Annotated in this window: 107 protein-coding genes and 3 pseudogenes (2 of these 110 running past the window's edge); 52 read left to right on the top strand and 58 right to left on the bottom strand. The window is 60.9% G+C overall.

Going from position 1 to position 113,450, the window contains the following annotated elements; all coding sequences use genetic code 11:
- Together arnA and arnC are read right to left on the bottom strand one after the other, a co-directional pair.
- Nucleotides 1-813, bottom strand: the 5' portion of a protein-coding gene (arnA, locus tag C4J83_RS15295) for a bifunctional UDP-4-amino-4-deoxy-L-arabinose formyltransferase/UDP-glucuronic acid oxidase ArnA (protein WP_119740370.1). It extends 1,179 nt beyond the left edge of the window; 813 of the gene's 1,992 nt are visible here — the first part of the coding sequence; it begins with the start codon at nt 811-813; its stop codon lies off the left edge, out of view.
- Nucleotides 810-1,850, bottom strand: coding sequence for an undecaprenyl-phosphate 4-deoxy-4-formamido-L-arabinose transferase (gene arnC / locus C4J83_RS15290; protein ID WP_124417495.1), 1,041 nt, complete (start codon nt 1,848-1,850; stop codon nt 810-812). Before arnC ends, arnA begins: the two co-directional genes overlap by 4 nt.
- 471 nt (nt 1,851-2,321) lie before the next feature.
- On the opposite strand from arnC, the gene C4J83_RS15285 reads away from it, so the two are divergent.
- Together C4J83_RS15285 and C4J83_RS15280 are read left to right on the top strand one after the other, a co-directional pair.
- On the top strand, nt 2,322-3,140 hold the full coding sequence (locus C4J83_RS15285; protein WP_119740374.1) for a M949_RS01915 family surface polysaccharide biosynthesis protein: 819 nt from the start codon (nt 2,322-2,324) through the stop codon (nt 3,138-3,140).
- 108 nt (nt 3,141-3,248) lie between these two features.
- Entirely contained in the window at nt 3,249-4,163 is a 915-nt protein-coding gene (locus C4J83_RS15280; protein ID WP_106579209.1) for a site-specific integrase, read from the top strand.
- A 118-nt stretch (nt 4,164-4,281) separates the two neighbouring features.
- Here the strand turns inward: C4J83_RS15280 and C4J83_RS15275 are convergent, their stop codons facing one another.
- Nucleotides 4,282-5,139 (bottom strand): SDR family oxidoreductase, encoded by an 858-nt coding sequence (locus C4J83_RS15275; RefSeq protein ID WP_119740376.1) that lies wholly within the window; start codon nt 5,137-5,139, stop codon nt 4,282-4,284.
- Nucleotides 5,140-5,235: 96 nt separating this feature from the next.
- Entirely contained in the window at nt 5,236-6,147 is a 912-nt protein-coding gene (locus C4J83_RS15270; protein WP_124418875.1) for a LysR substrate-binding domain-containing protein, read from the bottom strand.
- A 114-nt stretch (nt 6,148-6,261) separates the two neighbouring features.
- Between C4J83_RS15270 and C4J83_RS15265 the strand changes: the two genes are divergently transcribed.
- Nucleotides 6,262-6,870 (top strand): LysE family translocator, encoded by a 609-nt coding sequence (locus tag C4J83_RS15265; protein WP_124417494.1) that lies wholly within the window; start codon nt 6,262-6,264, stop codon nt 6,868-6,870.
- Nucleotides 6,871-6,879: 9 nt separating this feature from the next.
- Here C4J83_RS15265 and C4J83_RS15260 read toward each other — a convergent pair whose 3' ends face one another.
- Nucleotides 6,880-8,085: a multidrug effflux MFS transporter gene (locus C4J83_RS15260; protein ID WP_119740382.1), complete on the bottom strand. Its 1,206-nt coding sequence runs from the start codon at nt 8,083-8,085 to the stop codon at nt 6,880-6,882.
- Nucleotides 8,086-8,324: 239 nt separating this feature from the next.
- Here C4J83_RS15260 and rbsK point away from each other — a divergent pair, with 239 nt between their 5' ends.
- The 3 genes from rbsK to C4J83_RS15245 are packed head-to-tail and all read left to right on the top strand — an operon-like array spanning nt 8,325 to nt 11,661.
- On the top strand, nt 8,325-9,254 hold the full coding sequence (rbsK, locus tag C4J83_RS15255) for a ribokinase (protein WP_124417493.1): 930 nt from the start codon (nt 8,325-8,327) through the stop codon (nt 9,252-9,254).
- A gap of 32 nt (nt 9,255-9,286) precedes the next feature.
- Nucleotides 9,287-10,618: an L-fucose:H+ symporter permease gene (gene fucP / locus C4J83_RS15250; RefSeq protein WP_119740387.1), complete on the top strand. Its 1,332-nt coding sequence runs from the start codon at nt 9,287-9,289 to the stop codon at nt 10,616-10,618.
- Nucleotides 10,615-11,661, top strand: coding sequence for an aldose 1-epimerase family protein (locus C4J83_RS15245; RefSeq protein ID WP_124417492.1), 1,047 nt, complete (start codon nt 10,615-10,617; stop codon nt 11,659-11,661). The genes fucP and C4J83_RS15245 overlap by 4 nt, the downstream gene beginning before the upstream one ends.
- On the opposite strand, the gene deoR is transcribed toward C4J83_RS15245, so the two are convergent.
- Nucleotides 11,658-12,416, bottom strand: a complete 759-nt coding sequence (gene deoR / locus C4J83_RS15240) for a DNA-binding transcriptional repressor DeoR (RefSeq protein ID WP_124417491.1) — start codon at nt 12,414-12,416, stop codon at nt 11,658-11,660. The two genes, C4J83_RS15245 and deoR, sit on opposite strands and share 4 nt — an antisense overlap.
- A 130-nt stretch (nt 12,417-12,546) precedes the next feature.
- Between deoR and deoC the strand changes: the two genes are divergently transcribed.
- Entirely contained in the window at nt 12,547-13,230 is a 684-nt protein-coding gene (gene deoC / locus C4J83_RS15235) for a deoxyribose-phosphate aldolase (RefSeq protein WP_124417490.1), read from the top strand.
- Between the two features lie 54 nt (nt 13,231-13,284).
- On the opposite strand, the gene C4J83_RS15230 is transcribed toward deoC, so the two are convergent.
- Nucleotides 13,285-13,662, bottom strand: a complete 378-nt coding sequence (locus tag C4J83_RS15230; protein WP_124417489.1) for a winged helix-turn-helix transcriptional regulator — start codon at nt 13,660-13,662, stop codon at nt 13,285-13,287.
- 99 nt (nt 13,663-13,761) lie between these two features.
- Here C4J83_RS15230 and C4J83_RS15225 point away from each other — a divergent pair, with 99 nt between their 5' ends.
- Nucleotides 13,762-14,511, top strand: a complete 750-nt coding sequence (locus C4J83_RS15225) for an SDR family NAD(P)-dependent oxidoreductase (RefSeq protein ID WP_124417488.1) — start codon at nt 13,762-13,764, stop codon at nt 14,509-14,511.
- Nucleotides 14,512-14,694: 183 nt separating this feature from the next.
- Here the strand turns inward: C4J83_RS15225 and C4J83_RS15220 are convergent, their stop codons facing one another.
- Nucleotides 14,695-15,219, bottom strand: coding sequence for a nuclear transport factor 2 family protein (locus C4J83_RS15220; RefSeq protein WP_164487940.1), 525 nt, complete (start codon nt 15,217-15,219; stop codon nt 14,695-14,697).
- Nucleotides 15,220-15,282: 63 nt separating this feature from the next.
- A complete protein-coding gene (locus C4J83_RS15215; RefSeq protein WP_119740400.1) occupies nt 15,283-16,113 on the bottom strand; it encodes an oxidoreductase in 831 nt (276 codons plus the stop codon).
- A gap of 124 nt (nt 16,114-16,237) precedes the next feature.
- On the opposite strand from C4J83_RS15215, the gene C4J83_RS15210 reads away from it, so the two are divergent.
- Nucleotides 16,238-17,134 carry a LysR family transcriptional regulator gene (locus tag C4J83_RS15210; protein ID WP_124417486.1) on the top strand — a complete coding sequence of 299 codons (897 nt, stop codon included), beginning with the start codon at nt 16,238-16,240 and terminating at the stop codon, nt 17,132-17,134.
- A gap of 167 nt (nt 17,135-17,301) precedes the next feature.
- Here the strand turns inward: C4J83_RS15210 and C4J83_RS15200 are convergent, their stop codons facing one another.
- The 6 genes and pseudogenes from C4J83_RS15200 to C4J83_RS15175 all read right to left on the bottom strand — a co-directional run bounded on the left by C4J83_RS15200 (nt 17,302) and on the right by C4J83_RS15175 (nt 22,775).
- Entirely contained in the window at nt 17,302-18,537 is a 1,236-nt protein-coding gene (locus C4J83_RS15200; protein ID WP_124417485.1) for an MFS transporter, read from the bottom strand.
- Nucleotides 18,534-19,619, bottom strand: coding sequence for an alcohol dehydrogenase (locus C4J83_RS15195; RefSeq protein WP_124417484.1), 1,086 nt, complete (start codon nt 19,617-19,619; stop codon nt 18,534-18,536). Before C4J83_RS15195 ends, C4J83_RS15200 begins: the two co-directional genes overlap by 4 nt.
- Nucleotides 19,620-19,698: 79 nt before the next feature.
- Nucleotides 19,699-20,856, bottom strand: coding sequence for a flavin monoamine oxidase family protein (locus C4J83_RS15190; RefSeq protein WP_218569107.1), 1,158 nt, complete (start codon nt 20,854-20,856; stop codon nt 19,699-19,701).
- A 2-nt stretch (nt 20,857-20,858) separates the two neighbouring features.
- The gene (locus tag C4J83_RS15185; RefSeq protein ID WP_124417482.1) at nt 20,859-21,527 is read right to left on the bottom strand and encodes a cupin domain-containing protein; all 669 of its coding nucleotides are present in this window, start codon (nt 21,525-21,527) and stop codon (nt 20,859-20,861) included.
- 70 nt (nt 21,528-21,597) lie between these two features.
- Nucleotides 21,598-21,939: a carboxymuconolactone decarboxylase family protein gene (locus C4J83_RS15180; RefSeq protein ID WP_218569119.1), complete on the bottom strand. Its 342-nt coding sequence runs from the start codon at nt 21,937-21,939 to the stop codon at nt 21,598-21,600.
- Between the two features lie 91 nt (nt 21,940-22,030).
- Nucleotides 22,031-22,775: pseudogene (locus C4J83_RS15175) on the bottom strand (SDR family NAD(P)-dependent oxidoreductase).
- A 211-nt stretch (nt 22,776-22,986) separates the two neighbouring features.
- Here C4J83_RS15175 and gcvA point away from each other — a divergent pair.
- From gcvA to C4J83_RS15155, 4 genes are all read left to right on the top strand, one after another.
- The gene (gene gcvA / locus C4J83_RS15170; protein ID WP_124417480.1) at nt 22,987-23,916 is read left to right on the top strand and encodes a transcriptional regulator GcvA; all 930 of its coding nucleotides are present in this window, start codon (nt 22,987-22,989) and stop codon (nt 23,914-23,916) included.
- Between the two features lie 191 nt (nt 23,917-24,107).
- Nucleotides 24,108-24,629, top strand: coding sequence for a winged helix-turn-helix transcriptional regulator (locus tag C4J83_RS15165; RefSeq protein WP_124417479.1), 522 nt, complete (start codon nt 24,108-24,110; stop codon nt 24,627-24,629).
- A 22-nt stretch (nt 24,630-24,651) separates the two neighbouring features.
- Nucleotides 24,652-25,761, top strand: a complete 1,110-nt coding sequence (locus C4J83_RS15160) for an HlyD family secretion protein (RefSeq protein ID WP_124417478.1) — start codon at nt 24,652-24,654, stop codon at nt 25,759-25,761.
- Nucleotides 25,758-27,323, top strand: coding sequence for a DHA2 family efflux MFS transporter permease subunit (locus C4J83_RS15155; RefSeq protein ID WP_124417477.1), 1,566 nt, complete (start codon nt 25,758-25,760; stop codon nt 27,321-27,323). The genes C4J83_RS15160 and C4J83_RS15155 overlap by 4 nt, the downstream gene beginning before the upstream one ends.
- A gap of 434 nt (nt 27,324-27,757) precedes the next feature.
- On the opposite strand, the gene C4J83_RS15145 is transcribed toward C4J83_RS15155, so the two are convergent.
- From C4J83_RS15145 to C4J83_RS15115, 7 genes are all read right to left on the bottom strand, one after another.
- The gene (locus C4J83_RS15145) at nt 27,758-27,952 is read right to left on the bottom strand and encodes a tautomerase family protein (protein ID WP_119740418.1); all 195 of its coding nucleotides are present in this window, start codon (nt 27,950-27,952) and stop codon (nt 27,758-27,760) included.
- Nucleotides 27,953-27,961: 9 nt separating this feature from the next.
- Nucleotides 27,962-28,999 (bottom strand): trans-3-hydroxy-L-proline dehydratase, encoded by a 1,038-nt coding sequence (locus C4J83_RS15140; protein WP_124417476.1) that lies wholly within the window; start codon nt 28,997-28,999, stop codon nt 27,962-27,964.
- Between the two features lie 76 nt (nt 29,000-29,075).
- Nucleotides 29,076-30,011 carry a dihydrodipicolinate synthase family protein gene (locus C4J83_RS15135; protein WP_119740422.1) on the bottom strand — a complete coding sequence of 312 codons (936 nt, stop codon included), beginning with the start codon at nt 30,009-30,011 and terminating at the stop codon, nt 29,076-29,078.
- Nucleotides 30,012-30,125: 114 nt separating this feature from the next.
- Nucleotides 30,126-30,848 (bottom strand): amino acid ABC transporter ATP-binding protein, encoded by a 723-nt coding sequence (locus C4J83_RS15130; RefSeq protein WP_119740424.1) that lies wholly within the window; start codon nt 30,846-30,848, stop codon nt 30,126-30,128.
- Nucleotides 30,841-31,491 (bottom strand): amino acid ABC transporter permease, encoded by a 651-nt coding sequence (locus tag C4J83_RS15125; RefSeq protein WP_124417475.1) that lies wholly within the window; start codon nt 31,489-31,491, stop codon nt 30,841-30,843. Before C4J83_RS15125 ends, C4J83_RS15130 begins: the two co-directional genes overlap by 8 nt.
- A gap of 10 nt (nt 31,492-31,501) precedes the next feature.
- Nucleotides 31,502-32,167, bottom strand: a complete 666-nt coding sequence (locus tag C4J83_RS15120) for an amino acid ABC transporter permease (protein WP_119740428.1) — start codon at nt 32,165-32,167, stop codon at nt 31,502-31,504.
- Nucleotides 32,168-32,454: 287 nt separating this feature from the next.
- Entirely contained in the window at nt 32,455-33,213 is a 759-nt protein-coding gene (locus C4J83_RS15115) for an ABC transporter substrate-binding protein (RefSeq protein WP_119740430.1), read from the bottom strand.
- 351 nt (nt 33,214-33,564) lie between these two features.
- Between C4J83_RS15115 and C4J83_RS15110 the strand changes: the two genes are divergently transcribed.
- From C4J83_RS15110 to C4J83_RS15100, 3 genes are all read left to right on the top strand, one after another.
- On the top strand, nt 33,565-35,148 hold the full coding sequence (locus C4J83_RS15110; RefSeq protein WP_124417474.1) for an aldehyde dehydrogenase (NADP(+)): 1,584 nt from the start codon (nt 33,565-33,567) through the stop codon (nt 35,146-35,148).
- A gap of 74 nt (nt 35,149-35,222) precedes the next feature.
- The gene (locus tag C4J83_RS15105) at nt 35,223-35,894 is read left to right on the top strand and encodes a GntR family transcriptional regulator (RefSeq protein ID WP_119740434.1); all 672 of its coding nucleotides are present in this window, start codon (nt 35,223-35,225) and stop codon (nt 35,892-35,894) included.
- A 331-nt stretch (nt 35,895-36,225) separates the two neighbouring features.
- Nucleotides 36,226-37,287: an SDR family oxidoreductase gene (locus tag C4J83_RS15100; protein WP_124417473.1), complete on the top strand. Its 1,062-nt coding sequence runs from the start codon at nt 36,226-36,228 to the stop codon at nt 37,285-37,287.
- A 35-nt stretch (nt 37,288-37,322) separates the two neighbouring features.
- Here C4J83_RS15100 and C4J83_RS15095 read toward each other — a convergent pair whose 3' ends face one another.
- Together C4J83_RS15095 and C4J83_RS15090 are read right to left on the bottom strand one after the other, a co-directional pair.
- Complete coding sequence (locus tag C4J83_RS15095; protein WP_124417472.1) at nt 37,323-38,693, bottom strand: heavy metal sensor histidine kinase; 1,371 nt, start codon at nt 38,691-38,693, stop codon at nt 37,323-37,325.
- Entirely contained in the window at nt 38,690-39,361 is a 672-nt protein-coding gene (locus tag C4J83_RS15090; protein ID WP_124417471.1) for a heavy metal response regulator transcription factor, read from the bottom strand. Before C4J83_RS15090 ends, C4J83_RS15095 begins: the two co-directional genes overlap by 4 nt.
- A 146-nt stretch (nt 39,362-39,507) precedes the next feature.
- Here C4J83_RS15090 and C4J83_RS15085 point away from each other — a divergent pair, with 146 nt between their 5' ends.
- From C4J83_RS15085 to C4J83_RS15065, 5 genes are all read left to right on the top strand, one after another.
- A complete protein-coding gene (locus C4J83_RS15085) occupies nt 39,508-40,011 on the top strand; it encodes a GlcG/HbpS family heme-binding protein (protein WP_124417470.1) in 504 nt (167 codons plus the stop codon).
- A 10-nt stretch (nt 40,012-40,021) separates the two neighbouring features.
- Nucleotides 40,022-40,432 carry a hydroxyisourate hydrolase gene (gene uraH / locus C4J83_RS15080; protein ID WP_124417469.1) on the top strand — a complete coding sequence of 137 codons (411 nt, stop codon included), beginning with the start codon at nt 40,022-40,024 and terminating at the stop codon, nt 40,430-40,432.
- Nucleotides 40,433-40,626: 194 nt separating this feature from the next.
- Complete coding sequence (locus C4J83_RS15075; RefSeq protein ID WP_164487939.1) at nt 40,627-41,091, top strand: thiol-disulfide oxidoreductase DCC family protein; 465 nt, start codon at nt 40,627-40,629, stop codon at nt 41,089-41,091.
- A gap of 153 nt (nt 41,092-41,244) precedes the next feature.
- Complete coding sequence (gene folE, locus C4J83_RS15070; protein ID WP_119740447.1) at nt 41,245-41,814, top strand: GTP cyclohydrolase I FolE; 570 nt, start codon at nt 41,245-41,247, stop codon at nt 41,812-41,814.
- 36 nt (nt 41,815-41,850) lie between these two features.
- A complete protein-coding gene (locus tag C4J83_RS15065; RefSeq protein ID WP_124417468.1) occupies nt 41,851-42,561 on the top strand; it encodes an SDR family oxidoreductase in 711 nt (236 codons plus the stop codon).
- A gap of 23 nt (nt 42,562-42,584) precedes the next feature.
- Here the strand turns inward: C4J83_RS15065 and C4J83_RS15060 are convergent, their stop codons facing one another.
- Entirely contained in the window at nt 42,585-43,166 is a 582-nt protein-coding gene (locus C4J83_RS15060) for a DedA family protein (protein WP_124417467.1), read from the bottom strand.
- Nucleotides 43,167-43,498: 332 nt separating this feature from the next.
- A complete protein-coding gene (locus C4J83_RS15055) occupies nt 43,499-43,747 on the bottom strand; it encodes a CsbD family protein (RefSeq protein WP_119740452.1) in 249 nt (82 codons plus the stop codon).
- Nucleotides 43,748-44,047: 300 nt separating this feature from the next.
- Between C4J83_RS15055 and C4J83_RS15050 the strand changes: the two genes are divergently transcribed.
- Entirely contained in the window at nt 44,048-44,515 is a 468-nt protein-coding gene (locus tag C4J83_RS15050; RefSeq protein ID WP_106580342.1) for a PAS domain-containing protein, read from the top strand.
- Here the strand turns inward: C4J83_RS15050 and C4J83_RS30755 are convergent.
- From C4J83_RS30755 to C4J83_RS15030, 5 genes are read right to left on the bottom strand one after another with little or no spacing between them, the layout of a single operon-like run.
- Nucleotides 44,495-44,626 carry a hypothetical protein gene (locus tag C4J83_RS30755; RefSeq protein WP_256660685.1) on the bottom strand — a complete coding sequence of 44 codons (132 nt, stop codon included), beginning with the start codon at nt 44,624-44,626 and terminating at the stop codon, nt 44,495-44,497. The genes C4J83_RS15050 and C4J83_RS30755 overlap by 21 nt on opposite strands.
- A gap of 7 nt (nt 44,627-44,633) precedes the next feature.
- Complete coding sequence (locus C4J83_RS15045; protein WP_106580343.1) at nt 44,634-45,605, bottom strand: XdhC family protein; 972 nt, start codon at nt 45,603-45,605, stop codon at nt 44,634-44,636.
- Between the two features lies 1 nt (nt 45,606).
- Nucleotides 45,607-46,842 carry a c-type cytochrome gene (locus C4J83_RS15040; RefSeq protein ID WP_124417466.1) on the bottom strand — a complete coding sequence of 412 codons (1,236 nt, stop codon included), beginning with the start codon at nt 46,840-46,842 and terminating at the stop codon, nt 45,607-45,609.
- 2 nt (nt 46,843-46,844) lie between these two features.
- A complete protein-coding gene (locus tag C4J83_RS15035) occupies nt 46,845-47,384 on the bottom strand; it encodes a (2Fe-2S)-binding protein (RefSeq protein WP_119740456.1) in 540 nt (179 codons plus the stop codon).
- On the bottom strand, nt 47,377-50,208 hold the full coding sequence (locus C4J83_RS15030) for a xanthine dehydrogenase family protein molybdopterin-binding subunit (RefSeq protein WP_124417465.1): 2,832 nt from the start codon (nt 50,206-50,208) through the stop codon (nt 47,377-47,379). Before C4J83_RS15030 ends, C4J83_RS15035 begins: the two co-directional genes overlap by 8 nt.
- Nucleotides 50,209-50,504: 296 nt before the next feature.
- Between C4J83_RS15030 and C4J83_RS15025 the strand changes: the two genes are divergently transcribed.
- A complete protein-coding gene (locus C4J83_RS15025; protein WP_124418873.1) occupies nt 50,505-51,095 on the top strand; it encodes an acyl-homoserine-lactone synthase in 591 nt (196 codons plus the stop codon).
- 49 nt (nt 51,096-51,144) lie between these two features.
- On the opposite strand, the gene C4J83_RS15020 is transcribed toward C4J83_RS15025, so the two are convergent.
- Nucleotides 51,145-51,804, bottom strand: coding sequence for an autoinducer binding domain-containing protein (locus tag C4J83_RS15020; RefSeq protein WP_256660692.1), 660 nt, complete (start codon nt 51,802-51,804; stop codon nt 51,145-51,147).
- Between the two features lie 497 nt (nt 51,805-52,301).
- Here C4J83_RS15020 and C4J83_RS15015 point away from each other — a divergent pair, with 497 nt between their 5' ends.
- Genes C4J83_RS15015 through phzG form a run of 7 tightly spaced genes read left to right on the top strand, consistent with a single transcriptional unit; the run spans nt 52,302 to nt 58,589 of the window.
- Nucleotides 52,302-52,793, top strand: a complete 492-nt coding sequence (locus tag C4J83_RS15015) for a PhzA/PhzB family protein (RefSeq protein WP_106580349.1) — start codon at nt 52,302-52,304, stop codon at nt 52,791-52,793.
- Between the two features lie 25 nt (nt 52,794-52,818).
- The gene (locus C4J83_RS15010; RefSeq protein WP_124417463.1) at nt 52,819-53,310 is read left to right on the top strand and encodes a PhzA/PhzB family protein; all 492 of its coding nucleotides are present in this window, start codon (nt 52,819-52,821) and stop codon (nt 53,308-53,310) included.
- 23 nt (nt 53,311-53,333) lie between these two features.
- Nucleotides 53,334-54,536: a 3-deoxy-7-phosphoheptulonate synthase gene (locus tag C4J83_RS15005; RefSeq protein ID WP_119740466.1), complete on the top strand. Its 1,203-nt coding sequence runs from the start codon at nt 53,334-53,336 to the stop codon at nt 54,534-54,536.
- Between the two features lie 15 nt (nt 54,537-54,551).
- The gene (locus tag C4J83_RS15000; protein WP_119740468.1) at nt 54,552-55,175 is read left to right on the top strand and encodes an isochorismatase family protein; all 624 of its coding nucleotides are present in this window, start codon (nt 54,552-54,554) and stop codon (nt 55,173-55,175) included.
- Nucleotides 55,176-55,195: 20 nt separating this feature from the next.
- Nucleotides 55,196-57,085 carry an anthranilate synthase family protein gene (locus tag C4J83_RS14995; protein ID WP_372239328.1) on the top strand — a complete coding sequence of 630 codons (1,890 nt, stop codon included), beginning with the start codon at nt 55,196-55,198 and terminating at the stop codon, nt 57,083-57,085.
- Nucleotides 57,086-57,087: 2 nt separating this feature from the next.
- Nucleotides 57,088-57,924, top strand: coding sequence for a PhzF family phenazine biosynthesis protein (locus C4J83_RS14990; RefSeq protein WP_124417462.1), 837 nt, complete (start codon nt 57,088-57,090; stop codon nt 57,922-57,924).
- Nucleotides 57,921-58,589 (top strand): phenazine biosynthesis FMN-dependent oxidase PhzG, encoded by a 669-nt coding sequence (gene phzG / locus C4J83_RS14985; protein WP_124417461.1) that lies wholly within the window; start codon nt 57,921-57,923, stop codon nt 58,587-58,589. Before C4J83_RS14990 ends, phzG begins: the two co-directional genes overlap by 4 nt.
- A gap of 10 nt (nt 58,590-58,599) precedes the next feature.
- Here the strand turns inward: phzG and C4J83_RS14980 are convergent, their stop codons facing one another.
- From C4J83_RS14980 to C4J83_RS14955, 6 genes are all read right to left on the bottom strand, one after another.
- The gene (locus tag C4J83_RS14980; protein ID WP_119740477.1) at nt 58,600-59,217 is read right to left on the bottom strand and encodes a dTMP kinase; all 618 of its coding nucleotides are present in this window, start codon (nt 59,215-59,217) and stop codon (nt 58,600-58,602) included.
- A 185-nt stretch (nt 59,218-59,402) separates the two neighbouring features.
- Nucleotides 59,403-60,635 (bottom strand): phosphopentomutase, encoded by a 1,233-nt coding sequence (locus tag C4J83_RS14975; RefSeq protein WP_124417460.1) that lies wholly within the window; start codon nt 60,633-60,635, stop codon nt 59,403-59,405.
- Nucleotides 60,632-61,939, bottom strand: coding sequence for a thymidine phosphorylase (deoA, locus tag C4J83_RS14970; protein ID WP_124417459.1), 1,308 nt, complete (start codon nt 61,937-61,939; stop codon nt 60,632-60,634). Before deoA ends, C4J83_RS14975 begins: the two co-directional genes overlap by 4 nt.
- A 10-nt stretch (nt 61,940-61,949) precedes the next feature.
- Nucleotides 61,950-63,215: a NupC/NupG family nucleoside CNT transporter gene (locus tag C4J83_RS14965; protein ID WP_106580359.1), complete on the bottom strand. Its 1,266-nt coding sequence runs from the start codon at nt 63,213-63,215 to the stop codon at nt 61,950-61,952.
- Nucleotides 63,216-63,269: 54 nt separating this feature from the next.
- Nucleotides 63,270-63,668 carry a cytidine deaminase gene (locus tag C4J83_RS14960; protein WP_256587063.1) on the bottom strand — a complete coding sequence of 133 codons (399 nt, stop codon included), beginning with the start codon at nt 63,666-63,668 and terminating at the stop codon, nt 63,270-63,272.
- A 315-nt stretch (nt 63,669-63,983) separates the two neighbouring features.
- On the bottom strand, nt 63,984-64,889 hold the full coding sequence (locus C4J83_RS14955) for a LysR family transcriptional regulator (RefSeq protein WP_106580361.1): 906 nt from the start codon (nt 64,887-64,889) through the stop codon (nt 63,984-63,986).
- A 150-nt stretch (nt 64,890-65,039) separates the two neighbouring features.
- Between C4J83_RS14955 and C4J83_RS14950 the strand changes: the two genes are divergently transcribed.
- Both C4J83_RS14950 and C4J83_RS14945 read left to right on the top strand, forming a co-directional pair.
- Complete coding sequence (locus tag C4J83_RS14950; RefSeq protein ID WP_164487938.1) at nt 65,040-65,237, top strand: tautomerase family protein; 198 nt, start codon at nt 65,040-65,042, stop codon at nt 65,235-65,237.
- 50 nt (nt 65,238-65,287) lie between these two features.
- Nucleotides 65,288-65,638, top strand: a pseudogene (locus C4J83_RS14945) (putative quinol monooxygenase); the annotation flags it as partial.
- Here the strand turns inward: C4J83_RS14945 and C4J83_RS14940 are convergent.
- Nucleotides 65,631-66,950 carry an LLM class flavin-dependent oxidoreductase gene (locus C4J83_RS14940; protein WP_124417457.1) on the bottom strand — a complete coding sequence of 440 codons (1,320 nt, stop codon included), beginning with the start codon at nt 66,948-66,950 and terminating at the stop codon, nt 65,631-65,633. The pseudogene C4J83_RS14945 and the gene C4J83_RS14940 overlap by 8 nt on opposite strands.
- Nucleotides 66,951-66,973: 23 nt before the next feature.
- The gene (locus C4J83_RS14935) at nt 66,974-67,930 is read right to left on the bottom strand and encodes an ABC transporter substrate-binding protein (RefSeq protein ID WP_124417456.1); all 957 of its coding nucleotides are present in this window, start codon (nt 67,928-67,930) and stop codon (nt 66,974-66,976) included.
- 317 nt (nt 67,931-68,247) lie between these two features.
- On the opposite strand from C4J83_RS14935, the gene C4J83_RS14930 reads away from it, so the two are divergent.
- From C4J83_RS14930 to C4J83_RS14915, 4 genes are all read left to right on the top strand, one after another.
- On the top strand, nt 68,248-69,855 hold the full coding sequence (locus C4J83_RS14930) for an efflux transporter outer membrane subunit (RefSeq protein WP_256660684.1): 1,608 nt from the start codon (nt 68,248-68,250) through the stop codon (nt 69,853-69,855).
- Between the two features lie 91 nt (nt 69,856-69,946).
- Nucleotides 69,947-71,059: an efflux RND transporter periplasmic adaptor subunit gene (locus C4J83_RS14925; protein WP_177416173.1), complete on the top strand. Its 1,113-nt coding sequence runs from the start codon at nt 69,947-69,949 to the stop codon at nt 71,057-71,059.
- 9 nt (nt 71,060-71,068) lie between these two features.
- A complete protein-coding gene (locus C4J83_RS14920) occupies nt 71,069-74,134 on the top strand; it encodes an efflux RND transporter permease subunit (protein WP_124417454.1) in 3,066 nt (1,021 codons plus the stop codon).
- 22 nt (nt 74,135-74,156) lie between these two features.
- Complete coding sequence (locus C4J83_RS14915; protein ID WP_124417453.1) at nt 74,157-75,092, top strand: LysR family transcriptional regulator; 936 nt, start codon at nt 74,157-74,159, stop codon at nt 75,090-75,092.
- A gap of 194 nt (nt 75,093-75,286) precedes the next feature.
- On the opposite strand, the gene C4J83_RS14910 is transcribed toward C4J83_RS14915, so the two are convergent.
- Entirely contained in the window at nt 75,287-76,228 is a 942-nt protein-coding gene (locus C4J83_RS14910) for a cupin domain-containing protein (protein ID WP_124417452.1), read from the bottom strand.
- Nucleotides 76,229-76,507: 279 nt separating this feature from the next.
- Between C4J83_RS14910 and C4J83_RS14905 the strand changes: the two genes are divergently transcribed.
- Nucleotides 76,508-77,377, top strand: a complete 870-nt coding sequence (locus tag C4J83_RS14905) for an isocitrate lyase/PEP mutase family protein (RefSeq protein WP_124417451.1) — start codon at nt 76,508-76,510, stop codon at nt 77,375-77,377.
- Nucleotides 77,378-77,422: 45 nt separating this feature from the next.
- On the opposite strand, the gene C4J83_RS14900 is transcribed toward C4J83_RS14905, so the two are convergent.
- A complete protein-coding gene (locus C4J83_RS14900; RefSeq protein ID WP_124417450.1) occupies nt 77,423-80,041 on the bottom strand; it encodes a type III effector HrpK domain-containing protein in 2,619 nt (872 codons plus the stop codon).
- A gap of 463 nt (nt 80,042-80,504) precedes the next feature.
- Between C4J83_RS14900 and C4J83_RS14895 the strand changes: the two genes are divergently transcribed.
- Nucleotides 80,505-81,827: an OprD family porin gene (locus C4J83_RS14895; protein ID WP_124417449.1), complete on the top strand. Its 1,323-nt coding sequence runs from the start codon at nt 80,505-80,507 to the stop codon at nt 81,825-81,827.
- On the opposite strand, the gene C4J83_RS14890 is transcribed toward C4J83_RS14895, so the two are convergent.
- Nucleotides 81,814-82,305 (bottom strand): winged helix-turn-helix transcriptional regulator, encoded by a 492-nt coding sequence (locus C4J83_RS14890; protein ID WP_106580373.1) that lies wholly within the window; start codon nt 82,303-82,305, stop codon nt 81,814-81,816. The two genes, C4J83_RS14895 and C4J83_RS14890, sit on opposite strands and share 14 nt — an antisense overlap.
- Before the next feature lie 107 nt (nt 82,306-82,412).
- On the opposite strand from C4J83_RS14890, the gene fabF reads away from it, so the two are divergent.
- From fabF to C4J83_RS14865, 3 genes are all read left to right on the top strand, one after another.
- Nucleotides 82,413-83,681 carry a beta-ketoacyl-ACP synthase II gene (gene fabF / locus C4J83_RS14885; protein ID WP_106580374.1) on the top strand — a complete coding sequence of 423 codons (1,269 nt, stop codon included), beginning with the start codon at nt 82,413-82,415 and terminating at the stop codon, nt 83,679-83,681.
- A 71-nt stretch (nt 83,682-83,752) separates the two neighbouring features.
- A complete protein-coding gene (locus tag C4J83_RS14880; protein WP_119740507.1) occupies nt 83,753-84,133 on the top strand; it encodes a RidA family protein in 381 nt (126 codons plus the stop codon).
- A 686-nt stretch (nt 84,134-84,819) separates the two neighbouring features.
- A complete protein-coding gene (locus C4J83_RS14865; RefSeq protein ID WP_124417448.1) occupies nt 84,820-86,799 on the top strand; it encodes a peptidase U32 family protein in 1,980 nt (659 codons plus the stop codon).
- Here the strand turns inward: C4J83_RS14865 and C4J83_RS14860 are convergent.
- Nucleotides 86,777-87,682, bottom strand: coding sequence for a DMT family transporter (locus C4J83_RS14860; RefSeq protein ID WP_124417447.1), 906 nt, complete (start codon nt 87,680-87,682; stop codon nt 86,777-86,779). The genes C4J83_RS14865 and C4J83_RS14860 overlap by 23 nt on opposite strands.
- 108 nt (nt 87,683-87,790) lie before the next feature.
- Here C4J83_RS14860 and C4J83_RS14855 point away from each other — a divergent pair, with 108 nt between their 5' ends.
- From C4J83_RS14855 to C4J83_RS14840, 4 genes are all read left to right on the top strand, one after another.
- Nucleotides 87,791-88,234 carry an Lrp/AsnC family transcriptional regulator gene (locus tag C4J83_RS14855; protein WP_119740513.1) on the top strand — a complete coding sequence of 148 codons (444 nt, stop codon included), beginning with the start codon at nt 87,791-87,793 and terminating at the stop codon, nt 88,232-88,234.
- A 98-nt stretch (nt 88,235-88,332) separates the two neighbouring features.
- A complete protein-coding gene (locus tag C4J83_RS14850; protein ID WP_124417446.1) occupies nt 88,333-89,202 on the top strand; it encodes an NmrA family NAD(P)-binding protein in 870 nt (289 codons plus the stop codon).
- Entirely contained in the window at nt 89,202-89,999 is a 798-nt protein-coding gene (locus C4J83_RS14845) for an aldo/keto reductase (RefSeq protein WP_124417445.1), read from the top strand. Before C4J83_RS14850 ends, C4J83_RS14845 begins: the two co-directional genes overlap by 1 nt.
- 342 nt (nt 90,000-90,341) lie before the next feature.
- Nucleotides 90,342-90,800: an REP-associated tyrosine transposase gene (locus tag C4J83_RS14840; RefSeq protein ID WP_106580381.1), complete on the top strand. Its 459-nt coding sequence runs from the start codon at nt 90,342-90,344 to the stop codon at nt 90,798-90,800.
- A gap of 265 nt (nt 90,801-91,065) precedes the next feature.
- Here the strand turns inward: C4J83_RS14840 and xylB are convergent, their stop codons facing one another.
- Genes xylB through C4J83_RS14815 form a run of 5 tightly spaced genes read right to left on the bottom strand, consistent with a single transcriptional unit; the run spans nt 91,066 to nt 97,045 of the window.
- Nucleotides 91,066-92,526, bottom strand: a complete 1,461-nt coding sequence (gene xylB, locus C4J83_RS14835) for a xylulokinase (protein ID WP_124417444.1) — start codon at nt 92,524-92,526, stop codon at nt 91,066-91,068.
- A gap of 7 nt (nt 92,527-92,533) precedes the next feature.
- Nucleotides 92,534-93,535: a LacI family DNA-binding transcriptional regulator gene (locus C4J83_RS14830; protein ID WP_119740836.1), complete on the bottom strand. Its 1,002-nt coding sequence runs from the start codon at nt 93,533-93,535 to the stop codon at nt 92,534-92,536.
- A 25-nt stretch (nt 93,536-93,560) separates the two neighbouring features.
- A complete protein-coding gene (locus C4J83_RS14825) occupies nt 93,561-94,493 on the bottom strand; it encodes an ABC transporter substrate-binding protein (RefSeq protein WP_124417443.1) in 933 nt (310 codons plus the stop codon).
- A gap of 34 nt (nt 94,494-94,527) precedes the next feature.
- Nucleotides 94,528-95,520, bottom strand: a complete 993-nt coding sequence (locus tag C4J83_RS14820) for an ABC transporter permease subunit (RefSeq protein WP_106580384.1) — start codon at nt 95,518-95,520, stop codon at nt 94,528-94,530.
- Nucleotides 95,513-97,045 carry a sugar ABC transporter ATP-binding protein gene (locus C4J83_RS14815; protein WP_119740526.1) on the bottom strand — a complete coding sequence of 511 codons (1,533 nt, stop codon included), beginning with the start codon at nt 97,043-97,045 and terminating at the stop codon, nt 95,513-95,515. Before C4J83_RS14815 ends, C4J83_RS14820 begins: the two co-directional genes overlap by 8 nt.
- Before the next feature lie 239 nt (nt 97,046-97,284).
- Here C4J83_RS14815 and C4J83_RS14810 point away from each other — a divergent pair, with 239 nt between their 5' ends.
- From C4J83_RS14810 to C4J83_RS14795, 4 genes are all read left to right on the top strand, one after another.
- The gene (locus tag C4J83_RS14810) at nt 97,285-97,887 is read left to right on the top strand and encodes a hypothetical protein (RefSeq protein ID WP_256660683.1); all 603 of its coding nucleotides are present in this window, start codon (nt 97,285-97,287) and stop codon (nt 97,885-97,887) included.
- 1,029 nt (nt 97,888-98,916) lie between these two features.
- Entirely contained in the window at nt 98,917-100,266 is a 1,350-nt protein-coding gene (locus tag C4J83_RS14805; RefSeq protein ID WP_106578143.1) for a sensor histidine kinase, read from the top strand.
- The gene (locus C4J83_RS14800) at nt 100,251-100,634 is read left to right on the top strand and encodes a response regulator (protein WP_106578142.1); all 384 of its coding nucleotides are present in this window, start codon (nt 100,251-100,253) and stop codon (nt 100,632-100,634) included. The genes C4J83_RS14805 and C4J83_RS14800 overlap by 16 nt, the downstream gene beginning before the upstream one ends.
- A 9-nt stretch (nt 100,635-100,643) precedes the next feature.
- Nucleotides 100,644-101,897 (top strand): EAL domain-containing response regulator, encoded by a 1,254-nt coding sequence (locus tag C4J83_RS14795; protein WP_106578141.1) that lies wholly within the window; start codon nt 100,644-100,646, stop codon nt 101,895-101,897.
- On the opposite strand, the gene C4J83_RS14790 is transcribed toward C4J83_RS14795, so the two are convergent.
- Nucleotides 101,871-102,728: a LysR family transcriptional regulator gene (locus tag C4J83_RS14790; RefSeq protein WP_124417442.1), complete on the bottom strand. Its 858-nt coding sequence runs from the start codon at nt 102,726-102,728 to the stop codon at nt 101,871-101,873. The two genes, C4J83_RS14795 and C4J83_RS14790, sit on opposite strands and share 27 nt — an antisense overlap.
- A 114-nt stretch (nt 102,729-102,842) precedes the next feature.
- Here C4J83_RS14790 and C4J83_RS14785 point away from each other — a divergent pair, with 114 nt between their 5' ends.
- On the top strand, nt 102,843-103,547 hold the full coding sequence (locus tag C4J83_RS14785) for a haloacid dehalogenase type II (RefSeq protein WP_124417441.1): 705 nt from the start codon (nt 102,843-102,845) through the stop codon (nt 103,545-103,547).
- A gap of 138 nt (nt 103,548-103,685) precedes the next feature.
- Here the strand turns inward: C4J83_RS14785 and C4J83_RS14780 are convergent, their stop codons facing one another.
- Nucleotides 103,686-104,684, bottom strand: coding sequence for a M14 family metallopeptidase (locus C4J83_RS14780; protein WP_124417440.1), 999 nt, complete (start codon nt 104,682-104,684; stop codon nt 103,686-103,688).
- A 90-nt stretch (nt 104,685-104,774) separates the two neighbouring features.
- Here C4J83_RS14780 and C4J83_RS30750 point away from each other — a divergent pair.
- Nucleotides 104,775-105,314, top strand: a pseudogene (locus C4J83_RS30750) (TetR/AcrR family transcriptional regulator); the annotation flags it as partial.
- Here C4J83_RS30750 and C4J83_RS14770 read toward each other — a convergent pair.
- The 7 genes from C4J83_RS14770 to C4J83_RS14740 all read right to left on the bottom strand — a co-directional run bounded on the left by C4J83_RS14770 (nt 105,270) and on the right by C4J83_RS14740 (nt 112,662).
- The gene (locus C4J83_RS14770; RefSeq protein ID WP_124417439.1) at nt 105,270-106,268 is read right to left on the bottom strand and encodes a DMT family transporter; all 999 of its coding nucleotides are present in this window, start codon (nt 106,266-106,268) and stop codon (nt 105,270-105,272) included. The pseudogene C4J83_RS30750 and the gene C4J83_RS14770 sit on opposite strands and share 45 nt — an antisense overlap.
- On the bottom strand, nt 106,265-106,963 hold the full coding sequence (locus C4J83_RS14765) for an ABC transporter permease (protein WP_124417438.1): 699 nt from the start codon (nt 106,961-106,963) through the stop codon (nt 106,265-106,267). The genes C4J83_RS14770 and C4J83_RS14765 overlap by 4 nt, the downstream gene beginning before the upstream one ends.
- 6 nt (nt 106,964-106,969) lie before the next feature.
- Nucleotides 106,970-107,674 carry an ABC transporter permease gene (locus C4J83_RS14760; protein ID WP_124417437.1) on the bottom strand — a complete coding sequence of 235 codons (705 nt, stop codon included), beginning with the start codon at nt 107,672-107,674 and terminating at the stop codon, nt 106,970-106,972.
- Nucleotide 107,675: 1 nt separating this feature from the next.
- Nucleotides 107,676-108,530: a transporter substrate-binding domain-containing protein gene (locus C4J83_RS14755; protein ID WP_164487937.1), complete on the bottom strand. Its 855-nt coding sequence runs from the start codon at nt 108,528-108,530 to the stop codon at nt 107,676-107,678.
- A 23-nt stretch (nt 108,531-108,553) separates the two neighbouring features.
- A complete protein-coding gene (locus C4J83_RS30940; protein ID WP_124417436.1) occupies nt 108,554-110,548 on the bottom strand; it encodes an aminotransferase class I/II-fold pyridoxal phosphate-dependent enzyme in 1,995 nt (664 codons plus the stop codon).
- 311 nt (nt 110,549-110,859) lie between these two features.
- On the bottom strand, nt 110,860-111,615 hold the full coding sequence (locus C4J83_RS14745) for a CDP-diacylglycerol diphosphatase (RefSeq protein WP_124417435.1): 756 nt from the start codon (nt 111,613-111,615) through the stop codon (nt 110,860-110,862).
- 63 nt (nt 111,616-111,678) lie between these two features.
- Nucleotides 111,679-112,662, bottom strand: coding sequence for an aldo/keto reductase (locus C4J83_RS14740; protein WP_106578131.1), 984 nt, complete (start codon nt 112,660-112,662; stop codon nt 111,679-111,681).
- A gap of 113 nt (nt 112,663-112,775) precedes the next feature.
- Here C4J83_RS14740 and C4J83_RS14735 point away from each other — a divergent pair, with 113 nt between their 5' ends.
- A protein-coding gene (locus C4J83_RS14735; RefSeq protein ID WP_119740546.1) for a LysR family transcriptional regulator crosses the window boundary here: on the top strand, nt 112,776-113,450 show its 5' portion. The gene runs 252 nt beyond the window's last position; only the first 675 of its 927 coding nucleotides appear in the window; the start codon lies at nt 112,776-112,778; the stop codon falls past the right edge of the window.

Below are 113,450 nucleotides of genomic sequence, written 5' to 3'. Positions count from 1 at the left end.
GCAGGCAATGCGCAGCGGGTTAACGCTGATTACGCGGCCTGGGGCCAGGCCTTCGTTGCCCTTGACCACTTCAGCGTGCCAAACGATCAGTTTGTGCTCGCCCACAGCGCAGAAGGCGCCCGGGTACGGTTGGGTGACGGCGCGAACCAGGTTGAACAGCTCTTCAGCCGGCTTTTTCCAGTCCAGCTTGCCATCGGCAGCGGTGCGACGGCCAAAGTAGGTGGCCTTGGTTTCGTCCTGTGCGGTTTCAGCCAGTTTGCCCTGGGCCAATTGCGGCAGTGCATCGCGCAGCAGGCTGGTGGCGGCGTCACGCAGCTTGGCGTGCAGGGTCAGGCCGGTGTCGGTACGGTCGATGACGACTTTCTGCTGGGCCAGGATCGGGCCGGCATCGGCGCGCTTGACCATACGGTGCAGGGTCACGCCGGTTTCGGTTTCGCCGTTGACCAGCACCCAGTTGGCCGGTGCACGGCCACGGTATTGCGGCAGCAGGGAGCCGTGCAGGTTGAACGCGCCTTTTTTGGCGGTGGCCAGCAAGGCTTCGCTCAGCAGGTTGCGGTAGTAGAACGAGAAGATGAAATCCGGGTTCAGCTTGGCGATGCGCTCGATCCACAGCGGGTGGTTGGCGTCTTCCGGTGCGTGCACCGGGATGCCGTTGCGGGCGCAGAGTTGGGCGACGGAACCGTAGAAATTGTTTTCCTTGGGGTCGTCGGCATGGGTGAACACGGCAGCAATGTCGTAGCCGGCGGTCAGCAGGGCTTCAATGCCTGCACAGCCAATATCGTGGTAAGCGAAGACAACAGCTTTTGAATTCATGACGAAACCTGATCGGAAGGAGAAGTAGAAGTGGAGGTATGGGAGGACACCAGGCCGTCAACAACGACCACTGGAGCCGGTGCTGCCGGTTGGTTGCGCAGCACTTTTTCAATGAAGAAACGGGGGCGGGCGCGTACATCGCTGTACATGCGACCCAGGTATTCACCCAACAGGCCCATGCCGATGAACTGGCCACCGGTGAACACGAACAGCACCGCGAACAGCACGAACATGCCATCGCCAGCCCACTGTGCACCAAAGGCCAGGCGCAGGATGACCAGCGCAAAGGCGAACAGCACGCCCAGGGCGGCCAAACTGAAACCGACAATCGACAGCAGGCGCAGCGGCGTGGTGGTCATGCACGTCAGCAGGTCGAACATCAGGCTGATCAGGCGCATGGCGCTGTATTTGGATTCGCCGTGCTCACGCTCGGCGTGATGCACCAGGATTTCCGTGGTGTGGCGGGCAAAACCGTTGGCCAGGATCGGGATGAAGGTGCTGCGCTCGCGGCAGGCCAGCATGGCGTCGACGATGGTGCGCCGGTAAGCGCGCAGCATGCAGCCGTAGTCGGTCATGGCCACGCCGGTGGAGCGTTGCACGGCCAGGTTGATCAGGCGCGAAGGCCAGCGGCGGAACGCCGAGTCCTGGCGGTTGTTGCGCACGGTGGCGACCACGTCGTAGCCCAGGGCGGCTTGCTCGACGAGGCGCGGGATTTCTTCCGGCGGGTTTTGCAGGTCGGCGTCGAGGGTAATTACCACTTCGCCACGGCACTGCTCGAAGCCGGCCATGATCGCCGCATGCTGGCCGTAGTTACGGTTGAGGATCACCGCCACTACATGGCTGCCTTCTTGCGCAGCAGCGTCTTCCAGCAATTGGGCCGAATTGTCGCGACTACCATCATCGACCAGGATGATTTCGTATTCGTAGGACAGTTGCTTGCAAGCTGCGCTTGTGCGACGCAGCAATTCAGGCAGGCTCTCTTGTTCGTTGTAGACCGGGATGACGATCGACACGCAATGAATAGGGTAGGGTTTCAAAGATTCATGACCTCGGGGCTAGAGCAGGTTGGCGCGTGAAAACAGCAGTCATCGGCGGCTGAAGGTTCAGAAAACTGATTAAACATAGCGTGGGTTTGCGGTGTTCATTCGACCTTCCTGAGACTGGCAATAATTTCTTCCATGGGCAAGCGTAGTAAAGACGAAATGTCTCAAAGGTAAAGCGTAATCAACAAGTTAGTCCGATAACACGCGCCTCGTTCTCAAGTCCTGGGGCCAAGATTAAGCGGAAAAATGTTGAACGAATATGAAAGGCGGATGAAAAACTCGTTTATTTGACAGGTAGACAGCTAGGGTTCAGCTAAGTAACTGAGGCGCCAGGGGATACCTTGAACCGGTAAAACCGTGGCGTTTTTTGCAGCTTGCAGTGTGCCGCCGGTTTTATTCAACAAACTTCTCTGCATTGCCCCTCAAGTGCCGGTAAAGTAAGCCATCTCTTGCCAGGGTACTCGGATGAATAGCGTGCAGCTTTTACGCGGCCAGTTGCGGCCTGCGTTGATGGGATTGTTGATGGCTGTGGCCTGCGTCACGACCGTGCGCGCCGATGATGGCGTGGCGCTTACCTCTGTCGATCAGGTGCCCGAAGGCGTCGAAGTGCGCGGCAAACAGGTCGCGGCCTACACCTGGGACGACAGCCAGGGCAAGAACCTTCTGGTGCTCGCCGAACAGGTCAGCGAACGCGATGACGATGGCACCCAGTCGGCGTTCGTCTACGCCGCGCAATACCTGCTCGCTGGCGATCATCCCAAGCGCGTGTGGATGCTCTATGACGATGTGCAGCATTGCCAGTTCGACGCCGCGCTGCGTTTTGACATGGCGGCCACCAAAGTCACCGACCTCACCGGCGACGGCATCACCCAGGCCACGGTGGGCTATTCGCGCACGTGCACCAGCGATGTCAGCCCCAACGAATTCAAACTGATCATGCACGTTGGCAAATCCCAGAAGTACCGCCTGCGCGGCGTCGATCGCGTTGGGGCGAGCTGGTGGGACGAGGAAGCCGGCGCCTTGCGGGGTATGCCGCTGCCCAAGGATTGCAGCGTGGCGGCGCAGCAGGCGCTGGTCAGTCAGTACAAGGAGCAGGGCACCGAGTTACCTCTGCCGGGCTGCTATGGCGATGAAAAGGACTTTGCCAAGGCGCCGGACAGCTACCTGGCGTTCATGCGCCAGCATTGGTTCGCGCTGATGCAGAAGCAGGACACCGAGTGGAGTCAATCCCAGACCCAGCCTCAGCCCGACGACGCGACCGGGGATGACGAAACGGCCCCGTGATTTGGTGCCAGGGCCGGTCCTGCGCTAGACTCGGCCTTCGCCAATTCACTAAATACCTCGATTAAACAATGGCTTGATCGAGGTATTTAATCCAAAGGCTGATCTCCCTTGACTGAGTCCATCCGCAACCCGCTGACCCTTTACCTCACTCGCCTCGCGCCCTCCAGCCAACTGACCATGCGCTACGTGCTGCAGGACGCCGCCGACCGCCTGGGCTTCGAAGACATCAACCTCGAAGACATCGACTGGCACCTGCTGCAACCTGAACACGTGATTGCCCTGGTCGCCGCACTGCGCGAGGACGGCTACGCGCCCAACACCTCTTCGCTGTATGTGAATGCCGTGCGTGGGGTCATGAACGAAGCCTGGCGCATGAGCCTGATCAGCCAGGACCACCTGCTCAAGATGCGCTCGGTCAAGGCGGCGCCCGGGACCCGACTGGGCCAGGGGCGCAATTTGCGCCGCAGCCTGATTCGCGAACTGATGGAAGTCTGCGCTGCCGACCCGCGCCCTCAGGGCCTGCGGGATGCGGCGGTGATCGGCATTTTGTATGGGTCGGGCATGCGCAAGTCAGAGTCGGTGAACCTCGACCTGGCGCAGATCAACTTCGAGGAGCGCAGCCTGCGCGTGACCGGCAAAGGCAACAAGGCGTTGATCAAGTACGCGCCCGCCTGGGCATTTGAAAAGCTGACAGCCTGGCTGGACTTTCGTCGCGAGCAGCTCAAGGACGGCGAGCAGGACGATACGTTCCTGTTCAACCGCATTCGCCGGGGCAGCCATATCACCCGTGAGCGCATTACCAAACACGCGATTTATTACATCGCCCGTCAACGCGGCGAACAAGTTGGCGTGAAAATCATGCCGCATGACTTCAGGCGTTCGTTCATCACCCGGGTGATTGAGGAACATGACCTGTCAATCGCGCAGAAACTCGCGCACCACAGCAATATCCAGACTACCGCCAGCTATGACGTACGCGACGACAATGAGCGGCGGCGCGCCGTGGACCGGTTTGATTTATAACTTCAGTCAACCATGTGAGAGGGGGGGCTTGCTTCCGAAGATGCAGGGTCAGCGACTCACTGACTGACTCTGCGCTATCGGGAGCAAGCCCCCTTCTTTACTTGGTGGTTTACCGGGTTTAGAGGATTGGCTTGCCGCCGGTGACCGCGTAGCGCGAACCGGAGATATAGCTGGCTTCATCCGAGGCCAGCAACACATAGATCGGCGCCACTTCTACCGGCTGGCCGGGGCGCCCCAGTGGGGTTTCGCTGCCAAAGCTCTGCACGTCTTTGTCCGTCATGGTCGCTACGATCAGCGGTGTCCAGATCGGGCCCGGCGCTACGCTGTTGACCCGAATGCCTTTGTCACCCAGCAATTGCGCCAGGCCGCCGGTGAAATTGGCAATGGCGCCCTTGGTGGCGGCATAGGCCAACAGCGTTGGCTTGGGCATGTCGGAATTGACCGAACTGGTATTGATGATCGAACTGCCGGCTTTCATGTGGGGCAGGGCGGCCTTGCAGATGCGAAACATCGCGGTGATGTTGATATCGAAGGTCCGCACCCATTCCTCGTCTTCGATCTCTTCGAGGGTTTCGTGGGTCATCTGGAACGCGGCGTTGTTGACCAGGACGTCAATGCGCCCGAACTGTTCGACGGTCTTGTCGACCAGCGCCTGGCACGTGGCCTTTTGGGCAATATCGCCGGGCAGCAACAGGCACTGGCGGCCCGCTTCTTCAACCCAGCGTGCGGTCTCCTTGGCGTCTTCATGCTCGTCCAGGTAAGCGATGGCCACATCGGCGCCTTCACGGGCAAACGCAATGGCGACTGCGCGGCCAATGCCGCTGTCGGCACCGGTGATCAGCGCGATTTTGTTGGCCAGCCGGCCCGAGCCCTTGTAGCTCTTCTCGCCGCAGTCGGGGTACGGGTCCATTTTCTTCTGGGCGCCGGGTACGGATTGGGCTTGGGGGGCGAAGGGTGGGCGAGGGTAGTCAGTCATCTCAGTCTCCATAGGTCTTCAAGGGTGCTATGGAGTTAGTAGTTTTGCCGGCGGCGATAGTTGTAGTGAATGTCGGGCAAGCCCGACGAATGGTTTTCAGCCAGCCGCCGGCAAGAACTCAAGGCCTGGCAGCCCCAGCGTCGGAACGAGCCGGCTCAGGCACTCGTACAGTTCACGCAACGTGTGGGCGTGGCGGCTCGCTCTGGGCCAGACCAGATAGTAGCCATCACCCGAGGCGACAGCCGTTGCGCAGGGCAGCGTGATCAGCCCGTCGCGCACATCGTTGGCCACCAGGTGCAGGTCGCCGATCGAGACACCATGGCCGCGCATGGCAGCCGAAATCGCCTGGTCCAGCGTATCGAAGACCTTGCCACGGTCCAGGTCGATACGCGCGTCAGATGGCTGGGCGGCCAGCCAGCGTCGCCAGTCCCGGCGGTCGGCGGTGGGGTGGATCAGTTCGGCCTCGGCCAGGTCAGTGTGCACCCAGCCAGGCGCGCAGATGGGGATCAACCATTCATCAAACAGTTTGTGTGCGTGCACATCGGCGCCGAACTGACCGTTGCCGAGCAAAATCGCGCAGTCGTAAGGCTCTGCGTAAAAGTCCACGCTGTCGAAATCCATCCAGACACTTGCCAGCTGTATCGCCATTTCAGGCGCGCTGAGCTTGAGGAGGTCCAGCGTGTGCAGCAGCCAGCGCATGGTCAGCGTCGATGGAGCCTTTAAACGTAAATCGCCAGTGCCGGCCCGGAAAGGCGCGCACGCCTGTTCGATGATGCGAAAGCCGACCTTGAGTTCCTGCGCAAGCCGTTCGCCCGCAACGGTGAGTTGCAGTCGAGGCCCGAGGCGTTCGAACAAACGACAGTTGAGGAGGCCCTCGAGGGTTTTGATATGGCGGCTGACCGCACTTGGAGTCAACGACAAGGCTTGCGCCGCGCGTGTAAACGAAGACGTGCGGGCCGCCACTTCAAAGGCGCGCAGGGCATACAGTGGTGGAAGGCGTTCGGCCATGGAGGGGCAGTCATTGTGATTAAAACTCATAGTAGGACACAGGCTTTTACGTTTTTCAACGCGCGCGGCCTGGCGCAAGCTCACACGCCTCACTTCACAAGGCGTTTAAGCGCGATGAATAGCTCGTTACTTCTGATTTATGTCTTCAGCGTAGTGGCCCTGATTGTCACGCCCGGGCCGGTGGTGGCGCTGATCATCACTACCAGCCTGCAATCCGGAAGCCGGCGCGCGCTGTTGACGGCGGCGGGCACCAACCTGGCGTCGCTGATCCTGGTCCTGGTGGCGGTACTGATTTTGTCGGGGAGTTTTTCCGTCAGTCCAGGCCTGCTGAGCGCGATCAGCGTTGTGGGCTGCCTGTTCATCTTGTACCTGGCGGTCCAGGGGCTGCGCTATCCACCTGGTCCAGGTGTCCAGACCCGCTGCGCGCGCAGCGGTGTCGGCAGGGGTTTTCTGGTGGGAATTTCCAACCCCAAGGACATCATTTTCTTCGTCGCCTTCTTCCCTCAATTCATCCACGTGGCGGACTCGTTCAGTGCCAGCGTGGCGTGGTTGACCGGGTTGTGGGTGCTTATCGACTTTGCGGTGCTGGCAGGGTATATCGCCCTCGCGCGCCAGGCGTTCGCGCTGAAATACCGCGCGGCTATCAACCGCGTGGCGTGCCTGGTGCTGCTGGCCGTGGCCCTGATGGGTATCGCGCATTCAGGGCGTTTGCTGCTGGGATGACGATGCGTATCAGCTGCGTGGCGAAGGCTGTAGATGCACGGGCAAGCGGCGCAGTGTCCACCAGGTGGTCAGCATGGCCGCGACTGCGCACAGGGCGATGCCGATCAACATCGGTGCCGGCGTATGGTCGGCGTACAACCCGATCAGGGTCATGGACACGGCGGCGGTGATCATCTGGATGGCGCCCAACAGGGCCGACGCGGAACCCGCAACGGCGCCGTGGTCCTCCAGGGACAACACGCCGGCCGCTGGCAACAGCAGGCCGAGAAAGCCAAAGCCGATAAACAGCAGCGTCATCATTACTGCCAGATGATTGCCCCACAGCGTGGTGGCGGCCAGCAGCACCATGATCGCCGCCACCGCCATGACCGACCAACGAATCACCGGCGCCAGACCAAAGCGCGCGCTCAGGCGGGCGGTCATTTGGCTCATGGCAAAGAACGACGCGGCATTGAGCGCAAAGCACAGGCTGAATTGCGTCGGCGTCAGGCCGAAATATTCGATGTACACAAACGGCGCGCTGCCGATGAACACAAAGAAGGTCGCCAGTCCGAAGCCGCTGACCACCGCCAAGCCGATAAACACCGGGTCGCGCAGCAGTGCGCCGTAACTGCCGATGGCGGTGCCCAGGGTCTTGCCCAATCGGCGCTCGGCCGGATGGGTTTCCGGCAACTGCACAATGGTCATCACCAGGCACAGCACGGACACCACAGCCAGTACGGCAAACACTTCGCGCCAACTCCAGAGTGAAATCACCACGCTGCCGGCCAACGGCGCCAGGATCGGCGACACGCTCATCACCAGCATCAGCAAGGCCATCAGGCGCGCGGCTTCGTGGCCGGTGTACAGGTCACGAACAATCGCCCGCGGGATGACCATGCCGGCGCACGCGCCGAAGGCTTGCAGGGCGCGAAAGCCGATCAGTACTTCGATGCTCGGTGCCAGGGCACAGCCGACACTGGCCACGGCAAAAATCACCAGGCCGGCGTAGATCGGCGGCTTGCGCCCGTACACATCGCTGAGGGGGCCATAGAACAGCTGGCACACGCCGATGATCATGAAGAACACCGTCAGGCTCATCTGCACCGCCGCCGGCGAGGCCTGCAGGCTGGCGCCAAGGGTGGGCAGGGCGGGCAAGTAACTGTCGATGGCGAAGGGGCCGATGGCGGTGATCAACCCCAGCAACAGGGCGAGGTGGGCGATGCTTCGAGACATGGGGTGTTCCGGGTGACGGCGAAAGATCGGCCAGCTTAGAGAGCCGCCCGAGGGGTTACAAGGTGGCGTTTACACAGGCGCTACATTTTTGGCCTTGAGCCTGTCGAGGCCGCCCATTCGGGCTGACCATTGATCTTTGCGCTGAAAAATAGATTGAATAATCACACTTAATGTTATTTAAATAACAAAACAAAAGCACCACGACCTGCCTGGTCGTGCTGCAACAAGGTGGAATAGCAATGAGCAAGATCGCAGTCATCGGCAGCAATATGGTGGATCTGATTACCTACATCGACCGCATGCCGGCCCAGGGCGAAACCCTCGAAGCGCCGGGGTTTGCCCTCGGTTGCGGCGGCAAGGGCGCCAACCAGGCGGTGGCGGCAGCCAAGCTTGGGGCCGATGTATTGATGCTGAGCAAGGTCGGCGACGACATGTTTGCCGACAACACCCTGGCCAACTTCCAGCGCTTTGGCATCGACACTCGTTATGTGCAACGGGTGCCTGGCGTTTCCAGTGGTGTGGCGCCGATTTTTGTGCGCACCGACTCCCACAACAGCATCCTGATCGTCAAAGGCGCCAATGCGTATTTGTCGCCGGCGGACATCGAGGCGGCGGCGGCTGATTTGCGTGAGTGCACGCTGATTGTGTTGCAGCTGGAAATCAACCTGCAGACGGTCTACTACGCCATCGAATTCGCCCACCGACATGGCATTGCGGTGCTGCTCAATCCAGCGCCGGCGCTGCCTGGCCTGGATGCCGACTATCTGGCAAAACTGGATTTTCTGATCCCCAACGAATCGGAGCTGGCGCTGATCACGGGCCTCACCGTGGACTCACCGGACTCGGCCCGCGCCGCCGCGCAAACCCTGGTGGCCAGCGGCGTTCGCCACGTCATCGTCACGCTCGGCGAGCAGGGGGCGTTGTACGTGGGCGAGGAGGGCACCTTCCAGGTGCCGGGCCAGCGGGTGGTCGCCCGTGACACCACCGGCGCTGGCGACGCCTTTATCGGGTGTTTCATCCAGCACTGGAACCGCGATGGCGATATCCGCCATGCCATGGAGCAGGCGGTGGCGTATTCCGCGTGCTCGGTGACGGCGCTGGGTACGCAGACCTCCTATCCCGACAGCGAAGCGTTCTCGCGCTTCCAGCAACAGCGCCAAGCCATCTAACTCGGCTTCTTAATCCAGCCCGGAGAACAATAATGAACAAACCTGCGCTGCAACAGACACCCGATGGGTTCTACCTGAACCGCACGCCCTGGTTCGCTTTTATTCTGCTGTGCAGCATCTTCGCGTTGTGGGCCGCGGCGGCGAGCATGAACGACGTGCTGATCGCACACTTCAAGAAAGCGTTTTTGCTCAGCGATTTCCAGACCGCCTTTGTGCAGTCGGCGTTTTACCTGGGCTACTTTTTTGTGGCGATTCCGGCAGCGATGGTGGTGCGCCGCCTGAGCTACAAAAGTACGATCCTGATTGGCCTGTCGCTGTACATGCTCGGCTGTTTGCTGTTTTTCCCGGCGGCGTCGACGGCCAAGTACGGCATGTTCCTGCTGGCACTGTTTGTGATCGCGGCCGGGCTGTCGTTCCTGGAAACCGCCTGCAACACCTACTCGACGTTGATGGGCCCACGGGAAACCGGGACGCGGCGCTTGAACATCTCGCAGACCTTTCACCCGTTCGGCGCCATGGCCGGGGTTTATGTGGGCAGCTTTGTGATGTTCAAGGACACCGATGCCACCACTGCACAGCTCAAGCAGATGAGTGTCACCGATGCGGCGGTGCAACAATTGCAAATGATCCAGTCCACGCTGTTGCCCTACAAGTGGATGATCGCCGTGCTGGTGTTGATGTTCATCCTGATCGCCATTACTCGTTTCCCGGCCTGCAAGGGCAACGCACCTGTCGACAATACGTCTGGCAGCTTGCGCAAAAGCCTGGGGCGGCTGTGGCGTAACCCGCGGTTTACCTTTGGCGTGCTCGCGCAATTTCTGTATGTGGGCGCACAGGTGGGCGTGTGGAGTTTCACCATTCGCCTGGCCATGCAAATGGGCGGCATGAATGAGCGCAGCGCTTCATGGTTTCTGCTGACCACCTTTGCCGCCTATTTTGTCGGCAAGTTGATCGCCAATCTATTGATGCGGCGCCTGCACCCGGCCAAGGTCTTGGCGATCTACGGGGTGCTGTGCATTGTGCTGCTGGCCTACACCATTCTGGTGCCGAACATTTCTGCGGTGTACGCCGCGGTCGGCGTGAGTATTTTTCTCGGCCCGTGCTGGCCGACCATCTACGGCCTGACCATCGATGGCCTGGGTGAGGACACGGGTGTCGGCGGTTCATTGCTGGTGATGAGCATCGTCGGCGGCGGGGTGATTCCGATCTTCCAGGGCCTGTTGTCCGACGCCAGTGGCGGCAACATGCAGCTGGCCTATAGCGTACCGCTGCTGTGCTTTATCGTGATTGTGATGTACGCGGTCAAATGCCTGCGCCAGCCGGACGCGTTGCCCTCACGTGCAGCCGCGGCGGTGGCCTCATGAATACGCGTATCCCGTTGTACCGGGCGGTGTTTGCCGAGCAGGAAAGGGTGCTTTTGCAGTCTGAGGATTTCAAGGTCAGCGCCTGGACTTATGCGTCTGGCGTGTTGGCGGTGAGCCTGGAGAACAGCCGTGGACGTCTGGTCGTGTTGCCGTATCAAGGGCAGATGATCTGGTCGGCCGAATTTGACGGCTGCGACCTGACCATGCGCAACCTGTTCGACGCGCCCAGGCCAAGCCTGACGGTCATCGACACTTACGGTTGCTTCATGTTTCACAGTGGCCTGTTGCGCAACGGATGCCCGGCGCCGGATGACACGCATGCCTTGCATGGTGAAATGCCCTGCGCGCCCATGGACTCGGCCTGGCTGGAACTCGGCGAGGGCTTTGTACGCCTGGGCGGCTCGTATCACTACGCCAAGGGATTCGGCGATCGCTACCGGGCGAGCCCAAGCGTAACGCTGCGCGCCGACTCAGCCTTGTTCGATATCGACATGGACGTGACGAACCTGGCCGGCAAGCCGATGGACCTGATGTACATGGCCCACATGAACTACGCGTACGTGGACGGCGCTCGATTCGTCGAGCCACTGGGCATGCAGCGCTTGCGCCTGCGCACCAGTGTGCCGGACCACGTCAAGCCGACGCCGGACTGGAGCGCCTACATGGCGCAACTGGCCGAGCATCCAACCCAGTTGGCCAGCCTCGACACGCCTGCGCTGTACGACCCTGAGATCGTGTTTTTCTTCGACGACGTGGGCACAGACGCCACGGGCTACGCGCATTTCTTACTGGATCATCCGGCTGGTTCGGCGTTCTACACCCGTTACCGCCCCGAACAATTCGCGCACGCTGCACGCTGGATTCTGTACACGCCGGATCAGCAAGTGGCGGCGTTCGTGCTGCCATCGACCTGCGAACCCGAGGGCTATAACGCCGAGAAAGCCAAAGGCCACGTGAGGTGCCTGGCGGCCGGGGCCAGCGCCTCGTTCAGCGTGACCACCGGCTATTTGAATGCGCAGGAACGGCAGACATTACTGGGTTAGATCAGCAACTGCGCGCCGCTGGACTGGATGGCTTCTTTATAAGCGCGCGGGATTTTCTTGTCGCTGACCACGTACTGGAAGTCTTCCAGGTTGGCGAAGTGGGCGGTGCGCACCGTGTCGAACTTGCTGAAGTCAGCCAGCAACACGCGCTGCTGGGCCTGGCGCAGGACCTTTTGTTTGACCTCGACTTCATTGAAGTTGAAGCACGTCACGCCGAACGCCTGGCTGACGCCGGCGGCAGTCACGAAGGCCCAGGTCAGGCGCACGCTGTCGAGGATGCTGCTTTCGGCGCTGCTTTCAAAGACCTGGTTCTTGCGGTGAAAGGTACCGCCGCACAACACGATGTGGCAGTTGGCTTTGTTCTGCAGCTTGAGCAGCACGTTCAACGAACTGCACACCGCGGTGAACTCCAACTCATCGGGGATGAAATCAATGACAAAGGGCGAGGTGGTGCCGCAGTCGAAAAACACCGTGTCGCCGGGCTGTATCAGCCGCGCGGCGAGCTTGCCGATACGGCGTTTCTCCTCGACGTGGCGTGTGTCCTGGTCGGCTACGCGGTAATCGCCGGCCTCGCCGCTGACCCGGGTGATGTAGCCACCCAGCAGGCGTACGTGCTCGGTGAAGTGGTTGAGATCGCGGCGCAGGGTCATCTCGGACACCTCCAGCAGCGCAGCCATTTCCCGCAGGTGGATGGCATTCTGGTCCTGCAAAGCTTGTTGGATAAGCTTGAGTCGCTCGGCTTTTTTACTGTCCACGCGTATTCCAGGGCTTGATTGTTTGTGTTAGATAAGTAACATTTAATGATATTATTGTAACGCATTAGTGTGGGCATTGTGACAAGCGCGTCCCACGATCATTGGCAACATACAGGCAAGGGCACGTTAAATGAACTCTCTTCAACCCGCAGCATTGGCCAAGTACATCGATCACACCTTACTGGCGCCCGACGCCTCCCGTAAGCAAATCCGCACCTTGTGCGAGGAGGCCATGCAGCATGGTTTTTATTCAGTGTGCCTGAACTCCGCGCAAGTGCCTTACGCCGCCTCATGCCTGACTGACAAGAACGTGGTGATCTGTGCGGTGGTGGGCTTTCCACTGGGCGCCGGCTTGAGCGACACCAAGGCCTTTGAAGCTGAACGGGCGATTGCCGCCGGGGCAGGGGAGATCGACATGGTGCTCAATATCGGCTGGCTGAAGGAAGGGCTGCTTGAGGCGGTGCGTGAAGACATCGCCGCGGTTCACAGGGCCTGCGGCGCTGTGCCGTTGAAGGTCATCCTGGAAACCTGCCTGTTGAGCGACGAACAGAAAGTCCAGGCGTGTGAAATCTGCCGGGACCTGGGTGTGGCATTCGTGAAGACGTCCACCGGGTTCAGCCGTAGCGGTGCGACTGCAGAAGACGTGGCGCTGATGCGCAAAACCGTGGGCGCCGGCGTTGGCGTAAAAGCCTCCGGTGGCGTGCGTGATTATCCGACGGCGGTGAAGATGATCGAGGCCGGCGCTACGCGTCTGGGCAGCAGTTCGGGCATTGCGATAGTCGGTGGGGCAACGACGGCGGCGAGCGGTTATTGATTGGCGCTTATATAACTCAACTAAATAGACATTTAGTTGAGTTATGCAAATATATTATATCGAGGAGCGACTTTCAAGACGGGCGAGGGCAGCCATGCGACGCTCGCTGATGCGTTCCACAGCGTCCATGTGTTCTGTTCCCCACACACACAGCGTCCCCAATGCCGTGGCCAGCGAGCGCCCGAATGGCGTCAGCGAGTATTCAACCTTCGGCGGGATTTCCTGGTAGTCGACGCGGGCGATGATCTCATCACGCTCCAACTCCTTGAGTTGCTGGATAAGGACCTTATCCGTCACGCCACCGATCGCACGCCGTAGCTCTCCATAGCGGTGAACGCTCTGTGCCAGATGATAAAGGACCAACGGCTTCCATTTCCCGCCAATCACCGCCAGGGCCGCATCGAGCCCGCAGCTGAACGTGTTATTCGACATGGCTCTACTCGCTGAATTGGGTACTTACCAAAAGGTGCATACTATTCAAAACAATAGCGCGGATCTAGAGTCGAGCCTCGACATTCTCGGGAATTCACCATGAGCAGGCTCAACGGAAAAATTGCAGTGATCACCGGCGGCAACAGTGGCATCGGCCTGGCTACCGCCATTCGCTTCGCAACCGAAGGCGCACAGTTGGTCATTGTGGGGCGCCGGCAGCAGGAATTGGACAACGCGCTACGCCTGATCGGCCCTGAAGCCATTGCCATTCAGGGCGACATTTCAAACCTGGACGACCTGGATCGCATCTTCACGCAAATCAAAGCTGCCAAAGGCCGAATTGACGTGCTGTTCGCCAATGCGGGCCTGGGGGATTTTCAGCCGATTGGTTCGATCACGGAGGAATCGTTTGACCGTACGTTCGGCATCAACGTCAAGGGCACCTTGTTCACCGTGCAAAAGGCTTTGGCACTGATGAGCACTGGAGGCTCTGTCATCTTGACCGGTTCAACCACAGGCACCATGGGCACACCGGCGTTCAGCGTATACAGCGCCACTAAGGCCGCGCTGCGTAATTTCGCCAGAAGCTGGGCGCTGGACCTCAAAGGCACTGGCATTCGCGTCAACGTACTTTCGCCCGGGCCGATCGCGACGCCTGGCCTGGACCTGGCGTTGTCAGGCACTGGCCAGAAGGATGCGATCATTGGCGACATGACTGCACAGGTTCCACTGGGACGAATCGGCCAGGCAGACGAAGTTGCGGCCGCAGCATTGTTCCTGGCATCGGATGAGAGCAGCTTCATGACCGGCAGTGAAATGTTCGTGGATGGAGGATTTGCCCAGGTGTGAAGCCAACAGGGGTTTTGCCCGTTGAAATCTGACGGGCACTGCCGCTGATTAAGTAACATGATATTACGCATAATGTATATTATGTTAAATCGTATGTCATGTCATATAAAGTCCGTCAGAATCGACCTGGCCACCTTGTGACTTTGCGAATTCAGTCGCACCCAGACGCCATCGAACGGCCCTTCAATTTTGATGAAGATCTGCCGGCTTTACTCGCCATAACTCGTTAAATGCAATGCTGTCAAAGAAAGCAGTTGCTTTCACAGCCTTGCCATTCCGCATCGTTAGTAGCCAAACATAGTCGTTTTCATAGCGGGTGCCATCATTAGTTGTTCCCGCCCCGGAGAAATGAACAACAACTACATCACCGTCAGCGAAAACGCCATTCAGCTCGCGTGGTCTGAACGGATTTTTTGAAGTCGAGAAACGAGCTCCGAACGGCCCCAGCACTCTTCGCATCAGCTCAGGCTTGCCCTTCGTCTTACCGGCGGCAGCTGAATTCCCTGAAATATTCCACTCGATGTCGTCTGAAAGCAATGATTGAAGCGACTCGTTATGGCCACCCATCCAGCCGATGAACGCGGTCGTGACAACAGCTTTGTTCGTGGCACTCATATTTAGCTCCGGCGCGGTGATATCGGACACCAATGACCGCGCGCCGGTTGGCGCGCAGACACTCGTTGCGAAGATTGATGCCAATACAAGCATCCGTAATATTCCATTGCTCATGTACGTGAGCTTATTACCGAGAGTGAGCATCAATATTGCGGATTAAATGGAGAAGTCAGTGCTGGCACTAAGGTGTTCCCACGCGTCGATTTCTTCACCCAACGCCTTCAGCTTTGCACGTACCAGCCTCAACCCGTCCGGCCCTAAAATAAGATGAACTGGTGGGCTGTCAGATCCGACAAGCGCGATAATCGCCTGGGCTGCTTTAACGGGGTCGCCAGGCTGTTTGCCTGACCGTTCCGCTCGAGCTTGTGCAAGCGGGCCAAGGAAGGGCTCGTAGTCTTCAATGAGGCGTGCTGGGCGGTGCATCGAGCGTCCGGCCCAGTCGGTTCGAAAAGCGGCGGGCTCCACAGCTGTTACTTTGATGCCAAACGCTTTTACTTCACTGGCCAACGTCTCGTTGATGCCCTCAAGCGCAAACTTGCTCGCGTTGTAGATGCCTGCACCTGGAAAAATCAGCAACCCGCAAATCGATGTGATGTTAATGATGTGTCCACTGCGCCGTTTGCGCATATACGGAAGCACCGCCTGAATGACGCTAATGGCTCCAAAGACATTTACATCAAATTGCGCACGTATGTCCGCCGAAAGTGCTTCCTCAATCGCCCCTTCATATCCATAACCGGCATTGTTGACCAGGACGTCGATAGGCCCAACCTCCTCCTCGACTTGTGCTACGACTCTTGGAATGTCCACCTCGGAACACACATCCAATACAAAACCAAATGACTGACCTTGCGCCATCTGGCTGAAGGTCACTCGTTGTTCTTCAGTGCGCAGGGTGCCCGCAACTTTATCACCTGAAGCAATCACAGCCTTTGCCAGTGCAAGCCCCAATCCGCTACTCACGCCAGTAATGAACCACGTTTTCATAGAACCTCCTCATTCGCCAAGAGAACAGCTGGAGCATCTGCTGCCAATTGAGACAAAGTATCGGCTCTGTTAATTTGACAATAAAGGGGGATAATCAAGAAGAACCTTGCAAGGATTTTGCACAATGGATCACTCAGACCTTTCAGCGCTTTCTGTTTTCGCTCGCGTTGCCAAAGACCAGAGTTTCACAGCAGCCGCGCAGGCCCTTGGCATCTCGGTGTCTTCTGCAAGCTATACCGTTCGGCAAATTGAACAGCGCTTGCAAACTAAGTTATTCAACCGCACCACTAGAAGCGTCAGCCTGACAGAGGCTGGAAGTGTGTTTCTCACCCGCATATTGCCGCTGATGGAACAGCTTGAGTCGGCTTTCGCCGACGCAGGCCGAGCCTCGAGTGAATCAATGGGAACGCTACGCTTGAGCGTTCCACCCTCGGCGATACAAGTGGTCATAGCGCCCTACCTTAAGGAGTTCCTTCTCCTCTACCCCGACATCAAAATCGACTTGATGGTTGATAACAGCCTTGTTGACATCGTCAGCAAACGCTACGACGCGGGGATTCGTTACGACCATGTGTTGGCCCAGGATATGATCGCCATACCGCTGATCACTCAGATGCAATTTTGTGTAGTCGCATCCCCTGGCTATCTCGAGGGAAATCCACGGCCCCGCCACCCCCGCGACTTACTCAAGCATCAATGCATCAATTATCGGAGCGCAGACACCGATGCCTTGTATCGTTGGGAGTTTCAGAAATCGGGAGAGTCATTGCGGATGGCGGTTGCCGGACGGATCGCGTCCAATGACAGCGCAGTGATTCTCCAGGCTGCGCTGGACGGATTTGGCTTTGCTTACGTACTGCATCAATTCGCCTCACCGTATTTGCAAACCGGTGAATTGGTCAGCGTGCTAGAGGGTTGGAGTTCTCCAGCAACGCTGTACCTCTACCATTACAACCCTTCTGGGATGCCCAGGAAACTGCGGGTGTTCATCGATTTTCTAAAGGCGAAGCTGAGCGGGTGAACACCAGCGTCAATAGCGCTTATGCCAGTGAAAGGAAGGCCGGGGCAGCCCTCTTGAGAAGATAATGCATGACATCGGTATGTTTGACCGTAGCTCACCTTTGGATCTCAGCGGTTTTGATAATTCTGGGGCTAACTTCATGCCGCAGTTCAAACCCTACATTTCAGTCACCGCAACACCGACTCCTTGTATTTGGGGACAGTCAGTGCCAGCGCGACGGCAGCCAACACAAGCGGTAAAAACGACACCCACAGCACTGTGTTCCAGCCGTATGCCGACAGCAGTCCACCCGACGAAAAAGACCCTATCGCCATTACGCCGAACACGATGAAATCATTGAGCGATTGAACGCGTGTCTTCTCTTCGGGCAGATGGCATTCCAGCACCAGTGCGGACGTGCCCAGGAAGCCTAAATTCCAACCCAGCCCCAGCAGGATCAGCGACCCGTCAAAATGCATCACCTCGATCCCGCCAAGTCCGACTGCGGCAGACAGCCCCGTTAACGCCAGGCCGGCCACTGCAACGCAAACGGCACCGAACCGCGAGATGAGATGGCCGGTGAAGAAGCTGGGCGCGTACATGGCGATGACGTGCCATTGCAGTCCCAGGTTGGCCGAGGCTTGAGAATGCCCGCAGAGGTGCATGGCCAATGGCGCTGCCGTCATCAGGAAATTCATCAGCATGTAGGACACCGCACCGCAGGTCGCCGCTGCGATGAAGCGCGGCTGCCGGGCAATCAGCCCGAGTTGGCGCCCTCCTCCAAGCGCTTCAGCCGTCGGCATCGGCAGCTTCACACCTAGCAGGACGAGTGCCGAAACCGCCGCGACGGCGGCTTGCGCCAAAAAGGTGGGGGCGAACGGGTACTGCGGCCAAATGTCCATCGTCCAGGTCACCAACTGCGGCCCCACTACGCCGGCGACCACGCCCCCTGCCATGACAAGCGACAGGGCCCGTGCGCGCCGTGATGGCTCAACACCGTCGGCGGCCGCGAAGCGGAACGACAACACTACGGCCGCGTAGCTCCCGCCCAGGAACGTCGCCAGGCAAAACAACCAGAATGAGCCGACGATCACCGCGAGCATCGCCAACACCCCCGTGAGCACACCCGCGCCCGCGCCTGCCAGGAACGCCGCGCGTCGCCCATACTTCTGTGCCAGAACGCCCATCGGGAAAATACACGCCGCCATGCCTACCACAAAGATGGAAATGGGCAACGTGGCCAGCGCCGGTGCAGGCGCGAGCGAGTCGCCCACAATCGCTCCCGTGGCGTAGATCACTACGGCATTCGCCCCGGCCAGCGCCTGAGCGATCATCAGTCGCCCTATGTTCGCGCGTTGCACGCGCTCTGGCAGCAAAGAAGGTGCGCCGGCGGGTGGCTCAGTGTTGAGGTTATGGTTCTTCATGGGTGTCGAGTGCCCATCTCAAGGTCGTCATCACGGGTCGATGGGCGCGCGCTGCCGGGGGCACCTGCGAGGGTCAATACCATGCGGAATTTGACGCCGCCGGACTTCATCCGTTGGTAGGCTTCATTGGCTTGCTCGAACGGCATCACTTCGATCCTTGGGCGCACGCCGGCCAGCACGCTGAAATCCAGGGTCTTTTCGTTTTCGTAGGACGAGCCGGTGATCGAACCCAGCAGGCTGCGCTCACCCACGACCAGGTGGCCGGTCGACACCGGCAACGGATCTTTGCCCGCTCCAAGCAGAACAAGACGGCCTTGTGGTGCGAGCCCGGCCATGAGTGCCGATACGGTAGCAGGGGCGCTGATAGTACTCACGATGGCCTGAGCGCGGCCCATTTCCTTGAGTTTTGTCGCCGCGTCTTCTTCATGGGTGTCGATGTAGACATGGGCTCCCAGGTTCAATGCGTCGTCGGCGATATCACTGCCGCGCCCGATGGCAACCACGCGAAACCCCATCCGGCGCGCGTACTGCAGGGCCATATGCCCCAGGCCGCCAATACCAATGATGGCAACCGTATCGCCCGCCTGCGCGCCGCACTTCTTCAACGCATTGAACGTGGCGATGCCGGCGCAAAGCAACGGCGCGGCTTCCTCGGCAAGGAGTTCGTCAGGAATCGACACCAACCCGGAGGCTCGTGCCAGCATCATTTCGGCATAACCACCGTCACAGGTGGCACCGACAAAGGGCTGGTGTTGGCACAGCTGAAAATGCCCCTGGCGGCACTGCACACATTCGCTGCAAGGCCCGCCCAGGCGACCCACGCCGACACGCTGGCCGACCTTCCAGAGAGAGGGAACGTGCTCGCCTAGTGCAGCGATGCGGCCGACCACCTCATGACCTGGCACCCGCGGCGGCTGCAGTGCAGGGTCTGCCCCTTCGATGTCACCCACATCGGCACCACAGATACCGCAGGCCTCAACGGCAATCAGCACTTGGCCAATACCGGGTGCTATTGTCGGACGTTCCACCAGTTCAAGAACACCCGGTCGGGTGACTTGCATGGCACGGTATGTAGCGTTCATAGCCGTCGCTCCTAAAAATGATGAATAACGGGAGATACCGGCATTGCTGATCAGTACCGCCTTGCCTCGCGATCTCACGTCAACGCTTCGATGGATTCAGCACAGGCGCAGCGGCACGTTCAGCCAGTGCCTTCACGCCCAGGCCGGCGGCCTCGATGGCCCCGGCCAAATAGCCCGAGAACTGCGGCGACCATTCGCTGGCGATGCCTGTCAGGCCACCCTGCCAAGGTCCCGAAGCTGCCGTAGCTGAGGGCGCCCGGGCATGCTGGGGCGCCGCATTTACATCGACTGCAGTGGCCGTGAACGGGTCTTGTGCCCAATCCTTGATGGCCTCGGCCTTAGGCGTCGCCGCCTGGGGACCAAACATCCGGACGAGTTGCGAACGGCAATGGGTGCGCAGCACCTCGTCGGAGACCGTGCTGCGCACTTGCGCCGGCACGCCCAGGAAGCCAAACAGCGCCGCGCGGCCACCGGGCATGGAGGCATCATGGATTTCACCCAGCGGCCCACGCGCGCTGCGGCCCTCGCCGGACAACCCCTGTTCTCGCCAGAACGGCGTGTCATAAATGGCGACGTACTTGGCTTGGGGCGCCATCCACGTCGCCGTTTCACGCCACTGCAGGGCCAGGGACGCAGGCAAGGCCGGTTCGAAGACCAGGGTGCTTTCGACCAAGCGCGGCGGCAGCGCCAGCAAGACGTGCTCGGCGTACCAGGCACTGACGTGGCCTGCGACGTCTTCGCTTTCGAGTTCGATGTGGCCGTCGTGCCTGCGAAGCCGGCGCACCGTTTGGCCGGTGATGATATTTGCCGGGGCCAGCGTGTCGCGCAGGGCTTCGATCAAACTTCCCATGCCACCGACCAGGCGCATGGACGCCGGCGAATTTACGTAGCCACGCATGCGCACAGGGGGCGCCTCGGGTGAGCGCTCCACCACCATGTCGCCCTCCTCGAACTGCTCAAACCGCTTCAGGCCCAAGGCCTCCACGAGCCGGTCAAGCTCGCGTTGGTAGCCAGGCCAGAACCAGGTGGGGCCCAGGTCGAAACGGTCGATAGCGTGGGTGTTGGCTGCAGTGTGGGTAACGGTCTGGCCCGCGGCGTCGATGGACCCAATACGACCGCCGAGGATTTCCCTCCCCTCCAGCAACACATAATCGGTAATGCCCTGGCGCTCCAGCAAGTAAGCGGCATACAGGCCGCTCAAACCGGCGCCAACGATAGCAATGCGTACGGTGTGCATGCTCATTCCTCTGCGGCTACATCGGCCAAATGGCCCGTTTTGAGGTACACGGTGGCGCCTTGATCGCCCGCGTGGAGGTTCTCAGACTCGCCAGCAGGCAGGCGCAGCCAGCTGCCGCGCTCGTAGGCCTCTCCATCCAGCGTTACGTTGCCCGTCAGCACCAGCAGTTCAGCACCATCAGGCGGCGTTGCGAAAATCGCTTCACGCGGTGCCAGGCGTTGCAGACTGACCTGCTCCGTGTCATCACAGAACAACGCACAGACCTCACGCTGGCACTCCCGACGCCACGCGGCAGGGTCACGGGTATCAATGCGCACATGGCGCTGCTCGCTTCCCCGCATCTGTTGAAGCTTGACGAAAATGACGGCGCCCTCGGCACTGGAGGGTTGGTGGCTGGACCCCGGAGGATTGCGCAAATACCACCCCGCCGGGTAATCCCCACTCCCGTCAGAGAAAGTCCCCCACAACACGAGAATCTCCTCGCCCCCGGGATGGAGATGGCGAGGGAAACAAGAGTCAGGGGCATACCGCACAAGGCTGGTGGCACGCGCTTTTTCCGCGCCCACGCGATCCAGCATCACGCGCTCGACGCCATCCTGGGGCGAAGCTACCCATTGGCACTGTTGAGACGCCACGATGGCGCGGCGCGTGAAATCGGCATTGCTCAGCATGAGGGTTATCCAAACGGTGCGAAGACACCGGCCAACCCGTCCGTGGGTGGCCGGTGCTTATCGATAGGGCTTACTGACCGGGCAGTTGTTGATAGGCCTCGACGACGCGTGCCGAGTACGTCAGCGCAGCACCCGCGTTCAGGGCAATCGCCACACCGAGGGCCTCGGTGATTTCTTCAAGCGTGGCACCGTGCTCGACCGCCTTTTTGGTGTGGACGGAAATACACCCGTCGCAGCGCGTGGTCACCGCCACCGCCAATGCGATCAGCTCGTGGATCTTCGGTTCCAGATGCCCCGTCTTGACCGCCGAGTTGTCGATCATCATCAGGCCGCGCATCACGTCGGGGCTTTGTTTAGCGTAGTCGCCTACGCGCTCCATCAGGGAGTCGCGGTAGCCATTCCAGTCTTGCATCATGGTCTTTCTCCAAAACAGATTGAAGCCAGGTATGGGGTCACGCCTGGCAAAGAACTCAGTGCGTCAGCAACGCTTGCAGCAGCGCAGGTCAGTTACGGCCTGCCATCACTCCGCCATCGACGTCCCAGACAGCGCCAGTGACCCAGCCCGCCTTGTCGGATAGGAGGAAGGCAACCACTTCGGCGACGTCCTGAGGCGTGCCCACACGGCCAATCGGGTGGAAGCTATTGAAGCCTTGCAGCGCACTGTGCACTTCGGCCTTTGGAATGAAGCCTTCGTAGATAGGGGTCTGCACTACGGCAGGCGACACCGCGCTTACACGGATGTTCTTGCTGCCCAGTTCCATCGCCAGGTGTTGGGTCAGTGAGTGCAAGCCCGCCTTGGCCATCGAGTACGCCGACGAAGGCGTGGCTGCGATCGCCTGCTTGCCCCACATCGAACCAATGTTCACGATCGCGCCTGGGCGGTTCTTGGCAACCAGGTTTGCGGCAACCTTTTGCGTGATAAAGAAGGTCGCTTTGTTGATCGACATGTACTGGGCGTAATCAGCTTGCGAATGCTCGAGGAATGGCTTGGGAAAGAACACGCCAGCGGCATTGACCAGCAGGTCGATATCCGAATGCTGCTCCGGCGTCATTGGACAGGTCAGCGGTCAGTGCCCACACCTGGCCCAGTTCAGCCAATTCCTTGCGGGCTGCTTCGGTTTTTTCCGGGCGGTTACCCACGATGACTACGCTGCCGCCCTCGGCCAGTACGGTGCGTGCCGTCTGCAGGCCCATGCCGCTGGTGCCACCGACGACCAACAGTTTCTTACCCTTGAATTGATTGCTCATCTTGAAACTCTCTCTGTGCGCCCGCCGTTCGGCAGGACTTGAGTGGAAGAAAAACTATTGGTTCCAACTGTATTTACGGGCCTATATTCACGTGCCTATGCCCTCACCCATCAAGCAGATCAGTAGCTGGCATGGAGGTGATTTTTCTCTTCTTTCCGGCCACGGACAAACGAGATAAAGTGTCAGCCCCTGAAAGAAATTCTTTATCGCCATGAAATCACCGGCCCATCTGAACGCTTTGCGTGCCTTCGAGGCCAGCGCCCGCCATCAGAGCTTTTCTGCGGCGGCGGCCGAACTCAACGTCACACCGGCGGCGGTCGGTCAGTTGGTGCGCACGCTGGAAGACTGGCTGGGCAGCCCGCTGTTTGTGCGCGGCAACAGCGGCCGGGCAAGGCTTGTACCCACGGAGGCAGCCGAGCGCGCGTTGCCCGACATTCGCGCAGGCTTCGACAGGCTGACCCTGGGGATGGAGCGACTGCGGGAAAGTTCGATCAACGGCGTACTGACCGTTGCCGTCAGCCCGGCCTTTGCCGCCAAATGGCTGTTGCCTCGCATCGACCGCTTCCAGGCGGTTTGCCCCGAAACAGACGTGCGCCTGGATACCAACCTCAAGCCGGTGGATTTCGTTGCGCAGCGAATCGATATCGGCGTGCGTTATGGCACGGGGCGGTGGCCGGGGCTGACCGCCGAGAAGCTGATGGACGAAGAGGTCTATCCGGTGTGCTCGCCACAACTGTTGCGCGAGCACTCGCGTTTGCACAAGCCCAGTGACCTGGTACAGGAGACGTTGATTCACGATCTTTCAATGGATAGCCATACCGGTTTTCCGACCTGGGAAACCTGGATGCAGAAAGCCGGGACAACGGACACCCTCTCCCTGCGGGGCATGCAAATCAACAATTCTGCCGCTGTGTTGCAAGCTGCGGTTGAGGGGCACGGCATCGCGCTTGCCCGCAGCGTCATGGCCAACGATGACCTGGCAAGCGGACGCCTGGTGCGGTTGTTCCCCGACATCAGCTTTGCATCAGAGTTGGCCTACTACATCGTTTATCGGCCTGAGTGCGCCAGCTTGCCCAGGCTGACGACTTTTCGGGATTGGTTGTTGGCGCAAGCGCGGCAGACGGAAAATCGCGGGGTTTGAACATGGTTTCCGGTGCCCGCGTGCTTTCCATACGCGCCGTTTTCGCTTTCTTTTCGTTTTAGGGTCGGGCCCGTCAACCTAGTGCCCTTGCGTGCCCAAAGTAACAAATAATTTCTCAAGTGACTTTCATTATGAAAGCCACCATGCAATATTACGAATGTAATATTGCATGTTTGGCGCAGGTGATCATGATGAAAAAAGCCAGTTTCCAGTCCATGCCCTGTCCGGTCGCCCGCGCTCTGGAGCACATCGGTGATGGTTGGAGCCTGTTGATCCTGAGGGATTCGTTCTACGGGCTGCGTCGTTTCGATGAATTCCTGACCAGCCTGGGCATCGCCTCCAATACCCTCACCCGCCGCTTGAACTCGTTGGTGGTCAACGGGTTGCTGGAACGGCACCCGTATCAAGACAACCCGCCACGCCACGAGTACCACCTCACCGAAGCCGGTCGTGACCTGCGCCACGTCATCCTCACGCTGATGGACTGGGGCGCGCGGCATGCCGAGGGCTCGACCAAGGTGTTTCTCGCCGATGAGGCCACCGGGCGCCCGGTGGTGCTGGCGTTGATGGATGCCAACACCGGCAAACCCATTACCCGTGCGGGCCACCGCGTACATGTCAGCGCCGATGCCGAGCCGCTGACCCTGTGGCGCGCACGAACCGGCCGGGCCTACGCCGAAAAAGACCAGTTGGTCAGCCCCTTCCCCCACTAATACTCAGCGAGGTCATTTCGTCATGGACGCTCCAGTCAGCGCTGTGCCCGAACCCGCAAAACCATCCCGGCGCAAACAGATAGTGCGGCTGGGCCTGCTGACCCTCGTCGTGGTGGGCGGCGTGTGGTACGCGAGTCACTGGTGGTTGGTCAGTCGGTTTGTTGAAGATACGGACGATGCCTATGTGGGCGCGGATGTGACGGTGATCAGCGCCAAGGTGCCCGGCTATATCAGCGAAGTGACGGTGCTGGACAACCAGTTCGTACATGCCGGCGACGTATTGGCGCGCATCGACGTGCGCGACTACCGCACCGCTTTGGCAAAGGCCGATGGCGCCGTGGCCGCGCAGCAAGCCAGCCTGGCCAACCTGGACGCCACTGAACAACTGCAACTGGCGGTGATCAACCAGGCCAGGGCGCAGATCGACGCCACTGACGCCGAAGCGCAACGGGCAGGCGACGATCAGACGCGTTACCAGAACCTGGTGCGCAGCCAGGCCGTGTCGGTCGAAAGCGCGCAACGGGTCAACGCCGTGTGGAAGACCGCCCGCGCCGACCACTCCCGGGCGCAAGCCGGACTGCTGGCGGCAAACCGGCAGATTGATGTGATTGAAACCCAGCGCGGCCAGGCGCGTGCGGCACTACAGCAGGCACAAGCCGAACGCGACCAGGCCCAACTAAATATCGGCTACACCGAACTGCGAGCTCCGGTGGACGGCTATGTGGGCAACCGCCGCGCCCGGGTCGGTGCCTACGCCGCGGCCGGCAGCCAACTGATCTCAGTGGTGCCCGCGAAAGGATTGTGGGTGGATGCCAACTTCAAGGAAGACCAATTGGGGCGCCTGCAGGTCGGGCAAAGCGTGAGCATCCGCGCCGACATCCTCCCCGGCCGTGAATTCCACGGGCACATCGAGAGCCTGGCCCCTGCCACCGGGGCGCAATTCAGTGTGCTGCCGCCGGAAAACGCCACCGGCAACTTCACCAAGATCGTGCAACGCGTGCCAGTACGCGTTCGGCTCGACAGCAATGACGCCGACTTTGGCGCCCTGCGCCCAGGCCTGTCGGTAATGGCGAAGGTCAACACCGATGAGGCGTTCGAGGACCAGGCCAGCGCCCTCAAGGCCCAGCTATGAACAGCCCGTTGCCCGCCCTCAGCACCGCACAAAAGGTCGCGGCCTTCGCCACCATGTGCGTGGGCATGTTCATCGCCTTGATCGACATCCAGATCGTGTCCGCCTCGCTCAAGGATATCGGCGGCGGGCTGTCTGCCGGTGCGGACGATACGGCATGGGTGCAGACCGCTTACCTGATCGCGGAAATTATCGTGATCCCGATGTCGGGCTGGCTCTCACGAGTGATGAGCACGCGCTGGTTGTTCGCGGCATCGGCGGCGGGTTTTACCCTGACCAGCCTGCTCTGCGCGCTGGCCTGGAACATCCAGAGCATGATCGCGTTTCGCGCCTTGCAGGGGTTTCTGGGGGGCTCGATGATCCCGTTGGTGTTTACCACTGCGTTCATGTACTTCAACGGCAAGCAACGGGTGATCGCCGCGTCTACCATCGGCGCCATCGCGTCCCTCGCGCCCACGTTGGGCCCGGCAGTCGGAGGCTGGATCACGGATATTTCTTCGTGGCACTGGCTGTTCTACATCAACCTGCTGCCCGGCCTGTTTGTGACTTTTGCCGTGCCGATGCTGGTCAAGGTCGATCGCCCCAACCCGTCGTTGCTCAAGGGCGCCGACTACATCGGCATGGGCTTGATGGCAGTGTTTCTCGGCTGCCTGGAATACACCCTCGAAGAAGGCCCACGCTGGAATTGGTTCAGTGACAGCACCATCGCCACCACCGCCTGGATCACCGCCATCAGCGGCGGGCTGTTTATCTGGCGCTGCCTGGAAATCAAGGAGCCGATTGTCGATTTGCGCGCCCTGCGGGACCGAAACTTCGCCCTGGGCTGCCTGTTTTCATTCATCACCGGCATCGGCATTTTCGCCACCATCTACCTCACGCCGCTGTTTCTTGGCCGCGTACGTGGGTATGGCTCGCTGGATATCGGCCTTGCAGTGTTTTCCACGGGAGTGTTCCAGTTGCTGGCCATCCCGGTGTACGCGGTGCTGGCCAACCGTTTCGACCTGCGCTGGATCCTGATGTTCGGGCTGTCGCTGTTCGCCCTGTCGATGTGGGACTTCTCCCCCATTACCCACGACTGGGGCGCCAAGGAACTGCTGCTGCCCCAGGCCATACGCGGGTTCGCCCAACAAATAACGGTGCCACCCGTGGTGACCCTGACCCTCGGTGCACTGGCCGCCGACCGACTGAAACTCGCGTCCGGGCTGTTCAACCTGATGCGCAACCTCGGCGGCGCCATCGGCATCGCCGCCTGCGCTACGGTGCTCAATGACCGCACCAACCTGCACTTCCTGCGCCTGGCCGAGCACTTGAACATCCAGAACGAATCCATGAATGTCTGGCTTGACCAACTGTCGGGTAACGCTCAGTTGCTCGGGCAAAACAGCATGGATGCAAGCCAATTCGCACTGCATCAACTCTGGGCGCTGACCTGGCGCGAGGCGCAGACGCTGACCTATGCCGATGCGTTCCTGATGATCATGGCGTGTTTTGTTGTCGCGGTAGTGCTGGTGCCATTGATGCACAAGGTGCAGCCGCCGAAACAGCCATCCGCGAATGCCCATTGAATTTAAACCACAGGAGCCGCCACGCATCGGCCGCTCAATAACGTTGCATCGTCCGGCCAGCGAGATCGCTCCGGCCCAAATGGAGAAATATCAGTGAATCTAGTCAATGAAGTTGCACCCGGCCTATCCGGAATTGAAACCCTCCAAGCTTTAATTTCAGCGGGGGGACGACCGCCGATTGGAGATTCGCTCGACTTCACTTTCGTCGAGGCAGGTGACGGGTGGGCAGTCTTTACAGGCACGCCCGGCCTGCATGCTTACAACCCGATCGGCACGGTCCACGGAGGCTATGCTGCAACGCTACTCGACTCCGCTTTCTGTCGGCCACAAGACGTTGATAGTAAACGTGAACAATGTCGGAGGCGAGCCGGCCGAGGTTGCGTCGGGTGACGGGCACACGGTGTGTGTGCCCGTCACCCGACCAGGATGGACGTTTAATCCACAGCTGGCTTGCCCAACGAGCGCCCGGCCACGAACCAGTCCGCGGGAGGCACATCCTGGAACAGCACGATCACTTCCTCCGGCCTGGACGCCAATTGCTCCAAGAATTGCTGAGTGATCGCCTTGGCCAACTGGGCTTTTTGCTCGTCGCTACGCCCGGCAAACAGCTCGATTTTCACGATAGGCATACGCCCTCCTTACAGCACGAGGCCGCGTGGCCAGGTATCGGAAAGCTGATAACCCTCAGGATAGGGGTCGCGAGGGTCCAGCATCAGTTGAGCGGTACCGGTAATCCATGCGCGGCCGGAAATGATCGGCACGATGGCCGGGCGCCCAGCCAGGTCGGTGGCACTGTCGATACGACAATGAAATTCCGAACCGATGATGGAGCGGCCGATGAACGTTTCGCCCTCCGCCAGTTGGCCTTTGGCATGCAGCACCGCCATACGCGCCGAGCAGCCGGTGCCGCAGGGTGAACGGTCGATTTTGCCCGGACGAATGACCACTGCGTTCGCGGCGCTGGCCACGCCGCCTTCACGCGAGAGTGGCGCGGCGATCTGGCAGAACGAAATGTGGTTCCAGTCTTTGTTCAGCGGGTGGGTGAAACCCAATTGCTCGTTGGCCGCCTTGGTGATCTTGAGGCCTGTGGCTACCAGGTCCGCCGCCTCGTCGGAGGTGAGCGCAAAACCCAGCTTGGTGGAGTCGCAAATGGCAAAGCTGTCGCCGCCGTAGGCCGTGTCGACCTGGATCGAGCCCAACCCTTCGACTTCGATCCACGCGTCCAGCTTGTCGGCGAACGAGGGATGGTTTTTCACTTCCACGCGCTGCACCTTGCCATCGCGGCAATGCGCAGTGACTTCAATGACACCGCCCGGCGCTTCAAGCACCAAATGGGTGATGGGCTCGACCATTGGCACGATGCCGCTGTCTAGCAACACGGTGGCCACGCACAGCGAGTTGGAGCCGGACATGGGCGGCACGTCGGCCGGTTCCATGATGATGAAGCCCATTTGCGCGCGCGGGTCTTTGGCCGGCACCAGCAAATTGACATGACGGAACACGCCGCCACGGGGCTCGTTAAGCACGAAGTTGCGCAGCACATTGTCGCGCTCGATAAACCGCGACTGTTCCCACAAGGTATTGCCGGGTGGCGGCATGACGCCGCCGACAATCACATCGCCCACTTCGCCTTCGGCGTGGCAGCCGACAACGTGCACAATTTTTGTCGATCTCACGGGATGTTTCCCTCTCGATTCAGCTGGCTGGATAAATAGCGCGTTAGGACGGCGCCGGGGCGCCGCCCTGCCCGCCTTAAGCTTTAGACCACTGCGCGTACCACTCGCGGAACAAGGCGTACTGGGTTTGGGCGTAACGGCGCTGCGAGTCGCTTAGCACGTCGGTGTCGTAGAAATGCAAGGTGTATTCCAGGTCGCCGTTGAGCACCATCAGGTACTTGTAATACAGCACAAGATCGGTGCCTTCATCGAACGAAGACAACACCGCCAATGCCGCTTCCAGCTCCTTGGCCTGCTGGCGTGCCTTGGCATCGCCGTTGGCCGCGGCCTTGCTCAGTTGCACCAGGTGCAGCACCTCACGCGGCAAGGCGTTGCCAATGCCGGTGATGGCGCCGGTGGCGTTGCAGTTGACGAAACCGTGCACTACTTGGGTATCCACACCCACCATCAGGGTGACCGCATCATCCTTGGAGGTGATGAATTCGGCCGCGTAGCGCAGGTCTGCCGCGCCGCCGAACTCCTTGAAGCCGATGAGGTTCGGGAACTCGCGACGCAGTTCGAAGAACAAATCGGCGCGCGTGGCAAAGCCGTAGTACGGGCTGTTGTAAATCACCGCCGGCAACTGTGACGCTGCATTCAAAATAGCTGCGAAGTGGGCTTTTTGCGCGGAAGCCGAGGCACCGCGCGACAACACGCGCGGAATGACCATCAACCCGCTCGCGCCTACTTTGGCAGCATGCGCCGCGTGGGAAACCGCTTCACGCGAGTTCACCGCGCCAGTGCCGACAATGGTCGGGATGCCCGCTGCCACTAGGCGCGCAACGCCTTCCTGGCGCTGGGCTTCGGTGAGCAGCGGCCAGTCGCCCATGGAGCCGCAATAAACGACGGCACTCATGCCGATGTTGATCAGCTCGCGGGCCTTGGCCACCAGCGCGTCGAAATCCGGCTGGCGGTCGGCGGTGCATGGGGTCATCAGGGCTGGCATGCAGCCAGAAAAAATGTTGTCGCTCATGTGCGCTCCTACAGGATGCAGTGTGGGGTTAAACGGTTTATCGGATATGGTATACGGTGTATTTCAAGCGTAATCCCGCGCTAAACAGGCCGGCATACCGGCCATTGCAGGGGCTTACACCACAGACTTGAGAAACTCGATCGTCTCTGTCCTTTGCGGGTTGCCGATCACCTGCTCCGGCGTGCCAATCTCATGCACGATGCCGTTGCGAAAGAACGCCACGCGGTCGGAAACGTCCCGCGCAAAGCGGATCTCGTGGGTCACCAGCACCATGGTCATGCCGTCTTCAGCCAGCATGCGCATAGTGTCCAGCACCTCGCCCACCAGTTGCGGGTCCAGCGCCGAAGTGGCTTCGTCAAACAGCATATAGTCGGGCGACATCGCCAGGGCGCGGGCGATGGCCATGCGCTGCTGCTGGCCGCCCGAGAGCTTGCCGGGAAACACCTTGAGCTTTTCGCCCAGGCCCACGTGGCGCAACTGCTGCACTGCAATCGCCTCGGCTTCGGCCTTGCCGAGCCCCAGTACCTTGCGTGGCGCCAGCATCACGTTTTCCAGCACGGTCAGGTGCGGGAAGGCGTTCCACTGCTGGAACACGATGCCCACCTTTTGCCGCAGCTTGTTCAGGTCGGTGCGCTTGTCGTGCACCTCGATACCGTCCACGCGGATGCTGCCTTTGTGGATGGGCTCCAGGCCGTTAATGCACATCAGCAACGTGGACTTGCCCGAACCCGAGCCTCCGATGATGGACACCACCTCGCCCCTCTGCACAGTCAGGCTCACGCCCTTGACCACTTCAAGGTCGCCAAAGGATTTATGAACGTTGCTGATCTCAATCATTTTCCTGCCACCTTTTTTCCAGCTGTGCGCCCACACGGGAAATCGCCCAGCTCATGACGTAGTAAATGAGGCCCACGATGCAGAGCACCAGCAAAGGCTCCTGAATGCGAGTCACGATGCTTTGGGAGGCGCGAAGTAATTCGACGATGCCGATCCACATGACCAGCGAGGTGTCTTTCATCAAACTCAGCAGCAAGTTCAACCACCCCGGAAACGCCACACGGCTGGCCAGCGGCATCACGATGTAACGCAGATCTTGCCAGTAGCTCATGCCCAGCGAACGGCTGGCACGGCGCACTTGCGGCGGCACGGCCAGAATGCCGGCTCGAACGACTTCGGTGCAGTACGCGGCGGCGTAGATACCCAGCACCAGGCAGCCGATGGTGAACACGCTCCAGTTGAGGCCCACCATGCTTTTCATGGAGTTGAAGAGCACGAACTGGATCAACAGCGGCACGCTTTTGAACACATCCAGGAGCAGCGCGAGCGGCAAGGTGATTCGCGGAGCCACGGCGCGCAGCCAGCCGAAAATCACCCCCACCAGCGTGCCCACGGTGATGGCGGCAAAGGTCAACTCAAGGGTGGTCCAGGCACCTTGCAGCAGGTACAGCAGGTCGTGTTGCGTCAGGCTTGTGTCGAACATGTGTGCACCCTTAATAACGGAACAAGCGCCAGCCGACGATGCGGGCACCCACCACGATGACTTTGGCGATGAGGTAATAGAGCGCTGCCGCCAGGGCAAAGAACTCGAACGTTCTGAACGTGCGCACGTTCAACTCCTGGGTGACGCCGGTGAGGTCATTGTTGAGGCCCACCACCACGCCGGCGGACGTCATCAGTACCGACCACACCATCTGGTTACTCAAGGGATGGAACACCACGCGCAATAGCTGCGGCACCACAATCAGGCGGTACGCCTGGAAGGCACTCATGCCCAGCGATCGGGCAGCGCGCACCTGAGTGTGCGGGATGGCCTTGAGGCCGCCACGAAAGATCTCGGCCAGGTAGCCTGCGTTGTTAAAGGTGATGCCAAACACCAGCGCGGCCCATGAACTCACTTGGATGTTGAAAGAGCCCAGGCCGAAATAAAGGATGTAGATCTGAAACAGCGACGGCGTGTTGCGTGCAATCGATACCCATGCCTCGGCAAACCCGCGCAGCAGCGGATTTTTCATCCCGCGCATGGCCGTGAGCAAAAATGCCAGCAGCATGCCCAGCGCCATCGCCAGCACGGCCGTCTGCATCGTGACCCAGGCCCCCGCTAACATATCGGGCAGCGCGTTGAAGGCGCTCCTCCAGTGGAAGGTATAGTCAAGCATCAAGGGCACCTCATCAGACTGAATCAGGCTTTTCAGATTTCGTATACGTTATACAAAGCAATAGCGGTGCCAATTAATGTTCCTCGCCGCAGGATTGACCCAGGCGCGTCAAGGAAAGGGCTGCACCCGGTTGTCGCCACAAGCATCGACGCGGGCGCTGCTACATTAGGGAACATTTTTTAGCCACACTCCCCAAGATGTAGCGTTACCTGCACCTGCAAAAACCATGCGTTCCAACAAAAACGCCCGCATTAGCGGGCGTTCAGGTTTACGCACCTACGCAAAGCTTAGTAATACACGCCCGGTACGGTGAGCGATTGTGGCTCGCCGCCCAGCCACTTCTTGTACAGCTCGGCATAACGACCGCTGCGCACTTGCTGGTTGATGAACAGATTCAGGTAGTCGCGCAGGCCCAGTTCGCTGCGCTTGACCGCCAGCGACACGTAGTCGGGGGTGTAAGGCGCGTTACCGGCGAGCTTCAGGCCCTTGTATTTACCGGACTTGATCGCCGAGGCGCCCACGGCACTGGTCACAATGGTTGCGTCGACGTGGCCCTGGGAAACAGCCAACAAGGTGTCGTTCTGCGACTGGTAGGTTTGCACCGTACCGGTGCCCCACTCCTTGAGCGTTTTGCTCAGGGCGTTGGCTTCATAGGAGCCCGTTGTGGCCGCCAGCGTGTGGCCCTTGAGGTCTTCGAACTTGTTGATGTTGGTGCCTTCGTGGGTCATCACCTGCACCGAAAACACGAAGTACGGAATGGTCATCGCCACCGTTTTTGCCCGTTCCAGGGTGTCGGAAGTGGACGCGACAATAATGTCCGCGCGGTTGGACACCAGCGCCGGGATGCGGTCAGGGAACGGCGTTTCGACGATTTCTGCTGTTACACCCAACACCTTCGCCAAGTCGTTGCAGTAATCAACGTCAAAGCCCACCGGGTTGTTGGCATCGTCACGCATGCCCATTGGCGGGAAATCGAGGGTGACGGCGCAACGCAGTTTGCCGGAGTCAATAATGTCATCGAGCTTGTCGGCCTGGGCGGCATTCATGAATCCAGCGGTAAGGCAGCCCAGCAAAGCGATCGTTAAGGCGGATTTATTCACGGAAAACCTCGGAGCGTTACGTGGTTGGGATTTCGTATACGGTATAAGCATTTAGCGTGCCGTGATTTCAAATTCCTGGCACACCGCTCTGGATCGGGTTTCGTGCATGGCAGCCATGTCCGGGTTGTGCCCCAAATGTTACGTAATGGAGCGCAAATGGCGTGAACGACCCAAATTCGGGCGGTTTCGTGTAATTGCAGGTAAGCACACATAACCGTCGACAGAAAAATAAGTCGTGCTATATGGTATACGAAATACCTTTGATCGCTTTTCGTCGTCGCGCCTGGAGCCTCAGTCATGAACATCCTTGGTCACAACTTTATTGCCGGTCAGCGCAGTGCGCTGGGGAACATTTCTTTGCTGAGCTACAACGCCAGTACCGGGGACGCCCTGCCCTACACGTTCTTCCAGGCCACCGAGGCTGAAGTGGACGCAGCCTGCTGGGCGGCGCAAAAGGCTGCGCAGGAGTTTCGCGACACCTCCAGTGCGTTGCGGGCCGACTTCCTCGACGCTATCGCGCAGGAAGTCGACGCCTTGGGCCCAGACTTCATTGAATTGGTGTGCACCGAAACCGCCCTGCCCTACGCCCGTATTCAGGGCGAACGCGGGCGGGTGACGCATCAACTCAGGCTGTTCGCGACCGCGCTTCGTCGTGGCGACTTTTATGGCGCGCGCATCGATACAGCCTTGCCGGAGCGCAAGCCCGCGCCGCGCCCTGACCTGCGCCAGTTGAAAATCGGCCTGGGCCCCGTGGCAGTGTTTGGTGCGAGCAACTTTCCGCTGGCGTTCTCCACCGCTGGCGGCGATACCGCCTCTGCACTGGCCGCCGGTTGCCCGGTGGTGTTCAAGGCACACAGCGGCCATATGGGCACCAGCGAACTGATGGCCGCCGCCATCAGCCGAGCCGTGGAAAAATCCGCCCTGCCTGCGGGCGTGTTCAGCATGATTTACGGCGGGGGCGTGGGTGCGCAGCTGGTTAAACACCCGGCTATCAAGGCGGTCGGTTTTACAGGCTCGCTCAAAGGCGGCCGAGCTCTGTACGACATGGCAGCGGCACGCCCAGAACCGATCCCGGTATTTGCCGAGATGTCGAGCATCAATCCGGTAATCGTGTTGCCGCGCGCGGCCAGGTTGCGTGGACAGAAGATCGCCGAAGAGCTGGCCCATTCGGTGGTGCTGGGTTGCGGGCAGTTCTGCACCAATCCGGGCTTGATCATCGGCCTGGCCAGCCCGGCGTTCTCCAAACTGACGGCGGCGCTCACGTTGTACATGGCGCAAAAACCGGCCCAGGCGATGCTCAACGCGGGCACTTTCGCCAGCTATCGCGCGGGTGTGGAGCGCCTGCACAAAAGCTTTGGTTTAACGCACCTGTGTGGACGCGCGCCCACCACTCTCGCCGAGCCGCAACTGTTCAGCGCCGATGAAGAGCTGTTGATCGGAGGGGAAGCAACCCTGCAAGAAGAAGTCTTTGGTCCTGCAAGCATTGTGGTAACCGCCTCCACCACTGAACGCCTGATTGAAGCGCTGGAAAACCTGCAAGGCCAGCTGACCATCACGCTGCTGGCCGAGCCCGAGGACCTTCAGGACTTTTTGCACCTGGTCACGCTGCTGCAAACCAAGGCCGGCCGCCTGCTGGTCAACGGCTACCCTACGGGTGTGGAGGTCACCGACACCATGATCCACGGCGGCCCTTACCCCGCCACCTCCGATGCACGCGGAACGTCGGTAGGCACGTTGGCCATCGAGCGGTTTTTACGCCCGGTATGCTTCCAAAACTTCCCGGACTTCGCCCTGCCGGATGCACTCAAGAATGCCAACCCGTTGAAAATTCACCGGTTGGTCAACGGTGACTTCACTGATGGCGCATTACCGGAGCAATAGCCCGGCAAGGAGCATAGCGGCGCCTGCAAAAATTCGTATAACATATACGTATTCGCCTGCTCAGGAGAGCCATCGTGTCATTGTCCCTGTCCAATGCCCCAAACCTTGGTGTGGCACCCTCGACTTCGGAAGTCATCGCCAAATACCTGCGAAATGCGATCATCTCGGGCGAAATTGCCGAAGACGATCCGATTCGTCAGGACGATATCGCCAAGTCCTTCAACGTCAGCAAGATCCCGGTGCGCGAAGCCCTCAAGCGCCTGGAAGCAGAAGGCTTGGTAGAGTTCCAGCGCAATCGCGGTGCTATGGTCACACGCATCAGCGAAGCGGAACTCGCCCAGATTTTTGAGGTGCGCGTGTTATTGGAGGTGGAGATCACCCGCTACGCCATTCCCAATCTCACCGAAGAACATTTCGCTCGCGCCTATGCCATCCTCGATGACTTCCTGACGGGCGAAGATGCGGGCCGTTGGGCGGAGATGAATTGGGCGTTTCACGCGTGCATTTATGAGGCGGCGCAGCGGCCGTTCATGTTCAACCTTATCCGCTCGATCCACGACAAGATCGAGCGTTATCTGCGCATGCAGATCGTGCTGTCCGACGGCAAGGCCACCGCCGATGCCGAGCATCGCGCCATCGTCAAAGCCTGCCAGGCAAGGGATGTGGAATTGGCCGTCAAGCTGATTGAAGAACACATCCATGGTGTGTGCTCCACGCTGTTCGAGCACCTGCCTAAATCGCGGTAGCGGCTCAAGGCGCAAATCCTTGAGTCTTTAGGATGAACCGCCCCCAGCACCGTATACCTCTCAGCCTCGTTGAGAGCCTCGGCATCCTGTCGGAGTGCAGCGATGTATCTCTGGAGAGACTCCAGCAATACACGTATTCCCGCCTGATGCTCTGGACGCTGCCATGACAATTTGGGCGTATGGATAATCACAGTTGTCGACTGCGGGTTCCGCAATCGATTATGACTAAAGTGCGAGAAAAACCGGTAGAAAAACACGCCCATACGGATCCGGTTTAGGTTGAACCTCTGCTGCTCGGGTGAACTCCCAACTCTAAATCTAGGAGGAACTCATGAGCCAAACAGCTTTGGTCGTCGGCGCCAGCGGCATTGTCGGCAGCGCCATCACTCAGTTATTAATCGACAACCATTGGCAGGTCGCCGCGCTATCGAGGCGCCCGTCGCAATCGCAAGGCGTGATCCCCATCGCCGCAGACCTCCAAGATCCCGCTTCGCTGGAGCGTGCGCTTGCGGACCTGAAACCTACTAATGTGTTCATCACCACATGGTCACGGCAAGCCACCGAAGCTGAAAATATCCGCGTTAATGCCGCCATGGTACGCAACGTGCTGGCCGCCATTCGACCAGCCAGGAGCGTGAAGCACGTAGCATTGGTTACTGGCCTGAAACACTACCTCGGGCCTTTCGAAGCCTATGGTAAAGGCAGCCTTCCGCAAACACCGTTTCGCGAAGATCAGGGGCGTCTGAATGTGGAGAATTTCTATTACGCCCAAGAGGACGAACTTTTCGCCGCTGCCGAAAAGGACGGCTTCACCTGGAGCGTTCACCGCCCGCATACCGTGACCGGCGTTGCCGTCGGCAACGCGATGAATATGGCAACCACCCTCGCCGTCTACGCCTCGATTTGCAAACAAACCAGTCGCCCTTTTGTATTTCCGGGATCAAGCGTGCAGTGGGACAGCCTCACCGATATGACGGATGCACGGCAGTTGGCGAAACAACAACTGTGGGCGGCCACTACGCCGGCGGCGGCCAACCAGGCTTTCAATGTCACTAATGGCGATGTGTTTCGCTGGAAGTGGATGTGGAGCCGAATTGCCGAATACTTCGACCTGCCTGCTGCCGATTATCCCGCCGCACTTTCACCTCTCGAGAAGCAAATGGCTGACGACCAAGCCGTGTGGACGCAAATAGTGGCGGAGCACGGCTTGAAAGAAGCCGATATTGGTCGCCTGATATCCCCCTGGCACACCGATGCAGACCTTGGTCGACCCATCGAAGTCGTCACTGATATGTCGAAGAGCCGTGCAATGGGCTTCACCGCCTACCAAGCGAGCGATCAAGCCTTTTTCGATGTGTTCGACAAACTCCGCGAGATGCGCTTGATACCCTAGGTCGTGCCACAGCGGATAGGCTCAAGGGCATTCGCTCAAGCATTCTGTAGCAGAAACACCAAGCAAAAGCGCGTACCCGTACCAGTGCTCTCAACGGTTACGCGCCCGCCATGCAATTGCATGATTGAGCGCACGATTGCTAACCCCAAGCCACCAGAATCGTCCGGCTGATTACGTGACGGGTCGCACCGGTAGAAGCGCTCAAACAGCCGAGGTAAATGTTGCGCTGAAATCGGCGGGCCTTGGTTGTGCACGGTGACTTCGATCCTGTCCTCCCGCGCCACACTGCCAATCGTCACCGCGCTGGCAGTAGCGCCATAACGCAGCGCGTTGGACAGCAAGTTAGCCAATGCTCGACGGACCAAGGCCGGATCGGCACGCAAGTGGTGATGGGCCTGATTGATCAGCGTGACGTCACGCTCTTGCGCCACGCCTTCAAAATACTCACACAGTTGCTCGACTAGATCGTGCAGGTTGATGAGCTCATCACTGACCGACGCATGCGACTGCTCGTTACGAGCGAGAAACAGCATGCTGTCGATCATTCGCGCCAGGCGCTCATATTCTTCCTGATTGGAAACCAGCAGGTTCTGATAGTCCTCAATTGAACGACCATGCCTCAGGGATTGTTGGGTATGCCCCATCAGGTTAGTGAGCGGAGTTCGCATCTCATGGGCGAGATCCTCTGAGAACCGTGATAGCTGGGCGAACCCCTCTTCGAGGCGTGCGAGCATTTGATTAAGCGCCTGACTGAGCACTTGCAGTTCACTAAATTCATTGAACTCATCCAGCCGCAGATGCAGATGGTGTGCATCAATGGCGGCAGCGCGCTTGGCCAGCAGGCGCACAGGTCGTAACCCTCGCTGACTGACCCACCCGCCGAGTACAAAAGCCAGCAGCGCGCCGACCGACATCGCGAGCCACAGCTTGAATCGGTAAGCCCCCAGCATTTGCTCGCGCTCGCTCAATAACTTGCCAGCAATCAGGGTCAAGCCGCGATCACCCTGCATGACATGCTGCCAGGCAAGCCGCACCGGCACCGAAGTATCACCGTCACCCAATTGAGCCTGGGCTGCAGCTGGTAACGTGGGCAAGCTCATGCTGACGGGGTTGATTTCGATCAGCACCTGGCCTGTGTCATCGATGATCCACAGCAGGTTGTCGCGATTGCCCAGCATATTTTCGTATAGCTTGGGCCGATTTCTGAGTTGCTCGACGCTGACACTGTCGTTGATCAGCGCCTGCATGCGCTCCAGGCGCCCGAGCAGGGCCTGGTCATCGCGCCACGCGATTTCTCGCTGTAACGACTGATAAAGGTAAAAACCAATGGAGCCCAGCAGCAGCGCGCTGACTAACGCGAACATGACCGCCAGGCGCAAGCTCAGGGCGCGCGGAAGCAGTTTCAGGATTGCACCTCAAGCATGTAGCCGATGCCACGCACTGTCTGTATCAACTTGAGCGGGTAAGGATCGTCAACCTTGGCGCGCAGTCGCCGGATGGCGACGTCGACCACATTGGTATCACTGTCAAAGTTCATCTGCCAGATCTGCGAAGCAATCAACGAGCGCGATAGCACCTCCCCTTCACGGCTGACCAGCAGGTGCAACAGGGCAAACTCCTTGTTGGTCAGGGTGAGGCGCTCTCCCCCGCGGGTCACTTTACGCCGCAACAGATCCAGGCTCAGGTCTGCAACCATGAACTGCTCGACCTCACGTGGCGGCCCCCTGCGCAGCAAGGTACGTACGCGCGCCAACAACTCGGCATAGGAAAAAGGTTTGACCAGGTAATCATCGGCCCCTGCCTCAAGCCCCTTGACCCGATCCTCCACAGAGTCCCTGGCCGTCAGAAAAAGCACCGGGGTTTGCCACTTGCGCCGAATAATCCGCAGCAATTGCCATCCATCCAGGCCCGGCAGCATGACGTCCAGGATGATCAAGTCGAACTCACTTTCCTGCGACAGATACTGGCCCTCCAGGCCATCCAGGGCGACTTCCACCACGTAGCCCGATTCAGTCAGGGCTTTGTGCAGGTAATCCGCTGTTTTCGCTTCATCTTCTACGACCAGGATACGCATCTTTTCCTCCGGAACTGGAGCATAGGCTAGCGCGCCCAAGCGTTTTGGCACATTACATCTTGGTAATCATCAGGCAATCATTTTGACGGAGTGCACGGGGCATCATGCCTGGCTATGACTCAGCCAGACCACACAAAGGACAAAGCATGCGTATAAGCCTATCGACCTCATTGCTGATGTCACTCGCCATAAACTCAGCGCTCGCCGTTGCAGCCCCGGATCAAGTGCAGCAGCGCAACGACGTATCACTGGCAATGGCCAATGATTTGCTCAACGCCGCGCTGACAGCCTGCCATGCCGATGGCCGTACAGGTGTTGCTGCCATTGTCGACCGTGGGGGCAATTTGGTCGCCCTGCAGCGTGACGATAACGTGGGCCCACACAACACATTAGCCGCCCAACGCAAGGCCTACACCGCCCTATCGACCAAGACGCCAACGCGACTATTGGCAGAGCGGGTCCGCAGTACCCCCGATGCAGAAAACCTCAACACCCTGAATGAGCTATTGCTGCTGGGCGGCGGCGTGCCGTTGCTGTTTGAAGGGCAAGTCATTGGCGCGATCGGAGTAGCCGGTGCCGGTGGTGCCGCAAACGATGAAGGGTGCGCATTGGCCGCTATCGACAAAATCCTACCTACCGTCAAAAACTAAGGACATCATCATGACTGGATTAAAAACATGCTTCGCGGGCCTTGTATTGAGTGTCGTATCGTCACTGGCGCTGGCGGCAGGAAACCCGCTCAGCGTGCATGTGCTCAACTTACAAGATGGTCTGCCCTCCCCTGGCGTCAATGTCACGCTGGAAAAACAGGACGGCAACCACTGGAACATGCTCAACAGCGCCGCGACAAATGAGCAAGGGCGTATTCCCGGGTTGTACCCCGAGGGTCAGGCGCTGGAGAAAGGCACCTACCGCGTCACGTTTAAAACCGGGGAATGGTTCAAAGCGCACAAAGTTGCCAGTTTCTTTCCGGAGGTACCGGTCATTTTTGAGGTAGACGGTACGCTTTCGCACTACCACATCCCATTACTGCTCAGCCCCTACGGTTTCTCGACCTACAGAGGCAATTAAGCGTCGACCAGACATAGAGACAAGGCCGCCCCAGAACTCATGGGCGGCCTTTTTGCTTAATGAGTTTGCATCAATATCGTGTCCGTACCTGTATCACACCGTTGGCCACGCTCAGTACAGCAAAAATAGAGTGCCCATTGTCAGCCTGTTTCTTTCAGCCTATCTTGTACAAAACCTATACAAGAGCACGGCGCATGTACAAGAAAGTGAATTGGCCGCTGACGCTGTATTTCGACGGTGAATGCCCACTGTGTGCGCGCGAAATCAAGCTCCTACGCGGCCATGCCGTAAAGGATCGACTGCTGTTTGTGGACATCAGCAGCTGTGCATTCGACGCCCAGGCACTCGGGTTCACATTCGAGCACATGCAGTCGTCGCTGCACGCGCGTTTCGCTGATGGACGCTGGGTAACAGGCCTGGATGCCACGCTATGGAGCTGGCGAGCCGCAGGCCTGGGTTTTTGGGCAACACCACTGACGTGGCGGGCACTGCGCCCATTGCTCGAATTCGGCTATCGGCTTTTCTGCCGCTTACGTCCCCATTTGGCGTGGTTGCCTCACCCAGACGGTGGGCGCCGCTGCGTCGATAGCCGTTGCGCGGTGCCTGCTTCCAACCCCGGCTCAGACGAGCAGTCCACATCGAAAAAAACGCACACCTAGACCGCTTTGCTTGGTCATGGGCCGACGAAGAGCCAGGGTCATGGCTGACCTGGCATGTCCTAGGGCGTACGCCTCAGATCGTGCGCAGCAGATACTCCCCTACTGCCAAGGATTGCCGTCACAGAAAGCGCAGCAAGGCTGCGAGGAATCAAGATGAACGCATCGACCCCATCACTCGCCGCACATTACCGTGAAATTCTCGTCGGCGTAGGCGAGAACCCTGAACGTGAAGGACTGCTGGACACACCCAAGCGTGCAGCCAACGCGATGCAGTACCTGTGCAATGGCTACACGATGAGTCTGGAGGATGTGGTCAATGGCGCATTGTTCGAATCGCAAAACGATGAAATGGTCATCGTGCGCGACATCGAGCTGTACTCATTGTGTGAGCATCACATGCTGCCCTTCATCGGCAAGGCGCATGTAGCGTACATCCCCACCGGAAGGGTGCTGGGCCTCTCGAAGGTGGCCCGAGTGGTGGATATGTTCGCCCGTCGCCTACAGATCCAGGAAAACCTTACCAAACAAATTGCCGACGCCATCCAGCACATCACCGATGCCGCCGGCGTGGCCGTGGTCATCGAGGCGAAGCACATGTGCATGATGATGCGGGGTGTGGAGAAACAAAATTCGGTGATGACCTCATCGGTAATGCTCGGCGCCTTTCGCGAGTCCTCTGCGACACGTCAGGAGTTCCTGCAACTGATAGGGCGACGGGGCTAACACCAACACATCGCATCAGAACGCAGGAGAGCCTGGATGAACACTTCCTTCACGATGAATTCCCTGGGTGAGGGCTATCGTGCCCTCGTGATAGGCGCCAGCGGGGCGCTGGGCTCGGCTTTTTGTGAGTTGCTTAACCAGGACCCACGGTGCGCGCATGTTCATGCGCTGGGGCGCAACAGTGTTCCATTCCTCGACCTGGAGAATGCCGACAGCATCGCCAGCGCCGCAGCCGAATTGACTGAGCAAGCACCGTACCAGTTGATCTTGCATGCCGCAGGTCTGCTCCATCGCGACAAGATAAAGCCTGAAAAAAGTTATTCCGCGATTGATGCAGATGCGTTGCAGGCGGTATTTCAAGTCAACACCATCGGGCCTGCGCTGGTTTTGCGCCACTTTTTGCCCTTGCTTGACCCTCGCGGCGCGATGGCGATGCTCTCTGCGAAGGTGGGTAGCATCGGCGATAACCGCTTGGGCGGCTGGTACGCCTATCGCGCCTCCAAGGCAGCCCTGAACATGCTGATTAAAACGGCGGCCATCGAACTGGCAAGAACCCGACCTCAGAGCCGACTGCTGAGCCTTCATCCGGGCACAGTTGTATCAGCGCTGTCGCAACCCTTTCGAGGCGCGTCTGCCGCCAGGCCGGCAAACGTGGCCGCCGATGAATTACTGTCGCTGATCGACCGACTGGAGCCCGCCGACAGCGGCAATTTCTTCGCTTATAACGGAGAGCGCCTTCCCTGGTAGGTACGCAGGTCTATGCCAATGCCTCAGCGTTGCAACGCCTTGGTTCGGCTGCGCAAATACCGCACCAGCGCCGCAAGGCTCACAAGGGCTACCACCCCGATGAAGATCGGCAGGCGATACGGTCGCAGGTCGCCAAAGAAATGCTGCAATGCTTCGCCAGCCCAATAGCCGGCGCTGACGAACAGGGTGGCCCAGATCGCCGCACTCAGCACATTAATCAGCGCGAAACGCCAAGGGGCCAGACCGCTTGCACCTATCACCATAGGCCCCACTAAGCGCATTCCGTAGAGAAAGCGCACAGCGAATACAGACGTCATGGGGTAGCGATGGATAAGGCGCTCCACCCGTTGGATGGCAGACTGGTGACGCTTGAGTTTGGGCAGCAGGCGGCTCCCGGAATAACGTCCGGTCCAGAACAGTAACTGATCGCCGAGTATGCCGCCCAGGGTGGCCCAGCCGATCACATACAGCCATTGCAGAGTGCCCTGGTGTGCAGCCATACCGCCGAGGAGCAAAACTGTTTCGCCTTCCAGCAGGCAGCCCACGAAGATGACCCAGTAGCCGTAGACGGCAATCAGCGCGTTGAGGTCGAGATGTTCGAACATGGGCATTCCCGGATGCGGTGGAGGCAACGGCGGCATCATTGCATGTGTTCGACCCAGCATTAATGGGCATAAACAGATCGGTTCCTTGATCGATTCACGCCAATGCTTTAGCCGTCACGTTTGACGCCTTGGCGAGATGGGTATGCGTCCCGCCGAGCCATAATTCTTTGATTGACCTAGGGTCGGTGCTAGCCAGTTGATCCAGCGTGCCTGGCGTGTCCATCGCGCTGTGCCTTACCAATAAGCAGATCTACAGGCTTAGGTCCTCGCACTGTCGAGGTAGACGCCCTGGGCAGTGCGAGGGAAAGCGACACAAGCCCTCTCCTTGCGGCTTAGCGGCGCAAAAGACGGTCGAGCACAAGCAGGGCTACTGCGCCAATGGCCAGTGCAGCAACCGGTTTTTCCTTGACGAACGTAGACACGCTGTCGAGTGCATCGCCATAGGTTTGGGTCAGATGGCCCGCAGCTTGACGTCCGGCGCCTTCAGCTTCCAGCTTCGAATCACCCATCAGCTTCCCGACCGCGCTCTGCGCCTTGCCGGCCAGTTTCTCTGCAACACCTTCTACCTGTTCACTCTTCATATTCATCAACCTTCGTGTCAGTGGGACGCTTAAATAAGCCCACTGCGATGGCGCCACGTTCAACACCATCGCAGCCAGGGGATGTGGACAGAAAAGTTGACCGGTGGTGAAGAGTCGGAGTTCCACTTTTTATGAGCACCTCGTCTGCGGCGCCCATAAAAAGAGACGCTGTAAAACGCACCTTCACAGCGAGTCGTCGGCCATGCTTCGGTCCATCACAGGGATACGTTCAATTATTCCGAAACGCGCTTGACCCTCAAGTTGTCCTAGAATGATGTGAAATTCGCCGGGGCTCTGAAGATGATCGACGCAGAACTGCTGAAACTGATGGTTGAAACCTCGGAAGATGGCATTGTCATTGCGGAGCAGGAAGGCGATGAGCATATCCTGATCTACGCCAACCCCGCCTTTATGCGCCTTACGGGCTATAACGCTGACGAAACGCTCTACCAGGACTGCCGCTTCCTGCAGGGTGACGACCGAGACCAGGCGGGTTTGGTCGTGATCCGCGAGGCGATAAAGTCGCATCAGCCCTGCCGGCAGATCATTCGCAACTACCGTAAGGACGGCAGTGCCTTCTGGAATGAGCTATCGATTACTCCCGTATTTAACCAGGCGGATCAGCTCACCTATTACATCGGCATCCAGAAGGACGTCAGCGCCGAAGTCGCGGCCAGCGAACGCGTGCGCGAACTTGAGGCGCAAGTTGCCAGCCTGGAAGCTCAACTGGCTCAATTGCACAGGCTGTTACCAGGCAAGCCCAGGTAATGCGCGGTCGGCAACCTCATGGCTGCTGGCGTCGTTAACGATCACGCTGGCGCCATCCTGGGCCCATTGCCTGGCAATCACCGCGCCGATACCTTTGAAAGCGCCGATCACAGGCGGGTCAGAGTCGATCCCGCGCGATGCCGCTGCGCGTACGAAGAATATCGGCCAGCACCGCCAACGCGATTTCCGCCGGAGTCTTGCTGCCCAGGTTTAAACCGATCGGCGCATGGATGCGCGCCAATTGGGCCTCGTCCAACCCGCCAATTCGCCGCAAGCGCTCGAAGCGCTTTTGTGACGTGCGCATCGACCCCATTACACCGATGTAAAACGCGTCGGTGCGCACCGCCTCCATCATCGCCAGATCATCAATACGCGGATCATGAGTCAACGCCACCACTGCGGTGTCGCTGTGGCAGCCGCCGTCAGCGATGAACACCGACGGCAGCTGGCGGCGGATCTCGACGTTGTGCAGCACCACGCCTTCGAGCACCTCGTCGCGTGGGTCGCACAGAATCACCTCAAACCCCAGGCCCACGGCAAACTCGGCGCAGGCCTGGGCGACACTGGAATAGCCCGCCAGCAGCAAACGCTGCGCCGCGCCGACCCGCACACGGACCCGGTCGATCTCGCGCTCGATGCGCGCGCCCTGCTCGCTGTCTGCACACACGCGGCGCGCACCGCTGGCCAGGTCGACTTCGCGGATTAGTCGGCGCTGGCCCAGCAACGCGCACTCCAGCTCGCGCAGATGGGCCTGAACCGCGCAGTCCGGCGCAAGCTTCTCCACCAGCACATCGAGCACGCCGCCACACGGCAGGCTCACGCGCGAGCGCGGGTCCTCGCCTTCACCGTAACGAACGACGTTGACCGCCTGCTCAAAAGCGCCTTCGGCCACCCGCTCAAGAAAGTCTTCCTCAACGCAGCCACCCGACAGCGAGCCGATCCATTGCCCGCTCACGTTCACTGCCAGCAACGAGCCCGGCGCACGGGGCGCCGAGCCGTAGGTGGCGAGCACCGTGCACAGCCAAACCGGCTGGCCGGCCGTCGACCATTCCAGCGCCCGGCGAATGACTTGCAGATCCAGATGCTGCATGTCAGTGCGCCTTGTGCTCGGCCGGTGGTGCATCGGCCTGAAGCTTCTGCACGTCGCTGACCGCCAGCTCACTCGACTGACCGCCCCAACCCTGGCGCAGATAATTGAGCAGATCGGTCAGCTGTGCCGGATTGAGCTTGTCGGCAAAGCCGGGCATCGGTTGCATGCGTTCAAAGCCGGTGAATGTCTGCTCGCCGATGCCGTCTTCGATCACCCGCAACAGGTTGCGCGGATCTTCCAGGCGCAACGTGGTGTTGCCGCGCATGGCCACCGCGATGTGCGGCTTGCCCTCGCCGTTCGGCGCGTGGCAACCGGCGCACACGTTCAGGTAATCCTGACGACCGCGTTGGGCGCTTGGGCTCATGTTGTCGAGTGGCACCTCGCTCAGCACTTTGGCGGCCGGGGCTGGATCGCCGAGCAGGTAGGTGGCCATCGCCGCCAGGTCCGGGTCACTGAGGCCCTGGGTGCTGTTGTGGAACACCGGGAACATCTCGTTGAACATCGTGCCCTGGGCGCTCATACCGTGCTTGAGGAAGGTGCTCAGGTCTTGTTGATTCCAGCCGCGAGCGGCCAGGTCAGTGGCCAACAGGCTCGGTGCCAAGTAGCCGTTGAGCAGGCCGCCAGTCAGGCGTTTGTCCTGCTGCATGGCGCCGGGCAACCCGCGTGGGGTGTGGCATTCGCCGCAGTGCCCGAGCACTTCGACCATGTATTCACCCCGCTTGAAGGTGTCGCTTTTGCCCTCGTCCGGCGCGAGTTTCACGTCTTTGCCGTAGAGCAGGTTCCAGCCCATCAAGCCCAGGCGCACGTTGAACGGGAAACTCAGGCGAGTGACAGGCGCAGCACGCTCGATGGGCTCGATGGTTTTCAGGTACGCATGGATCGCGTCCGAATCTGCGCGCGGCATCAGGTGATATGAGGTGTACGGCATTGCCGGGTACAGGTTCGCACCATCGCGGCGTTTGCCTTCGGTCAGCGCGGCGAAGAATTCGTCATCGTTGTACACACCAATGCCGTGCGCTTTGCTCGGGGTGATGTTGGTGCCGTAGATGGTGCCGAACGGCGACACAATCGGCAGGCCGCCCGCAAACGGCGCGCCGCCCGGTGCGGTGTGGCAGGCCATGCAGTCAGCGGCGCGGGCAAGGTATTCGCCGCGTTTCACTTGATCGTCCGCGTGCGCCAACAACGCCGGCGCAGCCAGACCAACCGCCAATGCCAGGCGGGAAAGTAGATGCTTCATGCTTAACCCTCCTTGACCAGACCGAGATCGGTCAGCACGTTGCGGGTCGCGTTGTAGTAACGCACGTAGCCGGTGCAGCGGCAGATGTGATGACCGAGGCTGTCCTCGATGACTTTTTCCAGCTGGCTTTTAGCGATGGGCTGACGCTGCAGCTTCTCGACCAGTAGGGTCGCGGCATTGACGAAACCCGGCGCGCAATAGCTGCACTGGAAGGCGAATTCGTCGACGAAACGCTGCTGGATCGGGTTCAGTTGAGTGACGTTGCCCTGCTCGTCGCGGGTCGCGTGCCCCTCGATGGTCCGCACTTTTTTGCCTTCGAAATAGTGGGCGCCGGTGATGCAGGTGCGCACTTCTTCGCTGGTGCCGTCCGGGTTGTCGACGATCACCACGCAGGCGTGGCAGATGCCCTGGCCGCAGCCGAGCCGCGAACCGGTGAGGTTTTTGTATTCGTGCAGGTAGTCGATCATCGGCAGGTCATCAGGGATGTCCACCGGGCCGACGGATTGACCGTTGAGGGTCAGTTGAAACGGACGGTTAGCCATTGAGGGCCTCCTTGATGCGCGCAGAAGTGATAGGCAGGTCGCGGACACGTTTGCCGATGGCGTGGGCCACGGCGTTACCGATAGCGCCGACGATCGGGATCATCACCACTTCTGCGATGCCCTTGGACGGGTCGCTCGGCGACAACGGCGGCAGGATTTCAGCCGTCTGGTTCCACACGGCAACGTGTCGGGCCATCGGCAAGCGGTAACGGTTGAAATTCCAGTCACCCTCCCCCGGCCCGCCTTCGTACAGCGGCATCTCTTCCATCAACGCATGGCCGATGCCCATGGCGATCCCGCCTTCGAGCTGCCCCTTGACCAACTCTTCCACCAGCACCCGACCGCACTCGACCCACGAGTGGTGGTTGAGCACTTGCACTTCGGCGGAGCCCTTGTTCACTTTCAACTCCACCAGCGTCGCAACCGGGCTGTAGTAAGTCACCGCCGCGTTATTCAACTGGGTGTCCGGGTAGTGGACGTTCTGGCGATCCAGCAGATGGAAACCGTTGCTGGTCATCTGTGCCAGTTTCGCCTTTGGTGCGCCGTCGCCGTACTTCACCGCCAAAGCATCCAGGGGCAGACGCTCGCGCACGCCGTCGATGCTGTACTCGGCCTCGGCCCAGCTCCAGCGGTTGAAACCGTGCACGGTAGCGCCGGTCACCAGGCCCTTTTCGTGCGCGTACCTGGCCAATTGCTCAAAACTCAGCGGCTGCATGCCGTTGGCGGTGAGTTTGCCGTCGACCCAGTGCGCATCTTCGCGGCGCACCACGTATGGGTTGGCCTGGCCGCCGTAAGGGCCTTGGCCCCAGATCTGCAACGCTGCCGGCCACAAGCCGTGGTTGAACAGCACCCGCGAGGCTTCACGAGTGGCGTGGCTGAAGTAGTACGCGGAGTTGGTCGCCGACGAGGCCGACGCCAGTTTGCCGACCCAACGCGGGTTGCGCAAAAAACCATCCTGTTCTGCCTGGCTCATGGTGTACGGGTTGCCGCCCGTGGTCAGTTGCAACTCTTTCCATTCGGTTTCGCCGGTCTTCACTTGCGTGGCCGGAATGCCGATGAAATCGGCCACCACCAGGGCTTGCGAGGTGGACATGCCGGTGCCGATTTCAATGCCGATATGGCGCAACGTCACGTGCCCTTCAGCGGTGAATTCGATGCTGGCCATCGGCGCCTCGGAACCGGTGCCGAAGTCTTTTTGGCAGATGGCAAAACCGACGCCATACCAATGATCCGGGTCACCGGCTTCGCGTGTCTTTTTGATCAGGTTGCGATTTTTCCAGACGTCATGGACAGCTGCCTTGTCGAGAATCTCGTGCAAGCGCAATGCGCCGGCCGGCACCGCGCCCTGGGTGTTTTTCATGCCCGACAGCATGGCGTTTTTCTTGCGCAGGTCGATGGCGTCGATGCCGAGACGGCCGGCGATTTCGTCGACCATCATCTCGGTCGACGCCATGCTTTGCAGGGTGCCGTAACCGCGCATCGAGCCCGCTTCAACCGCGCGGGAATGGTAGGCCGTGACCTGCAGGTCGTTCTGCGGCATGTAGTAGATCGACTGCGCTGCCGTGGCGCCAACCGCCGCCACCGAAGGGCTGTAGTTGATGCGCCCGCCGCCATCGACGTTCATCTCGGCGCGGAAAATCTGGAAACTGTGATCGTTTTTGTCCACCGCCAATTGGTAGCGGATGTCGAACGGGTGACGCTTGATGCCGCTCTGGAACTGCTCATAGCGGTCGTTGGCCAGGCGCACCGGCACACCCGCGCCGTACAACGCGGCGAGGGCCGCGTAGTAGACAAAAATGTTGTGGTCCTTGGAGCCGTAACCGACGGTGTAGCCCGGGTGCATGTGCAGATTCGCCAGGCCGAAGCGCGATGGCGCGATCATCTTCGCGGTTTCGGTGGCCGCTTCCAGCGGGCACTGGGTGGCGACGACAAAGTGCAAAGTCTTGGTGGCCGGGTCGTACCAGCCGTTGCCGTTGTCCGGTTCCATCGCGGCCGGCTCAATCGACGGGGTTTTGTAGCGCTCGTCAAACACCAGCCAGTGGTCGGGCGGCGTGTCGATTTGCTGCTTCATCCGGTCGGCGTAAAACAGCCCGCGCTCGGTGAGGTTGCCGTGCAGGTCCGGCTGGGAATTCCACACCGGACGACGGTTTTTCAGCATCGGGAACAGGATCGAATCCTTGAGGCTGGCGAATTCATCTTCGTCCGCCGAGGTCGCACCGCCAACGCGTACATAGCGGAAGCTGCCATACGGGTCACGTTCGTAGAACGGCGCTTGGGCGCCGTAACGGATCGCTTTGTCATTGAATTTGAGCTTGGCCTTGGCCTGGCGGAACCGCTCGAAGTCGTTCCAGATCAGGATCGCCACCGGGTGACCGATGAACATTGGCACCTGGCCTTCGGGCAACAGCGGATCCGGCGCGTGCTCTTCCGGGAAGACGATGCCGTCTTTGTCCAGGTCGGCGGCCGTCACGATGCGGTCAGGTTGCAGGTCGGCGCCAAGCCACGACAGATCGTAGCCGGCGTAGATGCGATCGGCCTTGGTGGTTTTCAACAACATGGCGTGGCCCTGTTGCTGCGGCCAGCCCGGCATGTCCTTGGAACGGATGTCGCGGGCAAAGACTTTGCTGCCGCAGACCTTGGACAAGGCGTCGTTACGCGAGCGCGCCTTGCCATTGTTGCCGAGCCATTGCTCGGACGGCACGGTCACGCTGTTTTCCATCAACGCAGCCAGCGCCTGGGTGCTGAGCGGTGTAAGCGTCACGCTCACACCCGCCACCAGCCCGCCCTGAAGGAACGAGCGCCGGGAAATATCACGGTTGGACATGGATCATCCTCTGGGCGGTTATAGGTCCGCCCTTATGGTTATGTTCTGGGGATCTCGGGTCTGGCAGAAGCGCTTTTGCCGGAACAAAAGGCTATACGTGGCAGTGCAAAGCTGACCGAAAGGTTAACTTTATAGGTTTATGCGTCAGCCGCAAACAAGCTGTTACAAAAAATTGACCGAAGAATCAAATCTGCGAACCGCATGCCAACGCCACCTACAAGATCTTGTAGGTGCCAAGCCTGTGCAAGTCCTCTATAAAAACCGCACTCACCCCCACCCCCAAGGAGCTCCGGGCCATGCACATGGAAGAGCACACGCTGAGCGCAATGAGCGACGAGCTCAAACTTAAGCTAGGCCGCTTTCGGCACGAGCAATTTGTCGAGAAACTCGGCTGGCGGCTGCCTGGCCATCCGCACCAGGCGGGTTGTGAATGGGATCAGTACGACACCGAGCATGCGCGCTACCTCTTGGCGTTCAGCGAGCACCGCGCCATTGTCGGCTGCGCGCGTCTGATACCCACCCCATTCCCCAATCTGCTGGAGGGTGTTTTCAGCCATACCTGCGCTGGCACGCCGCCCAAGGATCCTGTCATCTGGGAAATGACACGCTTCACCACCCGCGAGCCGCAATTGGCCATGCCGTTGTTCTGGAGAAGCCTGAAGACCGCCAGCCTGGCAGGCGCCGATTTTATTGTCGGCATCGTCAACAGCACGATGGAGCGCTATTACAAAATCAACGGGGTCAACTACGAACGACTGGGACCGGTCACCGTGCACCAGGACGAAAAAATCCTCGCGATCAAACTCTCGGCTCACCGTGAACACCACCGGGGCGTCCGCCCGCCTTCAGCCTTCATGCCCGGCGCACTGTTGAAAGACACCGCTTGATACCGGCCGAGTCATCCTTTTGGGATGGCTCGGCAGCAGTCGATGAACCTCAGATATACCCCAGCGCCACCGCGTAAGACACCGCCTGCACACGGTTGCTGGCGCCGATTTTGCGTTGGATGTTGCGGTGATGGTAATTCACGGTGTCGGTGCACACGCCCATGATCACGCCAATTTCCTCGGAGGTTTTGCCGTCCGCGGTCCAGCGCAGCACATCACACTCCCGTTCGCTGAACTCGACATCCGTGTTGAACACACGAACGTCATTCTCCAGTTCAGAAATTTTCTGGTGGGCCGCCGCGGCAAACGCTTTGGCCACTGGCTTCAAGGCTTCGAACTCCTGAGGGCTGATGACGTTGTCCTTGCGTGCGATGCTCAACACCCCTACCCGGCCCTGGGTGTTGAACGAGGGTTGCGCCAGGCCATGGCACAGACTCGAATCGTTGGCCTCAGACCACAGCTCAGGGCACCCCTTGAATAGCGCATTGCTCCACAAAATGGGGGCGGACGAGACTTTGCTGTGTTTCACCGTGGGGTCAATCGCCGCGTAGTTCGCTGCCTGGTATCGCGCTATCCAATCCTTGGGATAATTGCTGTACATATACGTTTTGGGCCGCATGAACGGCGTTGCGCTGCACATGCCATAGGCGAAAAAATCAAACTGCAGTTCACGTAAGGCCCTCAATGCAACAGCCGTAAATTCCTGCATGTTCATAGTTTGCGCAAAGATACTGTAAAAATAAGCATCCCATCCCAACAGCTGTCCTAATTCCATTTGAACACCACTCGAGTTGGAAACGAGTCGTGAGACTAGACGAACCTGAACTCATGTCAATACACATCGTTCGAAGGTTATAGACCGCTTCGCAATAGCGAAGGGTTTATTGTGCCTAACGAACTAACTAGCCATAGGCCATTGATAGCCTGGCGATGTTAGCGGGCCATCGGTACGGTTTGGCCGACGAACGAGCTGATTGATTCATAATAGTGCAACACACCCTCCGATGGATTTGCATCCAACCCGTTCACGCACCCGCCGCTACAAGATCTGGTAGTTCCTGCCGCGAGAAGTGCAGGTGTATAAACAACACGCCTCAGCACGCTCTCACCCTCCACAGTTAAAGCCTGTCAATGCTGACGTGCGTTATTAACTAAATATTTACTTGATTTTCAAAAACATTAATCAAACTAAGGAGAACATGGCTCATGTCGGTTTCGCTTTGCGCCAGTGGCTTTAATGATCAGCTTGAACTTCGCCGAAAAAACCGCGCCACCGTGGAACAGTACATGCGCACTCATGGCAAAGATCGCCTGCGTCGGCATGAACTGTTCACCCCGGATGGCAGCGGCGGTTCGTGGAACACCGAAACCGGTGAACCCCTGGTATTCAAGGGCCACGCGAAACTTGCCGCCCTTGGCGTGTGGCTGGAGCAGTGCTTCCCAGACTGGCAGTTTCACAACGTGCGGGTGTTTGAAACCGACAACCCCAACCACTTCTGGGTCGAAAGTGATGGCCGTGGCAAAACCCTGGTTCCTGGCTATCCGGAAGGTTATTGCGAAAACCATTACATCCATTCTTTCGAATTGGACAACGGCAAGATCAAGCAGAACCGTGAATTCATGAACCCCTTCGAACAACTGCGCGCCTTGGGCATTCCGGTGCCAAGCATCAAGCGTGAAGGTATCCCCGCCTCATAAACCCTTTCATTATTGGAGAGTGAACATGCCTACTCATGCAGCGCGACAACTAACCGCTCACGACAGCAGCGAACTTCGCCGCAAGAACCGCGCCACGGTCGAGCAATATATGCGCACCCATGGCCAGGATCGCCTGCGCCGCCATGAACTGTTTACCGAGGACGGTTCGGGTGGCTTGTGGACCACAGACACCGGCGCGCCGATTGTAATCAGTGGCAAAACCAAGTTGGCCGAACATGCTGTTTGGTCACTCAAGTGCTTCCCGGATTGGGAATGGTACAACGTCAACGTATTTGAAACCGACGACCCCAACCATTTTTGGGTCGAGTGCGATGGCCACGGCAAGATCCTCTTTCCAGGTTATCCCGAAGGGTATTACGAGAACCACTTCCTGCACTCCTTCGAGCTGGAGGACGGCAAAGTAAAACGCAATCGCGAGTTCATGAACGTCTTTCAACAACTGCGCGCCTTGGGCATCCCCGTGCCGCAGATCAAGCGTGAAGGCATTCCTACTTAATCCTTTGGGAGAGTAATCGCATCATGGAAGACTTACTGAAACGGGTTCTAAGTTGTGAAGCGTTCCAGCAGCCTCAATGGAGCGAGCCCTCACAATTGCATGACGCGCAGGCCTACCTCAGGGACAGCGCATCACTGATTCGCGTCGAAGACATCCTGGTACTGCGTGCCACCTTGGCCAGGGTGGCGGCGGGCGAAGCGATGATCATCCAGTCCGGAGACTGCGCCGAGGACATGGATGAAAGTGCTCCCAGCCACGTGGCCCGCAAGGCCGCGGTGCTGGACATCCTGGCCGGTGCGTTCCGGCTGGTGACCCAGCAACCGGTGGTGCGCGTCGGGCGGATTGCCGGGCAGTTCGCCAAGCCGCGTTCCAACAACAGCGAGCGCATCGGCGATGTCGAGTTGCCGGTGTACCGCGGTGACATGGTCAACGGCCGCGAAGCGGTCTGCAACCATCGCCAGCATGATGCACAACGCCTGGTACGAGGCTATCGCGCGGCCCAGGACATCATGCAACACCTGGGCTGGAAAGAACCCGCCAGCAAGGAACAGCTCAGCGGCTCTCCCGCCTGGACCAGCCACGAAATGCTGGTGCTCGACTACGAATTGCCGCAAGTGCGCAAGGACGAACAGGGCCGGGTGTTTCTCGGCTCAACCCACTGGCCGTGGATCGGCGAGCGTACCCGTCAGTTGACGGGTGCTCACGTGGCACTGCTCAGCGAAGTGCTCAACCCGGTGGCCTGCAAGGTCGGCCCGGACATCACCCAGGACCAGTTATTGAGCCTGTGCGAGCGCCTGGACCCACGGCGCGAGCCCGGCCGCCTGACCCTGATTGCGCGCATGGGCGCCCACAAAGTCGCTGATCGCCTGCCGCCACTGGTTGAAGCGGTGCGCCACGCCGGGCACAAGATCATCTGGCTCAGCGACCCGATGCACGGCAACACCATCGTCGCGCCCTGCGGCAACAAGACCCGCATGGTGCAGACCATCACCGAGGAAATCACCGCCTTCAAACATGCCGTGACCTCGGCCGGTGGCGTGGCTGCCGGCCTGCACCTGGAAACCACCCCTGATGACGTCAGCGAGTGCGCCTCCGATGCCGCCGGCCTGAGCCAGGTGGCCAGCCATTACAAAAGCCTGTGCGACCCACGCCTGACCCCTTGGCAAGCCATTACTGCAGTGATGGCCTGGAAAAACCTGCCCTCCTCCACCCTTGCCTACCTTTGACTGGAGTTTGTCGCCATGACTGGCATTCCATCGATTGCCCCGTACGCCCTGCCTACTGCCCGCGACCTGCCCGTCAACCTCGCGCAATGGCGCGTCGACCCCGAGCGCGCCGTGCTGTTGGTGCATGACATGCAGCGTTATTTCCTGCGGCCCTTGCCCGATGCCCTGCGTGAAGCCGTCGTGGCGAATTCCGCGCGCATTCGCCAGTGGGCTGTCGACCACGACGTGCCGGTGGCTTACACCGCCCAGCCAGGCAGCATGAGCGAGGAACAGCGCGGGCTGCTCAAGGATTTCTGGGGCCCTGGCATGAAAGCCAGCCCCGCCGACCGCGAGGTGGTCGACGCGCTGACGCCCAAGCCGGGTGACTGGCTGCTGACCAAGTGGCGCTACAGTGCGTTCTTCAACTCCGATCTGCTGGAGCGCATGCACGCCAACGGGCGCGATCAGTTGATCCTGTGCGGGGTGTATGCCCATGTCGGGGTACTGATTTCTACCGTGGATGCCTACTCCAACGATATCCAGCCGTTCCTTGTTGCCGACGCGATCGCGGACTTCAGCAAGGCGCACCACTGGATGGCGATCGAATACGCCGCCAGCCGTTGCGCCATGGTCATCACCACCGACGAGGTGGTGCTATGAGCCAAGCTGCCGCCCGCCTTATGGAACGCATTCTGCAGCCGGTGCCCGAGCCGTTTGCCCTGTTGTATCGTCCCGAATCCAGCGGCCCGGGGCTGCTGGACGTGCTGATTGGGCAGATGTCGCAGCCGCAGGTCCTGGCCGATATCGACTTGCCTGCCCCCTCAATCGGTGCCCCGCGCCTGGATGTACTGACGCTGATTCCCTACCGCCAGATTGCCGAACGCGGCTTTGAGGCGGTGGACGATGAGTCGCCGCTGCTGGCGATGAACATTACCGAGCAACAATCCATCGGCATTGAACAGTTGCTGGGATTGCTGCCAGACGTGCCGATCCAGCTCAACGGCGAACGCTTCGACCTCAGCGACGCCCGCTATGCCGAGATCGTCAGCCAGGTGATCGCCAACGAAATCGGCTCAGGGGAAGGCGCCAACTTCGTGATCAAACGCACCTTTATGGCGGAAATCAGCGAGTACGGCCCCGCCAGCGCGCTGTCATTCTTTCGCCATCTGCTGGAGCGCGAGAAAGGTGTTTACTGGACCTTCATCATTCACACCGGCAGCCGCACCTTCGTGGGCGCCTCGCCCGAGCGGCACATCAGCGTCAAGGATGGGCTGGCGGTGATGAACCCCATCAGCGGCACCTACCGTTACCCGCCCGCGGGGCCCTGTCTGACGGATGTCATGGCCTTTTTGGCCGACCGCAAGGAAGCCGATGAGCTGTACATGGTGGTCGATGAAGAGCTGAAAATGATGGCGCGCATTTGTGACGACGGCGGCCACGTTCTCGGTCCTTACCTCAAGGAAATGACGCATCTGGCCCACACCGAGTACTTCATTGAGGGCAAGACCCGACGCGATGTGCGCGACATCCTGCGCGAAACCCTGTTCGCCCCGACCGTCACCGGCAGCCCGCTGGAAAGCGCCTGTCGGGTCATCCAGCGCTATGAGCCGCAAGGCCGCGCGTACTACAGCGGCATGGCCGCGCTGATCGGCAGCGATGGCAAAGGTGGACGCTCCCTGGACTCGGCCATCCTGATTCGCACCGCCGACATCGATAACAGCGGCCAGGTACGCATCAGCGTGGGCTCCACCATCGTGCGTCATTCCGAGCCCATGACCGAAGCCGCCGAAAGCCGCGCCAAGGCCGCCGGCCTGATAGCGGCCTTGAAAAACCAGGCGCCCTCGCGCTTTGGCAGCCACCTGCAGGTGCGCGCAGCGCTGGCCAGCCGCAATGCCTACGTCTCGGACTTCTGGTTGATGGACAGCCAGCAGCGCCAACAGACCCAGGCCGATTTCAGCGGGCGCCAGGTGCTGATCGTCGACGCCGAAGACACTTTCACCTCGATGATCGCCAAGCAGCTGCGGGCCCTGGGCCTGATAGTGACGGTGTGCAGCTTCAGCGATGAATACAGTTTCGACGGTTACGACCTGGTAATCATGGGCCCAGGCCCCGGCAACCCGAGTGATGTTCAGCTGCCGAAAATCGACCATCTGCACGTGGCCATCCGTTCCTTGCTCAGCCAGCAGCGCCCATTCCTCGCGGTTTGCCTGAGCCATCAGGTGTTGAGCCTGTGCCTGGGCCTGGAGCTGCAACGCAAAGCCATTCCCAATCAGGGCGTGCAAAAACAGATTGACCTGTTCGGCAACGCTGAGCGGGTGGGTTTCTACAACACCTTCGCCGCCCAGAGTGCCAGTGACCGCCTGGACATCAACGGCATCGGCACCGTCGAAATCAGTCGCGACAGCGAGACCGGCGAGGTGCATGCCTTGCGCGGGCCGTCGTTTGCCTCGATGCAGTTTCATGCCGAGTCGCTGCTGACCCAGGAAGGCCCGCGCATCATCGCCGACCTGCTGCGTCACGCCCTCATTCACACGCCTGTCGACAGCAACATATCGGCCGCCGGGAGATAACCATGCACCACTACGTCATCATCGATGCCTTCGCCAGCGTCCCGCTGGAAGGCAACCCGGTCGCGGTGTTCTTCGACGCCGATGATTTGCCGGCGCCGCAAATGCAACGCATCGCCCGAGAAATGAACCTGTCGGAAACCACCTTCGTGCTCAAGCCACGCAACGGCGGTGATGCGCTGATCCGGATTTTCACCCCGGTCAACGAACTGCCCTTTGCCGGCCACCCGTTGCTGGGGACGGCCATCGCGCTGGGCGCGCACACCGACAATCACCGGCTGTACCTGGAAACCCAGATGGGCACCATCGCCTTTGAACTGGAGCGCCAGAACGGCAGCGTGATCGCCGCCAGCATGGATCAGCCGATACCGACCTGGACGGCCCTGGGCCGCGATGCCGAATTGCTCGAGGCGCTGGGGATCAGCGACTCGACCTTTCCCATCGAGATCTATCACAACGGCCCGCGCCATGTGTTTGTCGGCCTGCCGAACATCCAGGCCTTGTCGGCCCTGCATCCGGACCACCGTGCGCTGTCGAGCTTTCACGACATGGCGATCAACTGTTTCGCCGGCGCCGGGCGGCGTTGGCGCAGCCGGATGTTCTCACCGGCTTACGGCGTGGTTGAGGATGCGGCCACCGGCTCGGCTGCCGGGCCGTTGGCGATCCATTTGGCGCGCCATGGCCAGATCGAGTTTGGCCAGCAGGTGGAGATCTTGCAGGGTGTGGAAATCGGCCGCCCCTCCCTGATGTTCGCCAGGGCTGAGGGCCGCGCCGATCAACTGACGCGCGTCGAAGTCTCCGGCAATGGCGTCACCTTCGGGCGGGGGACCATCGTGCTATGAACAGTTCATTACAAGGTAAGCCGCTGCTGGGTAAAGGCATGTCCGAATCCCTCACCGGCACACTGGATGCACCTTTCCCCGAGTACCAGACACTGCCCGCCGACCCCATGAGCGTGCTGCGCAACTGGCTGGAGCGCGCACGGCGCGTAGGCATCCGCGAACCCAAGGCGCTGGCGCTGGCCACCGCCGACGGCCAGGGCCGGCCCTCGACGCGCATCGTGGTGATCAGTGAGATCAGCGACGCCGGGGTGTTGTTCAGCACCCATGCCGGCAGCCAGAAAGGCCGTGAGCTGAGCCACAACCCGTGGGCGTCGGGCGTGCTGTATTGGCGCGAAACCAGTCAGCAGATCATCTTCAATGGCCAGGCCGTGCGCTTGCCGGATGCCAAGGCGGATGAGGCGTGGCTCAAGCGCCCGTATGCCACGCATCCGATGTCGTCGGTGTCTCGCCAGAGCGAAGAACTGCAGGATGTTCAGGCCATGCGCAACGCCGCTCGCGAACTGGCCGAAGGTCAAGGTCCACTGCCGCGTCCTGAGGGCTATTGTGTGTTCGAGTTGCGTCTTGAATCGCTGGAGTTCTGGGGCAATGGGCAAGAGCGGCTGCATGAGCGGTTGCGCTATGACCGCAGCGATAAGGGCTGGAGGGTGCGGCGTTTGCAGCCTTGACTGCACAAAACTACGAACATCGAAGGACGCTGTAGATCTCAGAAACCACCTGAGCCGTGGCGTCCTCGATCGTTGTTTCATTACGGCATAAAACCCAGCCGTGATCGGTCATCGCGCGCTCGAACGCCTGAGTACACGCGACATGCTCTTCCAGCTTGTGCATCACAGTACTGCTCAGCCCACGCCGTCGCTCGGCTGCCCTCGCCCAAGAAATATCAGGGGCGGTGACCACGCCGACATGCAGGTCGGGCACTTGCACGTTTCGATCAATGTTCAACTGCAGAATGTCTGCAAACCCGACGATCCGGCGAAACGCTGCATCAGAGGGGTACCAGCGATCAATCAAGATGATGCTACCGGCGGGCTGTCTGGCCAGTACGTGGCGGGAAATCCAGGCACGGCTGTCAGCAAAGCGCTCACACACCCTCAGCTCCAACTCCCGGCTGGGGTGTCTGACGAGTGTGTTAACCAGGGCCATGGTTTCAGCCCTGTAGGGGTCGCTTTTTTGCTCGCTGAGTCGGATCACCTTTTGCTTGTCTGCCCTCAGCACTTGGGTCACGGCTTCCAAAAGCGTGGTTTTGCCAGTGCCCTTGGGGCCATCGAGAGAAACAAACAGTGGACGACTCATACTTCACATAATGATTGGTAGCGGTTTATTGGGCTCTGTTCGTTCGCTGGAGTCGCCTGGCGCGACGACGCGAATCGAGTGCGGAGCCCATATGAACAGACATTACTGAAGGCGTCGATGAACAATTGGCAAACCCGCCATCAAGCTACCCCGCCCGATTCCAAAGCACGGGGTGCCAGGCGGACTCAAGGGTGACCCTTCAGCAGAAACGAGGTCCCCCACGCCAACGGCGCCAAGCCCAAATGTGCCGCCAGCGTCTGGCCGATATCGGCAAAGCTGCCGCGCTCGCCCAGCCAGCCAGCCGCAACGCCTGCCCCAAAAGCCAAGACCGGCACATGCTCACGGGTATGATCGCTGCCCGGACGCGATGGGTCGCAACCGTGGTCGGCGCTGATGATCAGCAACGTCTGTGGGTCCATCAACGCCAATAATTCCGGCAGCCTGCGGTCGAACGCTTCCAGCGCGGCAGCGTAGCCGGCCAAGTCGCGACGGTGCCCGTAGAGCATGTCGAAGTCGACGAAATTGGCGAACACCAGGCTGTTGTCCGGCGCCTGCTGGTAAGCCTTGAGCGTGGCATCGAACAGCGCGTCGTTACCATCTGCCTTGTACAACCGGCTGATGCCGCGGTGCGCGAAGATATCGCCGATCTTGCCCACCGCCTGCACGCTGCCGCCGGCTTCGCACAACTGATCCAGCAGCGTCGGCGACGGCGGTGGCACCGTGTAGTCGCGACGATTGCCGGTGCGTCGAAACTCGCCCGCGTGCTCGCCGGTGAACGGCCGGGCAATGACCCTGCCGACGGTGTATTCATCACACAAATCGCGCGCGATTTCACACACCCGGTACAGCTCATCCAGCCCGAAATGGCCTTCATGGGCGGCGATCTGCATCACGCTGTCGGCCGAGGTGTAGCAAATCGGTTGCCGGCTGCGGATGTGTGCTTCGCCCAATTCGTCCAGCACCGTAGTGCCCGAGGCATGGCAATTACCCAAAACACCCGGCAACCCGGCCCGCTCAATCAGGTCGGCCAGCAGCTTGGGCGGAAACGACTCGACCGGCCGCTCGAAATACCCCCAGTCGAACAACACCGGCACGCCCATCATTTCCCAATGCCCGGACGGTGTGTCCTTGCCTGAGGATTGCTCGCGCGCATGGCCGTAGGCGCCGACCGGGGCAGCGTCGCCCCAGTGGCCCGGCAACGGTCCGTCACCGCTGGCCGCGGCGGCGGCGCCCAGGCCCAGGCGACCCAGATTTGGCAGCCACAGCGGCCCCCGGCGCAGTGGCCCATCGGCCCCACCGCGGGCACACGCCTGGGCGATATGGCGCAAGGTGTCGGCGCCGGTATCGCCAAAAACAGCAGCGTCGGCACTGGCGCCGATACCCAACGAGTCCAGCACCAATACGATGGCTTTGCTCATAGGATGTCCTGGATCAAATTACGTGCGGCCAGGCTCGAGCCGCCCAACCGATAGGCGGCGCGCAAGGCGGATGCGCCCTGCGCGGCCTGCTCTGGATTGCGCGCGTGAACCCAGCCCAGCGGCCGTTGCGCGTTCACCTGTTCACCAACAAAGGCCAACTCGCTGAAGCCCACGGACAAGTCCAGCACGTCGTCGGGATGACTGCGCCCACCGCCCAATGCCACCACTGCCAGGCCCACCGCCCGGGTATCGATCTCGGTAACGCAGCCCTCTTCCTCGGCCCACACCGGCACCGACACGGCGGCCTTGGGTAAATGCGCTTCAGGGTTTGCCGTGAAGCCCGGCGGGCCGCCCAGAGCGACGACCATTTGCTCGAAGCGCTGCAAGGCTGCCCCGCTCTGCCAGGCCTGAAGCAATTGATCACGGGCCTGGGCGTCATCCCGCGCCAAACCGGCCATCGTCAATGCCTGGGTGGCCAGCGCCAGGGTCACCGCCCACAGGCGCTCGCTGCGCACCTCGCCCTTGAGCAAGGCGACTGCTTCGGCAACCTCCAGGGCGTTGCCGGCACTGCGGGCCAGCGGTTGATTCATGTCGGTGATCAGTGCGCGGGTATTGACCCCGGCACCGTTGGCCACCGCGACGATGCTGGCGGCCAGTTCGCGTGCCTGTTCCGGCTCGGCCATGAAGGCGCCGTTGCCGGTTTTCACATCCATGATCAGTACGTCGAGGCCGGCGGCGAGTTTTTTGCCGAGGATCGACGCGGTGATCAGGTCAATTGACTCCACCGACCCGGTCACATCGCGGATCACATACAAGCGCTTGTCCGCCGGCGCCAGGTTGGCGGTCTGGCCGATGATGGCGCAACCGACGTCGGCCACCACCGCGTGCAGGCGTTCGGGGCTGGGTTGGCAGTCGTAACCGGGAATGCTCTCGAGCTTGTCCAGGGTGCCGCCGGTATGGCCCAGCCCACGCCCGGAAATCATTGGCACGTAGCAACCGCAGGCCGCCAGCAACGGCGCGAGCAGCAAGCTGATCATGTCGCCGACGCCACCGGTGGAATGCTTGTCCACGACCGGCCCCGGCAGGTCCCATTTCAGCACTTGGCCGGAATCGCGCATCGCCTCGGTCAAGGCCAGGCGTTCGCTCACGTCCATGCCCTTGATGAACACCGCCATGGCGAACGCCGCCACCTGCCCATCGCTGAGGCTGGCGTCGGCAATGCCGGCGACAAAGCGTTGAATGTCCATTGCGGCCAGGGCGTGCCCGTCGCGCTTACGCCGAATCACTTCTTGTGGCAACCACATACTGTGCTCCTTACAGCGAAATGAAAAAGCCGACAATCGCCGCGCTCATCAGGTTAGAAAGCGTGCCGCCGATCATCGCCCGCAAGCCCAGCCGCGCGAGTTCCTCACGGCGTTGCGGGGCGATACCCGTGAGGCCGCCCAGTTGAATGGCAATCGAAGACAGATTGGCAAAGCCGCACAGGGCGAAGGTGACGATCACCTGGGTATGCACCGACAACAGCGGCACGCCGGCTTCGGCGGCTTTGGCCGGGGTCAAATAGTTGGCCAGATCGGCGTAGGCGACAAACTCGTTGAGCACCAGTTTTTCGCCGATAAAACCGCCGGCCATGACCGCCTCATGCCACGGCACCCCGAGCAGAAAAGCGATGGGCGCCAGCACGTACCCAAGGACCAGTTGCAAGGTCAATTGCGGGTAGCCAAACCAGTTGCCCGCCCAGCCCAGAAGCCCGTTGAACAGCGCAATCAACGCGATAAATGCCAGCAGCATGGCACCCACCGACAAGGCCAGGCGCAAGCCAACCTGGGCGCCATCGGCGGCGGCGTCGATGATATTGGTGGGGCGATTCTCGGCCTGGCCCAGCTCCTCGATCACCTGTTCGGTGCGGGCGGCTTCGGTTTCCGGCTCCATGAGTTTGGCCATCAACAGAGCGCCCGGTGCCGACATGAAGCACGCCGCGATCAGGTACTTGAGCTCCACGCCCAGCCCGGCATACCCCAGCAGCACCGAGCCGGCCACGGCGGCGAAACCACCGACCATCACCGCGAACAACTCAGAGCGCGTCAGCTTGGCAATGAAGGGCCGTACCACCAGCGGCACTTCCGACTGGCCGATGAAAATCGCCGAGGTCACCACCATCGACTCGATGCGGCTGGTGCCCAGCAACAGGCGCAAAGTGCCGCCCACCAGCCGAATGATCCAGCCCATCACGCCGATGTAATACAGCACCGAGATAAAACTGCCGAAGAACACGATCATCGGCAACACCCGGATGGCGAACACAAAACCACCACTGCCGAACACTTCAAACATGTGCGGCGAGCTCAGGCCGCCGAACAGAAACTCGATGCCTTTGTTAGCGTAAAGCTGCAGCGACGCCACCGCCCCCGACAGCGAGGCGAGCACCGTCTGGCCCCACGGCACGTAAAGCGCAAACGCGCCGATCAAGACCTGGATCAAAAACGCCACCGAAACCGTGCGCCAGTTGATCGAGCGTCGTTGATGAGATAAAGCAATGGCAATGAGAATAAGCGTCGCTATTCCGACAAGACTGATCATGCAGGCGTCTCAACAATGGACCACGCGAATGCAGACTCGAAGGCCTGCCCAGGATTAGAAAGCGTCGAAGGCGCCCGGCAGCAATTGCTCCAGGGTCCAGGTGCGCGTGGCGGCCGGGTCACTGCCCTGACAGATCACCACCGCATCCTTGGCCATCAACTCCAGCATCACCTGGCGGCAGGCACCGCAAGGGCTTATCAGTGAAACGTTGGGTGCATAAACAGCCATGGCTTTGAAACTGCGCGGGGCATGGCCCTGGCTGATAGCGCTGAACAAGGCGCTGCGCTCGGCACAGTTGGTCAGCCCGTAGGAGATGTTCTCCACGTTGCAACCCTGCACCACCTCACCGTCGGCAGTCAGCAATGCCGCGCCCACGGGGAAATGGGAGTAAGGCGAGTACGTGCTCTGGGCGGCACGCTTTGCCTGTTCCATCAAACGCTCTTCAATTGTCATGCACAGGGTCATCCCATCTTATTGCGAGCACGTCCAGGGCGGTCGTGACGCTATTGTGGTGTTATTTAAATAACAATTGATGTGAATATTCAATCTTTTTCTGCACCTGTGAACGCACGTTCATGATGCCCGCGCAATTGCAGCGCACCACCTATCGCCTGAGCGGTCGCTGATCGCCTCCTTGCACACCGCGCAGCACGCGGAAACTGCGCATGAGGTAATTGGCGTTGGCAGGTTCAAGCACACCGGTCTGAGCTGACCGACCAGGCACGAATGAAGTAAGCCGGTCGAAAAGTCGATTGCGGTTTTATTCACCTACAACGGCCACTGCGCACACCGCTTGACCAGCTCATCCACCACGTACCTCACCTTCGGCCGCAAGTGCGATACCTTCGGCCACACGGCATGTACATCAACGGCTTCCGGTTCGTAGGTGTGCAGCACCTCAACCAGGCGCCCCGCGTCGATATCGTCCTGGAACAGGCTGCGCGGCATCTGGCACAGGCCAGTGCCGGCAACCGCCGCCAGAATCATGGCTTCGCCATCGCCAATCTGATGCGCGGCGGGAGGCGCGTACCACTGCGTACGCCCTGCCTGCATGACTCGCCAGGCCAAAGGCTGGCCACGTCGATGCCCGACAATGCAGCGGTGATGGCTTAGGTCTTCAAGGGTTTGAGGCATTCCAAACCGTGCCAGGTAACCGGGCGCGGCACAAATGGCCCAGCGTTGGCGCGTCAACCGCCGCGCTACCAGCCCACTGGTGTCCGGCAATTCGCCGAAGCGCACCAGCAAATCAATCCCCTCTTCGAACGGGTCCACCAAGTGGTCGGAAAACGTCAGGCTCAATTGCAGCGCGGGGTATTTATTGGCGATCTCGAACAGCAAGGGCGCAACCACGCGACGACCGAAAGCCACCGGCACATCGACACGCAAGCGCCCCGAAGGCTCACCCCCATTGGGGCCCAAGCCACTTTCGGCGGTGCCGATTTCTTCCAGTGCCGTAGAGCACGCCAGGTAGTAAGCCTCGCCATCGGCGGTGAGGGAAATTCGCCGCGTGGTGCGATGAAACAGCTGCGTGCCCAAGCGCTCTTCAAGCCGTGCGATGGCTTTGCCCACGGCAGATTTCGACAGGCCCAAGCGCTCCGCAGCCTGTGTGAAGCTGGCCGAACGCGCGGCGACGACAAAGGTGATAACACCCTGGAAGGAATCGATAGGGACCATGCCGCACTCGCTGATTGTAGAGTTTTAGTCTACCCAGACTATAGCCAGAGGCCGTTTATCGCCAGCTTGCTCAACAGTAGGATGGCCTCAGTCACATAGCGGTGCACATGGCGCACTGCTCCCAGACCAATCTCTCAAGAGGAATACGTCATGCCCGTCGTACGAGTGAGCTGGTTCGAAGGTAAAGAACACGCGCAGAAAGCCGCAGTTGCCGCCGACATCACCGAAAGCATCGTCAAACACACCGGTACTGATGCCAATTACATCTACGTCATTTTTGAAGACGTTGCGCCGTCCGATTGGGCCGGTGCCGGCAAACTCTTCGCAGGCGCCCCCGACAAGTCTTGAGCGCCTCCCACTCAACAGGCGCCGCCTGGCGCCCCTGACGGAAACCCAGCATGCACCCTTATATTTCCTGTTTGTTTACCCTTGAAGTACAGCCCGCAGCGTTCGCCGAATTCAAGGCACTGATCGCCACCATCGTCACGGCCACCCGTGCCGAGCCCGGCACCCTGATTTACGAATACAGCGCAAATGAGGATACCCGCACCGTGCATATCCTCGAGCGCTACCACGCTGATGCCGTGGTCAGCCACGTCGACACCACGTTTGCACCCTTCGGCCAGCGCTTCCTGGAACTGTGCAGCATCACCAGCCTGGTGGTGTACGGCACGCCGGATGCCGAGATCCGCAAGCGCCTGGACCCGTTCGGCGCAGTGTACATGACCCCGTTTGACGGCTTCAGCCGCCAAACCGCGGAATCCCCAGCCCCAAACTCTCGCGCAACGTCGTCCCCTCATACGCCGTGCGATACACCCCACGCGCCTGCAGCAACGGTATGACTTCCTGCGTAAACCGCGCGAACTGCTGCGGATGCCCAATATAGATATTGAACCCATCCACCGCCCGCGCCTGGAGCCACTCCTCCATCTTCCGTGCAACCGTGTCCGCCGTGCCCACAAACGCGCCCGGCCGCAGTTGGCGACCAAACTCCACTGCTTGGCGCAGCGTGAAACCTTTCTCCCGTGCCTGGTCGGCAATGCGCTTGGCATTGGTGAAAAAGCTGCTGCGCGCTGCTTCCAGGCTCTCTTGCGGAAACGGCGCATCGAGGTCGTATTGGCTGAAATCATGCCAGCCGAAATTGCGCCCGAACTCCTTCAGCGCCAGCTCGAAACTGTGATCGGCGTGATGGTAGTGCTGCTCGATTTCCCGAGCGTGCTCATCGGTGTCGCCCACATAGACCTCGGCGCCGGGCATCACCAGCAATTGCTCCGGGTCGCGCCCCCGTTGCGCCGCCCTGCCCTTTATATCGCGGTAAAACGCCTGGCCCTGTTCGATGCTGGCCGCGTGGGTGAAGATTACGTCCGCCGTGGCGGCGCCCAGGTCGCGACCTTGCTCTGAGTCGCCAGCCTGGAAGATCACCGGCTGGCCTTGCGGCGAGCGTTGAATGTTCAGCGGGCCGACCACCGAAAAATGTTCGCCCTTGTGGTTCAGGCTGTGCAGTTTGCTCGGATCGAGGAACTGGCCGGTTGCACGGTCACGCACGAAGGCGTCTTCCTCGTAGGAGTGCCACAGGCCTTGCACCACGTGGACGTGCTCGGCGGCGCGGCTGTAGCGCGTGTCGTAATCGTAATGTTCGTCGCGGCTGTAATTGCCGGCGGTGCCGGCGTCGCCGCTGGTGACCACATTCCAGCCGGCGCGGCCTTTGCTGATCAGGTCGAGTGAGGCCAGGCACCGGGCCACGTTGTAGGGCGAGTTGTAAGACGTGGTCAGCGTACCGACCAGGCCCAGATGCCGCGTGCTGACGGCCAGCGCAGAGAGCAGCGTCAGCGGTTCCAGGCGGTTCAGGTAGTGGGATGGCGAGCCCGGTGTGATGAATTGGCTGTCGACGATAAACATCAGGTCGAACAGCGCCGCCTCGGCCTGGCGGGCAATGTCGATGTACCAGTCGACGTTGACGCTGGCGTCGGCCGGCAATTGCGGGTCGAGCCATAGATTGTGGCGGCCCGGCCCACCACACCCCATGGTCAGGGCGCCGAGTTTGAGCTGTCGTTGGGTCATGTCGGAAGAGTTCCTTGAAGCGTTCACGGCTGGGTTTGGGCGACGGCGGGTTGCAGCGAGGCCGAGAAGGAATCATCGAACAGGCTCGCTGCGGAGTAAGACTTGACCAGGCCTAGGCTCGCGAAGAAGTCCACGGTCGTTTGCGCCTCGACAGGCGACTGGGCCGTCAGGGGCTCGACCGTCGTGCGCGCTCGTGCAAACCAGGCGCGTGCGATTTCGGCGTCGGCGCGGGTGCGCTTGGCCCACGCATCGGCATACGCGTCAGCGTTGGCCGGGCTTTGGCGCGTCCAGTCACGGGCCTTTTTCAGGCGCTGGAGGAAGTCACTGATTTGCGCGCGTTTGGCCTCGACAGCCTTGGCGTTGGCGGCGATGAAGCTCTGCGCCGGGATCAAGCCTTCAGCGGTTGCGAGTACCCGCGCCCCTTGGCGTTCCTGTTGTGTGACGTAGGGTTCCCAGGTGGCGATGACGTCAACCGAGCCACCTTCCAACGCATGGGAAGCGTCGAGTGCGCTGAGGTAGCGCAGCTGGAGTGAGTCGCGCGGGACGCCGGCTTTGTCCAGCGCGGTAAGCAGCAATTGCTGGCTCCAGGAGCCCTTCCAGACCGCCGCACGTTTGCCGGCAAGGTCGGCCAGGCTGTGGATCGACGAATCCTTTCTGACCAGGATGGCCACGCCGTCGAGGTTTTGCCGGCTGACGGCAATCACCTTGATCGGTGCACCCAATGCGCCCAGGAACAGCACCGGCGCGTCCCCCAGCAAGCCGATATCCAGGCTGTTGGCATTCAGCGCTTCGGCGACCGGCGAGCCTGCGGTGAATTGCTTCCATTCAAGCGTGTACGGCAGGTTTTCGAGCACGCCCGCCGCTTCCATCACGGCTTGCGCGTTGTAGCTTTGATCGCCCACCACCAGCGTTTGCGCGTTCGCGGTCAGGCACAGCAAGGTGGCGGCCAACCCGGCCGCCAGTGTTGTCAGGTAACGCACGTTCGTCTCCAGATGCCTGGTCAGGCATGCAAGTCGATCCGCGCGTGCGGTCTCGGCAGTGTCAGTAGGGGTTCATACGATGCCGTTATAAAGACCGCCTGTACAATACTGATAACGCATAACCTAATTCACAAATAATGCAACTTAAGCATTTTCACGCCGCGCGCGTTGCGCCGGCACATTGCACAGTGCCCTGCGCCACCTACACTGGTTGAAACCCCGGCACCTCGCGGCCTTCTCAAGCCGCCCGGTCGGACGCAGCCGCACGCATTGCTCAACCATGACTGCCGTTGGCCAACTGATTAATCCGAGTAAATATGAAAGAGCAGCTTCGCCAGCGTGCACCCGCAGTGGTGCCAGTCCGCACCCCGTTTCGACATGCCTGTTTGCTGGCGCCGCTGAGCCTGCTGTGCCTCGCCCTCGCCGGCTGTACCGTGGGGCCCGACTTCGAACGGCCCGATGTACCGGCCAATGCCGGCTTTGCCAAGGACCCACTCACGACCACCGCCCAGGCGGACATTGACGCCGGTGGCGCGGCGCAGCGGCTGATCGCCGGGATGGATATTCCTGGGCAATGGTGGACGCTGTTCCGCTCGCCTTCACTCAATGCTCTGGTCGAAGAAGCCCTGCGCGCCAACCCGGACGTCAGCGCCGCGCAAGCGGCACTGCGCCAGGCCAACGAGCTGGTGTATGCCGACCAGGCGTCGCTGTTTCCGTCGGTGAGCGCCAATGTGCAAAAAGCCCGCGAGAAAGTCTCCGGCGTTACCTCGGGCATCCCGGAGTCGCCGATTCTCACAGTGAGTTCGGCGTCGCTGAGCGTTTCCTATGCGCCGGACGTGTTTGGCGGCACCCGCCGGCAAATCGAATCCACCACCGCGCAAGCCGAGTACGAGCGCTTTCAGCTGGAGGCAACTTACCTGACCCTGACCTCCAATGTGGTTAACACCGCGGTCAGCCTGGCGTCGTTGCGTGATCAGGTGGCCGCCACCGAAGAAATCATCACACTGCAGGGCGGTCAGCTCGACCTGCTGCAAGCTCAGCGCCGACTGGGCGCCATCGGCGATAGCGACGTGCTCACGCAGCAAACCGCACTGGCGCAAACCCGCGCGACCTTGCCGCCGCTGCAAAAGCAATTGGCACAGACCCGCAACCAATTGATGGCGTACCTGGGGCGCTTTCCAAACCAGGATCAAGGCGAACGCTTCAATCTGGCCTCGTTGCATCTGCCAGAGGCGCTGCCGGTCAGTCTGCCCTCGGCCATCGTCGGCCAGCGCCCGGATGTGCGTTCGGCGCAGGCGCAACTGCATCAAGCCAGCGCCAACATTGGCGTGGCCGTCGCCAATCAGTTGCCGCAATTCAGCATTACCGGGTCGTTGGGTTCCACGGTGGCAAGCGGCACCAAGCTGTTTTCGGCGGGCAGCGGTGTCTGGAGCCTGGCGGGTTCGATTACCCAGCCGATCTTTGACGCCGGCGCACTCGAGCATCGCAAACGTGCGGCCGTGGCTGCCTACGACGAGTCCGCCGCGCGCTATCGCGGCACGGTAATCACCGCCTTTCAGGATGTCGCCAACGCGCTGCGGGCGCTGGAGGCGGACGCCGATGCGCTGAATCAGCAGGTCGTGGCCGAACACTCCGCGCAAGCCAACCTTGACCTGGTGCAAGCCCAGTTCCGCCTAGGCGCGGTGGCGTATATCAACTTGCTCACGGCCCAGCAAACCTACCAAAACACCGTGCTCGCCCGCGTCAAAGCCCAGGCCGCCCGCTACAGCGACACCACGGCGCTGTTCCAGGCGCTGGGCGGCGGCTGGTGGAACCGCACGGATGTGAACCCCGCCACCCAGGGCACGCCGGACCGCTTCGGCCTGCCGTCGTGGCAAGAGATCATGCCGGCTCACAGTAAAGCCGCGCCCGACTTGAATCATTGAAACAGTGAGAACTCCCATGGCTGACGTTCAGACCGCCTCTACCCTGCCCCCCGAACCCGGCGTACCGCGCAAGCGTCGCTTGTGGCGGCCGATGCTGATCATGATCGTGGTGGTGCTGGTGATTGTCGCGATCATTGCCGGGGTGAAATTCGTGCAGATTTCGGCGCTGATCGCCCAATCCAAAGCGCCCTTGCCTGCCGCCGTGGTGACGGCGCTGCAGGTGCCATTCAGTGACTGGCAACCGAGCGTCTCCGCCGTGGGCTCGATGAAGGCGGTGCGCGGAGTGGATGTAACCACGGAAGTCGGCGGCATCGTGCGCACCCTCGGCTTCACGCCCGGGCAAGAGGTGGCAGCCCAGGCACTGCTGGTGCAATTGAACGCCGACTCGGACATCGCCCAATTGCATTCCCTGGAGGCAACCGCGGACCTGGCCGGTATCGTGCTCAAGCGCGACAAGGCGCAACTGGCGGTCAACGCCATTTCCCAAGCCCAAGTGGACAGCGACACCGCCGACCTCAAGGCCAAACTCGCCGCCGCCGAACAACAGCGCGCGCTGGTGGCGAAAAAAACCATTCGCGCCCCCTTTGCCGGGCGCATCGGCATCACCAGCGTCAACCCCGGCCAATACCTCAACCCCGGCGACAAGATCGCCACGTTGCAGACCTTTGATCCTATCTACATCGATTTTTCGGTGCCGCAGACCCAACTGGAGGCCATTGCCATCGGCCAGGTGGTTTCGGTGACGGCTGACGGCCTGTCAAAGCAGACCTTCACCGGGCGAATCAGCACCATCGACACCCAGTTCGACTCAACCACGCGCAACGTCACCGTCGAGGCGACCGTCGAGAACCCCAAGCAAAGCCTGGTGCCCGGGATGTTTGCCCGTGCGGTGGTCAACTCGGGGACCACCCAGCGCTACCTCACCGTGCCGCAGACGTCAGTGACCTACAACCCTTACGGCACCACGGTGTTCATTGCCACGTCGAGCAAAAACGACAAGGGCGATGAGGTACTCACCGCGCAACAAACCTTCATCAAGACCGGGCCGACCCGCGGTGATCAGGTCGCGATCCTGTCGGGCGTGAAGGAAGGCGATCTGTTGATCACCAGCGGCCAGATGAAGCTCAAGAACGGCTCGCCGGTGAAGGTCGATAACAGTGCCGCGCCGCTGAACGACCCGGCGCCAACTCCCCAAGAACATTAAAGGTGTCCCATGAAGCTTACCGATACCTTTATTCAGCGACCGGTGTGGGCAGTGGTGGTTTCGCTGTTCATTCTGATCCTGGGGCTGCGCTCGATCTTCGAGTTGCCGGTGAACCAATGGCCGCGCACCGAAAACACGGTAGTCACCATTACCACCGCCTACTACGGCGCGGATGCGTCCACAGTCGCCGGTTTTATCACCCAGCCGCTGGAGTCGGCCATCGCCCAAGCCCAGGGCATCGACTATTTGTCCTCAACCAGCATCACCGGCGTCTCCACCATTACCGCGACCTTGCGGCTGAACTACGACGCCAGCAAGGCCCTCACCGAGATCAATACCCAGGTCAATTCGGTAAAGAACCAGCTGCCCGCGCAGTCCCAGGAACCGGTACTCACCATTGCCGTCGGGCAGACCACCGACGCCATGTACCTGGGGTTCTACAGCGACACGCTGCCGACCAACAACATCACCGACTACCTGGTGCGGGTGGTCAAGCCCAAACTGGATTCGATCCAGGGCGTGCAAACCGCAGAGATTCTCGGCGGGCGCCAGTTCGCCCTGCGCGCCTGGCTGGACCCGGACAAGCTGGCCGCGCATAACGTCACGGCGCAGGACGTCTCCACGGCCCTGGCCAACAACAACTATTTGTCTGCCGTGGGCTCGACGCGCGGGCAAACGGTCACGGTCGACCTCACGGCCGGCACCGATCTGCACACGGTGGATGAATTCAAACGACTGGTGATCAAGCAGAAAGGCGATGCCTTGGTGTACCTGGAGGACGTGGCCACCGTCACCCTTGGCGCTGAAAGCTACGACAGCAGCGTGGCGTTTTCCGGCAAGCGCTCGGTGTTCATCGGCATCAAGGCGGCGCCGACCGCGAATATCCTGACCGTCGCCGACAGCGTGCGTGAGGCCTTCCCCGAGCTGCAATCGCAACTGCCCACGGGCGTGCGCGGCGAGATCGTGTACGACTCAACCGAGTTCATCAATACCTCGATTTACGAGGTGGTCAAGACCCTGGTCGAGGCGATGATCATTGTCTCGGTGGTCATCTACCTGTTCCTCGGGTCGTTCCGCGCGGTGATCGTGCCGCTGGTGGCGATCCCGCTGTCGCTGGTCGGCACCTTCTTCATCATGTACCTGCTGGGGTACTCGATTAACCTGCTGACCCTGCTCGCGCTGGTTCTGGCGATTGGCCTGGTGGTGGACGACGCGATCATCGTGGTGGAAAACGTCGACCGGCATATCAAGGAAGAAGGCAAAGGCGTGCTGGAAGCCGCGCTGATCGCGGCGCGGGAACTGGGTGGCCCGATCGTCGCGATGACCGTGGTGTTGATCGCCGCGTACGTGCCCATCGGCCTGCGCAGCGGCCTCACCGGTGCGCTGTTCAAGGAGTTCTGTTTCTCGCTGGCGGGCGCCGTGACCGTGTCGGCCGTGGTGGCGCTGACCCTCTCGCCAATGATGACGTCCAAGCTGTTCAAGTCCGGGCAGGAAGAAGGTCGTTTTGCACGTAGGCTCGACCAGTATTTTGACTGGCTGCGCGGGCGTTACCACCGCGTGCTGTCTGGCGGGCTGAACATATGGCCGGTGCTGGTGACCTTTGGGTTTGTGCTGTTCCTGCTGGTGGCCGCCAGTGGCATGACCGCCAAAAGTGAACTGTCGCCCACCGAAGACCAGGGGCTGGTGTTCATGCAGATCAAAGGCCCGCCGACGGCCTCGCCGCAGCAGATGGAGCGCATCGCCGACCAGGCCTTCCAGATCGCCAGTAAAGAGACGGAATATGCGCAGATGTTCCAGCTGACCGGGCTGCCCATCCTCAATCAAGGCCTGGGCGGCGTGCTGCTGAAAACCTGGGGGGATCGCACGCGCTCGCAGGCCCAGCTGATACTCGACCTGCAGCAAAAGTGGAATCAGGTGCCGGGCGCCACTATCGCGGCTTTTCCGCTGCCGTCGCTGCCGGGCGCCCAGGGCTTGCCGGTGCAATTTGTGATCACCACCACCGACTCCGTGGAAAACCTCAATGAGGTCGCGCAGGCCGTGATGGCCGAGGCGCAGAAACAGCAGTTGTTCTGGTTTGCCGACATGGACTTGAAACTCGACAAGCCGCAAGCCCGGCTGGTGGTGGACCGGGAGAAGATCGCCGCATTGGGCCTGACTCAGGCCGACGTCGGCGCGGCGCTGTCGGCGGCGTTGGGCGGTAACTACGTGAACTACTTCTCGACCGCCGGCCGCTCCTACAAAGTCATTCCCCAAGTGCTGCAGGTCAACCGCCTCAACCCAGAGCAGATCCTCGATTACTACATTCGCACCCCGTCCGGCTCGATGATCCAGGCACGCACCGTCGCGCATATCGAAACCTCGACGCAGCCCGAATCGATCAACCACTTCCAGCAACTCAACTCGGCCACCCTGTCAGGCGTCAGCGGCGTGGCTCAAGGTGAGCTGCTGGCCAAACTCAACACGATCCTGACCAACGTGGCGCCCTCGGGTTACACCTCGGACTTTGCCGGCGAGTCGCGCCAATTCATCCAGGAGTCTGGTGGGTTCTTTGGTTTGCTGATGTTCTCGATTCTGATCGTCTACCTCGCCCTGGCCTTCCAGTTCGAGAGCTTTCGCGACCCGGTGGTGATCCTGTTCTCGGTGCCGCCCGCCCTGTTTGGCGCGCTGGCCTTCATCACCATGGGCTACGCGTCGATCAACGTGTACACCCAGGTGGGCCTGGTGACGCTGCTGGGGTTGATCACCAAGCACGGGATTCTGATCGTGCAGTTCGCCAACGAACTGCAACGCGCAGGTCACAGCAAGCGCGAAGCCATAGAAGAGGCCGCCGGCGTGCGTCTGCGCCCGATCCTGATGACCACGGCCGCGATGGTGCTGGGCGTGGTGCCGCTGGTGTGGGCCTCTGGCGCCGGTGCTGCGGGGCGGCACGACATGGGGCTGGTGATCTTCGCCGGGTTGTCGATTGGTACGCTGTTGACGTTGTTCATGGTGCCGGCGATGTATATGTTTATTGGGGAAACGCACCATCAGCAAACAACACAGACACTCCCAGGCTCAGACTTGAGGACGACATAAACCCAAGCCCGGCAGGTCACACTTGGATTATTTCACCGCGCTGACCGCCTTCGTCGAAGCTGCCGAAGGCAACAACTTCTCGCGCGCCGCCGAGCGGCTCGGCATCAAGGCGTCAACCGTTTCTCGCTACGTGAAGGACCTTGAACAGGACTTGGGCATCGCCCTGTTCAACCGCTCGACGCGCACGCTGCACCTGACCGAGGGTGGCCGGACGTTTCTGCTGCATGCGCGCAGGGTGCTGGATGAGCTTGAACAGGCCAAGGCGGCGACGTCGGCGCTGAATCAGGAGCCTCGTGGGCTGCTCAAGCTCAACTTGCCGCCAGCGTTTGCCCGTCACCGTATCCTTCCCCTGTTGAATACATTTGTGGCTCGCTACCCGCAGATCAAGCTGGAACTGGTATTGGATAACGCCCAAGTCAACCTGATTCATACCGGCGTTGACCTGGCGATTCGCATTGGCGCGCTGGCTGATTCCACGCTCAAGGCGCGCAAGATTTGCGCGGGCAACTACCTGCTGGTGGCCAGCCCGGGCTTTTGCGCTGCGCACCCTGCCCCTTCAACGCCGGCCGAGCTGGCCCGCCTGCCGGCGGTACTGAGTCAGCATGATTTTGCGTTTGCATCTTCTGATGAAGTGGTGCCGCTGGTCCCTCACGACTGTATCCGTATCAACGATCTCGATGCGCAGCTGATCGCGGCGCGCCAGGGCCTGGGGTTTGCCCTGTTACCCGACTGGTTGGTGGCTACCAGTATCGAAGCGGGAGCGTTACAGGTATGGCTGCCAGAATGGAACATCCTCGGTGCCGAGCAGGCATTTTCTGTGTGGTTCGTTTATCCACCCAAGAAGATCGTGTCGTCCAAGGTCAGGTGCTTTATCGACTTCATCGTTGAGCAGTTGGGTGAAACACCTGATTGGAAGCGCCAGGGCCGTCCGTGCCCAAGCGCCCGCCAGCCGACCTAAAGGGTGGGTGTTAAACTCGGTCAAATTGTGGGAGCGGGCTTGCTCGCGAATGCGGTGTGTCAGCACGCTCATTGTTAACTGAACGACCGCATTCGCGAGCAAGCCCGCTCCCACATTAAGGTCTCATCACATCAGCCGATGCCGTGTTGCTGTGCGTTTGCCTCTACCACTCAGAAAGAAACGACCTCTCCCCATCAGCTAAAGCGAATATCCAGCGCGCGCAAGTAGGTTTGCAAGCCAGCATCCTGGATAGGGATCAGGAATGCTTCCTGGTCGGACTCATTGAAGTGCGCGTGCCAATACCCCGGCGGGGTCACGAACGCCAAGCCCGGCGACCAGTCGACGCGTACCGGGTTGCGAATCTGCCCATCGGCGTCCAGTTCGGTGCCCACCAGCGAGTAACAGCCCGTGGGGCAGTCGATGATGAAATCCAGTGCAATCGATTGGTGCCGGTGCGGCTTCTGGATCGAGCCGGGCGGCAGTATGCCGTACATGGCCCACAGCACATGCGTGACGGTTCGGGTCTGTGGAAAGTTGCGGTTACCCAGCAGGATGCTGATACGGCTGCGGTCCTGGGCACGCGGATCATCGGCCGCTTCACGCAGCTTCAGGTTGGCCAGTGCGGCCGGATACAGCGTCGGCGCGAAACGGTCGGTGCTGCGCGTAACCCCCAGGTAGCGCAACAGCGGCTCATCGTGCACGTAGTACAGGCGCGCATCCTGCGAGGCGCGGAACCGGGCTGCCAGCAAGCCGGGCAGCGCGATAAAACAACCGGCCGACCATTCGATCTGGTGTTCGCCCTGGCTGACGCTGCCCTCTCCGGCGATCACATAAAACACTTGGGAGGTGGCATTGGGGTGCAGCTCCACGGTGTCATCGGCGTTCAGGCGGATGAAGTTGGCACACAGCCCGGGCCCGGTCGCCGGACCTTCACAGCCCAGCGCAGCGCTGAGGTCCAGCGCGACCACCCGCGACGGGCCGCTGTCATACAGCGAGGCCGGGAAGCTGTGGTAAGGAATTCGGGTAATCAGATTGGCGCTGATCGGGTTGGCTGCCTTGCTGTATTCAAAATACTCGGCATCGACTTGTTCGGGCGGGGCAGCTACGGCCAGGTCGGGCTTGAATTCGCTGTTCATGGTTCACCTCAGTCTTGGGCTGGTTTGAAACAACTATAGGCATTGCGCCCATCGCGATTAAGCACTCGGTTGGCACAGCAGTTGTGCAAGATGGGGTGGCTATGCTCCTGGATGGTGCGACAGGCCTGTCCATCGCCAAAGCGTGAACCGATGATCCATGTGTCAGGCATCTATCTCATGCTCAAACGTCATAATCCCGCGTTCGTCTGCGTGGTAATCTGACGCCACCATGAATAGACATTGATCGTCACTTGACGATGACCAGAGCCAGGAAAGAACATGCCAAAGATTTCTCACTCAGCACTGCGCCGCAACTTCCGTGAACTGCTTGCCAAACACATCTGCGTTGAAACCGCCTCCGTCTTTGACCCCATGTCTGCGCGCATCGCCGCCGACCTGGGTTTCGAAGTCGGTATCCTCGGCGGTTCAGTCGCATCGTTGCAGGTCCTCGCGGCACCCGATTTTGCGTTGATCACACTGAGTGAGTTCGTCGAGCAGGCCACCCGCATTGGCCGTGTGACCCAACTGCCGTTCATCGCCGACGCCGACCACGGTTACGGCAATGCCCTGAACGTAATGCGCACCGTCGAAGAGCTTGAGCGCGCCGGGGTTGCGGCACTGACGATTGAAGACACGTTGTTGCCCGCGCAGTTCGGGCGTAAATCCACCGACCTGATTTCGGTTGAGGAAGGCATCGGCAAGGTCAAGGCCGCGCTTGAAGCGCGGGTCGACCCAGAGCTGTCTATCGTCGCCCGCACCAACGCTGGCGTGTTGCCGACCGAAGACGTCATCGCCCGCACCAAAGCTTATGAAAAAGCCGGCGCCGACGGCATCTGCATGGTGGGCGTCAAAGACTTCGACCACCTTGAGAAGATCGCAGAAAACCTCAGCGTGCCGTTGATGCTGGTGACTTACGGCAACCCGCAGCTCAATGACAGCGAACGCCTGGCCGCGCTGGGTGTGCGCATTGTGGTGGCCGGCCACGGCGCCTACTTTGCGTCGATCAAGGCGACTTACGACAGCCTGCGTGCGCAACGCAAGTTGACCAGCAGCACTTCGAACCTCAGCGCGACTGAACTGACGCATACCTACACGCTGCCGGAAAGCTACGTGGCGTGGGCGGAAGAATTCATGGACGTGAAAGAGTAAGCCTCAGCCAATCGGCGGCCAGTTCCGACTGGCCGCCGACCGCGGTCAGTAGTTGGCGTTGGGATTACCCACGTCCACGTAGCCATTTTTGGGCGCAATGATCACCTCCAATGGCGGCGGCGTAACGCCAAAGTCATCAAGCTGATCCTTGAGCCCGGTGTACCACTCTTCCTGCTGTTTCTTGCGCGCATTGTCGGCTTTGATGTCGGCAATGATCGCGTAAATCAAGCCACCGACCGCCGCGATGCCGCCCACGGCACCCGCCAGGGCGCCGGCCGCGCCGCCAATCACGCCTGCGGCTTCTGCAACGCCGGCTGCCACCGTGGTTATGCGCGGCACCACGTAGGTGGCGACCTCCACCATGCCGGCCACGGCCGACAGGCCATTAAGCCCCGCGAAGGTGCCCTGGAACCCGGCGCCGACCTTGTCGCCGCTCTGGGCCGAGTTTTTCGCGGAAATGGCCCCGGTGACCAAGCCCAGTACGTTACCCGCCACGCCGCCCAGGCTCTTGCCGACGTTTTCCACGTCCTTCACGTACTTGGGCGCGTCGAACTTGTACGTGCCCTGCTGGGTGCGATCGAACTGGTCCTGGACAAACTTGGCGCCACCTTCAAGGAACAGTCCGGCCGCCTGAAACGACTGCCCGACTGTTTGCGCGGTGCTGCCGCCCTTGCCGCTGGCGATGCGCGTGCCGATGGCGCCTGCCAACAACACGCCGGACACGCCATGCATCACCCCGGCCTTGTACGCCGCGCTGACCCCGGCCGGCAGCTTGCCGCCCCAGGTGCTTTGGACTTTTTTGATCGCATCGTCGAACTTGGCGCCGCCGCGCATGGCGTCGTCCACGGCCCGAATGCCACTGATGATATCGGCGGTTTTCGGTGGGGCCTCGCCAGGTGGCGTGAATGCAGCGATGTTGTCGTTGATCACTTGCTCAAGGCGCGGGTCATTGGCGCCGGTAACGCCCAGGCCGCGGTAGAAGTCATCAATCGACTGGCCTTTAAGCAGGTCTTCGCGCCCCAGCTTGGCGGCGACGTCGTTGAAGCTCGAACTGCCCGCCTGCACGGTCTTGTCGTCCAGTACGGCGTCAAAGATTGCCTTGTTCACACCGGACTGAATCACCGCCTTGTCTGCCGGCACGCCGCTGGCGATCAGGTCGTTGATCTGCTTGCCGCAGGTGATCTCTGCGTACTCGGCGTTGACCTTGTCCTTGATGGCTTGCGGGGCGTTTTCCAGGGCTTTCTTGTAGTCCGGCTGTTTGCCCAGGGCCTGGGCATAGAAGTCCGGGTACTTGATAAAACTCGACAGCGCATCGGTGGTGCTCGCGCCCTTGGCGGCAAACGCGCTTTGCAGCGCGTCGCAACTCGATGAAGCGTCCAGGCGCCGCTCCATCTCGGCTTTCAAGGCTGGGTCGGCGGCGACCATTTTCTGCAGCTGTTCGGTGCCCTGGGTGTTGAGGAACTGCTGCACGTCCGGGTCTTTACTGAGCGTGTCGATGCGCCCTTGCACATCCTTGATAAAGTCTTCGCGTTGCTGGCCCGGTGAGGGGCCGTCGCCTGACCACTCATTGGCCGCATCCGGCCCCTGGTGCGCAAACGCATCGGCACCCGCCTTGTAGTTGGCCAGGCCCGTGGACAGCTGGATGATCGCTGCGGTCTTGTCCGCACCGCTGGCGCTGCTGTTACCTGTGACGAAATAGTCAGCCCCTACTTTGGAGGCGTCACCACCGGCCGCCTTGACGGCGTCTTCGGTGGCCTTGGCATTCAAGTCCTTGATCTGGTCATCCGCGCTGTTGCCGTCCAGGCCCTTGAGGTTGTCGTAGCCGTATTTGCCGAAGTCCTGCAGGCGCCCCGCTTCCGTGCCGTGGCGTGCTTCGCCACCCTTGGTGAAGCCGTCGATGCGGCCATTGCCCACGTTGCCGCCGTCGATATGCTTGCCGGTCTCGTCGTAGTTCTCGACATAGTTGAGCACCTGCGCGGCACGCCAGGCCGCGTCGGCGTCGTGTTCAAAGTCGCCGACACGCTCGCGCAGAGCGTCCTTGACCCCGCTCTGGTTGCCGAGGTTTTTCAGCAACGGGTTGTCTTCAATGATTTGCTCGGCACTGCGGTTGTCGCCCATCGGCCGGCCTTCACCCGGCAACGGCAGATGGTTGGACGGCGCATCGCCCTTGGGCGGCGTGCTGGGTGGGCTATGCGGCAGCTCGCCTTTGAGGGTCTCCCAGCCGTACTTGCCGAAATCCTGCAGGCGCCCGGCTTCGGTGCCGTGGCGGGCGTCACCGCCTTTGGTAAAGCCGTCGACCTTGCCGTTGCCGGCCTCATTGAGTTCTGGCCGCTTGACGGCAGGCTTGCCGTTTTCGTCGAGTTTTTCGATGTGCTCCAGCACCCGGCTCGCGCGGTAAGCGGCGTCCGGATCATGCTCAAAGTCGCCAACGCGTTCGCGCAATGTGTCTTTCACGCCACTCTGGTTGCCGAGATTCTTGAGCAGCGGGTTGTCGTCGATGATCTGCTGCGCAGTGCGAAAGTCACCTTGGGGCCGCTTTGTATCGGGGCCCAGACTGTTGTCGTCGGGCTGATTGCCTAGCGCTTTCGACACCGCTTTATTCCAGTTGGGGTTGTCGCCCGCGTTGGGGGTGCTATCAACCTGACGAAGCTGATTGACTTGCATGGCCTGTCTCCTGATCTGGCATGGGAGAAGGATTATTAGAGGGCAAGTGCAACAGTCTTGTTACATGGGCGAATTTGAATCAAGCGCAATCATATAGCCACCACTGAACGGCGACGGCGTACATAAACTTTTAGATAACTAAGCATTAAAAAATCCGCCGCAGAGCCTGCGGCGGCAAACCAAAGGTTTTTGTCGAAGCAGAGCGGCTAAGACCCTATTAACGCTACACCCGCTGGTGATTAAAAGACGTGAAGTTTAATTAATCGAGTTTAATCCGCCACGCCGCTGCAGGCCGCGAAAAATATGATAAAAATCGGCTTCGGCAACCACGCCGAGCACAATAAAAAACGTCACTACGCTCACCTGAAAACATCTGCCCATAACACTGTATGCGTCCTAAAAATTGCGATGTTTCTGCGCGCGCGTTATTTATTCCGGGGAAGTAAACACCATGATCAAACCCATGATTAGACAGTGCAGCCTGCTCACACTGGCAGTGTGCGCGAGTGTCAGCCAAGTGGCCTTTGCCGAGTCCGTCACCGACCAGGCCGATTCCAAGGGTTTTATTGACGGCAGCAGCATCACGGGCCTGTTGCGCAACTATTATTTCGACCGCGACCGCCAAAGTGGCAAGGCAGACAACCGCGACTGGACCCAAGGCGCAATGCTCAACTACGCCTCGGGCTTTACCCAAGGCACGATTGGTTTTGGCGTGGACGCCTACGCCTATGGCGCGATGAAACTCGACGCTACCCACGCGGATGCTGGCACCGGTGACCTGCCAACCGACCGTCATGGCGACCCGGAAAACGGCTATGGCTCGGTTGGCGCCGCGGTGAAAATCAAGGTCTCCAAAACCCAACTGAAGTTCGGTGACATGCAACCCACGGCGCCGGTCTTTGCTACCGGCGGCACGCGAATTCTGCCGCAGACCGCCACCGGGTTTGACCTGACCAGCAGCGAAATCGCCGGGCTGGACCTCGAAGCCGGGCATTTCACCAGCACCAACAGCGGCATGACCAGCAACCATGACCACGATATTTATGCCACCTACGCCAACGTCGCGGCCAACAGTGCGAGCTTCGTCGGCGGCAAATACACCTTTACGCCATCGCTGAGCGCAACCCTGTACGCCGGTGAGCTGGAAGATATCTGGCGCCAGTACTACACCAACCTCAACTACGTGTTGCCGTTGAGCCATGACCAGTCGCTGGCGCTGGACGCCAACCTGTACCGCACACTCGACACCGGCAGCGCCAAAGCCGGGACGATCAACAACACCACGTATTCGGTGGCGGCGGCCTACTCGTTCCTGGCGGCCCACACGCTGACGCTGTCGTTCCAGAAGGTGCACGGCGACACGCCGTTCGACTACATCGGCACCGGCAACAACGGCGCGGGTGAAGGCGGCGATTCGGTGTTCCTGGCCAACTCGATTCAGTGGGGCGACTTCAACGGCCCGGGCGAGCAGTCCTGGGGCGTTCGTTATGACCTGAACATGGCCGGCTACGGCGTGCCGGGCTTGAGCTTCATGACCCGCTACGTCAACGGCTCCGACATCAACGGCACGCACACGCCGGCCAACAGCGCCTACGTCGGCGACTACGGTGCCGATGGCGACCACCACGAGACGGATGTCGAGGCCAAATACGTGCTGCAAAGCGGCCCGGCGAAGAACCTGTCTCTGCGCGTGCGCGATGCGATGGTTTCGTCAAACGCGGATCAGCGCGACGGCAAATTGAACGAGCTGCGGGTGATCGTCGACTACCCGTTCACTCTGCTGTAACCACCCCAGGCTCCAACCGTTGGCGCATGCCTGCGCTGGCGGCTGGACCGGCCTGCACCACGCACGCATCCAACGGCACGAGTGTGCCTTGGGCCGTGACCATCATCGGTTGCACCGGCTGGCCCGTCTCGCGCTCAACCACCTCGACACTGGTGCCCTCTTCGGCAAAATGCCGATTGCCCCACGCCACCAGTGCCATCAGCACCATGCGCAAATCCTCGCCCTTGGCCGTCGGCACGTATTCATACCGTGGCGGCCGCTCGCTGTAGGCGCGGCGCTCAAGCATCCCGGCGTCCACCAGGCCATTCAAGCGGCGCGTCAACATGTTCGGCGCGATGCCCAGGCTGCGTGAAAACTCATCGAAACGACGCAAGCCATGCAATGCGTCGCGCATGATCAACATGCTCCACCACTCCCCTATCCGTTCAAGACTGCGGGCGATCGGGCATTCGTCGCTGACAAGAGACTTGCGTTGCATAAGGGTTCCCAGGTGCCGGTACAAAGTTGTGTGACGCCATGTTACTTTCATCATGATAGTGACGTCCATAGGGTCTGTACCCTCAACGCAACCGGAGTCAATTGATCATGAGTAAACGTATCGTCGTGACAGGCATGGGCGCACTGACGCCGCTGGGCGCCAGCGTGGAATCCACCTGGCAACGCCTGTTGAACGGGCAGTCGGGCATACGCCGTCTGCCTGAGGAATTGATCGGTGACCTCGCCATCAGCATCGGTGGCCAGGTGCAAAGCGTGCTGCAAGACCCTGAGGCCGGGTTTGACCCTGATCGGCTGCTGGCCGCCAAGGAACAGCGCAAGATGGACCGCTTTATCCTGTTCGCCCTGGCGGCAGCCGATGAAGCCCTCAAGCAAGCCGGCTGGGCGCCTCAAACGCCGCAGGCACAGGAACGCACGGCGACCATCATTGCCTCTGGCGTCGGCGGCTTTCCGGCGATTGCCGATGCCGTGCGCACCACCGACAGCAAAGGCCCGCGACGCTTGTCGCCCTTCACCATTCCGTCCTTTCTGAGCAACATGGCGGCCGGGCATGTGTCGATCAACTATGGCTTGAAAGGCCCGCTGGGCGCGCCGGTAACCGCCTGCGCAGCCGGTGTGCAAGCGATTGGGGACGCGGCGCGGATGATCCGTGCCGGGGAAATCGATGTGGCGGTGTGTGGCGGTGCGGAAGCGGCGATTCACCGGGTCAGCCTGGCCGGGTTTGCGGCGGCGCGGGCGTTATCCAGCGACTTCAATGACACGCCTGAGCGGGCGTCGCGGCCTTTCGATCAGGCACGTGACGGCTTCGTGATGGGCGAAGGGGCCGGCATCCTGGTCATCGAAGAACTGGAGCATGCCCTGGCACGCGGCGCGCAGCCCATCGCCGAACTGGTGGGTTATGGCACCAGTGCCGATGCCTACCACATGACGGCCGGGCCGGAAGACGGTGATGGCGCGCGGCGGGCGATGACTCAGGCACTGCGTCAGGCAGGCATCGAGGCAGCCCAGGTGCAGTACTTGAACGCCCATGCAACCTCGACGCCGGTGGGTGACAAAGGCGAACTGGCAGCCATCAAGACCGTGTTCGGCGCCGAGGGCGGCCCGGCCATCAGCTCAACCAAATCTGCTACCGGCCACTTATTGGGCGCTGCAGGCGGCATCGAAGCGATCTTCAGCGTGCTTGCCCTGCGCGACCAGGTCGCCCCGGTGACGCTGAACCTGGACAACCCGGACGCGCTGGCCGATGGCCTGGACATGGTGCGCGGTGAAGCGCGGCACATGCCGATTGAATATGCGCTGTCCAATGGCTTCGGTTTTGGTGGCGTGAATGCCAGCGTGCTGTTCCGCCGCTGGGCGTAACCCCCGGTTTGCCCCTGCCGTGATTTTCGGGGACCATGTGCGCCTTCTGCTACAGCCAACCAGAGGCGCCCATGGCCAACCACGACCTGAGCTACACCCCCGATCCGGATGCCGACTCGATTTCCTCCGACGTCGTCGGCTTCAACGGCATCCTGGTCTCCACCCAGATCCCAACCCGCGCCGATGGCAGCCTCGAACTCGGCGACGTCACCCAGCAAAGCGAATGCACCCTGCAAGCGCTGAAAGTCGCGCTGGAAAAAGCCGGCAGTTCCATGGACCGAGTGATGCACCTGACCATCTACCTCACCGACATGGCTGATCGCGCCGCGTTCAATGAGGTCTACAAACGCTTTTTCGCCAAGCCGTGGCCGGTTCGCGCCGCCGTAGGCGTGGCCGCACTGGCCGTTGAAGGCATGCGCGTGGAAGTCACCGCGATGGCGGCCAAGGCCTGAGTTATCGCTGGCAATACCCATCAAGGGTTGGCGCGATAGCGTCAGATAGACCGAGGTGTCTGCATCGCAGGTAAGCCAAGCAGTGCGATGCTGGCGGTCTGTACTCGGTCAAACTGTGGGAGCGGGCTTGCTCGCGAAGGCGGTGGGTCAGTCAGCTCATGTGTAGCTGACACACCGCATTCGCGAGCAAGCCCGCTCCCACATTTGGAGCTCAGTTCATCAGATAGAAGCGCGTCGCTGTGCTGTTGATCCGCTTTTGCTTCAACCACTCAGGTCGGCTACTAGGCCGCCGTGCTCTGCTTTTGATCTTGATCTGACAGGCCCCGTCAACCACGCTGGCCGAACGCAGGCTTGAATCCGTGGGTAACCCGGCAGGACGCCGGGTTAGCCGCGTTGGGCCATGGATGGCCCGTCGCGGCGGCCCACGGATTCAAGCCGGAGTGAGGGCACACCGAGCCCAAGCGAGGGGCCGAGTGGTGGGGCACAGACCTTTTGGTTACTTTTGGGGCGTTTGCCAAAAGTGACCCGCTGTAAGAGCGGAACCACCAGCCGCCGTGACCACAGCAACGGATATGCCCCCAACCCACCTCCCCCCATTCGCCCAGACAGCCCTGCGGTAGGTGCCCACCCGGCATTTCACAGCTACAATGCCCGCCTCAACCGTGACAAGCCTGACTAAAAAAACTATGTCCTTGCCCAAGCATCACCTGGAATTGCTCAGCCCGGCCCGCGATGTCGCCATCGCGCGCGAGGCTATCTTGCATGGCGCCGACGCCATCTACATTGGTGGACCAAGCTTCGGCGCACGCCACAACGCGTGTAACGAGGTGAGCGACATCGCTCAATTGGTCGAATTCGCCCGCCGTTACCACGCCCGCGTATTCACCACCATCAACACCATCCTGCACGACAACGAACTGGAACCCGCGCGCAAGCTGATCCATCAGCTGTACGACGCCGGCGTCGATGCGCTGATCGTGCAAGACCTGGGCGTGATGGAGCTGGATATTCCGCCCATCGAGCTGCACGCCAGCACCCAGACCGACATCCGCACCCTGGGCCGCGCCAAGTTTCTCGACCAGGCCGGTTTCTCGCAGTTGGTGTTGGCCCGCGAGCTGAACCTGCAGGAAATCCGCGCAATCGCCGATGAAACCGATGCCGCCATCGAGTTCTTCATCCACGGCGCCCTGTGCGTGGCGTTCTCCGGGCAATGCAATATCTCCCACGCGCAAAATGGCCGCAGCGCCAACCGTGGCGATTGCTCCCAGGCCTGCCGCCTGCCGTACACCTTGAAAGATGACCAGGGCCGCGTGGTGGCCTTTGAAAAACACCTGCTGTCGATGAAAGACAACAACCAGAGCGCCAACATCCGCGCCTTGGTTGAAGCCGGTGTGCGTTCGTTCAAGATCGAAGGCCGCTACAAGGACATGGGGTATGTGAAAAACATCACCGCCTATTACCGCCAACGCCTCGACGACGTCCTCGAAGACCGCCCTGACCTGGCGCGCGCTTCCAGCGGCCGTACTGCGCATTTCTTCCTGCCCGACCCGGAAAAAACCTTCCACCGGGGCAGCACCGACTACTTCGTCACCGACCGCAAGATCGACATAGGCGCCTTCGACACGCCCACCTTCACCGGCCTGCCGGTGGGTGTGGTGGAAAAAGCCGGCAAGCGCGACTTGCAGGTAGTCACCCATGAGCCGCTCTCCAACGGCGACGGCCTGAATGTGCTGATCAAGCGCGAAGTCGTGGGTTTTCGCGCCAACATCGCCGACCCCAAAGGCGAGTTCGAAGAAGACGGCGAGAAACGCTACCGCTACCGCGTCGAGCCAAATGAAATGCCGGCCGGCCTGCACCAGTTGCGCCCCAACCATCCGCTGAACCGCAACCTCGACCACAACTGGCAACAAGCCCTGCTCAAAACCTCGGCCGAGCGCCGTATTGGCCTGCAGTGGGTCGCGCGCCTGCGTGAAGACCAGTTGGACGTGACCGCGACCAGCGAAGAAGGCATCAGCGCCAGCGTCACCCTGCCCGGCCCGTTCGGCGTGGCCAACAAGCCGGAACAGGCGCTCGACACCCTGCGCGATCTGCTTGGCCAACTCGGCACCACCGAGTACCACGCCACGCACATCGAGCTGGATGCGCCGCAGGCATTCTTCATCCCCAACTCGCAACTCAAGGCCTTGCGCCGTGAAGTGATCGAGGCGCTGACCGCCGCCCGCGTTGCCGCTCACCCACGGGGGGCACGCAAGGCTGAGACGTCGCCGCCGCCGGTGTACCCGGAAGCGCATTTGTCGTTCCTGGCCAACGTCTACAACCAGAAAGCCCGGGACTTCTACCACCGTCACGGCGTGAAGCTGATCGACGCCGCCTTTGAAGCCCACGAAGAAACTGGCGAAGTGCCGGTGATGATCACCAAGCACTGCCTGCGGTTCTCGTTCAACCTGTGCCCTAAACAGGCCAAGGGCGTGACGGGGGTGAAGACCAAAGTGGCGCCAATGCAACTGATCCACGGTGATGAAGTGCTGACCCTGAAGTTCGACTGCAAACCGTGCGAGATGCACGTGGTGGGCAAGATCAAGGGCCACATCCTTGGCTTGCCGCAGCCGGGCAGCGGCGTGGGCCATTTCAACCCGGAAAACATCATCTTTCAGGGCACGCACTAACCCTTGGGAAGCGGGGCCACCACCAGCCCCGCTGCAACCCCGCTGCCGCCAGCAGAATCGCAACGACCCCCAGCCATTGCAGCCAACCCAGGCGATGCCCAAAGGCGAACCAATCGACAAAGATCGCCGCAATCGGGTAGATGAACGACAGCGCGCCGGTAATGGCGGTCGGCAGTTTCTGGATCGCCCCGTACAGCAACACATACATCAAACCGGTGTGCACCATGCCCAGCGTGACCAGCGCAGCCCAGGCCTGGGTCGCGGCAGGCAAGCTGTGCCAGGGCACCAACGGCGCCAGCAAAAGCGCGCCGGTAATCACCTGGATCAACGCCATCAAGTGGGGTGGAACGTCCTTCAAGCGCTTGATGATCAACGCGGCAATCGCGTACAAAAACGCTGCGCCCAACGCCAGGGCAATGCCGGTCAGATAATCCCCGCCAGCGCTTTGCTGTTCGCCATGGGCGGTGACAATCGCCAACATGCCGAGGAACGCCACGCTCAACCAGGCGAGCTTCTGCACGGTGATCTTCTCACCCAGAAACAGCGCCGCCAGCATCACCAACATGAACGGCTGCACGTTGTACACCGCCGTGCTGATGGCAATCGATGCACGTGAATAGGATTCGAACAACAGCAACCAGTTGCCAACGATGGCCACACCACTGAGCATCGCCAGGCCGAGCTTGGCCCGGGTCAGCAGGTCTCGCCGCAAGTAACCCAGCCACGCACACACCAGCAACAGCGTCAGTGCGCCAATCACGCAGCGCCAGAACACCACTTCGATCACCGACAGGCCAGACACCAGCACAAACCAGCCGATGGTGCCCGAAATCAGCATGGCGGCGACCATTTCCCACGACCCGCGACGAATAGATGTGTCCACGATGGCGCTCCTCAAGTGAGGCTCAATTATGGCAATCTGCCGGTCAGCGCCTCCAGCGACTAAAGTAGGCAAAAACCCTCGATTACCTTTTTTAATTAGGCAGGCCGCATGATTGACTCTATCGACCAGCAACTGATCGCCGCCTTGATGGACGACTCGCGCCTGTCGCTCAAGGCGTTGGCGGGTATTACCGGGCTGTCTTCGCCCAGCGTGGGCGAACGTCTGCGCCGTTTGGAGGAGCGCGGCGTGCTGACCCATTACACCGTCGACATCGACCCCAAACACTTCGGCTATTTGCTCCAAGCCATCGTGCGTATTCGCCCATTGCCCGGCAAATTGCAGGAGGTGGAGCGCCAGATCCAGGCGATTCCCGAGTTCACCGAGTGCGACAAGGTCACGGGTGAAGACTGCTTTATCGCGCGCCTGCACGTGCGCACCATGGACCACCTCGACACCCTGCTGGACCGGATCAACGCCTATGCCGAAACCAACACCGCCATTGTCAAGAAAACCCCGGTCAAACGGCGTTTGCCACCCCTGGCCGATTCGTGATTGCACGTCACTAACGCAGTGACGTAATCGCTATTCTGTCATCGTCGGCCGAACTTTATGCTGGGCTCCACACATTGGAACCCACAGGGGTAAAGCGCATGTACGTAATCACTGGCATCACAGGCAAAGTCGGCGGCGCCCTGGCGCATAACCTCCTCAAGGCAGGTCTGCCGGTTCGCGCCGTCATTCGCGACGCCGGCAAAGCGGCATATTGGGCTGACCAGGGCTGCGAAATCGCGTTCGCCGCGATGGAAGATGCACAGGCGTTGACCGAAGCGTTCAAGGGCGCGATCGCCGTATTCATCCTGCCGCCACCGGGCTTCGATCCGCAGCCTGGGTTTCCTGAAGCGCGTGTGGTGATAGCGGCTGTCAGCCAAGCGCTCAAGGCCGCCGCGCCACAACGAGTGTTGTGCCTGTCGACCATCGGCGCGCAGGCCAAAGAGCTCAACCTGCTGACCCAGCGCACGCTGATGGAGCAGGCGTTGAGCGCCCTGGACATCCCCGTAACCTTCCTGCGCCCGGGCTGGTTCATGGAAAACGCCGCCTACGACGTCAGCAGTGCGCGTGACACCGGTGTGATCCACAGCTTCCTGCAACCGCTGGACAAGCGCATACCAATGGTTGCCACGGCCGACATCGGCACACTCGCCGCGCAGTTGTTGCAGCAAGACTGGGCCGGCCACCGCGTAGTCGAACTGGAAAGCCAATGGGTCAGCCCGAACGACATCGCCCAGACCCTGGCACAAGTGCTCGGCCGTGACGTGCGTGCCGACGTGGTTGAGCGCGATACCTGGGAGCCGTTGCTGCGTGGCCAAGGTGCACACAACCCACTGCCGCGCATGCGCATGGTCGATGGTTTCAACGAAGGCTGGATCTGTTTCGAGCACGATCAGGTGCTCAAGGGCACAACCTCCCTGCTCACGGTATTGCGCGAGCTGGCAGATAAAACCGCCGAGTCGAATGCCTGATGAACCTGCCTGAATTGGGTTTCGGTACCTTCCGTATGCCCGGCGATGACTGCCGGGCGGTGGTCGAAAGTGCCCTGGCGCTGGGTTACCGGCATATCGACACCGCCGCCCTGTACGACAACGAAGCCGCCGTTGGCCAGGCCATCAGACACTCGGGCATCCCCCGCGACGAGGTGTTCCTGACCACCAAGGTCTGGCATGACCAGTTGGCGCCGGCCGCGCTGCAAAAAGCCTTTGAGCTGAGCCTCGGCAAGCTGGCGGTGGACTACGTCGATCTGTTCATGGTGCATTGGCCGGCTGTCGACATGGACCTGCCCGGCGTGATGAACGCTTTGTTGGCTCTGCGCGACAGTGGCCGCGTGAAACACATCGGTGTGTGCAACTTCAACATGCCGATGCTGCGCGAGGCGATCGATGTGCTGGGCACGCCGATTGCCGCGGTACAGGTGGAATACCACCCGTTCCTCGACCAGAGCCGCCTGCTCAATTACCTGCGCGGCAAACGCATCCCGATGGTCGCGTATGCGCCGTTGGCACAGGGTCGCGCGGCCACTGACCCGGTACTCACACAGATCGGCGCCAAGCACGGCGCCAGCGCAGCGCAAGTTGCCCTGGCCTGGTTACGCCAACAAGGCGTGGCGGCGATTCCCAAAGCCCAGCGCCCGCAAAGCCAGCAAGCCAACCTCGATTCGCTGCACGTCACGCTCGATGAGCAGGATATGCAAGCCATCGCGCGGTTGCCCAAAGACCAACGCTTTGTGCAGCCGCCGTTTGCACCGCAGTGGGATGCGCTGTAAGCCGATTGAGTGGCTGGTGGGCTAGCTGTAGTCAGTGGGCCTCCTGCGGCGAGCGGGCGGGTTGTGGCGAGCGGGCTTGCCCCGCGTTGGGGCGCGAAGCGGCCCTGAAACCTGACGACTCAATTCATCGGGAGAAACGCGGTGACTGTCCTGGGGCTGCTTCGCAGCCCAACGCGGGGCAAGCCCGCTCGCCACAACCCGCACGCTCGCCACAGTAAGCCCGCTCACACAAGCCCGCTTGCCACAAAAGGCCCGTGGAAATATGGGGACACGGAAGTCAACGCGGGTGTTCCGGCTGCGCTGCTAGCGTCACAGCTTCTTATCCATGCAAGGAGCAACGGATTGTCTCGTCAGCCCAACGCTCACCGATTACGCCGCGGTCGTTACTCAGAATCAGGGCGTGCTTATTTGGTTACCGTCGTCGTGCATCAGCGCCAACCCTTGTTCAACAGTTTTGAGCTGGGACGATTATTGGTAGCAGAATTCAAACGAACCCACGACGCGGGCCAAGTCAACTCACTGGCGTGGGTGATCATGCCGGATCACTTTCATTGGTTGTTCGAGCTGCATAACTCGACCCTGCCCGATGTGATGCGCCAGACCAAGTCGCGCAGTACGCTGAGTATCAATCGGGCCCGAGGCAGCCGGGAAAGATTCTGGCAGCGCGGCTATCACGACCGTGCTGTGCGGGCCGAGGAAGACGCTAGGAAAATAGCTCGCTACGTGATCGCCAACCCTCTACGAGCCGGGCTGGTCGAGCACATTGGTGATTATCCGTTGTGGGACGCGGCCTGGTTGTAACGCTGCAGACTCACGTGGCAAGCGAGCCTCCTGGGGTAGATGGGATTTCTGTGGTGGACGGGCTTCCTGTGATGTACGGGCTTCCTGTGGCGAGCGGGCTTGCCCCGCGTTGGGGCGCGAAGCGGCCCTGAAACCTGACGACTCAATTCGTCGGGAGAAACGCGGTGACTGTCCCGGGGCTGCTTCGCAGCCCAACGCGGGGCAAGCCCGCTCGCCACAGCCAGGCTGCTCGCCACAGCAAGCTCGCTCACCACGAGACGCCTGATCAGTCGTGCAGCGCCTTCGCCGCAATCAGTAACCCTTGGAACTTGCGATAGCGCGCCTCCAACACCGGCTGTTGCGTCGCATCAGGCCAATACCGCGCCTTGACCGGCATGCCCGCGTGCAACAGCGACGCGCCCTGCCCGATCGCTACAAACCCCAGCTTCGCCGCCCCAATACACGCGCTCAATTCGCTGCCCTGCAAGGTAAATATCTCGCGCTGCAGGATGTTCGCCAACAACTGCGCCCAGTACTCGCTGCGTGCGCCGCCGCCCACCAAAGCGCAGGCGCCGACGCTGGCGCCGGCCGATTGCACGGCGTGCAAGGCATCGAGCAAGCCAAACCCCACGCCTTCCATCACGGCGTAACCGAGCATCGCCGGGGTGCAATCGTGACCCAGGTTCATGAAACCGCCGCGCAGCAATGGGTCGTTGTGCGGCGTGCGTTCACCGGCCAGATAGGGCAAAAACAGGGGTGTGTCCAACGGTATCGGCTGCCCCATCGGCAACTGCGCCTGCACCTGGTCCAGTAGCGTTTGTTCGTCCGGCATACCGGTCAAGCGTGTCACCCAGCGCAAGCAACTGGCCCCGGCCAGCATGGCGCCCATGGTGTACCAGCGATCAGGCAGCGCGTGGCAGAAGCTGTGCACGGCGCTGGCCGGGTTGCCGGCGGCATGATCGGTAATAGCGACGATGGCCGCGCTGGTGCCCAGGGTGATGAAACCGTCGCCGGCATTGATTGCGCCGATGCCGACGGCCGCCACCGGGTTATCGCCGCCGCCACCGGCAATCACCACGCCGGGCGACAAACCCAGCCCGCTCGCCGTCACGCAACCCGCCGGCGCACCGCCTTCCACCAGCCTGGGCATCTGCGCAGGCGCAAGCCCCGTGGCACGCAGCATCGGCGCGAACCATTCGCGCTGCGCCACGTCCAGCCACAGTGTGCCGGCCGCATCGGACATCTCGCTGATGCGCTCGCCACTCAGGCGTAAACGCAGGTAGTCCTTGGGCGAGAGCACGCAGTCAATGGCCTTGAACACCTCGGGTTCATGCTGCTGCAACCACAGCAGTTTCGGCGCGGTCAGCCCGGCCATGGGCAGGCTGCCGGTGACTTCGGCGAAGCCGGGCCCGAGCTGCTCAGCTTGGGCGACAGCACGCGAGTCGTCCCACAGGATCGCCGGGTACAACACCCGGTCGTCATCCCCGAGCAATACAGCGCCGTGCATCTGCCCGGACAACCCGATGCACACCACACGACTGAACGCCGTATGCGCACGCAACTGCTCAAGCGCCTGCAAACAGGCCTGCCACCAGTCTTGCGGGGCCTGTTCGGACCAGCCGCTGTGGCGTCGCGAGACACTCAAGCGCACACCGGCGTGGGCCAGCACGGCGCCGTCGACGTCCATCAGGATCGCCTTGAGTTCAGAGGTGCCCAAATCAATACCGAGGGAAACAGGACTGCTCATACGTGGGTCATTCCAATCCAATACAGCCACATGAATTACGGTATTGCAGGCTCGGCGCCAGGCGCACACTTTGCACCGGCGCGGCCGGCGAGGCCATGCGTTGCAGCAGCATCTGCACCGCGCGCGCGCCCAGCTCCTGGACCGGCTGGGCAATCAAGGTCAGGCGCGGCACGAAAAAATCCGCCCAGTCAAAATCATCAAAACCCACCAGCGCGATCTGCCCCGGCACATCGACCCGCGCGTCTCGCAGCGCGTGCATGGCGCCCAGCGTCATCAGGTTATTGCCCGCCATGATCGCTGTAGGCGGCGCACTCAGGGCCAGCAACTGCGCAGTCGCGACGCGCGCCGGCTGGCTGTTCGAGCCACCGTTGACCAGTAACTGCGGGTCAAACGCCACGCCTGCCGCCTGCAACGCAGCCCGGTAACCCGCCACGCGCTCATCGGTAGTGCCCAGCCCCGCGCGCCCGGCAATAAAGCCGATCCGGCGGTGCCCATGTTCAATCAAGTGCGCGACCAGGGCCTGGGTGGACTGGGTATTCTCCACCCCGATCTGGTCAAACTGCGTACTCATCATGCGGTCCACCAGCACCGTGGGCATTTCATTCGCCTGCAAATACTCCAGGGCTCTGGAGTCGGTGGACGGAGCCAGCAAAATCCCATCGACCCGTCGATGATGCAACGCCGTGACCACTCGCAGCTCCTGCTCCGGGTCGTCGTGGGGGTCGACAAACAGCATCATGTAGCCGTGCTTGGCGCACTCGGTTTCAATCGCGTGCACGGTTTCGCTGAAGTAATGGTTGGACAGCGCCGAGATCGCCACGCCAATCGTGCTGGTGCTGGAACGGGCCAGCGAGCGCGCCAGGGTATTGGGGATGTAGCCCAAATCCTGAATCGCGCGCTGCACCGCTTGCACCGTGGCCTCGCTGACCTTGCGGGTGCCGTTCAACACGTGGGACACGGTCGACGTCGACACCCCCGCCCTGCTTGCCACGTCATCCATGGTGACCACGACGCTTTCCCCTTTGCTCAATGACTCAATGTTTACTCGACCAACCGCTGTACGTAGCCACGTTGTCGCGGGTGATCAGTTTTGGCGTGAGCAGGGTAACCGCTTCGGCCGGGGCCTTGTCATTGAGAATGTCGTTGCCCACGTTCACGGCGGTCTGGGCCATGGCCCAAGGGTCCTGGCTGGCCGAGGCCTGGATTTGCGTGTCGGTCTTCAGCGCGTTTTCGATGTCTGGCGCGCCGTCCACCGAGGTGATGAGGATGCCGCTGCGTTTAAGCTGCTTGGCCGCCAGGTCGCTGCCGATGGCTTGCGGGTCGTTGATTGCGAACAGGCCGTCGATTTTCGGGAAACGCGTGAGGTAACCCTGCATCACGTTCAGGCCACCTTCGCGCGAGCCTTTGCCGTCCTGGTCATCGGACAGCACCTTGATGTTTGGCGCACCGGCGAAGGCGGCCTTGCAGCCTTTGACGCGGTCGGTCACGGCGGTGACTTGCGGGCCATTCTGGATGATCACATTGCCCTTGCCCCCAAGCTTGTCCACCAGGAACTGGCACGCCAGTTTGCCGGCTTCGACGTTGTCGGTTTGCACGGTGGCGTTCACGCCCTTGGCGTCCACATCCACAGCCACCACGACAATGCCGGCATCCCGGGCTTTCTTGATGGCCGAGGCCATGGCCGATGGGTCGACGGCGTTGAGCAGGATCAGGTCGACCTTGGACGAAATGAAGTTGTCGATCTGCGAGAACTGCTTGCTCAGGTCATAGTCGGCCGACACCGACGTCACTTTGACATTGGGGTTCAGCTCTTTGGCCCGCGCCGTGGCGCCATCGGCCAGGGTCACAAAATACGGGTTGCCGAGCGAGCCCATGCTGATGCCGAGGGCCTTGAGTTCGCGGGCTTGCACGGTGTGGGAGATCAGGGCAGCCAAGGCCATAACAGGAAAGAGGCGTTTGAAGTTCATGCGGGACTCTCTTGTGATTGTTGTTGGAGTGAAATCAGGTCCGTGCACCGGACTGGCGATAGCGATCCAGCGCCACCGCGCCGATGATCACAATGCCCTTGATGATGTACTGCCAGATATCCGATACACCCAGCAGCACCAGGCCGTTGGTGAGCACCGCGATAATCAGCGCTCCGATCAGCGTGCCGCCGATGGTGCCGACGCCGCCGGTAAAACTGGTGCCGCCAAGAATCACTGCAGCAATCGCGTCCAACTCATAGGATTGCCCCAGTTGCAGGCCATTGGCGGCGAACAGGCGCGAGGCGCTCATCACGGCGCCCAGCCCGGCCAGTGCGCCGGACATGGCGTAGACGAACAGCAACACTTTCCACACCTTGATCCCCGACAGCCGCGCTGCCTCGGGGTTGCCGCCCACCGAGTAGATCTGCACGCCCATGACGGTGCGGCGCAGAATGAACCACGACAGCGCCACCACCGCGACGGCAATGATCACCAGCCACGGCACGCCCAGCACCGAGTCATTGCCGATAAATGCAAACGGCAGGTCGGGGTTGAACACGGTTTTGTCATCCGCCAGCAACCGCGCCAGGCCGCGCATGGCGGTCAGTGCGCCCAGGGTGACGATAAACGGCGGCAGGCGCATGAAGGCGATCAGCCCGCCATTGACCAGCCCCAGCAACAGACCGAAACCGATGCCGGCAGCGATCCCGAACATGCCGAACTGTGGCGACATCGAGGCCTGCAACGCGACCACGGCGGACGCCGCGAGAATCGCGCCGACGGACAAGTCGATGCCCGCCGTCAGAATCACAAAGGTCATGCCTGCCGCCAGCACCACATTTACCGAAGCCTGCTGGGTGATGATCGACAGGTTCTGCACGGTGAGGAAGTTTTCACTGGCCAGGGCAAACCCCACCAACAGCAATATCAACACCGGCAGCATGCCGACCGTGCGCATCAGCTCGCGAACGCGCTCGGCCTTGCCGATAGGTGCGAGGGTCAATGTGTTGTTGTTTGAATCAGCCATGGGCAGCCACCTGATCGCCACCGGTGGCGAGGTCAATAATACGTTCCTGGGAAATGACGTGGCCGGATGCCCCGCCGACTTCGGCCACCAACTGGCCTTCGCGCATGATCAACACGCGGTCGCACGTGCCGATGATTTCCGGCAACTCACTGGAGATCACCACAATGCCAACGCCGGCCAGCGCCAGTTGATTGATGATGCGGTAGATCTCGGACTTGGAGCCGATGTCCACGCCCCGCGTTGGTTCGTCGAGGATCAGCACATGCGGCTTGACCTCCAGCAGCCGCGCCAACAGCACTTTCTGCTGGTTGCCGCCGCTCAAGGCGCCGACATTGACCTTGCCCGACGCCACCCGGATCGACAGCGATTTGATCGCATCATTGGCGCGCTGCCAGCCGTGGCCACGGTCCAGCACGCCGCCTGTGTGCGCGTCCGGCACACAGGCGCAGACGTTGATGTTGTCGGCCACGCTCATGTCGAGGAACAGGCCCTGGGCCTTGCGGTCTTCGGTGAGGTACACCACGCCGGCGCGGATCGCATCAGCCGGGTTGCGCAGTTGGGTCACGGTCTTGCCCACCACTTCAAGTGTGCCGCTGGTGCGCGGGTCGGCAGCAAAGATCAGCCGCGCCAGCTCCGTGCGCCCTGCCCCGACCAGCCCGGCAATGCCCAATACCTCACCGGCATGCAGGTCGAAACTGCAGGTGCGCACGCGCTTGCCGTCGGCCATGTCACGCACGCGCATCACCACGTTGCCGGGGTTATAGGCGGCGTGTTCCTTCTTGTAGAACCCGGAAAGATCGCGGCCGACCATCATTTTTACCAGCACCTCGGCCGACAACGCTTCGCGCGTCAGCTCGCCGATGTACTGGCCGTCGCGCAGCACCGAAACGCGGTCCGACAACTCGTAGATCTCGGCCATGCGGTGGCTGATGTAGATAATCGCCAGGCCCTGGCTGCGCAGCTGTTTGATCAAGGCAAACAGGCGGTCGGTCTCACGCGATGACAGCGGCGTGGTGGGCTCGTCCATCACCAGGATCCTGGCGTGGGCATGCAGGGCGCGGGCGATTTCCACCAGTTGGCGCTCGGCAATCGACAGGCTGCTCACCGGTGTGGTGGGTTTGAACTCGGCGCCCAGGCGTTGCAGCACCTCGACGCAGCCGGCTTGCATGCCCTTGCGGTCGATGGTCCAGCCGCGCCGCAGTTCGCGGCCCAGGTAGATGTTCTCGGCCACGCTCAGGTTGGGGCACAGGCTCAGTTCCTGGTAGATCACGGCGATGCCGAGGGTCTTGGCGGTGGCGGGGTCAAAGGTGGCGACGGGCTGGCCGTCGATGCGGATTTCACCGCCGGGATCGGCCTGGTAGGCGCCGGAGAGGATTTTCATCAGGGTGGATTTGCCGGCCCCGTTCTCCCCCATCAACGCGTGGATTTCACCGGGGTAGACTTTCAGGCCGACATTCTTGAGCACGCGCAAACCGTTGAAGGTTTTGCTGATGCCCTGCATCTCAAGCAAGGGTTCAAGGCTCATGGATGAGCTCCTGGCATTATTATTTTTGTAGTCGAGTGCTGCCGACTCTAGTCCAGTTACATTTCCTTACGCAAGCGCTTGCGTGCGCCGTTTATCGATTGATTAAACGTTTCACCAAGTGCACAAGCGCGAATTGCGCATGCCGGCGCGATGCATGAAATGAAATTTATACGCCAGCGGAATAAAACCCCGCGCCCGTCCGTTCTGCCAGCAGTCATTGGAAGAAATCAGGATGCGTCATGACCTCCAACGCAAGCGTTGTCGTTTACATCTGGTATCCCCATGGGGCTGATGTTGGCCATGCCGCGATGTACATCGGCGACCCGGTGATCGGCAAGATGATCGAAGTGCGATACGACCGTTACCGCAACGACGGCGAACGTGATCGCGACCGCGCCTTTATCGAGCAATTCAACACCAGCTACGTCAGCTGGTGGCCCGAAGGCAGAGCCGCCTTGACCGGCAAGCAGCGCCAGGAGCGCAACCTGTTCCTGGAGTCCGACATCAGCGCCGAAGGCTGCCGGCCGCATGTGGTCTATACCGTTTGCGGCCTGAACCTGCAGGCCATGCAGGCCGAGTGGTTCAACATCCGCTACAAGCCCAACGCGCATTACCAGATGCTGCGCAAGAGCTGCTCCACCGTGGTACTGCGGGTGCTCAAGGCCGGTGGCGCGCTCAACAAGCTGTCGGGGGCCAAACGCGCATGGTTTTCCAACAACCTCTACGTGACGCCGAAAAACGTCGCGCAAATCTGCAATGAACTGCGCGACGCAGGGCTGGCGACCAAAGCTAAAAGCCAGAACTGCCCGGAAAAAGGCTCGTTCATGTTCGGGCTTCGGTAGGTTACCTGGTGCCGGTGTCTGACCGCTTGTCTGTGGGAGCTGGCTTGCCTGCGATGCAGGCACCTGGGTCCATCAGGCCCATCGGGTTGATGCCATCGCAGGCAAGCCAGCTCCCACAGACAAGCAAAAGCACTGCGGTGTTGGCAGTTGAACTCGGTCGACTTGTGGGAGCGGGCTTGCTCGCGAAGGGGTGGGTCAGCCAGCTCATGTGTAGCTGACACACCGCCTTCGCGAGCAAGCCCGCTCCCACATTTGGATCGCAGTGCATCAGATAAAGATGTATTGCTGTGCTGTTGCTCTGCTTTTGCTTCTACCACTCAGGTCGGCTTTCAGGCCGCCGTGCTCTGCTGTTGATCTTGATCTGACAGGCCCCGTCAACCACGCTGGCCGAACGCAGGCTTGAATCCGTGGGTAACCCGGCAGGACGCCGGGTTAGCCGTGTTGGGCCATGGATGGCCCGTCACGGCGGCCCACGGATTCAAGCCGGAGTGAGGGCATGCCGAGCCTAAGCGAGGCACCGAGTGGTGGGGCAAAGACCTTTTGGTTACTTTTGGGGCGTTTGCCAAAAGTGACCCGCTGTAAGAGCGGAACCGCCAGCCGCCGCTACCGCAGCAACGGATATGCCCCCCCGATCAACCACCCGCTCCCCATAAATACAGAACCTCCACCGACGCTATTCAAGAGGACAACCAAGCCCCCTGCCCCCACCCATTTCGGTGGAAAAGGCCCTCCCCCCTGAACTTCCGCAAAACCCCACCCATCTACCCCATCCTCCCGCAAAAACCAGCCTCCAGTACCGATACCCCAACCTGCTCACCCGCGCATCCAGCGCACAGCCAACATTAATCAATCCATTTGAGTGCCAAAACCCACCACGCCAAAGCCGCCAACCATCAAAACGCCATAATCTCTGCTATCGTCCAAAGACCTCATCTCCTCCTCGTCGCCCTCGTGCGATCTTCAGTGAGCATGCTCTGCGCCATCGGCTATCAACGTTGGCGGGCCTGAAGTTCATGGAACGCCACCGCGATGGATAAAAACCCGACCGAACGACCCCTCGAACCGCAATCGCGGGCCGAAAAAATCGTCGAATTCAAACGCCAGAAAACCCTGCTCAAGACCGGCGCCCTGCAAGACGCGATCTTCAACAGCGCGTATTTTTCAAGCATCGCCACCGACGAAAAAGGCGTGATCCAGATCTTCAACGTCGGCGCCGAACGCATGCTCGGTTACGCCGCCGACGACGTACTGAACCGCATTACCCCCGCCGACATTTCCGACCCCGCCGAACTCATCACCCGCGCCGCCGCCCTCAGCCTGGAGCTCGACACACCGATCACGCCAGGCTTCGAAGCCCTGGTGTTCAAAGCCTCGCGCGGCATCGAAGACATTTACGAGCTGACCTACATCCGCAAGGACGGCAGTCGCCTGTCGGCCATGGTCTCGGTGACGGCCCTGCGCAACCGCCACGACACCATCATCGGCTACTTGCTGATCGGCACCGACAACACCGCGCGCAAGCAGGAAGAAGCCGAGCGCAAAGGTTTCGAGCGCGCCCTGGAAGAAAAGAACCTGGAACTGGAACACGCCAACCACATGAAGTCCGAGTTTCTCGCCACCATGTCCCACGAATTGCGCACGCCGCTGAACGCGGTGATCGGCTTCTCCGAGGCGCTCAAGGACGGCCTGGTCGGCGACATGAGCGAGGTGCAGCGCGAATACATCGGCGATATCTTCACCAGCGGCCAGCACTTGCTGTCGCTGATCAACGACATTCTCGACCTGTCCAAGGTCGAGGCCGGGATGATGGACCTGGAGCTTGAGGCCGTGGAGCTCGCAGGCTTGCTGGCCAACAGTCTGTTGATCGTGCGCGAAAAAGCCGCCCTGCAACGCATCCAGTTGAAGCTGGAAAGCGAGGGCGATTTCGGCACCCTGGAACTGGACCTGCGCAAGACCAAGCAGATCATCTACAACCTGCTGGCCAATGCGGTGAAGTTCAGCGAACACGGCGCCTCCGTGACCCTGGCGGTGCGCGAGGTCAGTCGCGCCCAGGTCGGGCAGATCCCTGGCGACTGGCCGACCCATGGCTTCGCCCTGCAGCCCAGCCCTCACGCGCAGTTCCTCGAACTGAGCGTCAGCGACACCGGCATCGGCATTGCCAAGGACGACATGAGCAAGCTCTTCAAGGCGTTCAGCCAGATCGACAGCAGCCTGGCGCGTAAATTTGAAGGCACGGGTTTGGGGCTGGCGATGGTCAAGCAATTGACCGACCTGCATGGCGGCAGCGTCGCCGTCGCCAGCCGCGTGGGCCTTGGCACCCGCTTTGTGGTGTGGCTGCCTCTGCATCGCGCCCCGGAGGCTGCATGGCCGAAATCCTGATCGTCGAAGACAACGAGGCGAACATGCGCCTGGCTCGGTTGTTGCTGGTCAATGCCGGTCACAGCGTGTTGTGGGCGGCGGATGCAGAAACCGGCTTGACGCTGGCGCGGGAAAAACAGCCGGCGCTGATCCTGATGGATATCCAGTTGCCGGGCATGGACGGCCTCGCCGCCACCCGACTGCTCAAGCAAGACCCCGGCACCGCGCATATTCCGGTGATCGCCCTGACCGCCATGGCCATGAAGGAAGACCGCGAAAAGACCCGACTGGCCGGCTGCGACGCCTACATCATCAAGCCGCTGCGCTACAAAGAGCTGTACCAGACCATCGACACTTTGCTGCAACCACACATCAGCCCTCTCCTGTGAGTCCTCTCCATGGCCAGCCAACCCGCAACGCTACTGATCGTTGATGATGAACCCCAGGTTCGCAAGCTGCTGGAAACCCTGCTGCAACACGAGGGCTACCAGACCCTGAGTGCCAGCAGCGGTGAGGAAGCCTTGCAGTTGGTGGCGCAGCAACCGCCCGACCTGATCCTGCTGGACATCATGATGCCGGGCATGGACGGTTACGAGGTGGCCAGCCACTTGAAGGGCGACGAAGCCACAGCGAGTATCCCGATCATCATGCTGTCGGCCCTCAGCGAGCCCAGCGCGCGCGTCAGCGGGCTGCAAACCGGCGCCGAGGAGTTCATCAGCAAACCGGTGGAGCGTGTCGAGTTGTGGCTGCGGGTGCGCAACCTGCTGCGGCTCAAGGCGCGCGGCGATCATTTGAAAGTCCACAACCTGATGCTCGAACAGCAGCTGCAGCGGCAAACGGGAGAGCCGGCGGGCATGAGCGTGCACGACCTGGCGCGCCAGGACCTGGAAAACGCCCTGCGCCGGGCGGTCGAAACCAATGCGTTCAGCGTGCATTACCAACCCAAGGTCGAGCTGGCCGGCGGCCAGATATGCGCACTCGAAGCCCTGCTGCGCTGGGAGCGCCCAGGCTATGGCGCGGTTTCACCGGCGGTATTTGTGCCGATACTTGAGAGCCTGGGCTTGATCGTGCCGGTGGGGCGCTGGGTGATTGACACGGTTTGCCAGCAAATCGCCGTGTGGCAACGCGGCCTGATTGGCGCCGTAGAGGTTTCAGTCAACGTCTCCGGTCATCAGTTGATCGAGGGCGACCTGATTGCCGATATCGAGCGCACCTTGAGGCAAAACGGGGTGGCGCCGCACTGGCTGGAGGTCGAACTGACCGAAGGCTCATTGATGGAAAACACCCAGCACACCATTGCCAGCCTGCAACGGCTGCGCACGATGGGCGTGAAAATCTCCATCGATGACTTCGGCACCGGCTATTCAAGCCTGGCGTATCTGCGCCGGTTTCCCATCGACACGTTGAAGATCGACATCGCGTTTATTCGCGAAGTCACCACCAACCCGCAAGACGCGGCCATCACCCGCACGATCATTGAACTGGCCCATAGCCTGAGCCTGCAAGTGGTCGCCGAAGGGGTCGAAACCCAGGATCAGCTGGCATTTTTGAAGGCCGCCGGCTGTGATCAGATTCAAGGGTACTTGTTCAGCCGGCCATTGCCCGCCATCACGCTGGAACGCCTGCTACTGGAGCGACTGCCGAGGCTCTGAAATCTCTTCGCGCAAACACTCGATCAGCCCGCGGTGTGTCGCACTCAATCGCCCCGCGCCACTGACCAGCGCCAGCTCCGAAGGCGCCACCGGCGGCAGTTGCGTGCAAATTCGATGGCTGGCCAGCACGGCGCTGTTGGGCAGGATGCTGACGCCCAGCCCGGACGTCACCGCCGCCTGGATGCCAGTCAGGCTATGGCTGCCGAACGCCACGCGCCAACTGCGTCGAGCCTTGTCCAGGGTGCGGATGGCGCGTTGGCGGTAGATACAGCCTTGGGGGAATAATGCCAGCGGCAAGGTCTCGGCCTGCAGGTCCTGGCCCGCGCCGCACACCCACACCAGCGGCTCCGGCCAACTGGCATGGCACTCGCCGCTGCCGGGCTCGCGCTTGATCAGGGCGATGTCGATCTCGCCGTTTTCCAACTGGCGACGCAAGTCGGTGCTCATGCCGCTGACCGTTTCCAGCCGCGCCTCAGGGTAAGTGCGCACAAACCCCGAGAGCATCGAGGCCATGCGCGTGGCGTCAAAATCTTCGGGTACACCCAGGCGCACCGGCACCACGCTGGCCTCGGTACTCAGCGCCTCGCGGGCTTCGCGCGACAAATTCAGCAGCCGGCGCGCGTAGTGGGTCAGCAACTCGCCATGCTCGGTGGGGCTGACCTGCTGGCCGGAACGGTCACGCACCAACAACACCTGGCCGGCGCTTTCTTCAAGCTTGCGAATCTGCTGACTGACCGTGGATTGAGTGCGGTGCACGCGCTCCGCGGCGCGGGTAAAACTGCCTTCGTCCACCACGCAGACCAGGGTGTGCAGCAGTTCGAGATCAAACATGGCGGCGACCTTCATATCGGATATTCAACTGTGTGGCAGAGGTTAATTTAATTTCCAACTGACCGCCACGTTTCCTAAGCTGCCAGGGTCACTCACTTTCCGCACAGGTGCCCCATGCCCCTTGAGAATACCCCTCGCCCGCTCTGGTTGACCTTTGACTGCTACGGCACGCTGATCCAGTGGGATGAAGGCCTGCGCGCCGCGATCGATAAAATCCTCGACGAAAAAGGTGATCATCAGGTCGACCGGGATACCTTGCTCAGCGCCTACGACCATAACGAACACACCCTGGAACAGACGCCACCGCATCGCAGCTTTCGCACGCTGGCAGGCTTGAGCATGCAGTTGGCGCTGAACGCGCTGGGATTGCCGGCCAATGAGCACGACGGCACCCTCCTCACCGACAGCATCAGCGCGATGCCGCCATTTCCTGAGGTTGTGGGGACGCTCCAGCAGCTTAAAGCGATGGGGTTCAAGTTGTGCATTGTCTCCAATACCGACGATGACGTGATTGCCGGCAATGTTGCGCAGTTGGGCGGCGCGATTGATCGAGTGATCACTGCGCAGCAGGCAGGCGCCTACAAGCCCGATCGCCGTCTGTTCGACTACGCCCACGAGCAGTTGGGCGTGAACCTCGACCAGGTCGTGCATATCTGCGCCAGCCCGCACCTGGACCACGCGGCCGCGCGGGATATCGGCTTTCGGTGTGTATGGATCGACCGTGGCACCGGCCGTCAGTTGCTGGCGGACTACACGCCTGATGCGATTTTGCCGACGCTTGACCGCGTGCCTGAGCTGTTCACGTCCGTGGGGTGGTGAGGCCTATCGAAATCACCTGACGCGCCACGATCCAACGGTGGGAGCGGGCTTGCCCGCGAAGGCGCAGTGTCAGTCGGCTGATACGCCTTCTTCGCGAGCAAGCCTGCTGCGACATTGGGGGCGTGTACAGGCAGCACTTTATGGGTCCAGCACCCCGCCGCTGTAGCTGTCGGATAAACGCGTGCCCGTAAATTTGGCGACGACCGAACCTTGCGCCACCAGGCGCTCGCGGTGGCGGGTCACCATGCGCCCGGCTTGCGCGGCGTGCAGTATCACCTCCGACGTCGGCTCACCGGGCCTTGCGATGATCCGAGCGAAACGCTGGCCTTCCTCGACCTCATCGCCGAGTGCTTTTTCGAACACCAGTACACCGGCACAGGGCGCCAGCAGGGTCTCCATGCAGCCCATGTCCACCACTTCCCCCTGCCATTCGTTGATGGCCGCCACTTCATCGATCACGCCATTGATGCACAGCCACGCCCATAAGCCATCGGCGTCTTGCCGCGCCAGCGCATCGCTGACATCAGCCTGGCCGCGCAATTCGACAGTCGCCGCCAACTTTGGCGCCGCGTGGTTGATGAGGGTTTCTTCAAAGGAGCCATCCCCGCCGTCATCCCAGACGATCACCACGTCCACCTGCAACGCCGCCGCCAGCGCCAGGCCTTGCTCCGGCCAGAAACGACGATGGATGTAGAGGTAAGGCAGCGCCTCATCATCGGTGTGCAAGTCCAGCACCAGGTCGGCGTCGGCGGCTAACTGCATCAGGCTCTTTTGCCACTGCGCCAGGTTGGTCGCCGGGCGCTCCATGGCCAGTGAGTGGTCGAAAGCGCGGTTGAAGTTCTGCCCGGTGGCGTCGTGAAAGCGCCCCAGCAGCCGGCCCTGACGAAATTGGCCGATGCCGAACGGGTTCGCCTGGGGCACAACAGTAACAGTGCCGCGCAGCCGCCCTTGAGCCTGGCAGGCCTGCAAACGCGGGAGCAACTGGTGCAGCACCAGCATCCCGGCGATTTCATCGGCGTGCACGCCCGCCTGCAAGTGCACCCTGGGCCCGCTGCCGTCGCCTTCGAAACGCCAGGCGCCGATGTGCAGCGGGTTGCCTGCATCGCCCTGAACCTGCCACGAAAGGTCATTTGCCATGCCTTGCCCTCCTCTCATCATTTAATCGCTAGAGATTGAACACGTGTTCAACTAACCTGAGCGCTCTGGTCATCAACCCAAGGCACTCCCGTGACTGTCGACCCTCCCAAACTGCGCCGTGCCGACCCCGACGAACGCCGGGACTTGCTGATCGCCGCCACACTCACCAGCCTCGCACGCGACGGTCACGCAGGCATTTCCGTGCGCCGGATCGCGGCCCAGGCCGGGGTATCCGTGGGCCTGCTCAACCACCATTTCGGCAGCATCGATGCGCTGATCGCCGAGACCTACCACAAGCTGGCCAGTGAGCTGACCAGTGCCCTATGGGCGCAAGTCGAGCAGGCCGAAGGCGCCGCCGCACGGCTGGATGCGTTTCTCAGCGCGTCCTTTTCGCCACGGGTGATGGACCCTGACCTGCTCGGCGTGTGGGTGGTGTTCTGGAGCCTGATCCGCCACTCGCCCCATGTGAACCAGTCCCACGAAAACAGCTACCGCGCCTACCTGGCGCTGATCCAGCAACTGCTCGACGACCTGGCCCGCAGCGAAAACCTGGTGATCCACGACAGCCACCTGGCTGCCATCGGCCTATCGGCGATGCTTGACGGGCTCTGGCTCGAGGGGTGCCTCAACCCCGGCACGTTCAGCCCCGCCAACGGCTTGCACATCTGCCGCTGTTGGGTACAGGGGTTGCGTCACGGCGCATTCGGCGCCGACCACGTCCTGTGATTCAGGGTGGCGCGCGCTGAGCATCGCCAAGGTGCCGCTGAGCGCAATCAGCACCGCACCGATGATCAGCGACACATCCATCGAGGTGCCCCAGATCAGGCTCGACAACACAAACGCCCAGATCAACCCGGTGTACTCGAACGGCGCGAGCAAAGTCGCGGTGGCGCGGCGGAAACTCGCAAACAGCAGGAATTGGCCAACGCCGCCGACCAGCCCTGCCGCCAGCATGCCCAGCCACGCGGGTGTCGGCGCCGGGGTGTGGGTCCACGGCAAGGTCACGCCCATGCACACCACGAACACCGCATTGGTGATCAGCATCTGCTCGAGTACCGAGGTAGTCGGGTCGACCTGGCGCAGCTGGATATAAGTGAACGCCCAGCACAAGGCGGCCGCCAGGGTCAGCGCGATGGGCAGCGGGTCAACCATGTGGCTGGGACGACAGGCAATCACCACGCCGACGAAGCCGATGAGCAGCGAAACCCATTGGCCACGGCTGGCGCGCTCCTTGAGGATCAGCGCTGCGAGCAGCGTGACCATGATAGGAGCGGAGAAATACAGGGTGGTCATTTCCGCCAGGGTCAGGTCTTTGGCGGCGGTGTAATACAGCACCCACGCCAGCAATGACAACAGGCCGCGAATGATCAGCAGCTGGCGACTGGCCGAAGTCCACGCCCGGCGCAACAGGCCCATGCGCCCGGCGATCACACACGCCCCCACCACCACCAGGCTGCGCCAGAACAGAATGCTGAATACCGAATAATCAGCCACCAGCCATTTGATCACGGCGTCCTGCAACGCCAGGAACGCGTAGGCCAATGAGCACAAGGCAATGCCTTGCAGCGCGCGGTTCTGCTTCATCCTGCCGACCTGCGCAGCGGCGTGCCGCGCCGTTCGGCGATGGCGTAGACGCCTTCAATGAGGAAGGTCAGGCACAGGTAGACACCGGCCACCAGCAGCAGCGGTTGATAAATCTGCAAGGTCTGCGCGCGTACCACGTTGGCCGCGCCCAGCAGGTCGACCACGGCAATCGTCGAAGCAAGCGCAGTGGACTTGAGCAACATCACCGTCTCCCCGGCCAGGGTCGGCAGCAGCAGCCGCATCGCGCGTGGCAACCGCACCCGCAGCAACGCCTGGCGCGTGGTCATGCCAAAGGCAGACGCGGCCTCCATCTCGCCCTTGGGCACGGCCAACAGGCCGCCGCGGATCACTTCGCCCACATAAGCGCCCACCGACAGCACCAGGGCGAACACGATGTACCAATAGCCGTCGCGCAGAAACGGCCACAGGAAACTGCTGCGCACCATCGGGAACTGGGCAAACAGGCTGCCCAGCCCGTAGTAAAAAATGTAGATCTGGATCAACAGCGGTGTGCCGCGCAGCACGCTGGTATAGGCCAGCGCACCCCGGGCCAGCCACTTGCGCTTGGACAAGCGCGCCAACGCCACCAGCACCGCCAGGGCGAAGCCGAGCACTGCCGAAATCGCCAGCAGCGACAAAGTCGTCTGCAACCCCTTGGCGATCAGCCCCGCGTAATAGCTTATCCACTCAGGCATGGCGACTCACTCGACAACCGGCATCCAGCGACGAATACGTCGCTCCAGGCGCCCGGACAGGTAGTTGGAAGCCAGCGTCACCAGGTAATACAAGGCGGCGGCCGTGAGGTAGAACAGCAAATACTGACGGGTGGAACCGGCCGCCTGCTTGGCCGTGTACAGCAGCTCGTTGGTGCCGACCACGCTGATCAAGGCGCTGTCCTTGATCAGGTTGATCCACAGGTTGGACATGCCGGCCAAGGCGTACGGCGCCATGATCGGCAAGGTCACCCGGCGGAACAGGCCAAACCCGCTCAGGCCAAACGCCCGCGCCGCCTCGATCTGACCGTGGGGAATGGCCAGGATGGCCGCGCGGAATATCTCCGAGGCATAGGCGCCCTGCACCAGCCCCAGCACCAGGATCGCCACCAGCGGGCCGCTGATGTTTACCTGTTCGAAACCCAGCCACAGCATCAGCGCGTTCAGGCCCATGGAACCTGCGTAGTACAGCAGCAGAATCAGCAGCAGTTCCGGCACCGCACGAAACACGGTGGTGTAACCGCGCATCAGCTGTGCAATCGGGCGTGGCGCGCTGAGCTTGGCGCAGGCCACCACCAGGCCGATCAGCAACCCCACCGCGAAGGCGCCGGCGGAGATTTGCAGGGTCATCCATAACCCTTTGAGCAGCGCGTTGCCCCACCCTTGTTCGCCAAAGCTGAGAAGGTCGAGCATCTTATTCGGTCTTCTGCGCGATGGGCGGGTACGGGCTGTCGCAGGTCTTGCTCACAAACGCCGGGGTCTCGCCGCGTTTGCACGGGCTGACCGACAGGCCGAAGTAATGCTGGGCCAGGTCGTCATAGTCCTTGCTCACCAGCAGCTCGCCGATCGCCTTGTCGAGACGGGCCTTGAGCGCGGTGTCTTCCTTGCGCAAGCCGGCACCCACGCCACGGCCGATGATCGGGTCGTAGGGCACGCTGGCGATATGCGCCAGGCCGCTGGCTTCGGGGGTCTTGACCATCATCGCGATGGCCGTGTCGTCGGCCATCATGTAATCGATGCGCCCGGCGATCAGGTCGGCGTTGGCCGATTCCTGAGTGTCGTAGTACTTAAGGTCGGCGATGTTCTCGTAGTACTTTTTCAGGTAATTGGCGCTGACGGTGGAGATCTGCACGCCGATCAGCTTGCCCTTGAGGCCTTCAGGCGTGATATCCACCGTCGCGCCCTTGGGCCCTGCCACGCCCAGCAGCGAATCGTAGTAGGCACGGCTGAAGGCGATCTGTTTTTCACGCTCATCGGTAACCGACATCGAGGAGAAAATCACGTCGATTTTCTTCGCCAGCAGCGACGGGATGATGCCATCCCAGGCCACTTCCTTGATCTGGCACTCGGCTTTCATGCCTTCACAGAGTTTGTGGATCAGGTCCACTTCAAAGCCGGACCACTCCCCGTTGCCGCCTTTGACGGTAAACGGTGGATAGGGTTCTGCCGCCACCGCGAACACGATGGGTTTCTCTGCGGCCTGGATAAACCCGGCGGCCACCATCAACACTGCACTGCTCAACCACGTTGCCATGCGTCTGGATTTCATGATTTGCCCCGTCTTTTTTGGCGTTAGCGAGTTTGATGCGCGTTGACGAACTGTCGGCAACGTTCACTGCGTGGGTCGGTAAACACCGAGTCCGGCGAGCCGGTTTCCTCGATCATGCCTTGGTGCAGAAAAGCCACTTTGGAGGACACATCCCGGGCGAAGGCCATTTCATGGGTGACCAGGATCATGGTGCGGCCTTCTTCGGCCAGCGAGCGGATAACGCGCAGCACTTCGCCCACCAGTTCCGGGTCGAGGGCCGAGGTGGGTTCGTCAAACAGCATGACTTTGGGGCGCATGGCCAACGCGCGGGCAATCGCCACGCGTTGTTGCTGGCCACCCGAGAGAAACGCCGGGTATTCGTTGCGCTTGGCGGCAAGGCCGACGCGGTCGAGCAAGGCTTCGGCGCGCTCGATGGCCTCGGCGCGGCTTTCGCGCAGCACCTGGATGGGCGCCTCGATGAGGTTTTCCAGCACTGTGCGATGGGGCCACAGGTTGAAGTTCTGGAACACCATGCCCAAGGTCGAGCGGATGCGCACCAGCTGCTTGGCATCGGCCACCAGTGGCGCACCGGGAAGACCGTAATTCAATTTGATGCTTTCGCCATCGACATGAATGCTGCCCTGGTCGGGCACCTCGAGCATGTTGATGCAGCGCAGCAAGGTGCTTTTGCCCGAGCCGCTGGCGCCGATCAGCGAGATCACCTCGCCTTCGTGGGCCGTGAGGGAAATACCTTTGAGCACCTCGATATTGCCGAAGCGCTTATGCAGGTCGACGACTTCGATCATCGTTCTGGCTTGCGCCGGCTGCGCCACTTCGGGGGTGGGCGCGGCGGCGATACGCGGTTCAGCGACCCGCCTGGCGACAAACCCGGCGATGCGTCGGCAGGCCTCGGCAAGGCGTTCTTCACCCAGGGTGAAGGACAAGCGCACAAACCCTTGGGCCGGCTCACCAAAGGCGGCGGCATCGAGCACCGACACGCCCGCCTCGCGGAACAGCCGCCAGGCAAAATCCAATGACCCCAAGCCCGTGCCGCGCACGTCCACCAGCACAAACATGCCGGCTTGCGGTGCCTGCACCTTGATGCCCGGGCAGGCACTGAGGCCTGCCACCACCAGGTCGCGGCGGCGACGGTAGATTTCGCGCATGCCCACCGTCACCTCGTCATGGGCCAACACCGCCGCCGTGGCGGCTTCCATCACAAAGCCCGGCAAGCCATAGAGCATGCTCAGCACCAGGGTTTCGGCGTGCACGATCATCTGCGGGGCGGCGATGATCCAACCGATCCGCCAGCCGGTCATGGCGTGGGATTTGGACAAACTGCCGATCACGATGCAGCGCTCGGCCATGCCCGGCAACGCGGCAAGGCTGTGGTATTCGCCGTCGAACACCAAGCTTTCGTAGACCTCATCGACCACCACCCATAGGTCGTGGGCGATGGCCAGATCGGCAATGGCTTGCAGCTCTTGCGGGTTCAGCACCACACCCGTGGGGTTGTTCGGGTTGGAGAAAAACAGCGCCCGGGTCCGAGGCGTGATCGCAGCGCCGAGCCGTTGCGCATCCAGGCGAAACCCGGACTCCGGCGAACACGGCACGCGTGTAAGCGTGGCGCCGCTGGCCTTGAGCGTGGCTTCGTAGGTGACGTACATCGGGTCGAGCACCAGCACTTCATCACCGGCTTGCAGCAGGCACAGCGAACTGATGAACAACGCGTTCTGCGCGCCGGGCACGATGATGACGTTTTCGGCGCTCAACGGGCGGGACAAGGTCTTGCTGTAGCGCGCGGCAATCGCGTCGCGTAGCGCTGTACGGCCGGGGATTTCGGTGTAGTGGGTGTCGCCCTCGCGCAAGGCGCTGACGGCGGCGTCGGTGATGAATGACGGGGTGGCGAAGTCAGGGTCGCCGACGCTGAGAATGATGACGTCTTCGCCCTGGCTTGCGGCGTTGAACGCGGCGTGATGGATGTCCCAGGCGGCTACGCCCTGCCCTGCAATTCGTTCAACGAAGGGGGAAAACCGCATGCCAGAGCCTCTCGTTCAAGAAGAAAGCGCGAACCCGTGCAGGTGCAAACGGGTGGATGCGGTCAACATAGTGCAAACTGAACAGTCGTTCAATGGGTAGGTTCAGGCGGGTGTCGTTTATCGGTTAAAGAGGTCGCGAATGAAGTGACCGGGTGTAGGTCGCCCAGTATTAGGCCGGTTCAAATGCAGCTCAGCGCGTGTTCAAACCCATGCGGGTACTGGCGTTGCCCAGGCGCACACCGCTGCGACAGCGACGAGCAGGAACAGCGAGGGCAACACCGTCAAGCGCAGGCAGGCAGGTCCGAAAGGGGTCAATGTGCGTTCATCAAGTCACAGCGGTAGTCCTGCAGCTCACCGGCCGACCCCAGGTTGAGTTCGGTCAACGCCAGGTGCGTGGTCAGCAATACCAGGCTGCCATCGGCGCGCGGTGTCATCAGCAGACTGTACTGGCTCATCGCGTCGCCCTGCGCCTCGACGTACTCACGCAGCAGGGCCAGCGGGTCCAGCGTATCGGCGTCCGCCGGCGTGAGCGTGCGGGCGCTGTAGGTGTGCCCCTTCAGGCGCGTCGGCAGCACCTGCCACTGCGCGGTGAGGCCGTTGCTGTGCCGGTTCAGCGCGGCAAACACCTCCGGGCGCAGGCACGCGATGTGCACGTGCAACTGGTTTTGCGAGCGGCCGTAACGTGAGTTGATCGCCACCGAGAGGAACGCGTCCGGAATAGGCTGTTGCAAGCCGTCGGACAACACACTGCGATGCCGCCAGGCCTGGGCAAAGTAATGCGGCAGCAACTGTCGACCCAGCGCGGGGTCTTCAATGCCGGTGACCTTATCGACCGGAATCAACACATCATGCAGCGGGCCATTGCGGTCTTTGAACAGCGTGTAGCCACGGTCCAGGTCCACCGCCAGGCACGGGCTGGGGTTTTGCTGCTGTTGCTGATGGGGCACGCATTGCTGGCTGACGATATGCCATAAAGCATCGGGGTTGCCCCGCCACTGCCAGGCGCCGACCAGCGCAAGCACACACAGCAAACCACCAGCGATCTTGAATACGGTACCGCGCTTCATGCAAAAAACCTCAACGTACGGGGATGTCAGTTATTTTTCTCGCTGACCTCCCTGTCGCTAGGGCTAACGTTTAGCTGGGGCCATAAATTCCGGGCCAATCGGATCTTTTATCGTGCTGGCGAGAATACGGTCGATATGTGTCAAGTCGTCGGCGCTCAGGTGCCAGCCGAATGCCTCGTCGAAGCCCTTCAACTGCTCCGGCCGACGGGCACCCCACAGCGCGATGGTTGGGCCCTGGTCCAATACCCAACGCAGTGCCAGGGCCAGTACGGATTTGCCATGGCATTCGCGGGCATACACGTCCAGTGCCGCCACCGCCGCCAGGTACTGCTCGAAACGCGGCGCCCTGAACTTGGGGTCGAGATTGCGTACGTCGTCGCCCGCAAAGCGGGTGGCCGAATGCATATTGCCGGCCAGTAACCCTCGGCACAGCGGGCCATAAGCCAACACCACCAGCGAGTGTCGCTTGGCATACGGCAGGATGTCGCTGTCAATGGCGCGCTCGAACACGTTGTACGGCGGTTGCACCGTGGCCAGGGCCGTGTGACGACTGAACTCGTCCAACTGCGCACTCGAGTAGTTGCTCACGCCCACCGCCAGGATCTTGCCTTCACGACGCAGGCGCTCCAGCGCCTCGGCGGTTTCCTGCTGGGCCACCAGCGGGTCGGGCCAGTGCACCTGATACAGGTCGATGTAGTCGGTCTCCAGGCGTCGCAATGAATCCTCGACCTCTTTGCGAATGCGCTCGGCCGTGGCATTGCGGCGCGGGGTGCCGTCTTCCCATTGCAGCCCGGCTTTGGTAGCGATGACTGCCGAGTGACGTACGCCGCGCAAGGCTTTGCCGATCAGCTCCTCGGACAGCCCAAAGCCATACACCGGGGCGGTGTCGATCAGGTTGATGCCGCAGTTCAAGGCATGGCGCAGGGTCCTGGTCGACTGTTCGTCATCCGCGCCGCCCCACAAGTGTCCGCCCATGGACCAGGTGCCAAGGGCAATCCGCGAGACCGGCTTGTCTATGCCAGAAATCCGGATGGTCTCGATGCGCATAAAAAAATACCCCTGCCCACAACATTGCTTAGAAAAGCAATTACTCTAGATCATCTGAGGTTGAATAGGGCTCAACGCCGCATGCAACCGAACTCCCATAAAAGAGGCTTGAAATGGCTGCTTTCAATCGTTCCGAACTGGCCGACCTGAATGTGTTCATGGCGATCATCCGCCGTCGCAGTTTCCGCCATGCCGCCCACGAACTGGGGGTAACCACGTCGGCGTTGAGCCACACCATGCGCAACCTGGAAACCCGCCTTGGGGTCAAGTTGCTGTACCGTACCAGCCGCGCCGTGGAGCCCACCGACGCCGGCACCCTGCTCGCCGAAAAGCTCAGCCTGGGTTTTGCCACGATCCAGGACGGCCTCGACACCCTCGAGCTGTACCGTGAAGCGCCGATTGGCCGCCTGCGTCTCAATGTGCCCAGGGATGCCGCGGTGCTGCTGTTGGCGCCGATCCTCGGCGACTTCGCCACCGCCTACCCGCAACTGCGCCTGGACCTGATCGTGCAGGACGCGATGATCGACATCATTGCCGAAGGCTACGACGCCGGTATCCGGTATGGCGCGACCGTGCCACAAGACATGGTCGCGGTGCCGCTGACCGGCCCGTTGCGCTGGATCGTGGTCGCCTCCCCTGCCTACCTCGCACGTCACGGGACGCCACAGGTTCCCAAAGACCTGCTGCAACACGCGTGCATCCGCATGTACCTGGGAGACAAGACCACTTACAAATGGGAACTGGGCAACGGCCCGCGTCAACAGCGCATCGACGTGCCTGGCCATTTC

The organism is Pseudomonas sp. LBUM920, assembly GCF_003852315.1.
Lineage (GTDB): Bacteria > Pseudomonadota > Gammaproteobacteria > Pseudomonadales > Pseudomonadaceae > Aquipseudomonas.
This window is presented reverse-complemented; position numbering and strand designations above follow the sequence as displayed.

Bases quoted from the DNA above. Each gene is read 5' to 3' on its own strand.
- C4J83_RS15030 (WP_124417465.1), bottom strand. From the start codon at position 50,208: ATGTCCAACCGTGATATTTCCCGGCGCTCGTTCCTTCAGGGCGGGCTG.
- C4J83_RS15035 (WP_119740456.1), bottom strand. From the start codon at position 47,384: ATGGCTAACCGTCCGTTTCAACTGACCCTCAACGGTCAATCCGTCGGC.
- C4J83_RS15130 (WP_119740424.1), bottom strand. From the start codon at position 30,848: ATGATTGAGATCAGCAACGTTCATAAATCCTTTGGCGACCTTGAAGTG.
- C4J83_RS14785 (WP_124417441.1), top strand. From the start codon at position 102,843: ATGCCCCTTGAGAATACCCCTCGCCCGCTCTGGTTGACCTTTGACTGC.
- C4J83_RS15215 (WP_119740400.1), bottom strand. From the start codon at position 16,113: ATGAAAACGTGGTTCATTACTGGCGTGAGTAGCGGATTGGGGCTTGCA.
- C4J83_RS14980 (WP_119740477.1), bottom strand. From the start codon at position 59,217: ATGAGTCGTCCACTGTTTGTTTCTCTCGATGGCCCCAAGGGCACTGGC.
- C4J83_RS14865 (WP_124417448.1), top strand. From the start codon at position 84,820: ATGTCCTTGCCCAAGCATCACCTGGAATTGCTCAGCCCGGCCCGCGAT.
- C4J83_RS15195 (WP_124417484.1), bottom strand. From the start codon at position 19,619: ATGAACGCTACATACCGTGCCATGCAAGTCACCCGACCGGGTGTTCTT.
- C4J83_RS15110 (WP_124417474.1), top strand. From the start codon at position 33,565: ATGAACATCCTTGGTCACAACTTTATTGCCGGTCAGCGCAGTGCGCTG.
- C4J83_RS15155 (WP_124417477.1), top strand. From the start codon at position 25,758: ATGAACAGCCCGTTGCCCGCCCTCAGCACCGCACAAAAGGTCGCGGCC.
- C4J83_RS14755 (WP_164487937.1), bottom strand. From the start codon at position 108,530: ATGAAATCCAGACGCATGGCAACGTGGTTGAGCAGTGCAGTGTTGATG.
- C4J83_RS15220 (WP_164487940.1), bottom strand. From the start codon at position 15,219: ATGCTTGTATTGGCATCAATCTTCGCAACGAGTGTCTGCGCGCCAACC.
- C4J83_RS15065 (WP_124417468.1), top strand. From the start codon at position 41,851: ATGAACACTTCCTTCACGATGAATTCCCTGGGTGAGGGCTATCGTGCC.
- C4J83_RS15055 (WP_119740452.1), bottom strand. From the start codon at position 43,747: ATGAAGAGTGAACAGGTAGAAGGTGTTGCAGAGAAACTGGCCGGCAAG.
- C4J83_RS14965 (WP_106580359.1), bottom strand. From the start codon at position 63,215: ATGATCAGTCTTGTCGGAATAGCGACGCTTATTCTCATTGCCATTGCT.
- C4J83_RS15125 (WP_124417475.1), bottom strand. From the start codon at position 31,491: ATGTTCGACACAAGCCTGACGCAACACGACCTGCTGTACCTGCTGCAA.
- C4J83_RS14905 (WP_124417451.1), top strand. From the start codon at position 76,508: ATGCCAAAGATTTCTCACTCAGCACTGCGCCGCAACTTCCGTGAACTG.
- C4J83_RS14795 (WP_106578141.1), top strand. From the start codon at position 100,644: ATGGCCAGCCAACCCGCAACGCTACTGATCGTTGATGATGAACCCCAG.
- C4J83_RS14975 (WP_124417460.1), bottom strand. From the start codon at position 60,635: ATGAGCAAAGCCATCGTATTGGTGCTGGACTCGTTGGGTATCGGCGCC.
- C4J83_RS30940 (WP_124417436.1), bottom strand. From the start codon at position 110,548: ATGCGGTTTTCCCCCTTCGTTGAACGAATTGCAGGGCAGGGCGTAGCC.
- C4J83_RS14820 (WP_106580384.1), bottom strand. From the start codon at position 95,520: ATGGCTGATTCAAACAACAACACATTGACCCTCGCACCTATCGGCAAG.
- C4J83_RS15005 (WP_119740466.1), top strand. From the start codon at position 53,334: ATGGAAGACTTACTGAAACGGGTTCTAAGTTGTGAAGCGTTCCAGCAG.
- C4J83_RS15050 (WP_106580342.1), top strand. From the start codon at position 44,048: ATGATCGACGCAGAACTGCTGAAACTGATGGTTGAAACCTCGGAAGAT.
- C4J83_RS15120 (WP_119740428.1), bottom strand. From the start codon at position 32,167: ATGCTTGACTATACCTTCCACTGGAGGAGCGCCTTCAACGCGCTGCCC.
- gcvA (WP_124417480.1), top strand. From the start codon at position 22,987: ATGAAATCACCGGCCCATCTGAACGCTTTGCGTGCCTTCGAGGCCAGC.
- C4J83_RS14815 (WP_119740526.1), bottom strand. From the start codon at position 97,045: ATGAGCCTTGAACCCTTGCTTGAGATGCAGGGCATCAGCAAAACCTTC.
- rbsK (WP_124417493.1), top strand. From the start codon at position 8,325: ATGAGCAAGATCGCAGTCATCGGCAGCAATATGGTGGATCTGATTACC.
- C4J83_RS15045 (WP_106580343.1), bottom strand. From the start codon at position 45,605: ATGCAGCATCTGGATCTGCAAGTCATTCGCCGGGCGCTGGAATGGTCG.
- C4J83_RS15040 (WP_124417466.1), bottom strand. From the start codon at position 46,842: ATGAAGCATCTACTTTCCCGCCTGGCATTGGCGGTTGGTCTGGCTGCG.
- C4J83_RS14740 (WP_106578131.1), bottom strand. From the start codon at position 112,662: ATGCGCATCGAGACCATCCGGATTTCTGGCATAGACAAGCCGGTCTCG.
- C4J83_RS14800 (WP_106578142.1), top strand. From the start codon at position 100,251: ATGGCCGAAATCCTGATCGTCGAAGACAACGAGGCGAACATGCGCCTG.
- deoA (WP_124417459.1), bottom strand. From the start codon at position 61,939: ATGTGGTTGCCACAAGAAGTGATTCGGCGTAAGCGCGACGGGCACGCC.
- C4J83_RS15075 (WP_164487939.1), top strand. From the start codon at position 40,627: ATGTACAAGAAAGTGAATTGGCCGCTGACGCTGTATTTCGACGGTGAA.
- C4J83_RS15265 (WP_124417494.1), top strand. From the start codon at position 6,262: ATGAATAGCTCGTTACTTCTGATTTATGTCTTCAGCGTAGTGGCCCTG.
- C4J83_RS14765 (WP_124417438.1), bottom strand. From the start codon at position 106,963: ATGCCTGAGTGGATAAGCTATTACGCGGGGCTGATCGCCAAGGGGTTG.
- C4J83_RS15180 (WP_218569119.1), bottom strand. From the start codon at position 21,939: ATGCAAGACTGGAATGGCTACCGCGACTCCCTGATGGAGCGCGTAGGC.
- C4J83_RS15060 (WP_124417467.1), bottom strand. From the start codon at position 43,166: ATGTTCGAACATCTCGACCTCAACGCGCTGATTGCCGTCTACGGCTAC.
- C4J83_RS14805 (WP_106578143.1), top strand. From the start codon at position 98,917: ATGGATAAAAACCCGACCGAACGACCCCTCGAACCGCAATCGCGGGCC.
- C4J83_RS14925 (WP_177416173.1), top strand. From the start codon at position 69,947: ATGCTGATCATGATCGTGGTGGTGCTGGTGATTGTCGCGATCATTGCC.
- uraH (WP_124417469.1), top strand. From the start codon at position 40,022: ATGACTGGATTAAAAACATGCTTCGCGGGCCTTGTATTGAGTGTCGTA.
- C4J83_RS15245 (WP_124417492.1), top strand. From the start codon at position 10,615: ATGAATACGCGTATCCCGTTGTACCGGGCGGTGTTTGCCGAGCAGGAA.
- C4J83_RS14880 (WP_119740507.1), top strand. From the start codon at position 83,753: ATGGCCAACCACGACCTGAGCTACACCCCCGATCCGGATGCCGACTCG.
- C4J83_RS15145 (WP_119740418.1), bottom strand. From the start codon at position 27,952: ATGCCTATCGTGAAAATCGAGCTGTTTGCCGGGCGTAGCGACGAGCAA.
- C4J83_RS14855 (WP_119740513.1), top strand. From the start codon at position 87,791: ATGATTGACTCTATCGACCAGCAACTGATCGCCGCCTTGATGGACGAC.
- C4J83_RS14825 (WP_124417443.1), bottom strand. From the start codon at position 94,493: ATGAACTTCAAACGCCTCTTTCCTGTTATGGCCTTGGCTGCCCTGATC.
- C4J83_RS15015 (WP_106580349.1), top strand. From the start codon at position 52,302: ATGTCGGTTTCGCTTTGCGCCAGTGGCTTTAATGATCAGCTTGAACTT.
- C4J83_RS14845 (WP_124417445.1), top strand. From the start codon at position 89,202: ATGAACCTGCCTGAATTGGGTTTCGGTACCTTCCGTATGCCCGGCGAT.
- C4J83_RS15100 (WP_124417473.1), top strand. From the start codon at position 36,226: ATGAGCCAAACAGCTTTGGTCGTCGGCGCCAGCGGCATTGTCGGCAGC.
- C4J83_RS15285 (WP_119740374.1), top strand. From the start codon at position 2,322: ATGAATAGCGTGCAGCTTTTACGCGGCCAGTTGCGGCCTGCGTTGATG.
- C4J83_RS14990 (WP_124417462.1), top strand. From the start codon at position 57,088: ATGCACCACTACGTCATCATCGATGCCTTCGCCAGCGTCCCGCTGGAA.
- C4J83_RS15230 (WP_124417489.1), bottom strand. From the start codon at position 13,662: ATGTCGAATAACACGTTCAGCTGCGGGCTCGATGCGGCCCTGGCGGTG.
- C4J83_RS15115 (WP_119740430.1), bottom strand. From the start codon at position 33,213: ATGAATGCCGCCCAGGCCGACAAGCTCGATGACATTATTGACTCCGGC.
- C4J83_RS15200 (WP_124417485.1), bottom strand. From the start codon at position 18,537: ATGAAGAACCATAACCTCAACACTGAGCCACCCGCCGGCGCACCTTCT.
- C4J83_RS15020 (WP_256660692.1), bottom strand. From the start codon at position 51,804: ATGCAGGAATTTACGGCTGTTGCATTGAGGGCCTTACGTGAACTGCAG.
- C4J83_RS14790 (WP_124417442.1), bottom strand. From the start codon at position 102,728: ATGTTTGATCTCGAACTGCTGCACACCCTGGTCTGCGTGGTGGACGAA.
- phzG (WP_124417461.1), top strand. From the start codon at position 57,921: ATGAACAGTTCATTACAAGGTAAGCCGCTGCTGGGTAAAGGCATGTCC.
- C4J83_RS14995 (WP_372239328.1), top strand. From the start codon at position 55,196: ATGGAACGCATTCTGCAGCCGGTGCCCGAGCCGTTTGCCCTGTTGTAT.
- C4J83_RS15185 (WP_124417482.1), bottom strand. From the start codon at position 21,527: ATGCTGAGCAATGCCGATTTCACGCGCCGCGCCATCGTGGCGTCTCAA.
- deoC (WP_124417490.1), top strand. From the start codon at position 12,547: ATGAACTCTCTTCAACCCGCAGCATTGGCCAAGTACATCGATCACACC.
- C4J83_RS14960 (WP_256587063.1), bottom strand. From the start codon at position 63,668: ATGACAATTGAAGAGCGTTTGATGGAACAGGCAAAGCGTGCCGCCCAG.
- C4J83_RS15260 (WP_119740382.1), bottom strand. From the start codon at position 8,085: ATGTCTCGAAGCATCGCCCACCTCGCCCTGTTGCTGGGGTTGATCACC.
- C4J83_RS14780 (WP_124417440.1), bottom strand. From the start codon at position 104,684: ATGGCAAATGACCTTTCGTGGCAGGTTCAGGGCGATGCAGGCAACCCG.
- fucP (WP_119740387.1), top strand. From the start codon at position 9,287: ATGAACAAACCTGCGCTGCAACAGACACCCGATGGGTTCTACCTGAAC.
- C4J83_RS14810 (WP_256660683.1), top strand. From the start codon at position 97,285: ATGACCTCCAACGCAAGCGTTGTCGTTTACATCTGGTATCCCCATGGG.
- C4J83_RS14950 (WP_164487938.1), top strand. From the start codon at position 65,040: ATGCCCGTCGTACGAGTGAGCTGGTTCGAAGGTAAAGAACACGCGCAG.
- C4J83_RS14850 (WP_124417446.1), top strand. From the start codon at position 88,333: ATGTACGTAATCACTGGCATCACAGGCAAAGTCGGCGGCGCCCTGGCG.
- C4J83_RS14930 (WP_256660684.1), top strand. From the start codon at position 68,248: ATGAAAGAGCAGCTTCGCCAGCGTGCACCCGCAGTGGTGCCAGTCCGC.
- C4J83_RS14910 (WP_124417452.1), bottom strand. From the start codon at position 76,228: ATGAACAGCGAATTCAAGCCCGACCTGGCCGTAGCTGCCCCGCCCGAA.
- C4J83_RS15270 (WP_124418875.1), bottom strand. From the start codon at position 6,147: ATGGCCGAACGCCTTCCACCACTGTATGCCCTGCGCGCCTTTGAAGTG.
- C4J83_RS15210 (WP_124417486.1), top strand. From the start codon at position 16,238: ATGGATCACTCAGACCTTTCAGCGCTTTCTGTTTTCGCTCGCGTTGCC.
- fabF (WP_106580374.1), top strand. From the start codon at position 82,413: ATGAGTAAACGTATCGTCGTGACAGGCATGGGCGCACTGACGCCGCTG.
- C4J83_RS14920 (WP_124417454.1), top strand. From the start codon at position 71,069: ATGAAGCTTACCGATACCTTTATTCAGCGACCGGTGTGGGCAGTGGTG.
- C4J83_RS14890 (WP_106580373.1), bottom strand. From the start codon at position 82,305: ATGCAACGCAAGTCTCTTGTCAGCGACGAATGCCCGATCGCCCGCAGT.
- folE (WP_119740447.1), top strand. From the start codon at position 41,245: ATGAACGCATCGACCCCATCACTCGCCGCACATTACCGTGAAATTCTC.
- C4J83_RS15025 (WP_124418873.1), top strand. From the start codon at position 50,505: ATGCACATGGAAGAGCACACGCTGAGCGCAATGAGCGACGAGCTCAAA.
- C4J83_RS15190 (WP_218569107.1), bottom strand. From the start codon at position 20,856: ATGCACACCGTACGCATTGCTATCGTTGGCGCCGGTTTGAGCGGCCTG.
- C4J83_RS15160 (WP_124417478.1), top strand. From the start codon at position 24,652: ATGGACGCTCCAGTCAGCGCTGTGCCCGAACCCGCAAAACCATCCCGG.
- C4J83_RS14900 (WP_124417450.1), bottom strand. From the start codon at position 80,041: ATGCAAGTCAATCAGCTTCGTCAGGTTGATAGCACCCCCAACGCGGGC.
- C4J83_RS14760 (WP_124417437.1), bottom strand. From the start codon at position 107,674: ATGCTCGACCTTCTCAGCTTTGGCGAACAAGGGTGGGGCAACGCGCTG.
- C4J83_RS15085 (WP_124417470.1), top strand. From the start codon at position 39,508: ATGCGTATAAGCCTATCGACCTCATTGCTGATGTCACTCGCCATAAAC.
- C4J83_RS15165 (WP_124417479.1), top strand. From the start codon at position 24,108: ATGAAAAAAGCCAGTTTCCAGTCCATGCCCTGTCCGGTCGCCCGCGCT.
- C4J83_RS15000 (WP_119740468.1), top strand. From the start codon at position 54,552: ATGACTGGCATTCCATCGATTGCCCCGTACGCCCTGCCTACTGCCCGC.
- C4J83_RS14955 (WP_106580361.1), bottom strand. From the start codon at position 64,889: ATGGTCCCTATCGATTCCTTCCAGGGTGTTATCACCTTTGTCGTCGCC.
- C4J83_RS15135 (WP_119740422.1), bottom strand. From the start codon at position 30,011: ATGAGCGACAACATTTTTTCTGGCTGCATGCCAGCCCTGATGACCCCA.
- C4J83_RS15275 (WP_119740376.1), bottom strand. From the start codon at position 5,139: ATGACTGACTACCCTCGCCCACCCTTCGCCCCCCAAGCCCAATCCGTA.
- C4J83_RS14745 (WP_124417435.1), bottom strand. From the start codon at position 111,615: ATGAAGCGCGGTACCGTATTCAAGATCGCTGGTGGTTTGCTGTGTGTG.
- C4J83_RS14940 (WP_124417457.1), bottom strand. From the start codon at position 66,950: ATGACCCAACGACAGCTCAAACTCGGCGCCCTGACCATGGGGTGTGGT.
- xylB (WP_124417444.1), bottom strand. From the start codon at position 92,526: ATGAGCAGTCCTGTTTCCCTCGGTATTGATTTGGGCACCTCTGAACTC.
- C4J83_RS15225 (WP_124417488.1), top strand. From the start codon at position 13,762: ATGAGCAGGCTCAACGGAAAAATTGCAGTGATCACCGGCGGCAACAGT.
- C4J83_RS14895 (WP_124417449.1), top strand. From the start codon at position 80,505: ATGATTAGACAGTGCAGCCTGCTCACACTGGCAGTGTGCGCGAGTGTC.
- C4J83_RS15010 (WP_124417463.1), top strand. From the start codon at position 52,819: ATGCCTACTCATGCAGCGCGACAACTAACCGCTCACGACAGCAGCGAA.
- C4J83_RS15090 (WP_124417471.1), bottom strand. From the start codon at position 39,361: ATGCGTATCCTGGTCGTAGAAGATGAAGCGAAAACAGCGGATTACCTG.
- C4J83_RS14770 (WP_124417439.1), bottom strand. From the start codon at position 106,268: ATGAAGCAGAACCGCGCGCTGCAAGGCATTGCCTTGTGCTCATTGGCC.